Genomic DNA, 115343 nt, shown 5'->3' with positions numbered 1-115343 from the left:
GGTATTGGCGATAACATTGGGAGGCTCGTTGTTCTTTCCGCTACAGAAAGTCAGTATCAGCATTAACTTCGGAAAGCCGACGGAGGTGCAGCCTCCACAGGTTGGTCAAGAGGTTTTCCATATACCGCTGGATCAGGATTCGCTTGGTTCAATGCCATGGGGCAAGGATCTGGTCGTCCTCACAATCTTCGTCCCAGGGGCAGACGCGCCAGTCAATAGAAACCCGGATCATCCCGATGCTCGGGTCTTGGGAGTTGCGCTCTTCGCACTGGAGCCGGTTACGCATTTGGGAGGGCTGGAATGCGCAGAATAGTGCGAAGCTTGAAAACGCCGCATTCGCTCATGTTCCGGCACAGATTTCAATAGCATCGGACTTTAAACAGAAACAGCGAATTGGCTTGTTCAACGAATATTGGCTGGTGGAACGAATTTGACATTTGATATCCATGTGCGACTCGCGCTTCGAGCAAATGTCAAATTCGAAAATCCCACTCAAATCATAGTCTTGATAGTGGTTCACTTGATTCCGACATTTGCTCGCGAGGGCGCAGATAAGGGATGCAAATGTCGCAATCGAGCCGCCAGGAGGGACTCCGCGCCAAGCCGTATTCAAGTGGACATCTATCGGGTATTGTCGATTGTGTTGAGGCAGCATTGCCCCCATGTTCGGCGCACCATGGAGAGCCAATCGCATTGGTCATGCATGCAAGATGAAGACTGTCTTGTATTCAATGGAGACGGACTTTCAGCGATGTTGCGAAATGAATATTCCTGTTCAGCGCGCATGTAGTTTGGGATGAACAATTTGCGACAACTTATATTTAGGTCCACCAATATCGATGTGTTTGCTGTCGAATGCACAGGCTCAGACACGGTCATTGTTACATTCGACGCTTTTTCGGACGCTTTTAGTCAAGAGCGGCAGGGGTTTGGCGAGGCTTACTTTAAGAAAATTGGCGTAACCGCCTACCATTTTATTCATAAGCACAATCTCTGGTACAACTTCCCGGAGATGGCTGAGGCTCTGGTGCTGGTTAAAAGTCGGATCTCTGCTGGGCAATCGATTGTCACCTATGGAGCGAGCATGGGTGGTTATGCGGCGTATCGCTCATCAGGCTTACTCGACGCCCGCAAGGTCATCGTCTTTTCTCCCCAATATAGTGTTGATCCGAATCTGGTGCCCTGGGAAAATCGATGGCGAGAAACAACTAAAAATTGCACGCATTTTATGGATAGTTTGACGATCAACACTCGGTCCGAGATCTATCTATTCTATGACCCTGGAACCAATGATGCCAGACACGCCGAACTGATCAGTCAATATGGCTCATGCCTGCACATTCCGGTGCCATATAGCGGGCACTATAGTATAGCCATGCTGCAACAAATTGGGCTGCTAGATAGTACAATTCGGAACATTATATATGGAGATTTCGATGTTTCGACGTTGCAGAAAGAAATTTTTGCGAACTCGGATAAATCTGCGCATTTCCTACTGAATAAAGCGAAAGCCTTGCCATATAGCGCTAAAAGACAACGATTGGCGCTCCTATACAAAGCCGCTGCACTTTGTGAATCTGAGCCAGAATACGAATTGTTTCTGGGAAAAATACTTGTTGACTACGGTCTTTGGAATGAAGCTAAGGAGGCCTACCATCGTGGGTGGAAAAAGAAGCCCGATTCTCATCTGGGTTTGCTCAGCTATCTTGGCTTCCTGAATTTATGCGAGCGATACGCTGAAGGACTCATTATTTTTGACATGATTAGAGCGCAGGCGCCAGATTTCGCTGATGCTGTTGGTCTAAAGATAGAAAAGTTTGATCAATACCCATTTGGAAGAAACAGATTTCTCCGTGGTCTGAGATCAGTGCGGGGCCTTTTCTCAACAATTTCCATCCGCTAATTCTGCCCCGGACATCATTGGCGGAATTAAAGTCTGTCATACACACGGAATACTGCCACTATTGCATCGTGCAGTAAATTGGACACTTCGAATTGAACAAGAAACCGTGATTGGAACGGTATAATTGTGCTACACTCGAAATAAAATCCGCCGATCCGGAAAATACTCTCTCGACATGGAATACCTACCGGAACTACTGACTCTCGCGTCGCTGCCCTTGGAAATTCCATTGACTGGTTTTACCCGCATCCCGAACCTACCCGTACTACTCGCCCTCATAGGGCTTCGTCACTCTCCTCAAGGGAGCTTCAAGGTGATCTTTGATAACACGACGGTTGCGCTCGATCTTTGCCAGCACCTAGCAGATGGTCGTCGGTGAAACTTAAAACTCAGCAGCAAGTGCGGCAGGCGTCGCTCCCTCGCGTCTTTTCTGTTCGATCAAAGCATCCGGCTGGCCTTTGAGGACCCCTGAACATTGAAGGGGCACAAACATACGGTAGGCTGATTAAAGGTGAGCGGGATTGGTCGGAAGCCGGTATCGTCGAACGTGGGCTTTTCTTCCCATAGGTCTCTACTAGGTCTCTACGCAAGCTCAGGCGTTTCGGCGGCGGCCCTCCAAGAGGTCGAGAATGGCGCGGGCGGCGTCGAGCACATTTGTGCCGGGGCCAAAGACGGCGGCGACGCCTGAGTCCAGCAGGAACTGGTAATCCTGGCGCGGGATGACGCCGCCAACCACGACGATGATGTCCTTGGCGCCCTTTGCCTTCAAGGCTTCGACAAGCTGTGGGGCAAGCGTCTTGTGTCCGGCCGCAAGCGACGACATGCCGACCACCTGAACCTTTTGCGTCACAGCCAGATCCGCCGCCTCTTGCGGCGTCTGGAACAGCGGGCCGGCCACGACCTCGAAACCGATATCACCGAAGGCCGAGGCAATCACCTTGGCGCCGCGATCATGACCATCCTGGCCAAGCTTTGCCATCAGCATTGTGGGGCGAATGCCGGTGGCCTTGGCAAAGATGGCGAGACGGTTGGTCAGGTTTTCATATTCGGGATCGCCCTCATAGGCCGGGCCATAGATATTGGAGACCACGTCCGGCACGGCGACATGATCGCCAAACACCTGGCGCATGGCATCGGATATCTCGCCAACGGCACCGTAAACTTAACGCGGGGCGGGTACGATTTTGGATCCTGCCTTCGGTCAGGCGGCGTGCAGGCGTGCGATCTGGCGCCATGTTTCCATGGCTGTTGCTCGCAGCTCACGATGATGGGTGGATGAGATGTCGTGACGGGGAATGTGAAAGAAGTTGGCAATCGGGTGGTGGATGGAAACAAAGCGTTGAAGCTGCCTTGCTGACTTGAAGCGTTTCATGATCCTCTCACGCCTTCGGATCGGCTGATGGGAGTTTTCCGCCCGATTGTTCAAGCCTTTGTACGAGCGATGTTCGACACTGGGCATGATGTCGCGTTTTGCGGTGCCATAGGACCGGAGCTTGTCGGTTATCAACACACGGGGCGAACGACCTTGCCCTTTCAGAAGCTTTAGCATCAAACGCTTTGCAGCTTTGGCATTCCGGCGGCTCTGGACCAGAACGTCAAGGACGAAACCATCTTGATCGACGGCACGCCAGAGCCAGTGTTTCTTGCCGGCGATCGTGATCACAACCTAATCGAAGTGCCATTTGTCACGGAGCTTGCCGGCCGATCGCCTTCGGACATCATTGGCAAAGTGTCTGCCAAATTTCTCCGCCCAGAGCCTCACGGTCTGGTGAGAGACGATTATGCCACGCGCTGCCAGTATATCCTCGACCATGCGCAGACTGAGCGGAAAACGGAAATAGAGCCAAACGGCATGGGCAATCACCTCTGCAGGAAATTGGTGGCGGCGATAGAGAGGATCACGGGCAAGTCTGGTCATGCCGACAGATCCCACATTTTGCTCGACGACCAGTTAACGTTACAGTGCCGCCGGGACTGAACACCTAACCCGCGCATAGAGTTAACTGCTATGAAACGTCCCATTAGGTTCTAGACCTTCATTGGTTGCTGTCTCACACCTCAAAATCGACCCAAGTGACACAATGCTTTGCGTCTCACAGCACGACGATCGCTTGTCTGTGACTCAACTATAGGTATAGTAGAACCCACGGCGGTGAAACGGCGTGAGTGACACGATCATTGAAAGAGATACCGGGCGGTAAGCGCACTTCGATATCATCGACTTCGTCCCGGCTGTGCGTCCCAACCAACCCTACAAAATCAAGGCGACAAGCGAAGGGGATATTTGCGAATGACGGCGCATTACGCAGGGTTCATGCCGGGCAAATTCTCAACGACCAAGAGTGGTCAGAGCGCCTACCACGTTCCCATCAAGACGCCGCCTGGGACGGCCAAGATGAAGCCGTCCATTGCGTTCTCCTATGTGGGCAACCAACGCAACGGCCTCCTGGGCGTTGGCTTCACATTAAGTGGCCTGCTGACCATCGAACGAATGGGGCAGACGATGGCGCAGGACGGACAATGGACCGGTGTCGATTACTCTGCGAACGATCGATTCAATCTGGCCGGAGAGCGCCTAGTTGCGGTCAGCGGGGTTTATGGCGCATCCGGCACGGAGTATCGCACCGAGCGTGAGTCGTGGGCCAGGGTTGTCTCCTATGGCGACCGCGGCGGTGGGCCACAATGGTTCGAGGTCACAAGCCGCAGCGGCCGAAAGATGCTGTTCGGCTCGGAACCTTCCGCACGCGTTCCAATCCTGGGCGGCGAAACGGTTCGGGTCTGGGCGCTCAATCGCGTTACGGACCTAAACGGCAACTACTACACCGTGTCCTATGAGCTCGACGAGGCCAACGGCGCTCACCGACCAGATTCGATTGATTACACCGGCAACGATACTGCGCCACTCGCCTTGATCCCCAACCGGCGCGTGGAATTCAGCTATGAGGACCGCCCCGACCCGATCCGCGGATACCGTGGCGGCTACTCCTACAGCCAGACGCAGCGCCTCAAGTCGGTCGCCACCTATGTCGGCCCCGACCTGGTCCGAACCTATTCGCTCGGATACAGAGATTCGACGCTGACCCGCCGCAGCGAACTCGAAACCATCACGGAATCCGACGGCGAGGGTTTGTCCCTGCCGCCGCTGACGCTGACCCGGCCCCTTGAGCCTTCATCGTGGTTAGCGCCACCGATCAGGCTCCAGGCCGCGCCCGCAGGGGCGATCCCTGAGACTTACACGTCTCTGACGGGAGATCTTACAGGCGATGGTCGCACCGACTTGATGCTCTTCTGGACATCCGGCGACTCGGCGCTGCTCGCATACGCCGTTTTCCTGGCGCAGGCCGACGGCAGCTACGCCGCGCCGGTGATCAACACCACGCCCTGCTCGATGGCGGGGGGACAGTTTGGGCCTGTCCCGGTCGATATCAGCGGGAGCGGCCGCTCGGATCTTGTTGTCTTCTATATGCAAGCGAACCAGCTCGCCTGTTCGACCTTGGTTTGGGAGAATAGCGAATTCACGGTGTCGGATCCGACTCCTCTTCAATTCGATAGCCTGCCCCAGGGGCTTGTTCCGCAGGTGGTACCGATTGATCTGACCGGAGACGGAAAGAGCGATCTGTTCATCCCATTTTCCAACGCTAATCAGATGATGTCGTACTACATCCTCACATCAGATGGCGCGACCTATTCTCCGCTTGGAACCGTACAGTCCCTCAGCATTCCAATGGAGAGCAATTACTCGTCGATGATCTTTGCAGCGAATATTTCCGGATCACCCAGGCAGGAGATCGTCTGCGGCACCAGTGGTCTCGACACGAATGACATCTACGTACTGAGCTTCGATGGAGAAAGTTTCTCCGCGCAGAGTCCACTTCAACTGGACTGCGGAGTCGGTGACGGAAACTATCTGTTCCCGATCACCTCGACGGGTGGCGGCCTGACCGACGCCGCCTTCGTCTGGCAGGACGCCACGATGCGCCTATCGCTCAAGGTGCTGGTCAGCGATGGAACGCGGATCGTCGAGCCCGTCGAACCGCAACCCATCCTCGATCTCGGCCAGAATGCGCCGGCGATCTCGCCGGTCGACCTCACGGGCGACGGCCGCACGGACCTTCTCCTGTATGCGTTGGACGGGGCGGGCAACACCGTCGTGACGCCCTATCTGGCAAGCGGTGGCTCCTTCGTCGTTCAAGCGCCAATTCCCACCGGCCTCAACATCCAACCCTTCGCGATCGCGACGCCGGACATCTGCGGGATAGGAAAGAGCGATCTGTTGATTGCGGCCGCTGACGCCTCCGCGGGGCCGGCGCTCCAGTTCCATGTTTTCCGATCGTCCGCGCCCAGGCTCGGCCTGGTCGAGACGATCAGCAATGGCGCCGGCGGAACCATCTCGATCGCTTATCTCCCGACGACCGATCCGCGGGTCTATAGCGACACCCAGGCCCCATCGACAGACGCCAAGCTCGCGGGACGCGGCTCGGCTGCGGGCGTCGCGCCAGTGCAGTTCGGCTCGGCCGCTGGCGCCACCGCAGCTAGCGCTGTCAGGCATGTCATCGATATCCCGGGGAATCTCGTCTGGAGCGTGACGACCGCCGACGGCCGGGGACATTGCTACGCCAAGCAGCACCATTATGCGGACGGGCTTGTCTCCCTTGAGGGCAGGGGCTGGCTCGGGTTTGCAAGCTCAGCGGTAAGCGATCTTGATACGTCGTCGACGCATCAGGCGACCTATCATCAAGGCTTCCCCCTCACTGGAATGACCGCCACGGAATTCGTTGGCCGGACTGGATCGCCTTCGCCGCTCCGGTTGCGAAACTATGAGTATGCGGTCACATCAGGGGCGACGGACAAGGTCTTTATCGCACAGCTGCATCGACGGACAACGACCATCAATGCCGATTTCTCCACCGACGCTGCCTCGTACAGCGAAACTCATGGCTATGACGATTTCGGCAACCAACTGACGACGAGCTATGTCAGCGGCCCGCCCGGGGGCGCAGCCGACCTCTTTGCGACCCGCACCTTCGACAACGATAAGGACAACTGGTGTCTCGGGCTGTTGCGCAGCCTCGTCGTGTCCAGTGACGCGGCGGGCCTCGAGGTGCTGCGAAGAAAAGAACTCACCTACGATCCGGTCACGAAGCAACTTACGTCCACGAGCCACTGGAACTCTAGCGATCCGGGTGACAGCCCGACCTTCGCCTACGGCTACGATCCCTTCGGCAACCGGACGTCCGTCGCCGCCAGCAATGGTGCGCTGACGACCTGTGCGTTCGAGCCGGACACGGCCTACGCCTATCCCCGCACCCGCACGCGCAAGGCGTCGGGCAGCGTCGATCTCGTAGACACCTATGCCTACGATCGGCGCTTTGGAGTCAGCACCACGCACATCGACGCGAACGGCAATGTGCGATCGCGAACACTCGATGGCCTTGGCCGGATCGCCCAAACCTTCATTCCCGGGCCAAGCGGACCCGTGACGTTCACGACGATCAACCGGCAAAACGATCCGGCCGGCGGCTATTTGGAAACATCAACTCAGATCCAAAGCTGGGATGGCACGCTGAGCAAGGTTCGGAGCCGCCGTTTCGACGGGCTCGGCCGTCTCTACTCAACCACCTACGAAGGGCAGGGAAATCCGCCCGCCGCGCCACGGACCATGGATCGGAGGTTCGATAGCAACGGCAGGGTGGTGGGACAAACGCTGCCCTATCAGGTTGGTCAGCCCGTACTGTGGGCCACAAAGGCGTTCGACCCCCTCGGACGTCTGGTCGAGCAGGTAAGGCCGATCGGCGAAGGCGAAAATGCGGTCACCAACATATGGTACAGCGGCATCGATCGGACCATCGTTCGCGGCCAGGATTCGCCCGACGCTGTCACGACATTTGAGCGCGCGCAGTTCTACAATGGGCGGACGCGCGTGGTCGAACGCCGCGACGAGCTGGGGCGCTCAACCTATTTCCAGTTTGACCCGCTTGGCAGGATCACGTCCGTAACGCCGCCCACAGGCTTGGCTCAGACGGTGAATTATACTTCGCTTGGCACCAAATCGTCGGTTTACGCTCCGGAGATGGGACAGGCCAATCTCGCGTTCCACTACGCCAAGCGGCGCGTGAGCGTGACCTACGTCAATGGCGGCGGGTTCGAGGTGGAGCAGGACCTCCTCAAACGGCCGGTCAATATCTCGCTCCCGGGCGACGTGACCTATGCTCTGACCTACGACGGGCTGGGGCCAGGCAATCGACTGGGTCGGCTTACAAGCGTCACCGCGTTTCGCCAGGATAGCAGCGAACCGCTTTATAGTTGGCGTCTGCAATACGATCCCTCCGGCCGCCCGGCACTGTTACAGTTGACAATCCTTGGCGAGACGCTTGAGCAGCAGCGCTCCTACACTCCCGCGGGACTCATCGCGGCGTTGGTCTTCCACGACAAGGAAAGCACGCACTACAGCTACGACGGTCTTGCGCAGATCCGGAAGATGACCTTCCGGCAGGCGGATGGGCAGGAAAAGCCGATCGCGACCTACGACGCCTATAATGCTTTTGGACTGCCGGGGACGAGCCTCGCCGGCAATGGCGCCCAGCGACAGTGGCTCTATACGGGGCGCGGCCTGGTCCAAAGTCATCGGGTCGTTGGGCCGGGCCCAGATGGGGCGGTGCTTCTCTCGCGGTCGTTCGCTCATGACACGTTTGGCCGTATCCGCAGTGTGAAGGACACCGCGACAGGACGCGTGCGCGACGCGTTCGACTATGACGAAGCCGGGCAGTTGCAGGCGTGGACCGACTCCGAAGGCTCCGTCGCTCAGGTCCGGTTCGACGCAGGAGGAAACGTGCTCGCAACCGGCAGCCGTACAATCGCCTACGACGGCTCGACCCTCATCGTCACGCCAGCGACCGGCGAGCCTTACAGCCTCAGCTACGACAAGCTGGGCAACCGGAGCTCGACCAGCCAGGCGCCGGCGCAAACGTTCAAATACGACCAGATGAATCGGCTGATCGCCTCCGGACCGGTGGAATTGATCTACGATCACAATGGCCGCCGTCTCGTGAAGTCCGGCAGCGACGGCCGCCGGGCGATATACCTAACGCCCGACGACATCATCGATTCAAACGGATCCGCGGTCACGCGCGTGAAACTGCTGCGCGATCCCTATGGCGTCGCAGCCGTCATCGAGACCCCAAGCGACGGCCCGCAGCGCGCCTATTTCCTGGAGCACGACCACGTCGCCAGCACAATCCTCGTGACCGGGGACAATGGCGCCGCGATCGCCGAGCCCCGATATGAGCCCTTCGGACGGCTGCTCAACCCCAACCCCATGCTCAGCCCCTACATCCCTGGATTTGGCGGCCAGCCATTCGATCCGGAAACCGGCCTCGCCTATTTCAACGCCCGATATCTCGATCCCGACATTGGGCGCTTCATAACCGCCGACACCCAACTAGGGGGCGGGTTGACGACCACCAACGCCCTGAACCGATACGCCTACGCACTCAACGATCCGATCAATCTGGCCGATCCGAGCGGCCATGCGGTCTGGGAATGGATATTGTCGTCCATCGCGAGCGTGCTGGAAATCGTTGGGGGGGCCGCGCTCGCTGCGTTGGGCGCCGAGACCGCGGGGCGCGCACTAATCGGCGCCGGCGTCGGAGGGCTCGCCTACGACGTCCAGGGGGCGGCCCGGGGACAGGACTTCAGCCTCGGAGCCTGGGCGGTAGCTGAGGGCATGGGCGCGGTGGCAGGCATCTCCATGGGTGCCAGCGCGGAACCGGCTGGCGCGGCGGTGGCCATCGAAGATGCGGGAGACGCCCAAGAGTTTTTCGAATCCGAGTCCGAATCTGGATCTTCATCTGGATCGGCATCCGAATCCGCGTCTGATTTGGTGTCTAGATCCGAGTCTGAATCCGAAACGCGCTCGGAAATTCCTCAAATTCCGCTCGATGGAACCAACTCTGCGCCGCAGCTCCAAGAGTCGGAGCATTTCGACTTTGACGGGGACAACGGGGAGACGAAGATCATTGAACCCAGTTTTAGAGGCCTTCCGAAAGAACTCCGAGACAAAATTTTTGAGCATTTTCTAGATGTCGAATTTGACGCGATCTTTGACGGGCCTGGCGATCCATATCTCGGTGAAAAATATGAGTTCTTTGAATAGGGACCTCCGCGTCGCGGGCAATAGCCCGTTGCTGCAGCGATTGTGGGGTGACGGAGAGACCGAAGTTAGCAATCTGGATCCAAAATACAGGGGTCCGCGCATCTTGCGTTGCGACGTGCATGGATTGCTGCAACTCAACCTGTTAGGATAGCCTCGATTCTGGGAAGGAGATCAAGCATGCGCCCTAAATACCGTATTGCGCTGTCGGGCCGGCGCGGCGCCTTCGTCGACCGGGTGGCCCGCGAGCTCGGCCCCGTCACGGCGATTGGGGCGGACGGTTGGCTGGAGGACTGCAACGCGGTAATCGTCGATTGCACCGACGCGTCGCTGCCCCGCAACCCGGACGACTGGCGCCGGGCGCTCGACCAGGGAAAGCCGCTCGGACTCTTCGGCATGCACAGCGAAGACCAGGCCTTGCTGGCCCAGATAACCGGGCGTCCATTGAGTGGATCGATCCGAAGCCTCTTTGTGCGCGGGCCATCGCCGGGTAGGTCCGAGCGCTACACATTCACGATCGTTCCTCCGTATGAGGAGACCATGGAGCCGGTCGATGCGGTCGCCATGCTCGCAAGCCGAGTATTCACCAGCAGCCCAGTGCCGGTCAACCCTCCAGAGGCGATCAACAACCTCTGGCCGGTCGATTCGCAATATGGCGCGCTCTTCGCCAGCCGCCGGACCATGATATCCGGGTGGCAGGCCGTGGGGGTCGGGCCGTTCGATAATTCCCAGGTCACGTTCAACGCCGTCGGCCACTTCTTCCGCGCCAACGGCGATGGAGGCGACCAAGCCTATCACGTCATTATCCTCAGTCGCATGAGCGGGGTCATCGGACTTGCCCCGACCGACGCCACTAGGTTTGGATTCGGCCTTAGGGTAATGCCAAGCGACGCGCCGCAAAATGTCTATTCAACGCAGCCCTCGGGCTACAACTCGCCAGGGCCGCCGCCGAATTGGGGGCCGTTAGGGGAATATATCTGCACCAGCTTCGACGATGTGCAGATTCCCGTCATCGGCACGCTGCCGGGCAACTCCAGGCAGGAGACGTTCATCCTCACCCCGTCGTTCACCGAGTACCGCAACACTGTGACGACGCCCGGCATCGATAATTTCTTTGTCATGGCCGGCGATTCCACGACCTATAGCGACGTCCAGTTCAACATGGCCGATGATTTTGTCGGCGACGAACCATCGGCGGCGGGTCGATTCCCAGCACGACCTAACGACGGAAACATCGAATCCGACACGGATGCTTTTGTCGTGATCAGCTATTTTACATTCACCAATCCAAGTGTGGTCAATTTCACTTTCAAATTGGGCTTCTTCTTTTGGACCCCCGTTGGGAACAGCGGCGTGCGCGTGGACACCAGCTTCCAAACGCAGACGGTGCCCATCGACCTCGCGGTTGCGACGAAGCTCGCGCCTCTGAACTGACGGCCTGAGCCAAGTCGCCGAAGGCCAAGCGGTGTCATCGTCAACTTAACACGAAGAAGGGCACCGTCAACTTAACGGAATGTGGAATTTGGTGTGCAGCATCGTAAACTTAATGGATGCAGGGCCAGCCGAAAGACGCTGTCCGCAGATATTTCTCATGCTCGGGCACTATTCGCCCACAGGCTCATCGCCTCCGCGCGCAGTTCGCGATGATGGCCGGAGGTTATGTCGTGGCGCGGAATATGAAACAGGTTGGCGATCGGATCGTGGATGGAGACGAAGCGTTGTAGATGTCGCCGCGATTTGAGGCGCTTCATGATCCGCTCTCGCCGCCGGACTGGCTGGTGAGAATTCTCCGCCCGATTGTTCAACCCCTTGTGGGAGCGATGCTCGACACCCGGCATGATCTCTCGCTTTGCTGTGCCGTAGGATCGCAGCTTGTCTGTGATCATCACCCGCGGCGATCGTCCCTGGCCCTTCAAGAGCTTGCGCATCAGGCGCTTGGCGGCCTTGGCATTTCGGCGACTTTGCACGAGAACGTCCAACACGAAACCATCCTGATCCACAGCGCGCCACAGCCAATGCTTCTTGCCACGGATTGAAACGACGGCTTCATCGAGATGACACTTGTCCCCAAGTCGACCGGATGATCGACGACGGATCTCGTTGGCAAAGGTGCGGCCGAATTTCTCCGCCCACAGCCGGACGGTCTGATGCGAGACAATGATCCCGCGGGCAGCTAGCAAGTCCTCGACCATTCGCAGGCTCAGAGGGAACCGGAAATAGAGCCACACGGCGTGAGCAATGACGTCAGCGGGAAAGCGGTGTCGGCGATAGAGTGGATCACGGTCTGTCATGGCCCGTCATTCGCACATCAAATTCCAAATTCAGTTAAGTTGACGGTGCCTGGCGGCATAATCGAGGCGGAAATCCACTCAGCAAAACGCCCGAAACTGTTCAAAAAATCTGAGCCACCTCTGACTGCACCGTCCAATGGAGATTCATGCAACAAATGCCTTGATAGCCGGGCCGTTCCACATATGCGCCAGAGACAAACTGCCGCGGCGGCGAAGGCCCGCCTCATATTCCACCCAGTTCGTCACCTGGAACTGCTTTTTACCAATGTGATGTCGGCGGGTGGCGTTATGTTTATGCGGCATGCTGGATCAATCTTACTACTGTCGATCGCAGCCACACAGTTGCAAAACGTTGATATTTGGTCTCCGCACCAACGCCCCCTAATATTAGAGCCGTACAACCTTTCCATCAGTTGTCATCGGCACACCGTCCAGCGACAACGAGCAGGCTCTCAGCGGAATGTCGAGATGGCACGGGGTATCGCGCGTGCCGCCCGCTTCCGTGTTCGGCCCCGTCGAAAACAGGAAATTGCCGGCAAAGGACCGTGCGTCCATGCCAAGCCCTGCTTCCGGATTGTAAAGGCCAAGCGTGGTCCAATGGGCCCGCGGCTCCAGGCCCCAGCCGACATGTGCCATGGCAAAGGCGTCGGGATCATCAAAGCTGTCCATAAAGCTCTTCATGTATTCGGCCGTGAACCCGCCATCGATCCGGGTGACGAAGCCTTTTTCCACCGTCAGCGTCACCCGTTCACGGGCATACATCTTGAACGGCAGCAGGATATCGCCCTCGTCGATGACGATCACGCCTTCCGATGTCTGCTCGTCCGGCCAGGTCGCCACGAAGCAGCTCGGCCAGTGGTCCCAGCGGCCGGGCCTGTCGGCAAGACCATATTGCGTCAGGACCGGATATTGCCCAACCGCGCAACGGAAATCGGTGCCAGCCTTGGATGTTACCGTCATGACCTTTGCTTTTTCCAGGATTTTTTCAGCCGCCAGCACCCGCGCCTTGCCCTCCGGCGTCGGCATCATGCGCAGCATGACTTCCGGCGGCTCGACGGCCAGCAGCATCCGGCTTCCCGTTTCCAGGATTTCTGCCTGCTCCGGCGAAAACAGCAATTGCATCGTGTCGATAATCATGTCGCTGGCCTTGAGGGCGGCCAGTGCCGTCGTGTTGAAGGCCAGCGGCGTCTTGCCGACATAACCGGATTTGTCGCGGCTGAGCGCCCTCTCGCCATTGATCGGCGGCAGGTTTAACAGCGTGATGATGCCACCAAGCTGGGTCGCTGCAATGCGGCAGGTCGACACGATCTGCGGATTGGAATCATCGCTGGTCAGGATCGTCACCTGCTCGCCAGCCTTGACATTGCACATTTCCAGCACGTTTTTCCAGGCGATGACGAAATCCGCGTCGCTGATGGCCATGGGTTAAGACTCCTCGAAATGGTTGGGCGTTTAATTTTCAAGCTTGACGAATTTTCGGTCAAAGTGAACGAGCGGCGCGCCATCTGAGAGGCGGACATCCAGAACTCGGCCGAAAAAGACGGTATGTGAGGCTGTCTCGACACGCTCGGTGATCTCGCAATCGATATTGGCGAGCGCGCCGTCGAGCGCCGGGGAACCCGTTGTCAACTGACTCCAGGAGAAAGCAGCAAAACGGTCTGCCCCCGCCCTACCCGTCTGTCCGGCAAAATCGAGCGCTGCCCCCTCGCCTTCGCTGGCCAGAATATTGACGCAGAAGGCGCCATCCTTCTCGATCGCCTGATGCGCCTCGCCGTTTTTGTTGACACAGACCAGAATGGTCGGCGGATCCATGGTGACGCTGGAAATGGCGGTTGCCGTCAGCCCACGGCGGTCTTCGCCCTGGCCGGCCGTAATCACGCCAACGCCGCTGGCAAAGCGCCGCATGGCGCCTTTGAAGGCGTCGATCGGAGGATCCAGCATGGTCGAAGCCGCAGAGGAGGTCGTGGTCTCTTGCATGAATCAATCCTTCCAAATCGGGATACGGGCGATCTGCTTCATGATGAAGGGGCCGCAAAGAACAACGACGAGCATGCGCACGGTCTGAAAGGCCAGAACGACGGCGACATCGGCATGGCCGGTGATTGCCACGATGGCCACCGTTTCGATGCTTCCGGGTGCCGTGGCCAGGAAGGCCGTCAGCATGTCGATCGGCAGAAACAGCCGGAGCGCCGTGGCAAGAATCGCACTGAGCGCAATCAGCAGCAGGCACGACACCATCACGACGGGCACGATCCGCACCACATGCGACAGAGAATCGCGGGTGAACTTCAGCCCGACTTCCAGCCCGATAATGGCGAAGGTCAGCGACACGGAGGCCTCAAGCAGCTCGATGTGAAAGATACCGGATGCTTCGAGACAAGCGCCGACAACAAGCGGCACAAGCATGGCAGCGGCGGGGATCCAGCGCATCCTGGCGGCAAAGGGCGCAATCAGCGCCAGGAGCGCCGACAAGCCAATGGAGATCCAGGACGGAGCATCGATCGGATTTCCTGCAAGCTCGAGAAAGGGCGCATTGGGCAGGAAATGGGTGATCATCGAGACGGCGAAGATCACGCTGGCCAGCCTTGTATACTGCATCAGGGCCACCACACGACCATCGATGCCGCGTTCCTGGGCAATAATGACCATGGCGCCGGACATTCCCGGCAGGCTGCCGAGGATGGCTGGCATCTGCGCCACCCCGCCCCAGCGATTGATCGACCAACCAACAAAAAATGCCGATGCCAGTGTCAAGGCGGTGAACAGGATCAACAGGAGCCAGTTTGCCGAAACGTCCACAAGGATGGACGGTGTCAGGCTGCGGGCAATGAAAACACCGGCGAATCCTTGCGCCAGGATGTAGACGATACGCGGCATGCGCAGCTGTGTTCCGCCCACGCCGAAGACGATGCCGGCAATCATCGATCCGAGCAGTGCGGCGGCGGGAAAACCAACCAGGGTCAGGACAAAGGCCAGCAGAGCTGCCAACAGGATGAGCCCGGCCCAGGACAGGGCCTTGCCGCCTTGGCCTCGCCAGCCTTGCCGCTCGATATCTGCAATGCTCATGCGAACGGACCACCTGCAAAGGCAATGGCGCGCTCGACGAATGCGCCGACATGCAGGAGCCGCGCATCATCGCCGATACGGCCGACAAGCTGGACGCCCACCGGCAGGCCATTGGCCGATATCATCGCAGGAACGGTAACGCAGGGTGCATGCAGAACTGTCCAGGGACTGTTGAACACCGGCGCGCCGGTGGCGGTAAGGCCTTGCGGCGCTGTCCCCGGGGCCGGCAAGGTCATCAGGACATCGACCCCATCCATGAGGACCGCGAAGGCCTTGCGGCATTCGACGATCGCCTCGCAGGCGGCCTCATAGTCCGACACGCTGACCTTGGCTTTTTCGGTCAGAAATTCGCAGGTGACAGGCGTCAAGTGGTCCCAGAGCTTGAGACGTTCATGGGCAAGTGCGCGGGTGACCTCCCAGCCCATGATCGACGCATGCAACTCGTGCAGGCTGTCGAACCAGTCCGGCAGGCCAAGTGTCACCACCACGCCGCCTACCGCCGAAATCCGGCTGGCTGCCTGGTCCAGGGCCAGCATGGCCTCCGGCCCTGCCTGATCCATGCGCGAGGGAACCAGAAGACCGATCGTCGGGCTGGGTGGAATATCGTCGATGACAAGCCGCGAGCGGCCCGAAAGAGCTGCCGCACACCAGGCGGCATCCGTGACGTTCCGGGTAATGATACCCAGCGTGTCCAATTGATGGGACAGAACCTTGATTTCGGCGGCATCCAGCAGACCGAAGCTCGGCTTGTAGCCAACTACCCCGCAATAGGCGGCCGGACGAATGATCGAGCCTGCGGTCTGGGTGCCAAACGCCATCAACGCCATGCCGGCCGACACGGCGGCACAGGAACCGCTCGACGAGCCGCCCGGCGTATGGGTCGGGTTATAGGGATTGCGCGTCTTGCCGGGGCTGGCCATAGCGAATTCCGTCGACACGGTCTTGCCGAGAACCAGGGCGCTATCGGCCCGGCTCAGCGCCACGCAGGGCGCATCGCAGGCTGGCCGAAAGCCTTCATAGGCCGCCGAGCCATAGCCGGTCGGCATGTCAGCGGTGTCGATGACATCCTTGACGCCAATCGTGACACCGGCCAGCGGACCTCTCGGTCCCGCCTTGTCCAAGGCATGCGCGTCAGCCAGCACCTGCTCCGCATCGAGATATTTCCAGGCCAGGACATCGGCCTCATGGGCCTCGATCTGCGCTAGATAGGCTACGGCGATCGCGGTGACCGATAGTCTGCCGGCATGAACCGCACTCACCACGTCGCTTGCGCCAAGCGCCAGAATCTCTTTGGATGACAACCTGCTCATTTTTTCTCCTTGCCAGTGCTAGGCCGGCAAATGGCCTGGACGGCGATGAAACCACGGCCGGGCGCGCTCGATCTGGCCGGCCAGTGAAAACAGCAGCTCTTCGCCACCAAAGGCAGCCCCGAGATGCACGCCGATTGGCAGGCCGGATTGCGATTGACCGAAGGGCACGCTCATCGCCGGGCAGCCCGACGCATTGAAGGCGCATGTAAACGGCCCATGCGACCAGAACCGGTCGTAAAAGCCGTCCAGATCGCCGCTGCTGGCCATCTCGCCGATCAGCGGCGCAAGCTCGCCGGTCACCGGCGACAACAGAACGTCGTAGCGCTTGAAAAACCGCCCGAGCGCCCGCGCCGTCTGATGCAATTGATTGACCGCCGACAGATATTCGACGCCGCTGCGCTGTAATCCTTCGCGCACCCATTGCGCATTGACCGGCTCCAGTTCCGAGACCGGATCGGCCAGACCGAGCTGCCGGCCTCGGGCGAGAACAGCCGGCGCCACATTGACGCCGGCGATCACCCGCCAAGCCGCCTTCAAGGCATGCGCATCATATCCGGCATCGTCGACCAGTTCGACATGATGACCGAGTGACTCCAACATCCGCGCCGCCTCTTCGGTGCTGTTGACTATATCGGGATGGACCGGCGTTCCGAGCGGCGACGCCAGCGTCAGGCCGATGTGCAAAGGCCTGGGGTCACGGCTCACCGCTTCGAGAAAGGTTCCGCCGGTCGCCGGCGCCGCATATGCATCGCCGATATCTTGACCGGACGAGATATCCAGCAAAGCCGCATTGTCTCGAACAGTCCAGGACAGCGCATGCGGTGTCGACATGCCGGCAATGCCCTCCACGGCAACCGGTCCGAGCGGATTGCGCATGCGGCTCGGCTTGAACCCGAACAGACCGCAATGGGAGGCTGGCAGCCGCGTCGAGCCGGCTCCATCCGACGCATTGGCCATCGGCATGATACCGGCCGCGACCGCCGCGGCAGATCCACCAGAGGAGCCGCCGGGACCATGGTCGGTGTTCCAGGGATTTCGGGTGACGCCGAAGGCGGCCGGCTCGGTCGCAAAACTCAAAGCGAATTCCGGCGTATTGGACTTGCCGAGAATGACGAGGCCGGCGGCTTTGTAGCGCCCGGCCAGCGTGCCATCGCGGTTTGAGACAGCGTCGACGAACAGGCTCGAACCGGTCGACAGGATCATATCCTTGACTTCGAAACCGGTATTCTTGATCAAGAACGGTACGCCAGAAAACGGGCCATCCGGCAGGCCAGCGGCGATGGCCTCTGCGGCAAGGTCGATATGACGGTGCACGACCGTGTTGAGAACAGGATCGAGCGCCTCAATGCATGCCACCGCCGTTTCCAGCAGCTCGAGCGGCGTGACCGCTTTGGTTTGTACCAGCTCAGCCAGGCCCAGGGCGTCGTAGCGCTGGTACTCTTCGAATGTCATGGGCATCACGCAATCTGGGCCAGAAAGTCGGCCTTGTCCCAAAGATCCTGTGTTTCAACGAGCTGTCCATCGGAGATCTTGAAAAGATGCAGCCCCGGCAGGTCCACAGGCTTGGCCGCAGCATTCTCCGCTGTCGGCCTCGACGCCACATGGCCCGCCATGGTGTAGATCACGGCAATGCTATCGCCTGAACGGATCCGCTCGCGCTCGCGCCAGGCAACATCGGGCATCATCTGGAAAAAACCCTGCAGGCCGGCCTGAAGCGCGTCGCGGCCCATCCGGGTCTTGCCCATTGCCACTTCGACATGCCGTCCGTCGTCAGAATAGAGCGCTGTGGCGGCCGCAGCATCGTGGCGGTTGTAGCAATCATAGAACTGGTCGATAAGCTGATCGTGAGACAACATGGCGCATCTTTCGGTCGAGCCGGCCTGCGGCTGCCAATGCGATAAAGGATGGGACAAGGCGCCAAGCCGCGCCTTGTCCGTGCTGTGAGTGATTACCAGTCCATGCCGGCCAGTTTCTTGACCTGCGCCACATAGCCGTCGCGCTTAACTTCATCGAACAGGCGGGCGCGCAGACGCGGCGCCGGGCTGGCATTGACGTTTTCAAACAGGGCAACGCGGCCGGCAAGGGCGCTCGCGGTCATGTCCCAGATGAAGTTCATCAACAACTCCTTCTGCATGGCCGACACGCCATGACCCGGCAGCAGATCCTTGAGATGATGACCGATCTCCGGGTTCTCGTAGGCCGCCTTGCCGAACCGCATCACCAGTCCCTGCCCGCACATTTCCTGCAGGATGTGGATGATACGCGGATAGTTCTGGATTGAGTAAAGCCGTCCCGCCGTCAGCATGCCGACATCCGGCGCCATGACATCGGCTTCCGTCGGCTTGGCCTTGGCTTCGGCGGCATAGATGAAGGCGCGCAGCGTCTGGGCATATTCGATCAATTCGCCGAGCATCATCTGCACGGCCGGGATCTTGTCTGTGCCGAGCACCTCGATCACCATCTGGCCGGCACCGACGAACAACTCCGCCTTGACCGCAAGACGCGTCAGCACGTGCCAATGGGCAAAGACGCAGACCGGGCCATACCATTGCATGGCCGAGGGATCGCCCAGATTAAAGATGCGGTCGGTGGGCACGAACACATTGTCGAAAACGATGAACTGGTCCGCTTCTTCGCCGCGATGGCCGATCGGATGATCGAAGGGATCCGAACCGGGCTGCGAGACCATTTCGCGCGATATCATCTTGATGCCCGGCGTGTTGATCGGCACCGAACCCCAGATGCAGGCATCCGCCGGCGTCGACTGGATGCCGCCGAGATTGGTGAAGAATATCTCATTGGCCTGCGCGGCGATGGAGCCGACGGTCTTGGCGCCGGAGATGCGGATGCCGCCTTTTTCGACCGACTTGACCCGCAACAGAGAACCTTCGGCAGCCTTCGGATCGGAACGGTCGGTCTGCGGACCAGCCAGGCTTTCCGACGCCGTCAGGTTGTTTTCGCGGCCGAACGCGATATAGCGTTCGATGTTTTCGGCAAAATCCGGGCTGCAGCCGTCGATCAGCGATTTCTTCGCCTTGAAGGTCGGCAGATAGGCGGCCAGACCAACGGCGATAGCCGGCGCCAGATCCGGCGGACGCCCGAACGTGCCGCCCGTCTTCAGGCTGGTATATTCGATCATCTTGCGGCGATCCTCAAGATCGTCCTTGGTCCGCGGCACCTGCCAAGAACGGCTGACGATCTCATTGGTCGTCGGCTCGACATAGGTGGTGGCATCCGCATATTCGTCCGTGAACTGGTCATCGAACATCGATGCGAGAAGATCGATGCCCGCTTTGAGTGCCGGCTCGTCGGTGACTTTTTCAACGCGCTTGCCGCCGACCCAGAGCTGCCGCCCATCATCAAGCGATGCCTTGAATTCTTCGCCTGTCTTCAGGCGGGTGACGAGTTTCGTTTTGGTGGCTGACAGTGTGCTGACCATTGGTTTCTCCTAAACCCCTCAAGTCGGACGGCATGTTTCAGATTGTGTTCGTCAGACGATCGACAACCCATCATGTGCGTCAGTGTAGCTCGGCGGCCCATCGGGGGCCGACGCAATCAAGGTAACGCTGCCAACCATTTAAAATCAACCAGAATTATTGGTTGGAACTTTTTTTGATCTGCCTGTTAATTGGGCGTTTCAGTAAATATCGCCAATGTAATGCGCATAATTCGTCATTATACGACCGATATGTGCAATATCATCGCCATTCAGGCACAGAACGCCAAACTTCTCTGCCTGTTTTTTATCCGGATATTTTTCCATTTTCGACCGGAATTAATTCAACCAAAAAATATTGGTTGAATATTTGTTGACCGCTTTCAAAGCCTGATTATAGTCCTCCGTCAGACAGGATATCCGACCAAAAACGGCTGCTGGTTGACGTCCTTTCCGCAGACCGATTGATCGTGACGTCAAGACAGCGGAGTTTTCGATGACACCTCTCCCGTATGAATTGAGCAGCAAGCGGCACGCCGCAGGTGCATCAGTCCTGACGGCAGAGAAGTTCGTGCGGTTTGGAGATGCAGGTCATCATGATCGCCTCGACCCTGACGCCGGCCCGCCGCTCAAAGGTGATTTCGCTTCGCGTTTGCCAGGACTTTCCGGCGACGCCGCACCAAAGTCGCTCGACCGGCATGCGATCTTCAAGCTGATTGAGCAGATAGACCGCTCCGGTCGACTGGTTCTGCCACAGGATGGCCCGCAGATCGGCGCCGGGCTGCACTGTGCCGATCGGCTGGGAATACCAATGGGCCAGCGTTGCGCCACAAGCGATCGGTGTTTCACTGGCGTTCTTCATCGTGATGCTGATTTCCGACAGACCGTTGGCGCCGCGCTCCAGTGGCGTGGCGAGAGCCAACTGCGCCTGCAAGGAAACGACGACCGCGACAGTGAATGGAATATATCTCATGGAAGGCTCCTTCTATAATTTGGACAAGGCCTAGCATCGAGATATTTTCATGTAAATAAACTAAATAAAAAAGGGAACATAGATGTTTAGAAAAGCATATACCGCAATACTGCCTTCCGTTATGCTTGCGCTCTTGGCAACAAGTGCACTTAGCCAGGACATCAAGTCTATCGCCATTCTGACGCCGGAGCAGGGAACCGACTTTGGATGGAACCAGCAGGGCGTCGATGGCGCAAAGGCGGCCGGCAAGGCCACGGGCGTCGAAGTGATCACGGCTGAAAACCTCGGTTATGGCGATGTGCGCCCGACGCTGCGCGAACTGGCCGAGGACGGCAACACGCTGCTGATTGCCCATGCCAGCGGATACAACACGGCAGCACCCGAAATTGGCGCTGAACTGGGCGTCAAGGTGGCAATCGTCGACAGCCCGGCATCGCTCAAGAATGGCGCTGTCGCGGACTATACGGCCAGCGGCCATGAAGGCGCTTATCTGGCAGGTCGCCTTGCCGCCAAGATGTCACGGTCCGGCGCTGTCGGCATTGTTGTGTCGGGCGAGCCTCCGTCGTGGAACTCCCAGTCCGCAGCCTTTGCCGAAGGCGTCAAGGCTGAAAAGGCGTCGACGGTCATCCGTTATGCGGTCATCGGACCAGCTGCCTATTCCGATGCTGCCGGCGGCAAGCGCGTCACGGAATCGCTGATCGCATCCGGCGCCGACATCATCTTTGGCCAGGGCAATGGCTCGTCCTTCGGCATGCTGCAGGCAGTGGAAACCACCAAGGCCGTCGACGGGGGAAAAGTGCTGTTCATCGACGTGATCGGCGACAAGTCCACGATCGACAAGGGCTATCTGCTGAGCTCTGTTCTGTGGAACCTCACGCCGATCTATACGGCGATGATCGAAGACATTAAGGCCGACAAGTTTGGTTCGCGCAACTACGACATCGCCCTCAAGAACGATTCCGTCTCGCTGCTGAAAACACCGCAGATCCCTGACGATATCTGGACATCGGTGATGGCGATCCGCGACCAGATCGTCAAGGGCGACATCAAGGTGACCCCGAAATTCGACGCCGACTCCGTCCATGCCCTGGTCAGCGAACTCAAGTGAATGAACGGTCCGGGGGCGCCTCTCCCGCGCCTCCGGATCCCACGATGTGCAGATCAACGGCGGTAGTTCGATGACATCCACCCAAGCAGCGGCTCTAATGCCGAGCCAGCCGATCGTGTCGCTGAAAGGCGTCACCAAACGCTTTCCCGGCATCGTCGCCAACGACACCGTGTCTATCGATTTCTTCCCCGGCGAAGTCCATGTGCTTCTGGGCGAGAATGGCGCCGGCAAGTCGACGCTGGTCAGCATGCTTTCGGGGCTGCAACAGCCTGATGACGGCGAAATTCACATCGATGGCGCACGCAAGGCCATTCAATCTCCGCACCATGCCTTGTCGGTCGGCATCGGCACGGTGTTTCAGCATTCCATGCTGGTGCCCAGCCTGACCCTGGTCGACAATGTCAATCTTGGCGGCCGTTGGTGGCAGAACCCCGACCGGCCCGCCATTGCCGCCCGTATGAGCGAAACCGCCCGTTCGATCGGCGTCGATGTGACACCAATGGCCGTCACCAGCAGCCTGTCGCTCGGCGAACAGCAGCAGGCGGAAATCGTGCGGGCGCTGATGCGCGGCAGCCGTTTTCTTATTCTCGACGAAGCCACCGCTATGCTGACTCCAAAGGACGCGGAAAAGCTCGGCCTTCTGATGCGCCGACTGGTGTCGCAAGGCCTGGCCGTGATCTTTATCACCCACAAACTGAACGAGGCGGTGGCCTATGGCGACCGTATCTCCGTTCTGCGGCTCGGCAAGAAAGTCGGCGCCATCGCGCCAGACCAGCTGAAATCGCTCGGCCCCGAACGGGTGACCCAGGAAATCGTCCGGCTGATGTTTGGCCATAGCGAGGATGCCGCCCCCTCCGCGCCGGCTGAAGCCATGCCGCAACAAAACGCCGATCTGGGGGGGGCCGTTCTCGAAATCTTGGCACTCGAAGTGGACGATTCGGCCGTGCCGGTGTCCGGCGTGGAGCTGAAGATCCGTGCCGGCGAGATTGTCGGCGTCGCGGGCATTGACGGCAATGGCCAGAAACAGCTCGCCGAAGCACTTGCCGGCCAGAGACCGGTCCGCAACGGCCGCATCTATCTCGACGGCCTGCCGATTGAAGATATGTCCGTTGGCGACCGTCGCAAGCGCGGGCTGCGCTACGTGACCGACGACCGGCTGGGCGAAGGCACGGTCGGCGCCTTTCCCGTTTCCATCAATCTGCTGCTGAAACAGATCGGCGATGCGCCTTTCTGGCGCTCCGGCCTCGAAAGCCCCGCCCTGATCGCCGCCAACGCCCGCAGACAGGTGGTCGAGTTCGACATCCGCACGCCCAGCATCGAGACCCCGGCCGGCAAGCTGTCGGGCGGCAATATCCAGAAGCTGCTGCTGGCGCGCGAACTGACAGGTTCAGCGCGCGCCGTCATCTTCGCCAAGCCGACCTATGGGCTGGATCTGCAGAACATCGCGGCCTCGCGCCGGCGCATCCGCGAGGCCGCCGACAGCGGCAAGGCGGTCCTGGTGTTTTCAACCGAACTGGATGAACTGATCGAACTGTCCAACCGCATTGCCGTGATGTCGCAGGGACGGATCGTCGGCATCGTTGACAATGACCAATCCGCGCGCCAGCGGATCGGAGAAATGATGAGTGGTGTAGCCAAATGACTGCAAGTGTCTCCAGCACCGCCAAGAGCGGCGAGATTCCAACGACAAAGCGGGCCGAAGACCGCGGCGAAGCGACAAAGGAACGCCTGCTGACCCTGCTCCTGTCGGTGGGCCCGCTGATAGCGGCCCTTTTGATCGCCAGTCTCATCCTCGTTCTGATGGGCGTCGATCCGCTGGCCTACTATGGCTATATCGTCAAGCGCGGCCTGCTCTCCCCGACCGGGCTGCAGGCGACACTGACCGGCATGGGGCCCATGCTGCTGATCGCCGCCAGCCTGATCGTCGCCTTTCGCGCCGGTATCTGGAATCTGGGGGGCGATGCGCAATTCCTGCTCGGCGCCGTATTCGTTGCAGCATCCGCGCCGCTGCTGGTGCAGATCATGCCGGTCTGGGCAATGCTGATCATAAGCCTGGCGATTGGCGCAACCATTGGCGCGATCTGGTCGATCGTTCCGGCACTGCTGCGCGCCTATCAGGGCGTCAATGAAATCATCACCACAATGATGATGACCTTTCTCGGCATATCGTTTGCCAATGTCCTGGTGAAGCTGCTGTTTCTCGATCCGGCAACAACCGTGCCGCAAACCCGCACCCTTGCCGTTGAAGATCGTTTGCCGCGGCTGTTCGACACGACCGTGTCGAGTGGCGTGCTGATCGGACTGGCCGCCATCCTGATTGTCCACTTCATCATGGCCCGCACCTCCTTCGGGCTGAAGCTGCGGATCGTCGGCGCCAATGCGCGCGCCGCGATCCATGCCGGACTGCCCGTCTCGGCGCTGACGGTTGCGGTCTTCGCCATGTCCGCCGGGCTGTCGGGCCTGTCGGGCGCCACCGCAATCCTCGGCCAATACGGCAATGTGCGCGCCGACTGGAACCCGGCCTATTCGCTGACCATCGTTCCTCTGGTCTTTCTCGCGCGGTTCAATGGCTTTGCCACCATCGCCTATGTCTTCTTCTTCTCCATGCTGTCCATCGGCAGCGAGAGCGCGGCCCGGCGCATGGGCGTGCCCAACTACTTCACGCTGGTCACCATGGCCGTGTTGCTCATCCTGCTCGGCATTACTGAAATGCTGGATAAACGTCGCCGCGATCGCAAGGGGATCTGATCATGTCGCTGTTCACCGAAGCCTTCATGACGGCCCTGCTGGTCGGTGCCATTGCCGCCGGCATTCCCCTCCTGCTTGCAGGACTTGGCGAGCAATTGTCCGAAAAAGCCGGCGTTCTGAATATCGGCATCGAAGGCATGATGCTGTCCGGCGCCTATTTCGGATTCCTCATCGCCTGGAAGACAGACTCCGCCCTGCTCGGCTTTCTCGGCGGCATAGGCGGCGGCATGATCGTCGCGGCGCTGATGGCTTTGCTCTGCGTGCGCTTGGGCCTCAACCAGATCGTCATCGGTATTGCCCTGACACTGGGTGCCGAGGGGGCAACCGCGCTGCTGCACCATGTGCAGTTCAGCCAGAGCTATCCCCGGCTGTCGGCCCCCATGGTCTTTTCCATTCCCGGCCTGTCGCAGATCCCGGTTCTGGGAACCGCTTTCTTTTCCCGCGAGCCGATCGTCTATCTCTCGCTCGCCCTGGTGGGCGTCTTTGCCTATCTCTATCGCCGCACATACTGGGGCATCGCACTGCAGGCCGCCGGCGACAAGCCCGCAGCGCTCGATTCGGCCGGCGTCAATGTCATGCTGATCCGCTCAGGCGCAGTCCTTCTCACCGGCGGCCTAGTCGGGCTCGGCGGCGCCTTCATGGCGATCGTCGGGGCCGGCATTTTCGTGCCCTTCATGACCAGCGGCCAGGGTTTTATCGGCATCGTGCTGGCTATGCTGGCGCGTGGCCAGCCGATCTGGGTCCTCGGCGGCGCCATCCTGTTCGGCGCCTGCCTGTCGCTGACAACGGCGCTGCAGGTGGCGGGTGTCGATATTCCGACCGACGTCATCCAGATGCTGCCCTTTGCCGCCGTCATGCTGGTTTTGGTTTTTCTCGGGCGCAAAGCCAATCTTCCCAGCGCGCTCGGAGCCGCCTATGTGCGCGGCGCCCGCTGATCAACTGGGCGGCAGGCGGGACCGCCGCTCGCCTGCCCGCCTCGCTTCAGGCGGCATCGATGGTCGCCATGACCGCAGCCGCACCCGCGCCGATGTCGCAGCAGCCGGCGGTCAGCTTGTTGAGCGCCGCTCCCAGCGCGGCAACGGCGGTCAGGGCATAGATCGGCTGGGCCGTCGGCCCCATGTGGCCTATCCGAACCAGCTTGTTCAGCGTTTCGCCCCGTCCGGACGAAATCATCACGCCGTAATCATCGTGCATGATTCGGCGCAATTGCGTCTCATCGATGCCGGCCGGCAGCGCCACGGCAGTGGCCGTTGGCGAGGCAATATCCTCGCTGGCCGCCCAGAGCATGAGGCCCATGGCCCTGATGCCGGCCCGGCAGGCGGCAGCCGTTCGGGCATGCCGCTCCCAGACCGCCTGTGGACCTTCCGCCAGGTAGAGATCAAGGGCCGCCTCCAACCCGTTGATCTCCGCGACCGAGGGCGTGAACGGGAACGGTTGGTCCGGGCGCCAGGCATGTTCCCAATCGAGAATGCTGAGGATGGAGCCCTTCGGCGCACGCGGATTGGCCTTGATCTTGGCCCAACCTTTTTCGCTGATGGCGACAAACGACAATCCCGGAGGGCAGCCAAGGCATTTGTTGGGTCCCGTCACGAATATGTCGGCCTTTGCCGCATTCGGCAGGATCTCCATGCCGCCAAACGACGACACCGCATCGACGATCAAAACCGCTTTCGTTGCGGCGACCAGCGCGCCGATCTCGGCGACCGGATTGATCGTGCCGGACGGCGTATCGTGGTGACAGACCGCGACCACGGTGATGTCCGGACGCTGCTCCAGCATGGCTGCGACGTCAGCGGGATTGATAGCCTCGTTGAACGGCGTGCGGATCTCCAGGTAGTCCCGGCAGCGCGGCTCCAACCAGTAGCGATAGCCGTCGCCGTAGACGCCCGAGGCGAGATTGAGCACGACGTCATCAGGCGAGACGACCGATGCGGCAGCGGCTTCAAGCCCCAGCACCGGTTCGCCCTGCAAAATGACCGGCGGCTTGGCGGTCTGCATGGCTGCCATAAGCTTCTCGGCCACACGCGCATAGGTTTTGAGAAAACCGGGATCGTAGTCGTAAAGCACCGGGCGCCCCAGCGCCTGAAGCACGGCCGGATAACAGTTGACCGGACCGGTGGTCAGGGTGAAAATCGTTTCCTTGAAGGGGCGGGTCATGCTGCCGTGTCTCCTTGCATATACGGGTACATTCATCCAACCAATCACTACACCAATATGAATTATTGGTTGATTATTCGGTGTCACCATATGGCCGAATCTGCAAAAAGCAATTGCGTCGCAGCGGATTTTGGCTTAGTCGCTAGGGTAATTTGCGGCTTTAATGGCGGTGCTGGCTCAACCATAAGGCCAACCATAGGGGAAGCCAGAAGGTCAGGAGGCCGCAGACATTGAACAATGGCGCTGGGGAGGTTCGGCGCCCTGTCGCTGAGAGGACGAACTTGGACAAGCAAGCGAAACGTCAGGTGGCGGACATGCTGCCGAGCATGGGGCCGCAGGCAATCCGCAGTGACGGGGAACACGGCGATGTCGTTGGTTCGTTGCGCCGCATCATGGAAGAGAACGGCGTCATGCCGCCCGAGCGCGAGCTTGCCGAACGGCTGAACATCAAGCGTCACCAATTGCGCAAGGGGCTGCAGACCTTGCGCGATCTTGGCGAGTTGGAGCCGGCACGCGCCGGCCGGCGCACGACGGCCAATGAGACGACCGCCCAGAGCGGTCGGCTTGTGCTCTCGACCAATCCGCTTGAAGTGATGGAAATGCGCATGATGCTCGAGCCGGCGCTCGCCCGGCTTGCGGCGCTGCGAGCATCGCCCGCAGAAATCATCAGGATCGTCCAAGCAGCCAAATCGCCGGCCGGAATGAGCCCTAGCCAGGCCGACCAGATGTTCCACCGCGCCATCGCGGCGGGGTCCCGCAACAGCCTGGCCAGTGAACTGCATCTGCTGTTGAACCAGGTGCAGAACGACAGCCGCCTGCGCTTTGCCGAAAGCGACGACGAAACCACCGCAGAACGCATCGCCCAGCGCGATGCGGAACACCAGCAGATCGCCGAAGCCATTATCGCACGCGATCCCGACCGGGCGGAGAAATCCATGTGGGATCACCTATCTGTGGTCCAGCGCAAGATTGCCGCACGTCTCGGCGTCGGAGGCCTGGACGGCCTCTAGGGCCGGCAAGCCTCCGCTTCTCCCATCTTCCATCCATCACCTCTCGCGATTGCAGTCGCGCGATCCCTGAACCATGGAGTTTTTTCGGATGCCGCATTTCGATATTCTGATCATTGGCGCAGGTTCCGCAGGCTGCGTTCTCGCCAATCGCCTGTCTGCCGACGGCCATCGCCGCGTCTGCGTGCTGGAGGCGGGCGGCATGCCCACGGACCCTGACATCGATGATCCCTTGAAATGGCCGTTCCTCCAGGGGCGCCAGTATGACTGGGCGTTTGAAACCACGCCGCAGGCCGGAACGGCGGGACGCGTCCACGCCTGGCCGCGCGGCAAGATCTTCGGGGGCTCCAGCTGCCTGCACGCCATGGCGCATGTACGCGGCCACCGCGACGATTTTGCCGTCTGGGCCGAGGCGAGCCAATCGTCCCGCTGGTCCTATGACGGAATGTTGGCGGGCTTCATCGCGACTGAAGCCTTTACGGGGGAGGCAAGTCCTATCCGTGGCAAGGACGGTCCCCTACCCGTCTGGCTTCCCGGCGACGAGGTCAGCCCCTTGGCGCGTGCCTATATGCGCGCCGGCGCGGAAATCGGCGCGCCCGTGCTCGGCGACCACAATGGCGAAAATCTGAATGGCGTGGCAGTCAATTCGCTGACCATCCGCAACGGCAAACGTGTCAGCGCCGCCAATGCCTACCTCTTTCCCATCCTGCCGCGGCGCAATCTGACGGTTGAGGGCGGCATAACCGTGCACCGGTTGCTGATCGAAGGCAATCGCATCTCAGGGGTCGAGACCACGGCCGGCAATCAGGACGCGATCTACACGGCCGACACCGTCATCCTGGCCGCCGGCGCCGTTGCCGACCCTTTGCTACTGATGCGGTCCGGCATAGGAGATCCGGAAGTGCTGGCGGCGGCAGGCGTCGCCTGCCGACTATCGCGACCGCAGGTCGGGCGCAACCTGCATGACCATCTGCTGGGATCCGGCAATGCCTATCGGTCCAAGCAACCGATCCCCGTTTCCCGCCTGCAGCATTCCGAATCGCTGATGTATTTGAATGCGGAAGACCCGTCGGTTGAGGCCGGACGTCCCGATGTCGTGCTGGGTTGCGTGATCGGACCGTCGGCGTCGGAATGCCTGCCGCCGCTCGAGGTCGGCCAAGCCTATACGCTGCTGTTCGGCGTCACCCATCCCACCAGCCGCGGCTCCTTGAAAATCTCCGGGCCCGATATTTCCGACAAACCGATCATCGACCCGGCCTATTTGCAGACCGAAAACGACCGGCGGCTGTTTCGCCGGGCGCTTGATTACGCCCGCATGGCCGGTCACGCCAAGGCGCTGGACGACTGGCGTGCCGAAGAGGTTTTTCCCGGACCGAAGCCCATGACGGAGACTGAAAAAGACGCCTTCATCGCCAAGGCGGTCATCACCCACCACCACCCCGTCGGCACCTGCCGCATGGGGGCCGATCAGGAGGCCGTTGTGAATGCGGATCTGAGAGTGAACGGTTTGGACAATCTCTACATTGTCGATGCTTCGGTGATCCCGGCCATCACGTCCGGACCGGTTCATGCCGCCGTGCTTGCCATTGCGGAAACGTTTTCATCATCAATGTGACCACCTGCACAAAGTATCACGAAGACTTGCTGATTGTGTCTGCGAGTGGCTATTCGCCGCTCTCAATACCTTGGGGGCGTCCAATGACCGCTCTGCGAACATTATGGACAGACTTTCCTGGCTGATCTGAAAATCACCATGCATCAGGCCCGATCGTGTGTGCTACCAACCCCCGGCTCTGGCAGCACAACATCTTGCAAGAAACAGAACAGGCGCCAGGCCGATCAGATAGTTTAAGTGTTTGAAAACATATTCTTCTTGGTAAGAGCAGAATTATGGAGCAACCCTATGATTGGGCCTCTGCAGGCCAGACTGCGCGTGGATGGTCTGGCACGCTCATTCCTTCCTTGTATGAGTGTTCACCAACCAGCGTGCAGCAGCGCATGCCGCTGCTGCAGGACATCATAAGCCAGTATCGTGACGCAGGATAGCGTCCGTCAAGGTGGTGTAATTTCGGTCCTGGCGCCTGGCCGTCATGATCAGGCGGTTTTCATTGTACTTTGCGGCATCCAAAATACCCTGTGACCAAAAACGGCCGCCTGATATCGGCAAACCTATGATCCCTGCAACAACGCCAGTCAGACCCGGCAACGCCGGTATCCGTACTAATCTCACAAGGATCGGAGGCGAAAAGTGACGGCGCTCAGTTTGGTCGTTTCTTAAATTGAAAATGGACGGGATTAGTCTTTAAATTGGACGGCAATTGAATTAAGAATGGTCGCATGACTGAACGCTCGAATTCGAAGTTCCTTATCGATCGTAAAGCGCTGCCTCTTGTTGAGGCGGCGCTTGCCGATACCCGTGTAGTTTTGATATCCGGGCCTCGGCAGGCTGGGAAGACGACGCTCGCCCGCATGTTCTCGAACAGGGAACGACCATACATCACATTGGATGATGCGGGTACCTTAAACGCCGCCAAAGCCGACCCCACAGGTTTTATACGAGGGATCAAACGGGCAGTTATCGACGAGGTCCAACGAGTCCCTGATCTGATGCTTGCAATCAAGGCAAGCGTGGATGACGATCAGGAGCCGGGACGGTTTCTGCTGACGGGCTCCGCCAATCTCGCGACCATTCCGGCTATTGCTGACTCTCTCGCCGGCCGTATGGCAGTCATCCCGCTTCTTCCCTTTGCGCAGGCCGAAATCCGGTCAAGTCCGGGCCTCATGCTGGATCGACTGTTCGCGGGGGAGGAACCAGCCACTAAGGGTGAGGTTGTTTTGGGCAAGGAACTGATGAGCATGGTTCTGGCCGGCGGCTATCCTGAGGCCTTGAGGCGAACCACGGCGGCCCGGCGCGTCTCTTGGCTCGAAGACTATGTCAGTCTGATCCTAGATCGGGACGTGCGCGATATTGCCAATATCGATCAGCTCGATCGTTTGCCGCGCCTCCTGAACATCCTCGCGGAACATGCCGGGCAATTGATCAACAATAGCAGCTTCGGTTCGGCGCTGGGATTGTCTGGGGTCACCGCTCAGAAATACATAGCCATCCTAGAGCGGCTATTCCTTATCAAAACCCTGGTGCCATGGTCGAATAACCGGCTCAGCCGGCTTGTCAAGACGCCAAAGCTCCATTTCATCGATACAGGACTTCTGGCGGCGTTGCGCGAAGACGAACTGGCCAGGCTATCCGACGACAAGACCCGATTTGGCGCCCTGCTAGAGAGTTTCGTCGTCTCCGAACTGATGAAGCTGGCATCCTGGTCCGAGAGACGCGTATCGTTTTCGCATTATAGAACGAAGGATCTGGATGAGGTCGATGTCGTGATTGAGGATCGGCGCGGGCGGATCATCGGTATTGAAGTGAAGGCATCTGCGACCGTCAAGGCCGATGATTTTCGCGGATTACGTCAGCTGCAGGCAGCGGTCGGTGACCGTTTCGTGCGGGGCCTCGTCCTGCATGATCATGATCGCATTACACCGTTCGCCGAACGCCTGCAGGCTGCGCCAGTCTCAATCCTGTGGTCGATGTGAAGTGGACGTTGGTGCGGGGATCAGCAAACGTGCGGAAATCTGGTCTTTGATAGTGCCACTTATTTCGTTGCCGCCGTCGAGACTTGGCAATGAACGGATTTCGGGCGTCCGCAGGCGAGCATTCGGTTCACAATTGTGACGCCGATCGCAGCCTCTGTTTGTTGAGCGAGGAATGACCGAGCGCGCAAGCGCAGTCCAATGACGCCCTTGTATCGACCCATGGCGGTTTCAACCAAAGCTCTTTTGCAAAGCCGGTCGATGCCTGCCATTTCAGCCGGCCTTCTATCTGCATGGATGCTATGTGATCGTCACGCTGGCAGGATGTTTGGGCATGGCTTTGTTGCAGTGATCAGAATCCGGACGAGATCACCCTAGCGCTGCGGCGGAGTTGGTTTTGGCTGGCAGGCGGCCGCAAACTTCGCCAGACCTCACCCCGCAATGGACTGCTGTGCAGCTATCGAGTTGACGCAATTCGGGCGACCAAAAGGCAATTGCTCCATGCGGTTGCATAAAAACGCGCCGTTCGGCGTGGTGTAAGTGCACGGCTGGTGTTCAGGTCCGTCGTGCCCGAGCCAGAAATTGGTCGTCTTCGGTGTGTTTCGGGTGTGAAATTTCAATTTCATATAAACTGGCATGAAATCTGCGTCTCTCTTTCTGACTGGGATCAATCCAGCAATGTCAAAAGAGGGAACGTGATGACTGCCATTTCAAAACATGTCTTTCCGTTGAGGGTTGCGCTGCCGCGGCTCGGCCGGACGCTGCGCATTGGGGCCGCCGCTCTGACATTGGCCGCGCTCAGTGTTGGTACGGCGCTTGCTGCCGGAACCTTGCGCATCGGCATGACCGCATCCGACATTCCATTGACCACCGGCCAGACTGACCAGGGCGGCGAAGGCCAGCGGTTCATGGGCTATACGGTTTATGACGCCCTTGTGGAATGGGACCTGACCAGTGCCGACAAGCCGTCCAGCCTAGTTCCCGGTCTTGCCACGTCCTGGGCGGTTGATGCTGCCGACAAGACGAAATGGATTTTCAAGCTGCGCGACGGTGTCAAATTTCACGATGGCAGCGCGTTTGATGCGCAATCGGTGGTGTGGAACCTCGACAAGCTTTTGGTGCAGGACGCGCCGCAGTTCGACAAGCGGCAGGCAGCTCAGGGGAAATCGCGCATTCCGGCTGTTGCCAGCTACAAGGTCATCGATCCGCTGACGGTCGAGATCACCACCAAGGTTCCCGATGCAACGCTACCCTACCAGCTGAGCTGGATCCTCATGTCGTCGAAGGCCAATTGGGAAGCCCAGGGCAAGAACTGGGATGCTGTGGCGCAGAAGCCATCGGGCACCGGCCCCTGGATGATCGAGAGCGGCTTTACCCCGCGTGAACGGGTCGAGATGACACCCAACAAGGCCTATTGGGACGCCAAGCGCGTGCCGAAGCTTGACAAGCTCGTCCTCATCCCGCTGCCGGAACCTAATACCCGCGTTGCCGCTCTTCGCTCGGGCCAGGTTGACTGGATCGAAGCGCCGGCGCCGGATTCTGTTCCTTCCCTGAAGGGGGCCGGCTTCAACATCGTGACCAACGCCTATCCGCACAACTGGACATGGCACCTCTCGCGGGCTGAAGGCTCGCCGTGGAACGATATCCGCGTGCGCAAGGCCGCCAATCTGGCGGTGGATCGCCAGGGATTGAACGAACTGCTCGGCGGTCTGTCCATCCCTGCACAGGGGTTCCTGCCGCCGGGCCACCAGTGGTTCGGAAAGCCCAGCTTCAAGCTCGATTACAATATCGAAGAAGCCAAGAAGCTGATGGCCGAGGCCGGCTACGGTCCCGACAAGCGCATGAAGACGAAGGTCATCATCTCCTCCTCGGGCTCGGGACAGATGCTGCCGCTTGCCATGAACGAATACATCCAGCAGACGCTCGCCGAAATCGGCATCGACGTGGAATATGAGGTTGCCGACTGGAACACGGTGATCAACATCTGGCGCGCTGGCGCCAAGGATGCGAGCGCCAAGGGTGCGACGGCCATCAATTATTCCTACTTCATCCAGGACCCCTTTACCGGCCTCATCCGTCACCTGCAGTGCAACCTTGCACCGCCGGCCGGCACCAACTGGGGCTATTACTGTGACCCGGACATGGATGCCCTGTTTGAAAAGGTGCGCAACACCTTCGATGCCGCCGAGCAGGACAAGGTTCTCCAGCAGATCCATGAGAAATACGTCAACGATGCCCTCTTCCTGATGGTCACCCATGATGTGGCACCGCGCGCCATGTCCACCAAGGTGAAGGGTTATGTGCAGGCGCAGAACTGGTTCCAGGATTTCTCCCAGATCACCATCGATCTCTGATCGCAGAGGCTTTTCCAACGCTGCCTGCGCCGGATTTTCCCGGCGCAGGCTACCCGCCGCCACCCTCAATGACCGGAACGGATTGGGACCCATGCTTCTTTACGGCCTGAAACGATTGCTGCACGTCATTCCCGTCGCCTTCGGCGTCAGCATCGTCTGTTTTATGCTGATCCATATTGCACCCGGAGATCCGCTCGCCGCGATCCTGCCTTCGGATGCCTCTGCCGAACTGCAGGCGCAGATGCGAAGCTTTTACGGACTCGATCGTCCTCTGATCGTGCAGTATGGCCTATGGATCTGGCGGGCCCTTCACGGGGATCTCGGGGTTTCCATCGCCACGGGGCGTTCGGTCAGCGGCGAAATCGCCGCGGCATCGGTCAACTCGATCATCCTGGCGATTGCCGCCACGCTGATTGGCTTTACGCTCGGTTCGTTCCTCGGCTTCCTGGCCGGTGTCTTTCGCGGCGGCCTTGTCGATCGGCTAGCCTCCGGTATTTCGATGCTCGGCGTCAGCGTTCCGCATTACTGGCTGGGCATGGTTCTCGTCATTGTGTTTTCCGTCCATCTCGGCTGGCTGCCGGCCATGGGCGGTGGTCCGGGTGGCTCGGATGGCCGCGCGGTTGGCTGGGATTACATCCGTTATCTCGTGCTGCCGGCCATTACCATGTCGGTCATCCCGATGGGCATCATTGCCCGCACCATCCGCTCTCTGGTCGCCGACATCCTGTCGCAGGACTTCACTCAGGCGCTGGCGGCCAAAGGCCTGATGACACGCCAGATCCTGCGCCATGTGATCCGCAATGCTGCGCCGACGGCCATTTCCGTCATGGGTCTGCAACTCGGCTATCTGCTGGGCGGCTCGATCCTGATTGAAACCGTGTTTTCCTGGCCGGGCACCGGTTTTCTGCTGAACGGCGCGATTTTCACCCGTGATCTGCCGGTCTTACAGGGCACGATCCTCGTGCTGGCGATGTTTTTCGTTCTGGTCAACCTCATCGTCGATGTCGTGCAGGGCACGATCGATCCGCGCATCCAGAGGAGTTGAGGCTATGGCCGCCATCATCACGCAGGACAAGGCAATGGCCGTGGCGACGGTCGCGCGATCGCCTGGCTACTGGAGCGGTGTCGCCCGCAGGCTTTCGCGCGATCCGGTCGCTCTTGTCGCCCTGGGCCTCATCATTCTCCTCGTCGCCATGGCGATCCTGGCACCTTATCTGGCGCCCTATGATCCAACCAAGGCCAGTATGATCCGCCGGCTGAAGCCCATCGGAACGCCCGGCTACCTGCTCGGCACCGACGAACTGGGTCGCGACATGCTCTCGCGGCTGATCTATGGCGCAAGGCTATCGCTGATCATGGGCGTTATTCCGGTGCCGATCGCCTTCGTCATCGGCTCTGCCATCGGCATCGTCGCAGGCTATGTCGGCGGCATCACCAACACGCTGATTATGCGCACAGTCGATGTGTTCTACGCTTTTCCTTCGGTGCTGCTGGCGGTGGCGCTGTCTGGAACGCTCGGCTCGGGGCTCGGCAATGCGCTGGTCTCGCTCACCGTGGTTTTCATTCCGCAGATCGCACGTGTCGCCGAAAGCGTCACGACGCAGGTACGCCGGCTTGATTATGTCGATGCTGCCCGTGCGTCCGGTGCCAAGGGGCACACCATCATCCTCGTGCATGTGCTGGGCAATGTGCTGGGGCCAATCTTTGTCTTCGCCACCAGCCTGATTTCCGTCTCGATGATCCTTGCGTCCGGGCTCTCCTTTCTGGGGCTTGGGGTTCGTCCGCCGGATGCCGAATGGGGCCTGATGCTGAACACGCTGCGCACCGCCATCTATGTCAATCCCATGGTCGCCGCCTTGCCGGGGGTGATGATCTTTCTCACCTCGATCTGCTTCAATCTGTTTTCCGACGGACTTCGCTCAGCCATGGACGTGAAATCATGATGGACGCCGTACCAAACCCGTTAAACCAGCCAGGCGATCCGCGTGATCGGGGTGGACCAGCTCAACCGCTTCTCTCTGTTCGCGGTCTTGTTCGGCATTTCCCTGTTAAGGGCAGCGGCTTTCTCAAGCCGAAGAAAGTGGTATCTGCCGTTGATGGCGTCGATTTCGATATTTTGAAGGGTGAGACGCTTGGCGTTGTCGGCGAAAGCGGCTGCGGCAAGTCGACCACAGCGCGTGTTCTGATGCAATTGATCCGCCAGGATAGGGGCGAATTGCTGTTTGATGGCGAAAGCGTCGGCGGCACGCTGCCGCTGCGGGACTATCGCCGCCAGGTGCAGATGGTGTTCCAGGACAGCTATGCCTCGTTGAACCCGCGTCTGACGATCGAGGATTCCATTGCCTTTGGACCGCGCGTGCATGGTATCTCGCCAAGGGTTGCCATAGACCGTGCCCATGATCTCCTCCACCGCGTGGGACTGGAGCCGGGACGGTTTGCCGGGCGTTATCCGCATGAACTGTCGGGTGGCCAGCGCCAGCGCATCAATATCGCGCGCGCTCTTGCGCTCGAGCCTCGTCTGGTGATCCTTGACGAGGCAGTGTCGGCGCTCGACAAATCCGTGGAGGCGCAGGTGCTCAACCTGCTGCTCGACCTGAAACGGGATTTTGGCCTGACCTACATGTTTATTTCGCATGACCTCAATGTCGTGCGCTTCATGTGTGATCGGGTCATGGTCATGTATCTGGGAAAGGTCTGCGAGATCGGCACGCGCGATGCGATCTTCGATACGCCCGGCCATCCCTACACATCCGCTCTGCTTGCCTCCATGCCGAAAATGGATCCAGCCGAGCGCACCAAGGTTCCGCCGCTGTCGGGTGATCCGCCCAATCCCATCGATCCGCCACCCGGCTGTCGGTTCCATCCGCGCTGCAGCTTTTCCGAAGACATCTGCACCCGGATGCCGCCAGGCGTGTCGAGCGCAAAAACCCAACACTCCGTCGCCTGTCTTATGGCCGAACCCGGCGGGCTTCACAGCCGGGCCCCAGCCCTTCAGGAGAGCGGATCGTGATGAACCCCATGATTGAAATCGATAATCTCAGCGTGACCTTCAATCGCGGGCGAAAGCCTGTGCAGGCGGTAAACGGTGTCAGTCTTTCGGTAAAGACCGGCGAGGTGGTGGCGCTTCTGGGCGAATCCGGTTCGGGAAAAAGCGTGACCATGCGCTCCCTGCTAAGGCTGCATCCAAAAGGCACGACGATAACAGGTCGGATGCAGGTTGCCGGTCATGATGTGACGGCGCTGTCGGCCCGCCAGATTGCCGACTTTCGCGGCGCGGTCGCCTCCATGGTGTTTCAGGAGCCAAGGCTGGCGCTCGACCCGGTCTATACGCTCGGCGACCAGATCACCGAAGCGATCATGCGGCATGAAAAGCTGGGTCGCAATGAGGCTTTCGAGCGAGCGCTTGCGCTGTTTGAAAAAGTCCGTATCCCGTCTCCCGAACGCCGCCTGAAGACCTATCCGCATGAAATGTCCGGCGGAATGCTGCAGCGGGCGATGATTGCAATGGCGCTTGCGTGCAATCCCAGAGTTCTCCTCGCCGATGAACCGACCACGGCATTGGATGCCACCGTGCAGATCCAGATCCTGCTCCTGATCCGCGAACTCCAGGCGGAATACGGACTTTCGGTCATCTTCGTTACGCATGACATTGGAGTTGCCGCCGAAGTCGCCGACAGGATAGCGGTGATGTATGCCGGTCGGATCGTGGAAGAGGGAGCCGTCGCCGACATCATCCGCAATCCGCAGCATCCTTATACGCAAGGGCTGCTGGGCGCGCGGGTCGAGCTTGCCGGGCATCGTGACAGGCTGGTGACCATTCCGGGCGCACCGCCGGATCTGGCCGATATGCCCAAGGGCTGCGCCTTTGCGCCGCGCTGTGTGCGCGTGATGGAGGCCTGCGGGCAGGCTGTGCCGCCTCTCACCGGCACCAAGGGTGCGGGACAAGTGGCCTGCCTGCACTATGCTTAGGATGGTTGGGAAGATGATAGCCATGGCCGCATTGCGCCGAATGAGCAACCGCAGCACAGTTGTTGTTCATTCATGACGCATATTGTGCTGATAAACCCCAATACGCGCCAGGCAACGACGAGCATGATGGCCGGCATTGTGCGGGACCATCTTCCGCCCACCTGGACGCTGGAGGCCAGGACCGCCCGGCGCGGCGTGGCGATGATTGTCAATGACGCGGAATTGGCCGAGGCGGCAAGCGGCGTGGTGGAACTGGGGCTGGAAGCGGCCGGTGTCGCCGATGGCTTTCTCATCGCCGCCTTCGGTGATCCGGGCGCAGCCATTCTGCGGGCGGCCGTCACGGTACCCGTGGTCGGGCTTTGCGAGGCCGGCATGCTGGCGGCTGCGACAGAGGGTCGGCGCTTTGCGATCGCCACCGTGACGCCGGATCTGGTCGGCAGTTTCGCGGCCAAAGCCGCAGAACTCGGGCTTGCCGATCGCTATGCCGGCACGTGGTTGACGCAAGAAGAGCCCCGGAGGCTGGCCGCTGACCCTGAGGCGCTGCAAGACGCGCTTGAAATTGCTGTGCGCCAATGCTTTGAACTGGATGATGTCGATGCGGTGATCATCGGCGGCGGGCCGCTGGGCCAAGCGGCGGAGGCGCTTTCGGCGCGTTTTCAAAGGCCTGTCATTGCACCTTTGCGTGCAGCCGCCGATCGACTGGCAGCCCTTGTTGCCGAAGCTGACCGTTGAAAAGAGACGCGTGCGCGTCCACTATCCAGGCGGATGGAGGCGGAGAGAGAAGCGTGGCGAGAGACAAATCATTTTTGACGCAGGTGCGCCAGATATTGCCGGATCTCCATCCTGCGGAGCGGCGCCTGGGAGAATTGATTGCCGATTTTCCCGGCGAACTCGCCAGCTATTCCGCGCAGGAACTGGCAGCCCTTGCGCATGTCTCCAAGGCAACGGTATCCCGCTTCGTGCAGAGGCTGGGCTACGAGAATTATGAAGCAGCGCGCCGCCACGCGCGTGCGGAAGGCCGCACGGGGTCGAGGCTCTTTCTCGATAGCGCGAGCGATGGCTCCAAGCGGCAATCGGTCCATGCGCATGTCGCACAAGGACAACTCAATATCGAGGAAACCTTCGCGCCTATCAGCGATTCACAGGTGGACGCAATCGCCCAGGCCATTCTGGATGCCCGCAAGGTCTGGATCATCGGCTTTCGCAGCAGCCATCCCTTTGCAGCCTATATGCAATGGCAATTGACCCAGGTGATCGAGAATGTTCTCGCTATTCCCGGTGCCGGCGAAACCATGGGGGAGCATCTGGCAAGCCTGCGGCCCGAAGATCTGATAATATTTTTCGGCCTGCGCCGACGCGTTGCAAGTTTCGAACTGCTTGTCGAGCAAGTGACGCGCAGCAAGGCCTCGCTTCTATATATCAGCGACGAGGGTGCTCCGTTCGAGAAGCGGGCGACCTGGCACCTGCCGTGCCAAACCTGCGCGCCGGGCCCGCTGTTTAATCATACGGCCGTCATGGCGCTGTCGCATGTCTTGATCACGCGCTGCTTCGAAAAGGCCGGAGAACCGGGACGCAAGCGTCTGCGGCGCATAGAATTGCTGAACGACAGCCTTGAGGAGTTGTAGATTGCATCTGCAACAGGGAAAATTTCCTGCGCCGCCTTGATGTCATCGACTGTCACCTGGCTCAGCCCCGGCTCCTGCGTCCGGTAGCCATGCCATTGCAGAGTTTGCTGGAGCCTCGGAAAGGGAACCGGCGGCTCGGCGATCGCGATCCTCCCAAGAAACAGCATGCTTTACACCAGACTGTGTTTTTGCCAGCGTTCAAACCGACTGTGCCGCGTCTCTGCGAATATCTCGCGGCGTCTGGCCGAGCAGGCGCCGAACATTCCGACGCATCGCGAATTCCGTTCCGAAGCCAACGCGAAAGGCGATGTCTGAGATCGACAGTTTGCCGGCCATGAGAAGCGTTCTCGCTTTGTGAACGCGCACGTCGTTGAGATACGTTATCGGCGGCTGGCCCATAATGTCGCAGAATTCCTTCGCAAAAGACGCGCGGCTCATCCCGCAGGCCTTGGCCAGGGTCTCGAGGCTCCAGTGTTCGTCAAACCGTTTGTGAATAAGGGCAATGGCAGTCTGAAGTTTCGGATGCCTGATGCCCGCGATCCACCCCGTTTCGTAGCCGGATGACAGGATGTGGCGCCTCAGTTGTTCGATGACGATACCTTCCGCAAATCGGGCGCGGATGGCAAACTCACCCGGCTCCATGGTCCGGCCGTTAGCAAGATAGGTCCGGAATGCCTGAACCATGTGCGATGCCTGTTCCGACGCGTCGAGCAGGATGACGTCCGGCAAGCTGGGAAGAACTCTTTCCTCCACCGTTTCGGCAAGCTCGAAAGCGAAGCCGAGAAAACGGCTCTTGGCCCCGTCCCCGCCCCAAGCCTTTTCGAAGAAAACCGCCGGGAAATCGCTCAGCGGGTGAAACTGCGCTTCGTCCCAAAGGTCGGTCAATTTCGCAGCCGAAACCTTCGGGCCCGACGCGTATTTGATCGAGCCGCCGCGCGGCAGCAAAATGGACTGCCCGGCCGTGAGACGGATGTTGCGCCCATTCAAAAGGCTGATCCAACAACTGCCTTCGACCAGGATCAGATTGAAGCCGGGTCGAAACCCCTCCGTGCTAATCGCCCAAGGGGCCTTTAGCTGGAATTCGGTGATGTTCAGCTCTCTGAACGAAAGAGCTGCGAGAATATCGCCAAGCAGATCGGTCATCATTTGGATGATTTGTGCGAAAATTTGGATAATTGCAACTGTTTTATCTCCCATGCTCCGGTAGCTTTTTGGCTCCTAGGGAGAGGGAGGAGATAGGATGAAGAATCCAAAAGTCGCCATTATTGGCGCGGGTCCGGCTGGCATCACAGCGGGTTTGGCACTGAATAAGGCCGGCATTAATGTGACGGTCTACGAACGCGCAGAGGAGATTACGCCGCTTGGTGGTGCGCTGATCCTGAACGCCGTGGGTCTGACGATCCTGCGCCGGCTCGGGGTTGATGTCGAAGATATCTACAATGGCGTGCATGCCGAATTCCGTCGTTGGGACGGAAAAGTTCGGGCGCGGATCAACGTTTCCGAGGACTTGCTCGCTCAGGCCAATGCGTCCGGCTGGCAATCGGGTATGATGCGCAAGGAGCTTTACGCCAGAATGCTCGATGTCGTGCCCGACGATCTGATCGTCGCGGGCCATAAGTTCGAGCGCTACGAAGAGACTGCCGACGGCATCAAGATCCATTTCGCAAACGGCAAGGTCGAACATGCCGACGTCCTCGTGGGGTCCGACGGTATCCGGTCGCTGGTCCGCGGACAATTGTTCCCGGACACGCCGGAGCCCAAGAAACTCGGTATCGCGATCTGGCTCGGCTGGTGCGAGGCAGACGAAATCGACGTCAAGCAATGCGTCATCCAACACGACAAAAACTACCAGATGGGATATTGCCCGCTTATCTTCGAAGGCAAGAAGTGCTTCGAATGGTGGCTTGTCGAGGAATACAAGGGCGAGAAGCCACCCAAGGACGTGCCCGCCTATGTGCGCAACCTGGTCGGCCATTTCGCCGCCCCGACGCAGGAAATCATGAGCCGCACCGACACCGATGCGCATCTTTTTCGCTGGATCGTGGAGTATATTCCAGGGCTGAAACAATGGTCGAAGGGCCGTGTCACAATCATGGGCGATGCAGCGCATCCGACTTCCCCCTATGCCGCCTATGGCGCAGGGATGGCGATCGAGGATGGCTATTTCCTTGCCAAATTCCTGAAAGAAGCGGATCTGACCGATGCCAACTCGATCAAGGCTGCGCTGAAGCGGTACGAGGACCTGCGTCGCCCTTATACCAATTTCACCACCAAGTTCGCCCGTATTCTTGGGCGGGTCTATCACAACGTGCCCGGCCCGCTGCGCAGCCTTCGGGACTATCTGCTCGACAATGTCAAAGGGACGGGCCGGAAAATTGAAACGGGCATGACGGAAGACGCCGAAGCCCTTCTCAAAATGGTACTCAACGAGCCCTTCTGAGCGCGGCTCATCATCGTGGCCCCTTCGAAAGAACGGGCCACGATTGCGACACCTAGAGAGTATTTACCGCAAACTGGGGATCATTCTGACGGAGTGATTTTGTGACGAAAGCAAGCCGAGACACGAAGGACATATCCGCTGGATCTGGATAGGGCCGAGTGGCGCGGTGCCGATATCGTTACAAAGAGATGTCTTGGCGCGAGATTTTAGAGAGCGTGTTTCGACCTGATGGGATCGTATCATGGATCGAGACGAAGCGTTCTAGATGTGGCCATGACTTGAAGCGCTTCATGATCCGCTCCCGCCTGCGGGCTGGCTGGTGAGAATTCCCCGCCCGAACATTAAACCCTTTTCAGCGTGATGCACTACACTCGGCATGATCGCTTTCCTGCGCCGTAGGATCGCAGCCTGTCGGGGATCATTCAGGCGGCACGTTCCGGGCATCCGGGGCCCCGCTGTTGCAGAACAAGTTTACGATGCTACCCCGTTCATGTCGTCAGGCGGTCTTTGACGCAGACATTGTTCAACGTCACGGACATGTCACGACGAGCAACGGAATGCTGCTGGCGCTTGCCCGCCAGCAGCATTCCGAAGCGCTATTTCCGGTTCAAAACTTCGTTGCGAAATTGAGCCAGATCGTGTCGCCCTGGGCGCGATTTTCGGCCATAACGTCATGCTGCCAGGACGCGCTGATCTGCATGGCGGGGTTGATGCTGTAGGCCAGCGACGGACCGATCGCAAAGGCCTTGCCGCGGTGGCCGTCTGCCGGCGCAGTCGGGCCGGTGTCATCCGTCAACTGCTGCAGGTAGTAGCCGACAGCGCCGACACGGACCTTGCCGAAATTCCAGCCGACGGCATAATCAACGACCAGTTCGTTACCGCTCTTGTAGTCATTGTCAGTGTTCTCAGTATTGAAGATCATGCGCGCGGCCACACCAAATTCGAGGCCCTCAGGATCGAAATAGTGATAGCCAACCGTCGGCTGAAACGACCAGTGATTGAGACCGATATTGGGGAAGTCATTCTGGCCATACCGACCGGTCGGCGCGGCAATGTCGACGCCGAAGATAAAGCTCTGCTTCTGGTCAGGATACCAGGCGAGGCCGACGGCACCGACCATGTCGCCCAAACCGAAACTATCGTCAGAGGCGAAGGGCACCGACAGGTCGACATGGACCAGAGGCACGACCAGCTGTCCCCAGACCTTCGCTCCCGCGACCTCCAGGTCGGAAACATAGAGGAAGCGCAGGGTCTCTGAGACTGCCTTGACGTCAAAGTCGATCGGCAGCGCATTGCCATTACCATCATTGGTCTGATTGGCCGTGGAATAGCTCGTATGCGATAGGAAATAAAGGCCCGGATAGGGTGGGATCTGACCTGCGTAAAACTGCGGGGACCCGGGCGGGTATTGTGTATTGCCGTTTTCCGCCGCACCTGCCGCACTCACCGCCCCGCCCGATACCAGAGCGCCGAGAGCCAGACATTTCAAACTGTTCGCTATACCCATTCCGTCCTCCTAAAACATGAGATACTGGCGAGCACTCGGCCATTCCGACGAAAGCGTCGGTCACTCGATTGCCTGCGACACGGAACCAGCAAATCGGCAAAGAAGGAGCGTTCACCGCCGTGGCGGTGTCAGTCAGCTCCATCTGTGGCATTCCCCTCTCCCGAACCGTCAGCTGTTACACAGCTGCGGCAGATCCGCCTCGCCAGCAATGTTCCCTGCATTGCCGAGCGACCGCCTCATTCATGGATTAGAAGCGGAGTTGACATATGTAAAATCGTCATTCGGAATATTAAGTATTTACCGCCTGAATGCCTTGCCTGCCCTGTTCGCCGCTGTCCAGTGAGGCCCGAAACATCGTTGCCGCTTCCAGGATCTGCGCCCGCACCCAGGCCAACCCCGGATCCCGCGTCCGGTAGCTGTGCCATTGCAGCGACTGCTGGAGCGGCGGAAAGGGAAATGGCGGTGCGATGATCGCGATCCCGCCAAGGCCCAGCATGCTTTGCACCAGGCTGCGTTGCACCAGTGCAATGCGGGTCGTGCCGCGGATCAGAAGCGGCAGCGATGCGAAGGAAAACGTGCTCGCTTCCACCCGGATCGCCAGCCCGAACTGGCCGCAGATGCGCTGGGCGAAGCTTTCGCCGCCATTTGGCGGCTGCATCACCACATGCCCGGCCGCCAGCAGCGCCGCTTCGGTCATGGGCATATGCGCGAGCGGACTTTCGGCATCCACCACGCAACAGATCTCGTCTTCGAGCAGGTGTTCCGTCGGATGGCTGGCCGAGCAGAAGACGGCCGGCGCAATGAGCAGATCGGCTTCGCCGCGCTCCAGCAGCAGATGCGGGTAGTTCTGCTGCGGCTTGAAATCCACCTGCATGCCCGGCGCCTTCTGCGCCAGGATCTGAAGGAAGACCGGCATCACGGTGTGCAGCGAATAATCGGAAACGATGAGCTTGATGCGGCGCGTGCTTTCCTCAGGCGCAAAGGACGGCGTCGAGACCACCGCCGCCTCTATGCGCACGATGATGTCGCGCAGCGGTTCTTCGAGCGAAACAGCAAGCGGAGACAATTCCATCGCCCGCCCGACCTGGATCAGCAGTGGATCGTCGAAATAGTCGCGCAGGCGCCCCAAAGCATTGCTCATCGCCGATTGCGTGATGAACATTTCCTCGGCAGCACGACTGACATTGCGGACACGGATCAGCGTATCGAGAGCGGCGAGCAGATTGAGATCCAGGTTCTTGAAGCGCATGCGACATCCTCCATGTATTCACGGCGAAAATACAAATCATTCAATAAAGCAATTTTGTAAACAGTTTGATTGTCGTTAACTCTCGGTACCGGGGAGGACATATCGAAATGCGGGCTGCTTGCGGCCAGCGTTGTGATGGGGCCTCCCACGACATTCGCCGCAATCGGCGACCTCGAGGAGACCCAATGTTCAAGTATTTTCCGACCAATTATGTGTGGAACCTGTCTGTCAATCTCTCGATCGAGATGGGCGCGCGGATGGGCGAGATCGAGGAAATGTGTGCCCCGCTGCAGGAGGCTGCCAAGGCCCCCGATGCGGCCGGCACCCAGGCGTTCCGCGAAACCTGGATCAAGATGGCGGACAAGCTGGTCTCACTGGCAGACGACGATGAAGCCCTGGGCCGTTCCCTGTCGGCCGGAGACAAGCTGATCCGCGCCGGCAATTACATGCTGACCGCCGAGCGCCTTCTGGCGCATGGTACCGAAGGTCGCGTGGCGCTTTACCAGCGCTTTCTCGCAGCCTTCGAGAAAGGTCTGGCCCTGTCTGGCTCCTCATGCCGCCGGGTCGAGATCCCGTATGAAGGCAAGCATCTTTCGGCTCTCTATGTGCCGGCTGAGGGCGTCGATGGACCGCAGCCGCTGCTGGTGCAGGTCAACGGGCTCGATAGCACCAAGGAAATGAAACTTCTCGTTGGCCTGCCGGCATGGCTTGCCAAACGCGGCATTGCCTCCCTGATTGTCGATCAGCCGGGTACCGGCGAAGCGCTTCGCCTGCATGGTCTGACGGCCCGCTTCGACAGCGAGCACTGGGCAAGCCGTGTGGTCGACTGGCTGGAAGCGCAGCCCTTCGTTGATCCCAAGCGCATCGGCATGGAAGGCGTATCGCTGGGTGGCTACTACTGTCCGCGCGCTGTCGCCTTCGAGCCGCGCTTTGCCTGCGGCGTCGTGTGGGGCGCCAATCACGACTGGCGCGACGTGCAGAAGAAGCGCCTTGCCAAGGAAGGCAATTTCCCCGTGCCGCATTACTGGAGCCACGTCATGTGGGTCTGGGGTGCCAAGGACATGGACGAGTTCATGCAGATCGCCGAGAAGGTGCATCTCAATGGCGTCCTCGACCGTATCCGCGTGCCCTTCCTCGTCACCCATGGCGAAAAGGACAGCCAGATTCCGCTGCAATGGGCGCATGCCACCTATGAACAGCTGGTCAATAGCCCGAAGCGCGAATTGAAGATCTTCGACGAGCGGACGGGCGGCGTGCAGCATTCGAGCTTCGATAATTCGGTGAATGCCGGTGCCTATATCGCCGACTGGGTGGCTGAGGTTCTGGGCGGCAGGACCGCCGCCGCCTGAAAGCCTCCAACAGAAACGAACCGGATCTCAAAGGTCCGGAAGTGGGAGTAGAAGAATATGAATATCGTTGGTCCTGACTATCTCGTCTTCGGTGTCGATGACCTCGCAGACGCAATCGAATATCTGACAGCCTGGGGCCTGAAGCCGGTTGATGTGACGGACAGGGGCGGCCTCTTCGAGACGCTCGACGGAACCGGTGTCATCATCCGCCACAAGTCCGACCCGTCGCTGCCGCCGCCGCTGCCGACCTCCAACATGTTGCGCCAGCAGGTTTACGGCGTGCGCTCCGCTGCCGATCTCGACGCGATCGAAGCCGAACTTGGCAAGGATCGGCGCGTCACACGCCTCTCCAACGGCTCGATCGAAGTCAAGGACGACCACGGGTTCGAGTTGAAGTTCCAGGTCACGATCCGCCGTGAGCTCGACATGCCGGCCGAAAAGATCAATGCGCCTGGTGCCCCGGCCCAGCGCAAGCCGAACGAGATCGGCGTCTGGGAAGAGATGCCGGCCCTGCCCCGCACGCTCAGCCATGTCGTGTTGTTCGTGCCCGACATCGAGATCGCGACGAATTTCTACTGTTCGCGGCTCGGTTTCGTCATCACCGACGTCTTGAAGGGAGCCGGCCCCTTCCTGCGACCGAAGGCCAATGACGACCATCACACGCTCTTCTTCATCCGCACGCCGGACTACATGAAGGGTTGCGAGCACCTCGCCTTCCATATGGGCGGCCCGACCGAGCTGATGGTTGCCGGCACGCGCTTCGTGAAGAAGGGCTACCAGAGCTTCTGGGGTCCCGGCCGTCACAAATTCGGCTCGAATTGGTTCTGGTATTTCAACAGCCCGCTCGGCTGTCATTTCGAATACGACGCCGACATGGACAAGCACGACGACAGCTGGGTTGCGCGCGAAGCGCCGATGGGGGCTGAATCGTCTCAGATCGTGCTGTTCGAGATGCGCGAGAAATGGGCTCCCGGCGGCCCGCCTCCCGGCGCAAAGGGCTGAGAGGCCGGAGGTAAAGGCATGGGAGGAGAGCATGTCTAGCCATGCGGCACCAACCGGCTTTCAACAACAGGGTCAACGCCTCTGCCATAGGGACGATGTGGCGGAAGGCGAGGCGCGCGGCTTCGGGCCGCTGGAAGGCTCGAAGCGCAAGGTCATCGTTGTCCGGCGAAACGGAGCCCTGCACGCCTGGCTCGACGCCTGTCCGCATTACTCGACCGGCACGCCGATGGCCTGGAAGACCGATGCTTACCTGAATGGCGAGCGAACCCATCTCACCTGCCATTCCCACCATGCCCTGTTCGAAATGGATACGGGCCAATGCATTCTGGGGCCCTGCCTCGGACAGAGTTTGACACGAATTGAAATCGCTGTGGGCGAAGCGGGCGACGTGTTCGTCGTTGCACCATGCGAAGGAGGAGTAGCATGAATTCAGGTATCAGGAAGATCCTCGTCATCGGTGGCGGTTTTGCAGGCATGACGGCCGCCCTGCAATTGTCACGCCAGGGTTTCGAGGTCGATCTCGTCGAGATTGATGCCGGCTGGAGATCATACGGTGCGGGCATCAGCCTGCATGGCTCGACGCTTCGCGTCATAAAGCAGCTCGGTCTGATCGACCAGTTCATGCAGGAGGGTTTTGCGACCGACGGCGTTGAACTGCGCGGCCCGAATGATGCGGTGCTCATGAGCATTCCGACGCCGCGCGTTGCCGGACCCGAGATTCCGGGCGGCGGCGCAATCCTGCGCCCGGCGCTGGCGAAGATCCTGTCGCAGGCCGTGCGCAATTCTGCCACCAATATCCGCCTCGGCATGACCTTCACCGATATTTCCCAGGACGAAAACGGTGCAACAGTCACCTTCAGCGACGACAGCGTGTCGCGCTATGATCTGGTGATCGGCGCCGATGGCCTTTATTCGACTGTCCGAACCAAGGTCTTCCCCGATGCGCCGAAGCCCCGCTTCATCGGCCAGTCTGTCTGGCGCGCCATCCTGCCGCGTCCAGACGGCATTGATACGATCACCATGTGGATGGGGCCCAAGCTGAAGGTCGGCGTCAATTGCGTTACCGCGGACAAGGTCTATCTGTTCCTGACCGAAGATCGCGCCACCAATGAATTCGTGCCTCCGGAAACCTTCGTCGAAACTCTCCGGGGGCTGCTTGAACGCTTCCCCTCGCCGACGATCCGCAAGATTGCATCCGAGCTGTCGTCCGAGCATCACATCGTCTACCGCCCGCTTGAGCAGATGCTTCTGCCGCGGCCCTGGCATAGCAACCGCATCGCGCTGATCGGCGATGCCGTACATGCGACGACGCCCCATTTGGCTGCTGGCGCGTGCATTGGCATCGAAGATGCGATGGTGCTTGCAGAAGAACTCGTCAAGGGCAGCGACCTGCAGGGTGCCCTCACCGCCTTCGAAGAGCGCCGCTGGGATCGCTGCCGCATGGTGGTGGAGAATTCCGGTCGTCTGGCCGACATCGAGATCCAGGGCGGAAGCCGCGAGGAACACGCCTCGATCATGCAGCAATCCATGCGGTCGCTGGCCGGCGCAATCTGAACAAGAACAGGTGCATTGAGCGGACTGGGAGGCGGTTCGCCATGCACCTTCAATGAGGAGGAGAATAGACAATGTCGGGACAAAAATTTAAGGTTGCCGGAGCTGCGGCTCTCGTCATCGGTCATTGTGCAGGCATGCTCGATCTGATCGCGCTGCCGATCTGGGTTGGTGCTCTGGTGGAGCGACTTGCCTTCACGCCGCAGATGGCGGGTGCGGTCCTGACCCTTTTTCTGCTCGGTGCCGTTCTGGCAAGCGTCGTTCTGGCGCCCCGTTTCAACCGCATGAACCAGCGCCTGGTGGCCGCGATCGGCTTTTCGGTCACCGCTGTAGCATTCTTCATCGCTGCGGAACGAACACAGTTTGCCGAACTGGCCATTCTGCATCTCGTCGCCGGACTGGCCTTGGGCTCGGCCCTGTCTATGGTGCATGGCACGATGGGGCGGGCTGCAAATCCCCATCGGCTTTTCGCAATGGCGGGCATAGCGATTGGTCTCTTTGCGATCGTGCTTCTCGGTCTTATTCCGCAATTGATGATCGTGTTTGGAATTCCGGCTCTGTTCCAGACATTCGGTGGCGTCATGGCCTTTGCAGCCGTCTCGTCAATTCTCTTTTTTCCCAAGGTCGAAGGCGGCATTGCGGAAGAACGCCCTCCGTTCAGCCGTGCGATATGGCTGACGATCCTTGGCATCGGCTTCATGACCTTCAATCAGGCCATGGTGTTTTCCTTCGTGGAAGTGATTGGCAGGGCGCGCGGTTTCGAAGCCTCTCATGTTCTGGGGGTTCTGATTGCCCTGGGGGTCGTGAACTTTCTGGTTCCATCGCCGCTGGCCGCAATTTTGGAGAAGCGCATCTCCGCAACCGTTGTGACACAGGTCGGCCCGGCGGTTCAGGCCGTCCTCGCCATCATTGTCACGTCGGCGACCGCATTCCAGATCTGGGCACCGGCGGCGGCTGTTTTCGTCGCGGTGCAGATTTTCACCCATACTTTCGTCTTCGGCCTGCTGGCCCGGCTTGATCCCACCGGCCGTGCGGTGGCCGCAACCCCCGCAATGCTCATGGTCGGTGCAGCGCTTGGCCCCATCTTCGGGGGTGCCCTGGGTGAAAACCTCGGCTTCCCGGCGCTCGGACTTATGGCCTGTGTTGTGGCTGCGATTTCCATCTCGTTCTTCACCATCGCCCGCTCGGCTGGCGGCTCCTTGAAGGTTACAACTGCATGACTGCATTTCCCCCCATCACGCGGATCACAACCGGCCATGCCGATGACGGCAGATCCGTCCTTTCCGAAGTTGGCCCTTTGCCAACGGTCGTGGACGTTTCCGCAATCCCCGGAACGGTGTTTCACGAAGTCTGGTCCACCAGTGGCAGCCCGGCCGCCGTTGGCAACGGTGTCGATCCGACGCTGGGTCCGCTGGTGCTGCCGCCTCCCCCAGGCGGCACACGGATCCGGTTTGTCGACATTCCACCGGATACCGAGGAATTTCTGGAAAATGGCGCGCAGCAGATGGGTGATGCCTTCGAGCAAATCGGCGACAAGGGCGCATCCACCGTCAAGCAGAACTCGCCGCATCCCCTGATGCACCGAACGGAGTCGATCGATTACGGCGTGGTGATCGAGGGCGAGATGACACTTGTTCTGGACGACGGTGAGGTGCTCCTGAAACAGGGTTCGGTGGTGATCCAGCGGGGAACCAATCATGCCTGGGCCAATAGGTCCGGGCGGATGTGCCGAATGCTCTTCGTGCTGGTCTCCGGCACCTATGAGCCGGCTATAGCCGACGCGCTCGCCGGCCATTGAAGTCAATCCAGCAGGAATGAGGTCGATATGAAATTCGCCACCTATCATGACGGAACCCGCGACGGACAGCTCTGGGTCGTCTCGCGCGATCTGACCCGGTCAATTCCGGCAACCGGCATTGCCGCCTCGCTCCTTGAGGCAATAGAGAATTGGGATAAGGTCTCCCCGCGGCTTGGCACGCTCTCCGACAGGCTGAATGCCGGCGAAGAGCCCTTCGCGACACGCTTTGAACCGGAGCGGTGCCTGGCGCCCCTGCCGCGCGCGCCGCAATGGCTGGATGCTTCTGCCTTCCTCAACCATGGACGGTTGATGGACAAGGCCTTTGACAATCCGATCAATCCGGATTTCGAGATCATTCCGCTGATCTATCAAGGGGCGAGTGATGATTTTCGCGGGGCGCTCGCCGATGTCGAGTTTCCCGACGACGCGCTTTGCATCGACATGGAAGGCGAATTCGGCGTCGTTCTTTCAGACGTCCCGATGGGCACGTCAGCCGAGACTGCCGAGGCGCATATCCGCCTGCTCGTGCAGATCAATGACTGGTCCTTGCGCGCCATGGGCCCAAGGGAAATGCGCGCCGGCTTCGGCTTCCTGCAGGCCAAGCCATCGACCGCCTTTGCCCCTGTTGCGATCACGCCGGACGAACTGGGTGCCTATTGGGCGAACGGGCGCGTCGGTCTGACGCTGCATGTCGAGATCAACGGCCGTGAGGTCGGCCGCGCCCAAGGCAGCGAGATGCATTTCTCTTTCGGTCAACTGATTGCGCATTGCGCCCGCACACGCCGGCTCTCCGCAGGCAGCGTGGTCGGCTCCGGCACTGTGTCCAACGCGGACCGGGCCGCCGGTTCCTCCTGCATTTCGGAAATCAGGGTCATTGAACTTCTCGATGAGGGCGCATCCCGCACTCCCTTCCTGACCTGGGGTGACCGGGTGCGCATGGAAGCCCGGCTCTCCGATGGTTCGGCGCCCTTCGGCGTCATCGACCAGCAGGTGGTAAAGGTCTGATGCGCGTCCTGGTCACTGGTGCAGGTGGCTTCCTGGGGCGCGGCCTTACCGCCCGGCTCGCCGATACCCTGCCGCAAGCCAAACGCATCGTGCTCACCGATCGCGTGGTCGAGGGGCTGTGCGGGGCGGGAATGGAGACAATGGCCGGGGATCTCAGCGATCCGGCATTCCGGCGGGCCTTGCTCGATCCTGGCTTCGACCTTGTCTTCCATCTCGCGAGCATTCCCGGCGGCCTTGCTGAACGCGAACAGGGTCTCGGTCTCAACGTCAATCTGCTGACCCCGATCGGGCTTGCCGAAGAGGTCGCGGCGCAGCGACCGGGCGCTCGCCTCGTCTTTGCATCCTCGATCGCCGTCTACGGAGATCTGGGACAGGACAGGGTGACAGACGCGACCGTCTGCCAGCCGGAACTCACCTATGGCGCCCACAAACGAATGACCGAAATCCTGCTGTCCGACATGACCCGTCGTGGGGTCCTGTCCGCTATCAGCCTGCGTTTTCCGGGCCTCGTCGCTCGTCCTGCTACAGAAAGCGGCCATGGCTCGGCCTTCATGAGCCAGATTTTCCACAGCATCGCGGCAGGGGATGCCTATACCTGCCCGGTTGCGGCAGAGAGCGCCTGCTGGTGGATGTCGCGGCCTGCGGCCGTGAACATCCTGCTTCACGCAGCCGGTGCAAGCAATGCGGTGCCCACCGTGATCCAGCCTCCCGTGCTGCATGAGAGCGTCGGAAATGTCGCAAATGCCATCGCCCGTGTGACGGGCCAGATGGCGAAGGTTCAGTTTGGCGACGACGCCACCCTGCAACGTATTTTCGGCGCCATGCCGAAGCTGGATGCCAGCACAGCCAATTCTTTCGGCTTTCAGGCGGATCTCGATCTCGACGCGCTTGTGAAAGCCGCTCTTTCAGGAGACTGACCCATGAAGATCATTGACCTCTCCGTCGCCATTGAAAACGACATTCCTGCCGATCCGCCGGGGCTTGGCCCCAAGATCAGCTATACCAGCCATGCGGAAGGCGCCGAAGAGGTTGTGCGGTTCTTTCCCGGGCTCGACATTGCCGATGTTCCCGGCAGCGAAGGCTGGGCGGTCGAGCAACTCAGCCTGACGGCGCATGCCGGCACGCATCTCGATGCGCCCTGGCATTTCGCCTCCACGATGAACAATGGTGAGCGGGCCTGGACGATCGACGAAGTGCCCCTCGACTGGTGCATCCGTCCCGGCGTGAAACTTGATCTGCGCGATCTTCCGGATGGATATATCGCCACCGCAGCCGATCTTGAGGCCGCAGTGAAGGCGACGGGGCACGACTTGCAGCCCTTCGATATCGTGCTGATCAATACGGCCGCCGGTGCTGCCTATGGCCGGCCGGAATTTCTTGGGAAGGGCTGCGGTATAGGGCGCCAAGCAACGCACTGGCTGATGGACAAGGGCGTTCACATCGCCGGAACCGACGCCTGGTCCTGGGACGCGCCGTTTCCGCTCACGGCAAAGCGCTTTGCCGAGACAAAGGATGCAGGCCTCATCTGGGAAGGTCACAAGGCCGCCCGCGAAGGCATCTTTCTACATATGGAGAAGCTGACCAGGCTCGATGAACTGCCGCCTTCCGGCTTCACGGTCTCCTGTCTGCCGATCAAGATCAAGGGTGGATCGGCCGGCTGGTGCCGCGCGGTCGCGATACTCTGATCCGCCACGTCTCCAAGACGAATGGTTCAAGCGCGAGACCAGCGGAATGGAATTGTGTCCGTGTTTCAGTTCGCCAGTGCCATCAGGCGTAACGGGCGTCGTGCGCATGGCATGTATCGCCGGTGTGTGTTTCGGCCTGCAAAACAGGCTTTCGCACAATATTGGTGGTGGTCAACTTTTTCGGTGCAGATGACGTAGGCCTGAAGGAGGTTGATCTGTCCTAGCTGTCGCGTGCGACACGAAGTGCGCCCTGAAACGTCTTGAAGGCTGCGTAGCGCCTGTCATGCACGGCGCGTAACTCGCCGTCGCAGGCTTCATAGGCAGCACCCGCCTGGCTCATTGCGCCCATGGCGTCGTTTAATGTCTCGAAGCTTCGGCTGGCTGTCGCGCCAAGCATAGCAGCGCCCAGGAGTACGGGTTCTGCGGTCAGCGGTGCAACAATGGTCTTGCCGCTGGCATCGGCCAGGATTTGCCTGACGAGCAGGGACTGGCCAGCGCCACCGCTGATGACGACCTGTTCGACATATGCCCCCGCCTGTGATTGTGCATCCAGAATTTGCCGCAGGCCATAGCCGATACCACACAGGCCGGCAACGTACAACGATAGCAGGTGATCGAGATCACCGTCCATACCAAGTCCTGCAACGACGGCCCGCGCGTGAGGATCGGCAAAGGGCGCGCGATTGCCGAGAAATTCCGGAACGACATGCAGGCCTGCAGCAAGTGTTACGGCGTCGGATGCCGCGCGCAACCGTGCCTCTACGCATTTCGACAGGAAAAGGGGAACGCTCTCACCCTTGTTGCGTGCAAGCTCAAGTGCCTCGGGATAGGCCGGATGAAAAGCCAGGAGATGATCGATTGCCGCACCTGCCGCACTTTGCCCGCCCTCGTTCAGCCACATGCCCGGCACCATTGCCGAATAATAGGGTCCCCAGACGCCCGGCACAAAGACAGGTTCGCGTGTGGAGGTGAGCGTGCAGGAGGATGTACCGAATACATAGCCTAGATTGCGCTCAGGCTGGCCACCGATGCCAACCGTTCCGATTCCGCCGGCATGAGCATCGATCATTCCGGCAGAGACGGGTGTGCCAGGGATAAGGCCAAGTTCCAGAGCGGCCTCCGGTGTCAGCCCCTTGCCAACTGCTGTTCCGGGTTCGACGATGGTCTGACCGATGCGCGCAAAATTCTCCTGTGCCAACTCGCCAAGGCCAATCGCTTGAAAATAACCCGGATCCCAGCGCTGTTCGTGGGCCAGATAAGTCCATTTGCAAGTCACGGTGCAGGTTGAGCGGGAAAGGTCTCCTGTGGCGCGCCAGGTGAGAAAATCGGCAAGATCGAAGAACTGCCAGGCGTCCGCGAAGGTCTGCGGACGATGCTCCTTTAGCCAAAGAAGTTTCGGGGTCTGCATTTCCGGCGAGATCCGTCCACCGACATAATGCAGAACGGAATGCCCGAGCGCGTTGATGCGCTCTGCCTGCTCCACTGCCCGATGGTCCATCCACACGATGACATCGCGCAGATTGTCTTCCGAAGGCCCAACGGCAAGTGAACGCCCGCCATTCCCCAGCACGACCAGTGAACACGTGGCATCAAAGCCGATGCCGGCAACGCTTTCCGGCACAATTGCGCAGGCACGGAGGGCACCACGCACGGCCGCGCAGACAGCCTGCCAGATATCGGTGCTGGATTGCTCCACCATCTGATGGGCCTCGCGATAGAGGCGAATATCCTGCTTGCCCGTGGCAAGGCATGTGCCCCTGTCATCGAACACGCCGGCGCGCGCGCTGCCCGTTCCCACGTCAATGCCGATGAAATGCAGGCCGTCCGTCATGTTCTGTCCATTCCTCGAAGAACATCCATTTCCAATAGGTCTATTACAGATCGACGCTGTTGGGCAGGATAACAAGGTCGCGGATGACGACATTGCGCGGTCTGGTCAGCATGAAGAGAACTGCTTCCGCCACTTCCTGTGGCTGCATCAGGCTGCCATTTGCCAAGGCTTCCTCCATCTTTTCCTTCGGCCAGTCATCGAGAAGTGCCGTCACCACCGGACCCGGCAGCACCGCGCCGACCCGGACACCATGGGGCGCCACCTGCCGGCGGGTGCTGTGGACAAACGCCTGCACGGCAAATTTTGAGGCCGTGTAGATCGGCTCCCAGACGACCGGCACAACGCCCGCCACCGAGCTTGTAAAGAGTATGTCGCCGGATTTCTGGTTGATCATATGCGGCAGGACGGCATGAACAGAGCGAAAGGCAGCATTGATGTTGAGGTTCAGCATCTGGTCCCAGGCATCCGGATCGCCCTCGGCGACCGGACCGCCGATATAGGCGCCTGCATTGGCATGGAAGATGTCGAGCCGCCCGGCAAGATCAAGGATGCGCGGTAGAATGGCCGACAGGGCCGCCGGATCAAGCAGATCAACAACCAGTGGCTGGGCCCGAGGGCCGAGTTCGGCACATAATGCTCGTAACCTGTCTTCGGCGCGGTCGATCAAGACCACGGTCGCGCCGGCCGCAAGCAGTGCTTGGGCGCAGGCAAGGCCGATGCCGGATGCTGCGCCGGTGATGGCGGCCACCTTTTGGTTCATGCTTTGGTTCACTGTCTTGCTCCAATCGATCAGAATGGCATGCGGATCTGGATCTTGACGTCTTCCGGCAGGCCTTTGGCTGCCCTGTCGAAGGCGGCGATACTGTCTGCAAAATCGAACGTGTCGGTGATCAGCGGTTTCAGGTCGACTTTGCCGGAGGCAATCAGGTTCACCGCGCGGTCGAAATTATTGGCATAACGGAATACCGTCTCGATGCGCGCTTCCTTGAAGATGGAGGCCGGAATATCGAAGGCGACAGGCTCCACCGGCAGGCCGACCATGACAAGGGTGCCGCCCGGTCGCATCAGGTCGAAAATGCCCTGATAGGCTCTCGGGCTGCCGCTGGCTTCAAAGACGATATCGGCGCCCCAGCCATCGGTTGCCGCCATCACCGTTTCCTGTAGCGAGCTTTGCGTGATGTTGACCGGCGTGATGCCCGGATATTGTGCGGCAATGGTCAGTTTCGGTGCGCTCAAATCCGAAATCAACACGCGGGCACAGCCGCCGGCAAGGGCTGCCAGCGCGGTCATGATGCCAATCGGGCCGCAGCCGATGACCACGCCCACGTCGCCGGGCGTGATGCGGGCGCGGCTGGCTGCCTGCATGCCGACGGCAAAAGGCTCAACCATTGCGCCCTCGGCAAAGGACACCGTGTCGGGAAGCTTGTAGGTAAAGGCGGCCGGATGTACCACCTCCGGCATCAGCACACCATGCACAGGGGGTGTTGCCCAGAAGCGCACATCCGGGTCGACATTGTATATGCCGAGTTTGGAAGCGCGCGACGACATGTTGGGAACGCCCGGCTCCATGCAGACACGGTCGCCAACTTTTAGGTTGCGGACGTCAGCACCAACAGCCGTGACCGTGCCGGCGGCTTCGTGTCCGAGCACCATGGGTTCGCGCACCACGAAGGCGCCAATGGCGCCGTGCGTATAATAATGCACGTCACTGCCACAGACCCCGACCGTGTGGATGGCGATCTTCACATCCTGCGATCCTAGGTTTAGTGGAAGATCGATGTCGCGTAGCGAAAGTTCGCCCTTGCGTTCAAGCACCAGTGCTTTCATCGGTTTGGTATCCTGTTTTGCATCACGCCCTGAGCGCTTGGCCCTGCGCATCGAAAAGATAGATATGGTCCGCCGCAATTCCGACGTCCAAGGCATTGCCGGCAGCAATTGCCGGCCGACCGGGCACGATCAGCGTCACCGGTTCCGATCCACCTGTGGTATAGAACTGCGTCGATCCGCCGAGATTTTCAGAAATATCCAGTGTGAGCCTCAGCCGCGGCTTGTCGGTGTTTAGCGTCAGATGTTCCGGGCGTAGGCCAACCGTGATCCTTTCACCCTTTCGGATCCGGCCGGCCGCTGGCGAGGAGATAACGATGCTGCCACCGATGAAGGCGGGGTGGTTGACCGTGAGGACGCCGACACCGGCATCTGTCACCGTTGCATCGAGAAAATTCATCTTGGGCGAGCCGATAAAACCCGCGACAAACGTATTGGACGGATTGTCATAAAGTTCGGTCGGCGTGCCGATTTGCTCCACCAGCCCGGCGCGCAGCACCACGATCCGATCGGCAAGCGTCATCGCCTCCACCTGATCATGGGTCACATAGACCATTGTGGCTCCCAGATTACGATGCAGCTTGGCGATTTCGACACGCATCTGCGTGCGCAGTTCTGCATCAAGGTTGGAGAGGGGCTCATCGAACAGGAAAATCTTCGGGTTGCGAACGATCGAGCGGCCGATGGCAACACGCTGGCGCTGCCCGCCGGAGAGCGCGCGCGGTTTGCGTTCGAGGAGTGCCTCGATTTGCAGGATGCGCGCAGCTTCCAGAACGCGGGCCTTGATCTCGTCTTCCGGCAACTTTGCCATGCGCAGGCCAAAGGCCATGTTCTCGAACACGCTCATATGGGGATAGAGCGCATAGGACTGGAACACCATGGACACCTCGCGCTTGGCGGGTTCCTCGTAGGTCACGTCCTTGCCATCAATGGAAAGCTTGCCGTCGCTGACGTCTTCCAGCCCCGCGATCATGCGTAAAAGGGTGGACTTGCCGCAGCCGGACGGGCCGACGAAGACGACGAACTCTCCCTTTTGTGCAGAAAAACTCACGCCCTTGATGACACTGACTTCCCCGAATTTCTTCTTGATATCGCGCAGTTGCAGAAAGGTCATTTGGCATCAACTCCAGTGAGAGCAGCGGCCGCCGGAGGACTGCTGCGGCATAGTTTTCATGGATCTGTTTGAAGGATGGCAGCCGCGCAACGCTCGTCGGTGACGAGGCATTTCACGTATCCCGCCTTCAGAATGGCTTTGAGGATTGGCAGCTTGTAGAGCGCACCCGACGCCAGGATGGAATGGGGGACGGACTTCAGGTCCTCTGGCTTCAGCGACAGCACGCGCTCATTGAGCGGGTGATCCACCGGCCGGCCATCGGCATCGAGGAAGACGCCGAGAATGTCGCCGACGGCGCCAGCCTTCAGCAGGCTTGCGAGATTTTCCGAAACGGTCGGCGTATTGACGAGCAGCGATCGCGCGGTCATGTCGCCGCAGGATAGGAGCGCAACGTCGACCGAACGGGCACGGCGCATCGTTTCGCTGATGCCGTAATGCGACAGTAGCATTTCGCGGCTTTCGGCTGTCGGGAAATAGAGTGGCGCCGTCAGATAGTAGCATTCTGCCGAGATGGCGCGCGCATAGCCGGTAGCCACCTCGAACGTGCTGGATCCGGAGCCGCGTGTCAGTCCACCCATGACGGATGTGACCCAGCTATCGGAGAGCGGCCGAGGCGTGAGCCTTCGAAGGCCAGCCTTTAGCGTCTTGCCCCAGCCGACGCCAAGCCCCATGCCGTTCTGCAATAGCCGGTCGAGCAGCGCACCGGCAGCATCGCCGATCACCCGCTGCTGCTCCGCCTCGTCTTCAAGGGCTGGAACGACGCACACCTCGCTCAAGCCAAATTTGCCGGTCAGCTTCTGCTCAAGTTCGATGCAGTTGGCAAGCGGCAGGCGGATATCCACTACGACAGACCCATCTGTGCGCACCTGGCCGAGGATCTTGTTAACCCGCAGACGGGTGAGGCCCAGCTGGTCGGCAATATCCTGCTGGGTCAGCCCGCCAACAAAATAAAGCCAGGCCACGCGCGCGCGCACCTGTTGCGCATCCAGCTCCAGCTGGGAGAGAGGGCCACTGTCGGGGTCAAAGCTGTTCATCTATCTATCCATTTGTGCCGGATGCCTGGCTCATTTCTCGTCACGCTGTGCGAAAACCGCGTTTTAGCAACTGGGAAGAGGCTTCCAGTGCTGCGAGAATAGAGGTGTCATCACGCTCGAAAGGGTAGAAGACTTCAAGGAAAACCGGCACATGCGCAAGCCCGGCACGCCTCAGTTCGTCCGCCGATTGTGCCGGATCGACCAGGCCCTCCTCGGTGAAATCCCAATGACGGTCGAATTGGAAATCGGTCTGCTGGATGTGAACTGCGCCGATGACATCCGACAGACCGGTGAACCACGGCATCATGTTGTCGACCTGCGGACCGTAAAGCGGTTGATGGGTGCCGTGGCCCCAATCGACGCAGAGCTTCCACGGCACTGCACTGCCGGCCACATCGGTCATCATCCGGCGCGCCTGATCAATCGTCCAGGGCCATTCGCGCCGCATGGGTGTGGGCTCGACGAAGAGTTCACTCAATCCTTCGGATCGGGCGCGTTGGGCAAGGCGCAGCATGCGGGACACGAGGTCGTCATAGTCTCGCGCAGGGATCTCCTCTGCCTCGTGGCCATCGATACGCGATGCAATTGCCCCGAGCGGTCCGCCAACGGCGGCAATGCCCGCATTGGCGGCAAAGGCATAGGCGCGCGCCAACCAGGTCTCGGCATAATCGCGGACGGCCGGATCTGGATGCAACATCTGGTTATAGGTATAATGAGCAAGGCCGATGAAGGCGCTGTGGACACCGATGCCATAGTCTTCCGTTTCCCGGCGGATCGCTTCGGCCTGACGGTCGAGGATAGCCGTCGGCCACATCGGATCTGTGAGATCCAGGGAATATTGCACGAAATCCAGCCCCAGGCGCTCGCGCACCAAGGGTGCCCAGAGTTCTGGTGTGATCCAGCGCTTGACGCAGAAGGAGAGGTTGACGCCGAGACTGAGATCCGCCGTCATTTCGTCGCTCCCATGGTGAGGCCGCGTACCATGTGCCGGGACACGATCAGCGCGAAGATGGTGACCGGCAGCACGATGACGGTGCCCGTGGCCATGATCTTCCCCCAGGGCAGTTCATAACCGGACATGTAGGAGGTGGCGACGACAGGTGCCGTCTGCACGTTGCGGCGGGTCAGCACCAGCGCATAGAGAAGTTCGTTCCAGGAGAAGATAAAGGAGAATATCGCTGACACAGCAATGCCCGGCGCTCCGAGCGGCAGATAGATCTTGCGGAAGATGGTGAACTGGTCAGCGCCATCCAGTCGTGCTGCCTGTTCCAGGTCCGGCGGAATGGACTTGAACTGGTCCGTACAGATCCACACGACGATTGGCAGGTTGAAGGTGAGATAGATGAGGATCAGCACGAGGTGCGTATCGAGAAGTCCTGTCTGCAAGGCCAAGAGATAAACCGGCAGCGCCAGGACGATGGGGCTCATCATGCGGTTGGAGATGAACCAGAACCACAGGTCGGATTTGCCGCGAAACTCGTAGCGGGCCAGCGCAAAAGCGGCCGGCGCCCCCAGAAGCACGGCCAGCGCCGTGGTGGCACTGGCAATCAGCAGCGAATTGCCGACGGCGCCAAAGACCTTGGCATCGGCAAACACCGCCCGGTAGTTCTCGAGCGTCGGGGTGAAGAACAAGACCGGCGGCGAGGCCAGGATATCGGCCTGCGTCTTGAAGCTTGCCGCAACCATCCAGTAGAATGGAAAGAGCGAGAAGGCGACGACGGTCGCAAGGCCCAGCGCATGAAGCAGCGTTGACGTGGAAAGACGCATTACTGCACCTCCTTGTAGAGAATGCGGATGTAGAGACGGCTGATCAGGATGGTGAGTACCAGAAGCAGGATCGCCTGCGCCGAGGCGGTGCCGAGATCGAAGATGCGAAAACCGACGCGCTGGATATAGATGGAGACGAGATCGGTTGCCGATCCTGGCCCGCCGCGAGTCATAACGAAGACCATGTCGAACAGCTTCAAAACATCTGCCGAGCGCAGGATGAGAAGCGCCGTCAGTCCCGGTAGCAGATAGGGCAGTTGCACATGCTTCAGCAGCGCCCATTTGGACGATGTTTCGAGCCGCGCCGCTTCCTCGATTTCGCCCGGCACCATGGAGAGGCCGGCCAGGAAGATCAGCGCGCAGAACGGCGTCCACTGCCAGATGTCCATAATGGCAATGGCGGCAAAGGCGCCCGATGGAGAGCCCAGCCAGTCGAAGCCCCCGATTCCAATCATATCGAGAAACTGGTTTGCCACACCGAAATCGCGGTTGAAGATCAGGCGGCCAATTAGGCCGACAACGGCGTAGGTGGTGGCGAGCGGCACGACCAGCGTGACGCGGGCGAGCGCCTTCAGAAAACCCATGCCGGTCTTGTGCAGAAGAAGAGCGATGACGAGGCCAAGCATGATTTGGATCGGCAGCACGGTAATGTAGAAACGCGCTGTCGTGCCAAGGCTTGCCCAGAAGGTGCCATCGGAGAGAACCGAGACATAATTCTCCAGGCCAACGAAGGGAAAGCCTTCGCGCGGGCGGGCGATATTGTAGCGTCGAAACGAGGTGACCAGTGCGAAGATTGTCGGATAGATGCCTATCAGCAGCAAAGTCAGTACCGCAGGCGCCAGGAACCAGAAAGGCGTCCATTGCCTATAGCCTCGGTTCGGGACTCGACTTGGTGGTGCGGTCGTTTCAGGCATGGCTGTCTTCTTTCGTTCCGGCCGCGCGGTTGGCACGGCGTCCGTTACGTCATTCCAGGTTGGTGTGATTGGCCCGCATGATCTCTGCCGACACGCCCAGTTCATCCCGCAACGCAAGGATGACAAGTTCGAAAAGGATGTAGAGCGCCCCCTCATACAGTGAGCCCATGGGCAGGACCGAACTTGCCGCCCCCTGGTCCGTTGCCATAGTCTGCGCGGGAACCGGCAGAATGACGTCGGCAAGACCGGCCGCTGCGCCCTGCGGCTCTGCCGTCACCAAAAGCACCCTTGCCCCCGCCATCCGCGCCACCTTCATGAGCGCCGAGACGGTGGAGAAGGTGCCAGGGCCTGCCGAGACGATCAGGAGATCGCCAGCGTCGAGTGGTGGTGTCGTCATGTCGCCCACCACGCTTGCCTGCAGGCCAAGGTGATAAAGGCGCATCGCAAGCCCCTTTATCTGCAGGCCCTCGCGCCCAACGCCATAGAGCGCGATCCGGCGAGCCTCCGAGATTTCGCGCACCGCCGCATCGAAATCCGGCATGGCAACCTTTGATAGGCAGGCGTTCAGTTCTTCAAGGGCTCTTGCCGAAAGATGCAGCATGGCAGCAATCCGAAGCAGGGTTCATGATCCAGAGAATGCTTGAAAATCCGCCGCAGGTGCAGGCTTTGCCTGCCGGGCGTCCGGCGGCGGATTCACGCAAGATGTCGCTTACTGAAGAAGCTTCTTCTTGCCGTCGTAATAACCATCCTTGGCGAGGATTCCCTCCATGCGGCTGCCGATCTCCTTGGCGCCACCCTCGATGGACACTTCGCCCAGCATCATCTTGGAACCCCATTCCGCAACGACTTCCGAGATGGCCGGCCAGGCGGGGAAGCGCGGACGGAATTCCGGCACGCCAGCCTGCCAGGAAGCGACCATCGGCTCCACAAACTTGTACTTCGCCTTGACCGCCGGATCCTGATAGACCGACATGCGGCCGGAGACGCCGCCGGCATCCACATAGGACTTGGCGATATCTTCCGAGGTGGCCCATTGGATGAAGAGCCAGGTGGCCTTTTTCTGCTCTTCAGTGGCCTGCGAGGCAACAGCAAGCGAGAAGCCGCCGAGTGCTGGCAGGCGTCCGGCCGGACCTGCGGGTTCCGGAGCAACGGCCAAGCAGTCGCCAAGCTTTGAGGTGGCCGGATCGGCGAGCGTGCCATAGAATGCGGACCATTCGGTGATCATCGCCACTTGGCCCTGTGCCAGCGCATTGACGGCTTCCGCATGGTCAAAGCTAACGATGCCTGGCGGCATATACTTCATCATATCCTGGCGGAATTTCAGGCCCGCCTGGCTTTCCTTGCTCATCAGGTTGGACTTGAACTGCTTGTCGAGCAGCGAACCTCCGAAGGGCCACAGGAAGCGCATGAAGCTGTCGGCCGACTGGGTTTCGCCGCGCAGCGACTGAAGCGCATAGGCATACTGGTTTTTCGAGGCGTCCGTCAGCTTCGGTCCATAGACATTTGCCAGTTCGTCCCAGGTTGCCGGGGGCTTGTCGAAGCCGGCTTCCTTCAACTTGCAGGAATTATAAAACAGCAGGCCGGAATAGTTGTCGAAGGGAAGGCCATAGGTCTTGCCGCCCCAGGAGCCGAAGGCATTCAGCAGCAGAGGGAAGAACCCTTCCAGCTTCAGGTTGGGATCGGTGATCGTCTTGTCCTTGGTGAAATCGCTGACCGGCTCGATCCAACCGTTTTCGGCAAATTCGCCGATCCACACGAGATCCACCAGCGCCATCGTCAGGTCACCCTGGGATGTGAAATTCAACACCTGCTTCTCGCGGGTATTTTCGTAAGGGACGATTTCGTAGTTGACCTTGATGCCGGTCTTTTTCTCAAACTCCGGCAGCAGCTTGATGATCGCACGGTAGCCCGGACGATCAAGGAAGATGCCGCTGATTTCGGTGCCCTTGAGGGGCTTTGCTGCATCGTCCAGCCAATCGGCGAAGGCTGCAGCCGGCAGGCTTGCCGCCGCCAGTGTCAGCGCCAGCACGCTGGTATACATTTTCAAGAACCGCTTCATATCCACTCCTCCTTGAATGCCGCGTGCCCTTTGGGTCACGCGAATGAAACTGATTGATCTGATTGTCCCGTACACCTCAGGAATCACAGGCAAGCTTCCAACATGACCAGGCGCCGGCCGTGCCAGTCGTTGTCCGGCCATAGCTCCGCCTCTGGCGGAAAATGCCATTCCTATCGTTTTATCAATTGCTTAGGAGACCACCCTCTCCTCCTCACATGATCAATCGATACATATGTAATTTTAATTTTGCAATAGCATTTTTGCGCGAACTGTGATGTGCTCCACCAACCGATAACCGGCAATCCGGGTAGGAGATGACATGTCCGAACTCGACGTCTCGGCCCGTCTGGGGCTGGCAAAGAAGATCGCGCACTCCGCTGGCGCCAAGGCGCGTGCCTTTCTGGCCCGGCCACAGGATCTCATGTCGCAGCAGAAGGTCTCAACGCAGGACTTGGTCAGTGCGGCGGACACTGTAGTCGAGGCTCATATACGTCGGATGATCCGCCGTTCGTTTCCTGACGATGGCCTTGTCGGTGAGGAAGCCGGCTCCAGTCATGGCGGCTCAGGGTTCGACTGGGTCATCGACCCGATCGACGGCACCATGGCGTTCCTCGTTGGTCAGCCGAACTGGACCGTTTCCATCGCAGTGATGCACGAGGACCGTCCCATTGCGGGCATTGTCTATGCACCGATGCTGCGCGAACTTTATACAGCTGAGGAGGGCAAAGGAGCCTATCTCAATGATCGGCGCCTGACGATCAGGCAGGACTGGACCATTCGCTCCACCACCATCGGCTATGGCGCCACTGAGCGTGCTGACCCCGATGAGGCCGGGCGTTTCGTGGCGCGGCTTTACCGGGAGGGCGGCGTGTTGTTTCGCGTCGGGTCGGGTGCGCTGATGCTCGCCTATGTCGCCGCCAATCGTCTTGCTGGCTACTATGATCCGACGCTGTTTGCCTGGGATTGTCTGGCCGGCGTTATCCTCGTCCGCGAGGCGGGCGGCAAGGCACATTTTTCCGGCAACCTTCAGCAACCAGGCCCGATTTGGGCAGGCAATGACCATGTGTTTGCTGAACTGAAGAGGTTGGGCGCCAATTGATCGAAGTTAGCTAGTGGAACGAATTTTACATTTGATACCCGCTTGCCGGACGCTCATCGATCAGGATCACAATATCGATGCAGGCGATGACGTCGTGTTTGGCGCTATTGGTTGCTCGCAGCGATCAGCAAGCGGATTCGTTTAGGTGCGCGGAGCGGGTGATCCATTTGTCTTTTGGTCTGTCAAAAATGATACTCCCCGTGCGTCCAGAAAGACTGCTCTCAAATGGCGCACAAAGTCTGCCTGATCATGACCAAGCCGTTCAGCCAATTGGCGTTCGACATCCAGTCCAACCGACTGTACGTCTTTGAACTTTGCTGCACCCTTGTCCGACAGGAAAATCAGCACGCGGCGACGGTCGTGCGGATCGGGGCCGCGATAGACATCGGCGGATGCAACCATCTTGTCGATAATCTTCGTCAGCGTTGGGGAATCGACAAAGACGCGTGCGGCAAGATCGCCCATGGCGATACCGTTCTCGATCTTCACGGATTGAAGCACACGATATTGCTCGATCGAAATGCCATGTGCCCGGAGGCCAGCATCGAGGGTCTGCTCAATCTGGCGGTTCAAGCCGCAGATCAAATTCGACAGTTGCATTGAGCGCCTCCAGGTTGCTTCAGATTTCAATATTTTCCTCTACATATAATTCCCGCTGGTTTCAGGCAAGTCTCCGCAGGCTGCTTTGTGCTTAGAGATTATGCGAAATGGGGCGCTTCGATGCTGAAAATTTAGCCGGGCTGCGATGGTCGCACCGTCTAGAAGGCATTCGCAGCAGGTTGCTGCTGCAGCAAAGTTGGATTCGGTGAGATGGCACAATTCATGCGTCCTTAAAGGGAGTGCGACAGAATCCGCCATGCAGGGGAGTTCTGAAGGTGAAGACTGTCCGGATAGGTTTGCTGATTGCGCAACAGGGTTCGGCTGGCCTATGGGGGCCTTCAGCGGAAGCTTGTGGGCGGCTGGCTGTCGATGAAATCAACCAACAGAGCGGCATTCTCAAGCGACATGTTGAACTGCATGTCATCGATGCGGGGCCCACGGCGCAATCAGCTGGACAGGCGGCCATCCAGGCGATCGAAGAACTGAAAGTCGCAGGCGTTGTTTCGATGATACCCAGCGACGCGCGTGACTGCGTGGCGCGCGTTACCGGCGATCGAGTTCCTCTCGTTTATACGCCGCAATTTGAGGGATCTGCTGGGAATGTCATGACAACGGGCGAGACAACCGACGAATTGATGGCTCCTGCGCTGTGCTGGCTGATGGAGCGCCGGAGTGCCCGCCGCTTCTTTCTCTGCGGCAGTGACTATATATGGCCGCGTCGCAGCCTGAAGATCGCCCGGATGCTGATCGAACGAACCGGCGGTGTGGTCACGGGCGAACACTATGTGCCGGTCGGCGTTGCGGATTATGACGAGATCCTCGACGGCATTCGAAGCACGCGTTCGGATGTGGTCATTCCCTATTTCCTTGGCTCGGACAATATTTCCTTCAACCGTGCCTTCTGCGAGGTCGGCTTGTCGCCTCGTGTCTTGCGCTTCAGTTCGGGGATAGACGAAACCGTGGTTTACGGGTTGCGCGATGACGAGACCGAGAATGTCTACGTCTCCTCGGCCTATTTTGCGGCAATCCGTTCGCGCAACAACGGTGCTTTTCTCGAGCGCTACCACACTGCCTATGGCGAGAACCCGCCACCTGCCAATGCTTTCGGGCAATCCTGCTACGAAGGGATTTACTCCCTGGCTGCCATGGTCGAGGAGGCAGGAAGCTTTGATGCGGGCCGTCTGAGGTGTCTGTGGGGCCGGGTGCCCATGCGCAAGACGGCGCGCGGCCATGAAGTGACGCCGGCCGTTGGCAGTCGCCATCCCGTTCACTTGGCGCGCCTGGACGGCTATGAGTTTTCGATCATGGGCAATCTTTAAGAAAGATGCTTGCTTTTTCAAATATTGCATTATTAAGTATCCCTATGGTGATCATAACCAAGGGGAAACAAAACCATGATCCTGTCGCGCCGTCGCTTCCTGCATCGCTCTGCCGTCGCTTCTGCTGCGCTGATCGGCGCGCCCGCCATCCTGCGTCACAGCGCATCGGCTGCCGATAATCCGATTCTTCTTGGCGCGCTGCACGACCAGTCCGGCCCGCTTGCGGCATCCGGAACGCCGATGGTCTATGCGCTCAATCTGGCGGTGGAAGAGATCAATGCGGCGGGTGGCCTGATCGGTCGTCCGGTGAAGGCTATTCACTATGACACGCAGTCGAACATCCAGATGTATTCGCAATATGCACAACAACTCGCGCTCAAGGACAAGGTGGCCGTCGTTCATGGCGGCATCACGTCCGCCTCGCGTGAGGCCGTGCGGCCAACCTTTGATCGGTTCAAGGTGCCCTATTTCTACAATGTGCTTTATGAGGGTGGCGTCTGTGACCGCAACACGTTCTGCACCGGCACGACACCCGCCCAGACGGTAGAAAAACTTGTTCCCAGCGCCATGAATAAGGCCGGCAAGAAAGCCTATATCATTGCGGCCGATTACAATTACGGCCAGATCACCGCCAAGTGGATGACGAAATACGTCAAGGATAATGGCGGCGAGGTTCTTTCAATCGACTTCTTTCCCCTGGATGTCACCAATTTTGGACCAACGATTTCAAAGATACAGGCTGCCAAGCCGGATCTTATTCTTTCGGCACTGGTTGGCGGCAATCATACCGCCTTCTATCGGCAGTGGGCATCGGCGGGCATGAAGAGCCAGATCCCGATCGCCTCCACCACATTCGGTCTGGTCAATGAGCCTTCGACGCTGGACGCCACTGAGAGCGAAAACATTCTCGGTGCCTATGGATATTTCGAGGAATTGGATACGCAGGCCAGCAAGACCTTTGTCGAGAAGATCAAGAAGGCGCAACCGGATACGCCTTATATCAGCGAACTGGCTGCGGCCACCTATGAGGGCGTCCATCTTTGGGCCCTCGGCGTGCAGAAAGCCGGCTCGATAGACCGCATGAAGCTGATCGAGGCGCTGGAAAGCGGCATTTCCTTCGATGGTCCGAGCGGCAAGGTGCTCATCGACAAGGCAACTCACCACGCGACCCGCAACGCCTTCCTGGCGGAGGTCAAGGGCAGGAAGTGGTCGGTGCTGGAAAGCTACCAGGATGTGCAGCCGCTCGACACGGCCAGCGTCTGCGATCTGGTGAAGAATCCCAACGACACCAAGCAATACGTCATCAATCTTTAACCGCGATCCGCCGGGCGGCGTGATGTGCGCTGCCCTCCCATCCCTGCTTCAGGAGGCGAAGGGTCGACATGGATATCTACCTCATTCTTCTGCTCGACGTGATCAACGGCATGGCATCGTTATTCCTGCTCAGCCTTGGTCTCGCAATCATTTTCGGCATGATGAAGATCATCAATCTCGCCCATGGCGAGTTCATCATGCTGGGCGCTTACGCAACAGTCATTTCCACCAATGCCGGGGTCAATATCTGGATCGCCATGCTGCTGATCGCACCGCTCTTTGTCGGGCTGGTGGGATTGCTGATCGAACGCTGCCTGATCCGCTTTCTCTACGGACGGCTGGTAGATTCCATGCTTGCCACCTGGGGGCTGAGCCTGCTCATCATCGGCATTGTGACGACGATTTTCGGCAATACCATTCAAGGCGTTCCGACGCCGCTCGGCGGCTTTTCCATAGGCAACTACCGGTCGAGCTATTACACGCTGTTCCTGCTGGCCATGGCACTGGTGATGATAGCCATCGTCTACGGCGTGATGCGGCATACGAGGCTTGGCCTCATTGCTCGCGCCACCATGCAGAACCCGGCCATGGCCAATACGCTCGGCATCAATCCGGCCCGCGTCTACATGGGCACGTTTGCAGCCGGTGCTGCGGTCACGGGGCTTGCTGGCGGTTTGCTTGCACCGGTTTCGGGCATCACGCCGGTCATGGGCGGCGCCTATGTCGCCAAGGCCTTCATCACAGTGGTTGGCGGCGGTGCGGCCATGCTATCGGGCACGCTGTCTGCGTCCACGCTATTCGGCTCGCTGAACCAGATCGGCGCCTATTTCACCACCCCTGTCTATGGCGAGGTGATCGTTTTTACCGCCGCCATTATTCTCATTCGCCTTCTGCCTCAAGGCATATCAGGCCGGTTCTTGAAGGGGAATCTGTAATGTATCACCGTCTCAGCCTTATCGCGCAGGCGCTTGCGGTCGGCCTTGCGGCAATCGGCATCGCGCTTGCGCCGGGCTACCTGGAAATCTTCACATTGATGCAGGTAACGCTCTTTGCCGCCATGGCGGTCCTGTCGCTCAGCCTTGCTTTCATCTGGGGCTATGGCGGAATTCTCTCCTTCGGCCAGACAGCCTTCTTCGGCCTTGGCGGCTACACCTATGCGATTGCGGCGATCAACTTTCAGGATTCCACCTATGGCATCCTGCTTGCCATTTTCATCCCTGGGCTGTTTGCGGCCATTCTTGGCTACTTCGTCTTCTATGGCCGCATTTCAGATGTCTATCTCGGCGTCATCACGCTGACAGTCACGCTGATCCTGTTCAATGTGATCAACTCCACGTCCGGCGACGAATACCACATCGGCACGGCCATGCTCGGTGGCTTCAACGGCATTCCGGCGGTGCCCACCTTCAACATGCCCTTCGATCCGGCAAGCCCTTTGTCGCCGGAAGCATCGTGGTGGACGACCGGCAGTATGCTTCTGATCGTTTATCTCGGCCTTCGCCTGTTGCTGGCCAGTCCTTTCGGACGGGTGGTTGTGGCAGTTCGTGAGAATGAAGTCCGCGCCTCGCTTCTGGGTTACGATCCGCGCATGATCCGGCTGATCACCTTCATCATCGGCGGTGCGGTGGCTGGTCTTGCAGGTGCCCTCTACGTCAATTGGGGCGCCTTTGTCGGGCCGACCATCTTCAGCCTGTCGCTATCGGCGGAAATCATCATCTGGATCACTATCGGCGGGCTTGGCACCCTGCTCGGCCCGGTGCTCGGTTGCTTCCTGATCCAGTATATTGTCGCCAGCATCGGCTCGCAGCAAACCTTCAATTCCAACCTGGTGCTTGGGGCCGTTCTAATTATTTTCGTCCTACTCCTGCCCAAGGGCCTTGTTCCAACCATTCGCGACCTTGCCCTATGGCTTCTGGCCGCAAAGCCGGGAACCGGGAGAAGCGTCAAAGCCGAACTGAATGCGGCCTCCGGCAATCCACATCCGGTAGGAGCACCGTGACATGGCTGAATTGACACCTCTTTTGAAGACGGAACACCTGACGATGCGGTTCGGCGGCGTCGTTGCCAATGACGATATCAGTTTCACGCTACAGGAAATGGAGTTGCGCTGCCTGATCGGTCCGAATGGCGCGGGAAAGAGTACCTTCTTCAAATCACTGACCGGCCAGCAGACTCCGACCTCGGGCACCATCGCGTTTCGCGGGCAACCGATTGCGGGCAAGCTTCCGCATGAAATCGCCCGCATGGGCATTGGCATCAAGACGCAGGTGCCCAACGTTTTCAACGGTCTCTCTGTGCGCGAAAACATCTGGCTTGCCGCCCGCCGCAAGGCCACGCCCAACGGCCTGCCAAAGCTTGTGGCAAGCGTTCTGGACCTCATCCGGCTGACGTCGGAAAGTGAGCGGATTGTCGCCACGCTTTCGCATGGCCAGCGGCAATGGGTGGAAATCGGCATGGTGCTGGCAGCCGAGCCGGACCTCATTCTGCTCGACGAACCGGCGGCGGGCATGACCGACGAGGAAACGCTGCGCACCGCCGATATTATCCGTGATATCAACCAGTCGCGCGCCATTGTCGTGGTGGAACACGACATGGCCTTCATCCGGCTGATCGCCAAGACGGTGACGGTGTTTCACCAGGGACGCGTTCTGATCGAGGACACGGTCGACAAGGTTCTGGCGGACCAGCGTGTGCGGGATGTCTATCTCGGAAAGAAGGTGGCTGCATGACGACGCTGCTGGACGTGAAGGGGCTACGCTCCGGCTATGGGCGGATTCCGATCCTCGCCGGCATCGACATGACGATGGCGCAAGGTGAGTATCTGGGCATTCTCGGCCATAATGGCATGGGCAAGACGACGCTGATGCGCACCCTGATGGGGCATCTTCCAGCGACTGCCGGTTCGGTGGAGTTTCAAGGAAAGTCCATTACCCAGATGAAGACGTTTGAACGCTCGCGCCTCGGCCTCGGGCTGGTTCCGCAGGGGCGCGAGATCTTTCCGGATCTCAGTGTCATGGACAATCTGCGCATGGGTCTTGCTTCAGCGCCTAAGGAAGACAAGGCGATGATCGACATGGTCTTGCAGGATTTCCCGCGGCTGGTCCGTCTGCTTGACCGGCGCGGCGGCGCGCTCTCCGGCGGGGAACAGCAGCTTCTGGCGCTGGCGCGCTGCCTTTGCACCCGGCCCCGCCTGATCCTTCTCGACGAACCGACGGAAGGCATCCAGCCCTCGATCATCGAGGAAATGATCGAAACGCTACTGGCGCTGAGGCAGCGCTGGCAGCTTTCGCTGGTCGTCGTCGAGCAGAATCTCGAATTCATCACCTCTCTGTGTGACCGCATCCTGCACATCCAGAAAGGCCGCATGACCGGCGAACTGGACAGGCAAGCCCTTCTGGCCGGAGAGGTCGGCATGGGCGCCATGGCCTGAGCCTGCGGGAGACCCGTTCTCCCGCTCCACCCCATCACTGACGTTCAACACTCTTGTTACAACAGGAAAGGATACCCCATGTCCATTACACGCCCGACCATTGCAGATGTCGCAGATCTGGCTGCAAGCCTTCACATGAACATGTCGCTGGAAGAGGCCGCCGAATATCAGGCCCTGATGGGCGGCATGTTCGATGCTTATGACATCATCGATGCCCTGCCAAACCCTGTGCCGCTTGTAAAATATCCGCGCACTCCCGGCGCGAAACCCGAACCGGCAGACAACACCTACGGCGCATGGGCGATCAAAAGCGAAGTCAAGGGTGCCGCCGAAGGCAAGCTTGCAGGCAAGACAGTTGCGCTCAAGGACAATGTGGCGCTGGCGGGCGTGCCGATGATGAACGGTTCCACCACGCTAGAGGGCTTCATTCCCGCCGCCGACGCCACCATCGTGACCCGCATGCTGGACGCGGGCGCCACCATCCTTGGCAAGGCGGTTTGCGAACATTTCTGCCTGTCTGGCGGCAGCCATACCTCTCATCCCGGTCCGGTACATAATCCCTGGCGCATGGGCTATTCGGCTGGCGGCTCTTCGTCTGGCTCGGCGGCTCTCGTAGCGGCTGGCGAAGTGGACATGGCAATCGGTGGCGACCAGGGCGGCTCGATCCGCATTCCCGCCTCCTATTGCGGCATCTACGGTATGAAGCCGACCCACGGCCTCGTTCCCTATACGGGCGTGATGCCGATTGAATCGACCATCGACCATACCGGACCGATGACGGCTTGCGTTGCTGACAATGCCTTGTTGCTGGAGGTTCTGGCCGGTGCGGATGGGCTCGATCCACGGCAATATTCGCCGCAGGTCTCGGCCTACACCGAGGCGCTTGGCAAGGGCGTCGAGGGATTGAAGATCGGGATTCTGAAAGAAGGCTTTCAGTTGCCCAACCTTCAGCCGGAAGTCGAGGCAAAGGTTCGCGCGGGTGCCGATCGCTTTGCGGCTATGGGAGCCAAGGTTTCGGAAGTTTCCATTCCGGCGCATATGACCGCGCTGGCAGCGTGGAACCCCATCACACTCGAAGGCTTCGTCATGCAGATGATGCATGGCAACGGCATGGGCTTCAACTGGAAGGGCCTCTATGACGTTGGTCTTCTGGATGCGCATGCGGGTTGGCGGCAGAAGGCCGACGATCTCTCCCAGACACTGAAGCTGACCATGCTGGTGGGCCAGTGGGGCCTCTCGCACTATCGGGGTCGCTACTATGCCAAGTCCCGCAACATCGCCATTGCCGTCAAGGCTGCCTATGATGCGGTATTCGGCGACTATGACCTGCTGCTGATGCCTACCCTGCCATGCGTCTCAACGCCGCTTCCGGGCAAGGATGCCCCGCTTGCGGAAGTCGTCACACGCGCCTTTGAGATGACCGCTTCCACCAGCCCCTTCGACGTCACCGGCCATCCGGCCATGTCGATCCCCTGCGGGCTGTCTGATGGGCTGCCGGTTGGTTTGATGCTGATCGCAAAGGATTATGCGGAAGCCACGATCTATCAGGCTGCCAGCGCCTTCGAGGCCGATGGCGATTGGAAGACCTTCTGATGCGGACGATCACTGCCATCATCCGCTTGAAAGCGGAAGCCAAGGCGTGATGAAAGATGCGCTGCTGGCCCTGCTTGCCATGGTCAGCAGCGATGCGGCTCATGGGCTGTTGCCGGAAAACAGGGGCGGTGGTAACCAGCGCGACACCAGCGCTGATTGGCGGAATGCACTTCGATCAAGTGTCCAGTTCGAAAAACCCAATTGGATCATAGGCTTGCTTGCTGCTCGAATGAATCCGACATTTGCTTGCGAGGGTGCTGTCGATGGATGCAAGTGTCGGAAACGAACCACCAGGATTGATCGGTATTTGCGGTTTGGGCATGGCGCGGGCAGGAACTGGTTGTGGACCAAGACGCGCCTCTGTCCAGGGCCCGGCCGGACTACATCCTTTTTTCCGTGCCGCCGAATTCGGCAGTCACGGTCTTGCCGCAGAAGGCGACGAGATCGCCAACGTTCCTGATGCGGCTATCTGCGATGCGGGAGGTTGGTCCGGCAATCGATATGGCGGCATTGGCCGTCCCGGTTTCGTCGAAGATCGGTGCAGCGATGCAGCGCAGGCCGATCGAAAACTCCTCATTGTCCACTGAAAAGCCCTGCTGGCGGATCACGGCAAGCTCGGCATGCAGAGCCTCCACCGTCACGATGGTGTTCTGCGTGTGCCGTTGCATCCCCGTCTGGCTCATCAATGCCGTAACATCTTCGGCGGGCATATGGGCGAGGATTGCCTTGCCTGCGGCTGAGCGATGCATTTCGGCGCGCCCGCCCGGCCGCGAAATGGCCCGTACAGCCTGCTGGCATTGCACCTGGTTCATGCAGATGACTTCTGATCCATGCAGAACGAAGAAATTGACGGTTTCTCCCGTCGCCGTCATCAGCCGGCGCATGTGCGGGGCGGCCAGCGACAACAGATCACGGGACCGGGCGAAGGTATTTCCGACGACGAAGGCCTGCACGCCGACGCTCCAGCACATGGATGCCGCATCAAAGCGCACGAACCTTTGACGTTGCAGGGTGGTCAGGATGCGATGGGCGCTGGACACTGGAAGTGAGACGTCGCGGGCCAGTTCTTTGAGCGTCAATCCGTCGTCACACTCTCCCAACCGCTCCAGAAGCGCCAGCGCCCTGACAATGGACTGAACGCTACCATTCTCTCTAGTATTCTGATTTTCCATGATAATTTTCAATTCTTCGTTGGCGCCCGGAAATGATCTGCAGGTCAGAATTCCACATCGTGAAATTAATTCCAAGAGCCATTGCACAGGGAATGGTCATGCATAAGATCTAAGCAACACACGAAGGAGTGCAGCATGCAGGTCGGAGTTTACAAAGTAAAAATGGGTAATCCCGGCGATGTCTCCGACCTGGAGCGGCAGATTGAGGCAGGCGATATCAATCCTGCCGACATCGTGGCTTTAATCGGCAAGACGGAAGGCAATGGCGGCGCAAACGATTTTACCCGTGGCTTTGCGACCCAGTCCTTTTCGCTTCTTCTATCGAAGTATCTGGCGATTTCGCCGGAAGCGGTGTTGCGGCGTGTGGCATTTGTATGGTCGGGCGGAACCGAGGGTGTGCTCAGTCCGCATGCAACGGTCTTTACCCGTAGCGACAGCCCCCCGTCCACGACGAAGCGCCTGGCCATCGGCATTGCCGTTACGCGTGACCTTGCTCCCGAGGAAGTCGGCACCATGCTGGAGGTGCGTGAAGTCGCCGCCGCCGTGCGCAGGGCTTTGATCGATGCGGGGATAGATGACGCACACGATGTGCATTATGTTCAGGTCAAAGGCCCGCTGTTGACGCCGGCCGCCGTACAGGATGCAGAGCGGCGCGGCGTAGCACTGGTGACGCAGGATCCCAATGGTTCCAAGCCCTATGCGCGCGGCGCAACGGCGCTGGGTGTTGCGGTTGCCCTTGGTGAAGTCGATGAGGCTGATCTGGACGACAGCGTAATTGCCCGGCGCATGGATCTCTGTTCGTTGGTTGCCAATACATCGGCGGGCGGCGAAGTGCGTAATTGTGAGATCTTGCTGTTTGGCAATTCGGCCAAGGCTGGCGGCAATCTCCGGATCGGTCACGGCACTTTGCGCGATGTGATCGATACTGCGGGTATCTGTGATGCTGTTCGCAATGCATTTGACGATGAGGATGCCGTCATCGATCCGCAGCGTATCCGGGCCGTATTTGCCAAGGCAGAAGCCCCGGTTGGCGGCATGCTGCGCGGATGCCGCACCACGATGCTGTCGGATGCCGATATTAACTACGAACGCCATGCGCGTGCAGCGCTTGGCGCTGTGATTGCCTCCGTCACCGGCAATTCTCAGATCTTCGTCTCTGGCGGCACGGAACACCAATGCAAGCCGGGAGAAGCGCCAGTTGCGGTGGTCGTGAGTGTGTAGATTGTGGCCTCCCCTCCCCTCCCCTCCCCTCCCCTCCCCTCGCCCAACCGGGCTGAGTGGCTGCGCTATGTCGCACTGTTAAGGGGGAAGGAAAATATACGCGGCTGCGGCCATTCAAGATGGCGACCGAAGCTGCCGCCGAAACAACGGAGCGATAGAAATCCGTTGTCATGACAGAAACAGGGCGTTTGCCGGCTACACAGACCGGCGGCGGTCTGAAGCAATGAAAGAAGAACCAACAGAGGGATTTCGCCATGATGACATTGCATAGACGTCGCCGGCATCTGTCGGCGGCAACGGTTTTCGCCGTCCTTTCGGTCGGCATATTTTCCGGTTCGGCTCAGGCGCAAGACAAGGCTGCCATTCTTTTGCCCGGTAGCGCAAATGACCAGAGCTGGAATGCGCTGGGCTACGCAATTGTGAAAAGCCTCGAACCGCACGGCTTCACAACGGCCTATTCCGAAAACGTTGCCGATGCCGACGAGGCGGAAGCAGTGCGTGATTATGCGGGACAGGGCTATAGCATCGTGCTTGGCCATTCGGGGCGCTTCGTCTCTGCTATGCAGCAGGTGGCTCCCGACTTCCCCAAGACTCAGTTCATCGCCGTCAGTGGCAATGAGGGTGCCGAACCGAATGTCATGTCGGTGGATTACAACAATGCCCAGTTCGGTTGCCAGGTCGGGCTTCTGGCCGCCCGCATGAGCAAGACCCATAAGGTGGGTGGTATCTACGGGCTGCAGGGCGTGCCCAATATCACGGCACAGGCCGGTGGTTTCCGAGTCTGCGCGGAAAAGGCCGGCGCGCAGGTCACCATTCTCTACATCAAGGATATGGAGGATGCGGCACAGGCCAAGGAAGCCGCATTTTCGATGATTGCAAATGGTGCAGACGTTCTCACCGGCAAGCTCAATGCCGCCGAAGCCGGCCTGGTACAGGCTGCCAAGGAAAAGCAGGTCTATGTCACTGGACGCGGTTTTGACCAGACAGCCATCGCGCCCGACCTCGTGCTCACCAATATCGTCGAAGACTGGCCTTCGATGATTGGCAGCGCGGCGGATCAGGTAAAGCAGGGTAAGCTTTTCGGCACCTTCGTGCAATATGGCTATGATACCGGCAAGACCACCGGTGCCTCGCTGAAATACAGCGCTGACAAGCCATTCGGACCGGCCGTTACCCAGGCCGTTGCCAAGGATGTCGAGGCCATGGCCGCCGATTTTGCTTCCGGTACGTTGAAGATCGTGCCCACCGAGCAAGACGCGCGAAGCGGCAGTTGATCGACCAAGGATGAGAAGGAGGGCGGTAGTCGGCCGCCCTTGCAACCGCCGTTTCGGGGATCCGTATGGCTGCACTTCTGGAAATGCGCGCGATCGCCAAATATTACGGTCCCGTGCGGGCCAATGACGGCATCGATCTCGATGTGCGGGCGGGTGAAATTGTCGGGCTGCTGGGCGAAAACGGTTCCGGCAAGAGCACGCTGATGAAAGTGCTGTTTGGCATCGTGCCGCCCGATAGCGGCGGTATCGTCTTTCGCGGGCGGGAACTCTCGGGCCACCGCCCCCGTGAGGCAATGGGTGCTGGTATCGCGATGATCCATCAGCACTTCATGCTGATTGATGCGATGACTGTTCTGGAAAACGTTATGCTGGGCTGGGCCGAGGCCGGCAAGGTGTTGCGCCGCGGACTGATCGCGCAGCGCGTCCATGAGGTCAGCCGACGTCTCGGCCTTGACTTGGATCCGCATGCGCGCGTGGCAGATCTGCCGCTTGGGCGTCGGCAGCGCATCGAAATCCTGAAAGCTGTCCTGCGCAATGCCGAACTGCTGATCCTGGATGAGCCGACCTCCAATCTTGCGCCGGGCGAGGTGCACGATCTCCTCACCATTCTCAGCCGATTGCGCAGCGAGGGGAGGGGTATCGTCTTCATCACTCATAAACTGCCGGAAGTTTTGGACGTGTGCGACAGCGTGGTGGTGCTGAGGGCCGGAAAAGCCTCTCCCAAGGCTTCTGTCGTGGGTGTCAGTAAATCACAGCTTGCTGAAATGATGGTGGGACGCGATGTCGCTGCTCCCCATATCCTGAAAAAGATCGACAACCAACCTCTGCGGCTGGAAGCAAGGGCGCTCACAGGCGCAGGACTTGGGCCCCTCGACCTCGAACTGCGTGGTGGCGAAATCCTGGGGATTGCAGGTGTCGATGGCAATGGCCAGTTCGAACTGGCCGAAACGTTGAGCGGTCTTCGCCCAGCCGTTTCTGGCAGCTTGCGGCTTGATGGGCGCGACATTGTGCGGATGTCGTCTGCCAGACGCACACGCGTCGGGCTAGCCTACATGCCTGCGGACCGGTCCGCAACGGCACTCGTCAAATCGATGAGCATTGCCGAAAACCTGATGCTGCGCGACAGCCGCCGCCGGCCCTATTGCCGCAATGGGCTTCTGGATCAAGGCGCAACTGTCGAGAAGGCAAACAGCCTGATGGCTCAATTCGATATCCGTGCCAGATCTGCCGATACAAAGGCGGGCAGCCTGTCCGGGGGCAACCAGCAGAAAATCGTCATCGCCCGCGAACTGGACCGGGCACCGGCCGTGCTGGTTGCCCACCAACCGACCTGGGGTCTCGATCCGGGGGCGACGCGCTTTGTTCTCGAACGGATTGTGGCGCTGCGCGATGGCGGTGCTGCCATTGTCTACATATCCTCTGAACTTGAAGAAATATTGGCCATCAGTGATCGCATCGCCGTGCTGTCAGCCGGCCGGTTCGCCGGCCTTGTCAAAAGGGAAGCGGTCGAAAAGGCACAGCTCGGCCTGTGGATGTCAGGGCGGACGGCATGAACGAGATGCAACCGAACACGATCGGCACGCCCGTGCGGTTTCCCTTCCGCTTGCGAACCGATGGAATTCTTGCCCGTATTCTTTGGGCAATCGGGCTATCGATCGTCTGTGCGGCCGGGCTGATCGCCCTGGCCGACAAGAACCCGCTGGTGGCATTTTCCGCCATGCTCGCCGGCGCCTTTGGCTCCGCCCATCAGATCGGCGTGGCGCTCAACAAGGCGTCGCCCTACCTGTTTGCCGGCAGCGGCCTTGCGATATGCTTTCGGGCAGGCGTGATCAATATGGGATCGGACGGGCAGATTGCCTTCGGTGGGATCGGCGCAATGGCGACGATCATGGCTTGGCCAGGCGAGCCGGGCTTGGCGGCGGTAATTGTCGCCTTGCTTGCGGCAGCGTTTTGCGGCGGGCTCTGGGCAGGGCTGGCGACAGCTATTCATCTTGGGCGAGGCGTCAACGAGGTCCTCGTCACCCTGCTTTTGAATTTCGTGGCGCTGCTGTTTGTGCAACTTGTGTTGTCGGGAGTGCTTGGCCAGACTGGCGCCGGCTTTCTACAATCACCGCTGGTGCCGCGCACAGCATGGCTTTGGCGCGTTCCACTCTTCGATTTTCACATCGGAATCGCTGTTGCTGCCCTTGGTGCTGGCCTGCTCTCCTTCATTTTATGGAAGACGCCGTTCGGATTTGCGGTTCGCGTCGCCGGCCGTTCGCGGCTTGCCACGGCCTATGCCGGATTCTCCCTTGCCGGCATTACCTGGGGCGTGATGCTGAGTGCCGGTGCGCTTGCCGGGCTTGCCGGCGGGACGGAAGTTTTGGGACTGCATCACCGGCTCATCGAGGGTTTTTCCTCCGGTTTCGGGTTCAAGGCGGTGACTGTCGCTCTCTTCGGGGCACTGGAACCGGCAGCCGTGATTCCGGCCGCCATCTTCATCGGTCTTCTGGAAACTGGTGCGCTGTCCATGCAACGCCAGATCGGCGTTCCTTCCGCTCTCGTGGTCGTCATCGAGGCCATGACCATGCTGTTCATCCTCATTGCCACGGTGCGCCGCTCATGATTGACTTTCTCGCTGCTGCCATTCGAATTGCCACGCCACTGATCTTTGCAGCACTGGGCGGCATTCTTTCTGAAAGAGCCGGTGTGTTTGCCGTGGGCCTTGAAGGCATGATGCTACTCGGCGCCTGGGCAGCCGTTATCGGCACCTGGGGCACTGGTAGCGAAATGGCCGGGATAGCGGCCGCTGCGGCCGGTGGGGCAATTGCTGCATTGGCCATTGCCATCGTTACCGTTCGGTACCGGGCCGACAATATGGTGACGGGACTGACGGTGAATATTCTCGCACTAGGGCTTACCACCTACCTGATGCGTATCCTGTCGGGCAGCAATGGCCCCGTTTCCGTGCATCTTGATCCTTTGCCTATGATGCCAGTTCCGGGCCTGTCGCAGATTCCGGTGGTGGGAACGCTTCTGTTCTCGCATCCGCCGCTCACCTATCTTGCCGTCATCGGCTGCGTTCTCCTTGCCTTTGTGCTCACCCGCACGCAGGCCGGGTTGCTGCTGTGTGCTACCGGCGAAAATCCCGAGGCGGTGTTTGCCGCAGGGGCTGATCCGATGCGGATCCGGATGCTGGCCGTCATCGCCTGCGGTGGTGTCGCCGGCCTGGGCGGTGCGGTTATTTCCCTGCAACAGGTTGGCACCTTCACTGATGGCATGACGGGAGGCCGCGGCTATCTGGCCCTTGCATCGCTGATTGTGGGCCGGTGGAACCCTTGGGGAGCAGCGGCTGCATGCCTCGTCTTCGGCGCGGCCGAGGCCTTTGAGCTTCGGCTTCAGAGTTACGGCATTCCGGTCAGTTCCTACATCGTACAGATGGCCCCTTATCTTATCGCGCTCGGTGTACTGGCCTTGCTGGGTCGCACGGGCAAATTGCCGGCGGCAATCGGCAAGCCGCTTTAGTACCAAGTGTCGATGAAAGAAATCGACCCTTGGCATAAGATCCCCTTTGGAAGGACAACTGGAATGCTGGAGCAGATCGGCGATATCGCCGTGGCGCTGCGAAGCGGAGACATTACCGCCGAGCGTCTTCTCATACGCTGCCTCGAGCGCATTGAAAGGTTGGACCCTGCCCTCAATTCGTTCGTTTCCATCGACAAGGACGGTGCGCTGCATGCGGCCCGTGACAGTGATAAGCGGTTTGCCGAGGGATCCGCGCGCTCTGATCTCGAGGGCATTCCGCTGTCCATCAAGGATAATATCTTGGTAAAGGGTGTACCCGCGACCTGGGGAAGCCGGGCGTTTGAACATTTCGTGCCGGATCGCGACGAACTGCCCGTGGCGCGCCTTCGACAGGCAGGCGCCGTTATTCTTGGCAAGACGAATGTGCCGGAACTGACGCTGGAAGGCTATACCGACAACGACTTGTTTGGAGTGACCCGCAACCCGTTCGACCCTCGCCTCACCCCTGGCGGATCTTCCGGTGGTGCGGCCGCCGGCGTTGCAGCGGGTCTGGTTCCGGCTGCCATTGGTACCGATGGCGGCGGATCCATTCGCCGGCCGGCGAGCCATACCGGGCTTGTCGGCTGGAAACCGTCGATTGGCCGCATCGCCCGGCTCTGGGGATTTCCCAGCATTCTCTCGGATTTCGAAGTGGTTGGGACGTTGACGCGTTCGGTTGGTGATGCCTGCATTCTCGATGCTGCGATGAAGGGACCGGATCGGCGCGATCGCCGTTCGCTTGTGGCAAGTGCCACCTCCTTGCCAAAGCCTTCAAAGCTTCGGATCTTGTATGTGCCCCGTTTCGGCAGGGGCCCGGTCGATCCCGAAGTTGCCGCAGCAACCGCAGCCTTTGCCAATCAGCTTGCCCTATGCGATGCGGAGGTGACGGAAGGGCAGGTCTTTTTTGACCTCGAACAGGCGAATTCTATCTGGCGCGTCGTATCCCGCGCCGGCGTCGATTACATGATGCAATATTGCGATGGATTGCAGGCTGTCGCTGGCACCTCCGTTCGGGCCATGGCGCAAGATGGCCGTTCAATGCTGGCCAGCACATATGCCGGGGCCTTGGAAAAGGCAGTGGCGATGCGTTGCGCATTGGCAGCGCTTTTCCATGAATATGATCTGGTATTGACGGCAAGCGCTGCCTCGTTGCCATGGGCAGCGGAAAAACCTTACCCCGAAGAAATCGACGGGCAAGCGGCCGGTCCGCGCGACCATGCAATATTCACCGGCTGGGTGAATATTGCCGGCCTTCCAGCCGTCAGCCTGCCCGTTGCAACTTCACGAAGCGGCCTGCCGATCGGCGTTCAGCTTGTGGCCGGCTTCGGCTGCGATGACCAGCTTTTAGATTTTGCGCAAACGCAGACGATTTTATCTTGCCGGCCGGAAATGGCGTTTCCGCCCGAGCAGTTGGACGGTGTTACAGGCTATCCGTCCGAATGATAGGCGGCAAATCCGCCCAGGGCTCGGCGTCTGCCTCGTTCGCCTTCCATTTGTCTCTAATGCCCTGGCTCGGAAAAGGCTATTTCACTATCGTGACGGGGGAGGGGCTGCGACGCAGAGGTGGATCGGTTTCTGCCGTCGGCAAGCGCCTTGCTTGGGATCTCGTTTTGCATTTGACCCCAAGCCTGTCGGTTCGGTAAGCGCTGTGGCCGCATTTTTGCGATAAGGACCATTCCTGCGATATTCCCTTCGGGTGAACAGGGCAGGGGAGGTCGCTACGAGGCTCTACCACACACAGTGTTTCTGTCTCCCCAGGCTGTAAACAGCGGGCGACCTTTACAGCTGTAAAGTCCTTGGGACCCAGAAGAAACATGTTTACGTTTCGCTAACGAAAAATCCCTTGAAGAATCGGAGTCCCTCTGTCATCCCTGACGGAAATGATCTCGTAACGCGATCATAACCGTCAAGAGGGTAGAATGCTTCAACCGGCTTCTCAGAACGTCAGAGATACTGCATCGAAGATCGGGGTCTATACGTCGAAGCTGTCTGCAGAACTCAATGACATGCGCGAAGCCGTCTATCCGCCGTCAGCGCAAAAGACATTTGCCCGAACGTTTTCCACGCTCGATCTCGTTCGGCTTTTGAAGGTTCCAGAAAGCACGCTTCGACAGCTGACGATTGAAGGGAAGGGCCCCTTGCCGGAACGTGCCGACAATAACCGCCGCACCTATACCGTGGACCAAGTGAAGGAGCTGCGCTCGTTTCTGGCTTCTCTTCGGCCCGACGACGCTGCGGATCTTCTTCCCTATCGCCGCAAGGGTGAGAAACTCCAGGTTATTGCGACCGCAAATTTCAAAGGCGGCAGCTCCAAGACGACGACGTCCATCCATCTGGCGCATTTCCTTGGACTTCAAGGCTACCGTGTTCTGTGTCTCGACCTTGACCCTCAGGCGTCCATGACGGCGCTTTTTGGTATTCAACCGGAATTCGATCTGGGCGATAACGAAACTGCATATGCCGCCATTCGCTATGACAATGAACGCCGGTCTTTGGCGGATATCATCCGCCCGACCTATTTTCCTGGCGTCGATCTGGTGCCGGGAAATCTTGAGCTCATGGATTTCGAGTTTGATACTCCATCCTATCTGACGTCAAAGAACAGGGATGATCTCGGCCTGTTTTTTGAACGGTTGAGCAATGCTCTTGCGCGCGTCGATGATCGCTACGATATCGTCATCATCGATACCCCCCCCTCACTCGGCTACTCGACGCTGGCGGCTCTCTACGCCGCGACCTCGTTGATAATCACGGTTCATCCCGCGATGCTCGATGTCGCGTCCTGCAATCAGTTCCTCATCATGATTTCGGACCTCTCGGAGGTTCTTGGACAGTTTGGCGCCAAGTTCGAGCATGATTTTTTCCGTTTCCTGCTGACACGTGTGAACCCCAATGATGGTCCGCAGAAATACATGTCTGGCGTCATGCGCCGACTGTTCGGCGATGACGTTCTTGTGTCGGAGGCGCTTGAGTCCACGGCCATCGCAGGTGCGGCGGTCGCAAAGAAGACCCTTTACGAACTCGAAGCCGGCGAAGTCGGTCGTGAGGCGCTTAAACGTGCGATCGAGAGTGCCGATCGCGTTAATTCCGAAATTCTTGGCCTGATCCATAAGGTTTGGGGGCGTGGCACATGAAAAAGAGCATCCTTCAGAGAATGGCAGACGCCGAAAATCGCAGTGATGCGACATCGGCTGCCGAAGGCTCCGAAAAGTCGTTGTTGACGCGCCGTCACTCCTCGCCGGTGATTTCCAATGTGGGACGAGCGCTCACGCAGCTAACTGAAGACAGCATCATTTCTCTCGATCCAGATAGGTTGGAGCGCTCGCCTTATAAGGATCGCTTCGACAATGATGAAGAGGCCGAGAGAGAGCTGGAGGCTCTCAAGCTATCTATTGCCAGGGAAGGTCAGAAAATCCCTGTACTGGTTCGACCGCATCCCAGCAAAGCCGATCGCTATCAGCTTGCTTATGGCTACCGTCGCTGGGCCGCAATCAAGGCAATGATGGCGGAATCTGAGCGACCAGAAACCATCAAGATCAAAGCCTATGTCCGGGATCTGACTGATCGCCAGTTGATCGAGGAACAGTCTCTCGAAAATGGCGTCAGGGAAAACCTGACCTGGATCGAACAGGCAATGTGGGCGGTGCAGTTGAAAAGTGCCGGACTATCGCATCGTGCAATGTGCCCAATCCTTGGTCTGTCAGAAGCCGGGGTCTCTCACCTGTTCCGTGTCACCGACCTTATACCTGAAGATATCATTCATGCGATAGGTAGGGCAAAGGGTGTTGGCCGTCCGAAATGGACGGCGTTTTCCGAACTGCTGAAAGATTCAGGCAGGATCGAGCGTGTTCGCAAGATTGTTGAAACACCAGCATTTCGAACTGCGGAGAGTGCGGAACGGATCCTACAGGCGGTGCGCGCTGCGAGCGGCAAGCTTGAGACGTCAGGCACGACAGGCCAGGATGAGATCTTCGACTTCAGGCTTGGCGAGAGGGTCTTTGGTCGCATGAAAAGCACGCCATCTGGAGCAACTGTGACGATTCCGAAGCAGGAAACAGACTTTGCGCGCTGGTTGGTGGAACGAATGCCCGCGCTGCTGCGCGAATACAATCATCAGGACGGCTCCCCTCACTGAAAGAGTGGGCAGCCACAAGATCAACCGGTCGAGAAGGAGAGACCGTTACAAAAGAAAAAGGCCCCAAAACGTTTCCGTCGTGGAAGCCTCTCTCAATTCCTTAAGCAAGATCGAGAATCGCATTTCCACGAATCACAGTCAAGAGTCTTTGGCATCGTTTTGGTGAGCAGATTTCTTTTGCCTCACGAAAGGTGAAGAAAAATGCAAGGTGGAAATGTAACGACGCCCTTTGGGCGGCGACCGATGACGCTCGCATTGGTGAAAGATCAGCTTCAAACAGCGCAGAGCACTCTAGAGAAAGCTGTAGACAAGTGGAAAGTGTTTCGCGACGTCTGCGAGGCAAAGGATGTTTTTGGTTTCCAAGATCGTTCGCTTGCCGTGCTCCATGCTCTGTTGAGTTTCTATCCAGAGACCCACCTTGCCGATGAAGGTGGCCTGGTCGTGTTTCCCTCCAACGCACAATTGTCAATTCGTGCACATGGCATTGCCGGTACGACGCTTCGGCGTCACCTTGGCGCGCTTGTCGATGCGGGGCTTATTCAGCGTCGCGATAGCCCAAATGGCAAACGATATGCCCACCGTAGCAAGGCAGGCGAGATCGAGGACGCATTCGGCTTCAGCCTTGCGCCCTTGGCCGTGCGGTCTGATGAGCTTGCGCAGCTTGCACAGCAGGTCGCGGACGAGCGCCTTCGGTTCAAGCGTGCGAAGGAGGCTTTGACGCTGTGCCGTCGTGACGTCCGCAAGCTGATTTCGGCTGCTATGGAGGAGGGGGCGGCTGGTGATTGGACGGCAATTGAAGCCAGCTATGTGACCCTTATTGCCCGCCTTCCACGCACGCCGAGGCACGAAACTGTTCTTGCGGTGCTTGAGGAAATGAAGCTCCTGCGTACACAGATAGTCAAGCAATTGGAAACCCAATTAAAATCAGAAAAAATGGACGGCAATGCTGTCCATAATGAACGTCACATACAGAATACAAAACCTGATTCCACCTATGATTTTGAACCGCACCAAGAAAAAAGAGCGGGCGAAAGGTCCAACCAGGAATCGCAAAGGATTACCGAGCCGCTGAAGTGCTTCCCGTTGAGCTTGGTACTGAGAGCGTGCCCGCAGATTGCCGATTATGGTGCCGGCGGCAAAATAGACCAATGGCGTGAACTGATGTCGGCAGCCGTTATTGTCCGGTCCATGCTGGGTGTCAGCCCGTCAGCCTATCAGGAAGCCTGTGAGGTCATGGGGCCGGAAAATGGCGCAATTGCCATTGCCTGCATCCTTGAACGGTCAGGTCATATCCATTCACCGGGTGGCTATCTGCGCGACCTCACCCGCAAGGCACAACGTGGCGAGTTCAACCTTGGTCCGATGTTGATGGCGGCGTTGAAGGCGAATGCCGGATATGAACGGCGAAGCGCCTGAATATGTCCCATTTTATCTGTGCAGGAGGGCGAGAGTATTCACTCAGAGAAGGTCTGGGTATTGGTAGCATCTGCCAAAGGCCGATGCACGCCGTTTTCGATGTGTCCGACATCAGCGCCCTTGAGACATAAGTTGCTTAGTTGAGAAGAGAGGATTTTCGGCTCGTCGCAGCTCATTCAAGGGAAGCGAAGATGAGATAAAGAACTGGGCGTATGGGGGTCGGAACAGCGTTGGTGCAGGGACCAAATTTCAACGTTTTGCATTTATGAGGCCGGGTGTGATTATGTGTTGAGGTTTGACCCCTTTCGGCGCGCGAGAATGACCCCGGTCGGGTCAGATTAATGCGCTGAAGAAATTGCCGTTTCTCCTGCGTGACTGGGGTCAGCCTTCGGCGCCGATGGTGGGGTCAAACGCCACGCCGCAACACATGTCGGCGGCGCAAGGTTCTGGCGCGCCGATACAAAAGCCAACTACGGCATCCTCGACGATATCGCGTCGAACAGGATCAACATGAAGCTGATCGCCGACCATTGGGACGATCTGTTGCGTCTCGCCGGCTCCCTCAAACTCGGCGTCGTCCAGGCCGCTGGACTCACCCGAACCCTCCAGACCAATGACCGGCCAACCCGCCTCGCTCGCGCCCTGCAGGAGCTCGGTCGCCTTATCAAGACGCTTTATCTCCTGCGCTTCATTGATGATGAAACCTACAGGCGCCGTATTCTCATCCAGCTCAATCGCGGTGAAGGTCGCCACCAGCTCGCCCGCGTCATCTTCCATGGAAAACGCGGAGAATTGCGTCAGCGTTATCGTGAAGGTCAGGAAGACCAACTCGGAGCCTCGGGCTGGTCGTCAATCTTGTTGTGCTCTGGAACACGATCTACACGGATGCAGCCCTCAACCAGCTCATCACCGAAGGCTACGACGTCAAGCCGGAGGATGTCGCGCGCCTCTCCCCGCTCGGCTTTCGTCACGTCAACATGCTTGGCCGATACGCCTTTACTCTCCCCGAATTCGTTGCCCGAGGCGAACTCAGACCGCTACGCGATCCGAAAGCCGCCGACCCGGACGACGAGCCGTGACTTCCTTATGTAGATTTTCTGTTCCGTTGCTACTCAGACCCCGATTCAGGAGCAAGCCGAATGCTCGACAAATAGCATCAAAGACCAGTCACCGAGGACGGGCTCATCTGATGGTAGCAGCTCAATTCTAGTTTCGAAAATATTCAAAAATATAAAACCTTAAATAATTCTCTTAACGTCAAACACAATGCAAGACTGCCCCAGCGGAAATCAGCACAAGCTGATGTTGGGTGGTGAACGTGATGGAATTGAATGTAGTTTCTGCCGAACAGACAACAGGGATAGAGGACCATATTCCGAACCGTCTGGAGCCAGCACAAAATGATTATTTTGCGCCTTACTGGCGGAAATTTCGCCGGGATGAATTTTGGCGCTCGATCCCCTCTTGGCACGATGTTTCTGAACGAGTGTTCCTAGATGCGATGTGGCAAGAACAAAACGCAGTCATAAATAGGGAAAGATTAGAGCGGCTAGTCGGGCCGTTGGTGGATCCGTCCTTCCTGGACGACGCGACCGAGGGAATGAAGCGCGCGCCGATGGCGATGCGAATCTCGCCTTACATAATCAGTTTGATCAACTGGGCGGGGCCGATATCCGATCCACTTCGGCGCCAGTTTCTTCCACTCGGCTCGGAGATTGAGGAAGATCATCCTCTGCTTGGTCTTGATACACTTGGTGAACAGAGTGACTCACCTGTGGCAGGCTTAACCCATCGATATCGCACAAAGGCTTTGTTTCTACCGACGAGCACATGTCCCGTTTACTGTCGCTTTTGCACGCGCAGCTATGCGGTTGGTACGGACACCGAGGAGGTCGCGAAAGTCCGATTGGGTGCTGGACGTGAGCGTTGGAAGAACGCCTTTGACTATGTAGCGGAACACCCAGAGCTTGAGGATATCGTTGTGTCGGGTGGAGACGCATTTCGCCTGAAGCCGGACCAACTAAAAACAATTGGTGATGCGTTACTGGATCTTCCGAACGTCAGGCGAATTCGTTTTGCAACCAAGGGCCTTGCGGTGCAGCCGATGAAAATCATTACTGACCGAGGCTGGCTCAACGCTCTCACTGCAGTGTCTGAGCGAGGGCGCTATTTACGCAAAGAAGTGTGCCTTCATACTCATTTCAACCACCCGAACGAGATAACTGGTATCACCGAGGATGCTGCGGGACTCCTCTTTGAACGTGGGATTACTGTTCGTAATCAAGCCGTTTTGCTGAGAGGTGTGAACGATGGAGATGATTGTTTAGTCGATCTTGGGCGGCGTCTCAGCACACTGAACATTCACCCATACTATACATATCTCTGCGACCTCGTAACGGGGACAGAGGACCTCCGGACGACGATTGCTAGGGGCATTTCCCTGGAAAAGATCGTCCGCGGCACCACTGCGGGCTTCAACACGCCCACGTTTGTCGTCGACACGTTGGGCGGTGGCGGCAAGAGGGACGTTCACAGTTTCGAATACTACGATCCTGACTTCGGGCTGGCCGTTTATGCCGCTCCGTCGGTCAAGCCCGGAAAATTTTTTATCTCAGGAGATCCGCTGCGCGATCTCCGCCAGGACGTCAGGGACGTCTGGCAGAACCCGGCCACGCGAACAGAACTTATCGACAACGTCCTCAAGAATATCTGTCACCACTGCTAGCCCCGGATTTTCCGGTGCCCAGCAGCATGAATCCAATGCTTGTTCCAACAGGGGAGAGTTACTATGCAGTCAGGAAAAAACACGCTGTATGCCGCAGCGAATTCAGTAGACGTGCTTGGTCTCGGATGTGGTCCCGCAAACCTCGCGTTGGCAGCAGCCATCGAGGACGGGCATCAGGAATCCACCCTGCGGGCAATCTTTACCGAACGCGCTGACTCCGTTGAATGGCAGAAAAACATGTTGATTCCATGGTCTAGAAGCCAAACATCCTTCGTCAAGGATTTGGTTACGCTTCGAAACCCGCGAAGTGAGTTCTCTTTTCTGAACTTTCTCAAGGCGACCGGAAAACTTGTTGAGTTCGCGAACCTCGGCACACTTTTCCCCTATCGCATCGAACTGTCCGCCTACGTCTCTTGGGTCGCCGAGCGCCTGGGCAAAGTCGAGATATCCACTAGGCACGAGTGTACGGCGCTTCAGCCTGTGATTGAGGGCGGGCGGGTTACGGAATTTGAGGCATCTTTCAGTAACGGGCGGCGCATCAGAGCGGCCGACGTTGTGGTCGGGATCGGTCGCAAACCCAATATCCCAACTGCTTTCAAAGATCTTCCGGACGACCGCTGCGCTCATAGCAGTAAGTTCCTGTCGCTCGTGGACGCATGGAAAGGCCGCCGCGGACTTCGGGTAGCGGTAGTGGGCTCAGGCCAGAGCGCTGCGGAGATATTGCTAAGTATTCCTGAGGAGCTGCCGGAAAGCCGTGTCACTGTGATCATGCGGAGCTTGGGGTTTCGGAATTCCGAAACCAGTAAATTTCTGGACGAGTTTTATTTCCCCGAGTTCGTTGACGTGTTCTACGGATTGCCTGAAGCCGGGCGCCGGCTCGTTGCCGACGAGATCCGGCACACGAACTACGCTGGCGTAACGCCGGTTATGCTAGAGGCGCTGTACTCGAAAATTTATCTGGAGCGGCTTACCAACACTGCTCAGCACGAAATTTCGGGAAGCACCGAAGTCGTGGATGCGTCTGTTGCTGACGGAAATGTTCATCTCCAACTCCGAGACATGATGACGAATGAAGTCTCGGAAACGCAATGCGATTTTGTGGTCCTGGCAACCGGCTACGAAACAGGGCAACCAGCGCTGTTGGCCGATATAGGTGAGCTACTGATTAAGGACGCTACTGGGCAGTTCGTGGTGAACCGAAACTACCGGGTAGAAACAGAACCGGGCGTCGAAGCCAGCATATACCTTCAAGGCTATAGTGAAGCGACACATGGTATCACCGAAGGCGTACTCAGCATCGTGAGCATTCGCGCGCAAAACGTTCTTCAGGAGATATTCGAACGGCGGGCGGAAAGGCTTCGGAGGTCATCGGATAAAATGCGCGTTGCGAACTAGCCTCTCCATATCAAAGAGCTTAGCCCGCTGGAAAGGGACCCTGCCATGGTTTTGAATGCAATGAACTGGAATAGCCTGAAGCACGAATATGGGCTTGATGCCAAACGCTTGGTTCCATGGGAAGCACTGAAGGCTCCATTCGAAGGCGCCTGGTGCATTGTGCGCCCGAACACACATACAACACGCCACGCCCACCCCGATCGTGAGTTATTCATCGGCGTGGAGGGAAGAGCGCGCGTCGTCGTTGGTGACCACGTCTATGAAATTCAAAAAGGCGACTTCATCGCGATCCCTGCAGCAGTGGAGCATCACATCGAGAATTCCTACGACGACGATTTTCAGATGATGAGCATCTGGTGGGACGCAGACCTGGCGTCCAAGTATGTCAATGAGGAGGTTCCTTATAATGGCTAAGTTGATCGTGACTTGTGCCCCACCAACATCAAATGGCGATCTTCATTTGGGTCATCTCGCCGGGCCGTACCTTGCGTCAGACGTATTCACACGCATCCGGAGATTGCTCGGCGACGACGTGCACTACGTTTCATATTCGGACGATTACCAAAGCTATGTCGTTCGTAAGGCACGGGGAGAAAACAGGCCGCCTGAAGCCGTAGCACGGCAATACGGTCCTCTAATGGCCCGGACACTTGCTAAGGCTCGGATTGAGCCTGACCATTTTATGCATACCCTAGGCCTCGGCGATCACTACCTTGAGACATTGAGCTCGTTCTATCTTGCATTGAAGAGTGCCGGGACGTTGTTTTCTCAGAGAACGGAGGTGCCGTTTTCGCAAGAGCTTCAGCTCTGGGGCTATGAAGCCTTTGCCCGTGGAACATGCCCGAACTGTGGAGACCCCACGGATACCAGCCAATGCGAAGGCTGTGCCATGCCGCCCGATCTTGCCCGAATGCGCGATGTTCGCTGCATCGTGGACGGTCAGCCGATGGGATGGGTAGAAGTCAATCAACTTTTCCTGGACGTCGAGAAAAACCGGGCGGTCTTGCAAGAACTTTATCGGAGAGCTCCATTTAGGCCGGCGCTACGCGATTTCACATCGTTGGTTCTTGATGAACCGATCTTACCATGGGCGATATCGCGCCCACACGATTGGGGGCCGCGGGTCCCCGATGATCCGGCTGCGACACTTCACACTTGGTTTGGAGGAATAGCGGGATATTGCGCCGCGTCGCAGGAATGGGCACTCAAGCTTGGAGAGGAAGCTCTGTTCTCCAAATACTGGCGCGATAAAGAGACACGCTTGATACATTTTGTGGGGATTGACTGCGCGTACAGCCATGCCGTCGCATATCCGATTATGCTCGCACATCTGCCGGTGGCGCCGACTGTTGGGAATATTTTCACCAATCAATTTTTAAGCCTTCATGGGCATGACTTCTCCACCAGCAGAGGAGTCGCCATTTGGGCCAGCGAGTTTCTCGACAACATCGAGTCTGACAGCGCCCGCTTTTACCTGGCCTTGCGTGCACCGGAGACCACCGAGCAAGACTTCGATCTTGATGAGTTCCGCCTGACGATAAATGACTTATTGGCATCCCGATTGATGAATGCAATTGCATCTGTGCGGGACGGCAAAAACGAAGAACCGCTTAGCGGAGAGGCGTTCCAGGATGAATTCGGAGGAACGCTCGAATCTTTGCGTCAGCGCTTTATGAAGGCAAGCTCGGTCGAGAGTTTTTCGATGAATGTTCAAGGGGCGGTTCTCGTTGATCTTATAGGCCTTCTCGATTCCACCGATCCAAGGCAATTAAGGACCGTTTTGAGCATCTACAGTTTGATGGCAACTGCGATCCAGCCATCATTATCATCAGCACTGGCGGCGTTTCTACGCCTTCCCAATAAATGGGGCGTTGCATGGCTGTTGAATGGGGGATCCCTGACGGTCCCCAGTTCAGAACAAGTTGGAGAGCCCTCCCCCACGATTCAAGAGATAGGGCCTGACATAATCAAGAGGTTCAAGAGCACATTCGAAGCTGCAGTGAAGGCAGCCTAGAGACATGAGCGAAGGCGACACGTTCGACATTGCAGTAATCGGCGGCGGAATAGTAGGCAGCGCAATAGCCTGGTTTTGTGCTGATGCGGGGGCAAAGGTAGTGCTGATCGAGCGCAGTGAACCAGGTGCAGGCGGTGCGACATCTGTCTCGGGCGGAATTCTACGAGTGTTCGACCGAGATGTTCACGTGGCGCGCTGTGCGAAGCACGGAATGTCGATCTTCAAAAACTGGGGCAAATACGGGATGCCTGGTTCCGCAGGGTACGTCCCCTGCGGATTTGTCTACCTGCTCAATGATCATGACGTAATCGCAGCCCGTGGTCTTGCCGAACAACTGGACTCACGAGCCTATCCGGTCAAGTTCATCGAGAAGAATGCGATAAGGTCCCTATTTGGATGGCTGAAAGAAGGCGAGTGGGCTGGAGCAGTCCTCGAAGCGAAGGGGGGCTATGGGGAGCCGCGCAGAACAGCTGAAAGCTTGTCGAATGCCGCATATCTCCGAGGGGTAATTGCCTGCACGAACGAGACCGTACAATCGGTTCAGCCTGATCCCGATGGCGTCCGTATAGTCACAAACAAACGCATCCTCTTTGGGGGGAAAGCTGTGTTGAGTGCAGGAGCAGCAACAGATGCCGTATTGATAAAAAGCGGAATTATTTTGCGAGATGATCAGCGTATCCGTCCCCGCGCGATCGGCGTGCCCACGCTCGTTAGCAACAATGGTGGGATGCCCATCAGTCACACGGTCGTCGACGAACTGAATGTCACATATGTTCGACCGTTAAGCTCAGGCGCTTACATGGTGGGAGCAAACTTGGACAGGTGGGTCACGGATCCTCATGAGGTAATCCAATCAACATCTGATCAGGCCGAAGATGCTCATATGCGTGGAGCAAAGATCGCCCAATGCCTCGACGCAACGACAGTAGCAGACGGAGTTTGCGGGATCGATGGCTATACGATCAGCGGCCGCCCGGTGGTGGGCGTAGTCCCCGGTTTTAAGGAACTGTTCATAGCTGCGGGCTTCTCTGGCCGAGGTTATAAAACTGCCCCTTTTGTTGCGGCAGTGATAGCGGAAAATTTGGTCGGTCCGCCGCAGTCAGCGGTTTTGCGAGAAATGGTTAAGCATGGGTTGGGCGAGTACGCGCAGGCCCCTGCCCTCAACTAAAGCGAGACCGGCGTGTAGATGGCGCGAAATAGTATGAGGTCGCAATGAAACGCATTGATGGCATTGGGGCATTAAAGATCGGAGTAACAGCGGCCTTCGGAAGGCCACTTTCTATCCACACCAGAACCGTTTTCAACGCAGTTCATTCGGCAATGACAATGCAGCCGATGGCAATCCGCAATCGTATTTCGCTAATATGGATATCTGATTCCATGTCCCGCTTCGGAGGCATGAACGCTGCTCAATATCTCATCGCGCAGCAGGTAAGTATCGTCGTCGGACACTATTCCTCAAGCGCCGCAAACGCTGCCCGTGCGCACTACAGGGCGTGCGGCATCCCTCTAATTCTGCCTGCCTCAAGCGACGATAGACTTACAGAACGTCCGGTCGGGCGAGATCGCTGGCCTGATACATTTCGGCTATGCGCGCCCAATAGCCAACTGGCTTCTGCACTCGTGAACGCTATCCACGCCGCAATTGGGAATGGCCGAATTCACTTACTGATCGATGATTCAAGATACGGAAAAATCCTTGGCGCGGCGATTCGACGTGCGATTGATTTTGCCTCTGGCCTAATGTTGGTCACGGACGCGGAAACAGCGGATTGCTGTATTATCGTGGGCCATTTCGAGAGTGTCGTCAATCGGGTCAAGGAACGGTCCGCGATCGTATCTAACGAGCTCATCTTTATTGTGGATGACGGTGTTCATCCAAAAATCGCGGATCTTGTTCCAGCGCGTTGTCGTCACCGACTATTCGGCGTCGCTCCGGCGGCAAAAACACACGACTTGAACGCCAAATCTGACTTTTCGACCGGAGCGCATAATCGGAACGTGGGGCATACACCACCATTTTTCCTGGAGACTGTTGCTGCTGTCGAAATAGCAGTCCGCGCCGTAACAGAAAGAGGTCGCGCGGGACCCAGCCTGTCGAGGGCACTGGCTACTCGCGAATGGAAAACAGCCATGGGCAGGGTATCCTTCTCAATAGATGGCGACAACAAGGAAATCTCGTTCTCCCTGTGGGCATTTCGGGGCGAGAAATTCAGTACGATTGCCGAAATTACAAAATAATCGGTAGACCGGACACGCTGAATTCTCATTTCTAATAAAGGAAGAAGATCGAAATGATGTCGTCGCCGGCGCCTACGAACGCAAATTCCTATTCGAATAGCGAGCAAGAAATCTGGGGCGCCCTTCTTAAAGAGGCATGCCGGCTCAAAACTTGTGAACCCAAGCTCGCCGGTTTCATTGACCGATCGATCCTTGATTTTGGATGCTTTCAGCATGCACTTAGGGCGCAACTGGTTGCCAGGTTCTCTGGCGACACATTGCCCCCGCTTCAGTTAAGTGAGATTGTGGACGAAGCTCACCGCCTCGATTCCCGGCTAGTCCAAGCGGGTGCGGCAGACCTGATGGCCTACAGGAGTCGGAACGCCGCGTTCGGGAATTACCTGTCACCGTTCCTCTATTTCAAGGGATTTCATGCTCTCCAGGCCCAACGCATCAGTAACCATCTATGGGAGCATGCGCAGAGAGATTTAGCCGTCCATTTATATGATCGGATTTGCCAGGTCTCAGGGACCGACATTCATCCGGCAGTCAAGTTTGGGAAAGGAATCTTTATCGACCACGCTATTGGTTTGGTGATTGGTGAGACAGCTGTTGTGGAAGACGACGTCTCTCTGCTTCACAATGTCACCCTCGGCGCTACCGGGAATGACCGTGGCGATCGGCATCCGAAAATTCGGCGAGGAGCGATTGTTGGTGCTGGTGCCATCATTCTCGGCAATATTGATATCGGTTATGGCGCGCGGGTTGGCGCTGGGAGTGTCGTGATCAAGTCTGTAACACCGTACACCACCGTGGTGGGTACCCCGGCCAAGCCAGTTCGGAGGGATTTGGCTTCCAGAGCAGAATGTTCTTCCGGCGCCGACCACGACCAGTTTGATTGGGTGATCTATTGATCCGGCACGGTGATATTTCTACGCGGCATATTTGCAGCGCGGATCGTTGAAGAAGGCTTTGACTTTGTTGGGGTTGGCCGCGAGTTTGCTCATATGGCTTTCCGTTGCTGCCTTGAGTCTGGCCTTGGTCCTGACCGGTACAGCCGAGCCGATGGCGTGTTTGAGATCTGCGTTGAGGCGCTCATCCGGGTTCAGTTTCGGCGAATAGCTCGGCAGATAGAATATTTCGATCTGGTCCTTGCGTGCCTCAAGCCATGCCTTGACCAGTTTCGAGTGATGCGCACGTAGATTGTCGAGGATGAGAAAGATCTTGCGGTCCGCGTCTTTGATGAGTGCTTCAAGGAATTCGATCAGCCGGTCCGCGCCGAAGTTATCTTCAATAATCATCCAGCGGGCTTTGCCCTGATTGGTCACCGTCGAGATCATCGACAGTTTCTGCCGGCTGCCAGGCGCATAGGTGACAGGCGTTTCGCCCTTTGGGGCATAGGAGCGGCCGCGAACATCGGTGTTGACGACTGCCGTCTCGTCTCCCCAATGGATTTCCCCGCCTTCGGCCCGCGCCCGCGCCTCAATCGCCGGATAGGCCTCATCCAGCCAAGCCTTCACCGCCTCTGGCTTTTGTTCATAGGCCCGGCGGATTGGTTTCCGTGGAGAAAAACCCCAGCGCTTGAGATAGTTGCCAACCGCCCGGATCTTCAGCGCAACACCGCATTCTTGCTGGATCAGAATCTGCACAGCACCTCGCGTCCAAAGCGCAAACTCCATCTTCAACTGCTCCAGGCGCTTGTCGCAGATCAGCTTGCGGATATTGGCCTCTTGTTCGACGCTCAGGCTGCGGCCATCCCCAGATGACAGGCCACGTTCCTTTGGCTTTAGGCTGTGCGCACCTCCCGCTTCATAACGATCAATGACCTTGCGAACCGTCGGCCAGGTCAGCCCCGACAATTCAACGATCTTCATCACCTTGTGACCCGCCTTCCAAAGCCGGATCACCTGTCGGCGCCTCTCATGCAAGGCAGAATTCGAGAGCGTGCGTGTATCGGTTTCCATCCCAAATCATAACACTTAACAAGCAAAAATCATAATATATTCGTGCCGGATCTATAATACCCCTTCACCGCTTCATGCCGTGGACTTCATCGAAAAGCCACGTACGAAAAGCCGCAATCTTCGTATTGCTCCGCGCCCCTTCGGGACATACGCAGTAATAGGCAAATTGAGTAGGCCAATCAACGTTCATTGGCTTTATTAAACGGCCGTCAGCAATATGAGTTTCCACTAAAATATCTCGCACCAGTGCAATTCCTTGACCGGCTATCGCGGCTTGTACGAGGGATGTTTCATCGCTGAAGCTTGGACCACGGGAACTGTCGATGTCGGTGGCACCGTTGGCGCGCAACCACAGGGACCAGTCCGTCCTCTCCTCCTCATGCAGCAGCTGAAATCTCGTCAGGTCATCAAAACCCTTTATCCTTCCTCTGCCGCCCAAGAGCCCAGGGCTGCAAACCATGACCATCTCTATTGCGAAAAGGCGCTCACTATAGAGTCCATCGTAGTTACCCAGGCCGTGGCGGATCGCTACATCGACGCGATCTCTATCAAAACGGACCAGCCGTGTAGTCGTGTCGACATGTACATCGATAGTGGGATTTCGCTCCTGAAACCTCCCAAGGCGCGGAACGAGCCACTGGGCGGCAAAGGATGGCATGGTGCTGACGACGATCAAACCTTTTGAGGCATCGTCCGTGACTGCTTTTGTTGCCACGTTAATGATATCGAAGGCGACTTGCACTCGCTGGAGATAGTCAGCTCCTTTCGTCGTGAGCCTTACCATCCGATTCGACCGCTCGAAGAGCTTGGTCCCCAGTGCATCTTCAAGGTTTTTTACGTGCTGACTAATTGCCCCTGGGCTGATGTTGAGAGCCTCGGCCGCGATTTTGAAACTTTCGTATCGGCCGGCCATCACAAAAGCTCGGAGAGACATAAGCGGTGGAACTTTTTTTGGCATATCCGAAATAGTTTTACTAATGTTTGGGTCATGATTTCTGGTTTGCGCGTTCTGCGCAACCATGTTGATAACTGTACAGCATTTTGGGCGACTACGTACACGTGTATAGCTAACTACCGGTTAGCAGACGCGCTCGTCTCACGACCATTATGTCAATTTGACCATTTGAAGATCCACTGGTGGTTCGTCGGCGATAACCCGTGTCGGTGGATGCGCCAACAACGCAAATTGCAGTTCCGGAGTACCACCGAAGCAGAGGGTGCAAATGTCGCGAATATATGATGCCAATTCACAAATCGATTGGGTAGCTTCACGGATAGACCACGGAAAGCGCTTCACCTTATTTGGCAACCGTAACTCGGGTCACTCATATAAGATCGCGCTCATGCTTATGCTCGCGGAGGTTGAGTATGAGTACTTTCACGTAAATCTAGACATCGAGCGTGACGATCGCCCCGACAAGTTTCGACAAATCACAAAGTTCGGCGAAGTTCCAGTGCTATTGCATGGTGAGGTTGCAATATGCCAGTCAAATGCGATCCTCCTCTACCTCGCTCGACTGCTTCATCGTTTTGCCGGAGAAAATGAACGCGATCACTCCGAAATTGAACAGTGGCTATTCTGGGAGGCGAATAGAATAGGTTTTAGCCTTTCCAACCTGCGTCACATCAGAAGGCTTGGCATCGCTGCACCAGAACTGGAAGCTTACTACGAGAGTAGAGCTAGAGACGATCTCGACCGCTTGAATTCAGAGTTCTCGGACGGCAGAAAGGAGTTTCTCATAGGTGATCGCTTCACCATCGCCGATATCGCCTGTTGTGGCTACCTCTTCTTGGCATGGCAAGCAAAACTCGATCTGAACGAATGGGAAGGTGTGGCGAATTGGCTCGCACGCATCCAAACCGTTCGAAGCTGGACGGCCCCGCTGGACTTGATGTCGCCAACATAGCCGAGCCGATGCCGGTACCTTTTCGCCTACAAGAGTTGCATCGCAGGAGGGCAGGAATCGAAATGGAAGAACACGAGACCGCAGGGACCAACAGGGGAGCCCTATCAGGCGCGCTCGAAAACTTTGGCAGAGATTTCCAACGTAGGCATTACGATACTGGTAAGGCCAATAATGTTTACCTCCGCCTGAAGTGGATGCTGATCCACTACAAGTTTCGCCCGGGCCAGCAACTCCACATAGGGGAATTAGTCGAAAAACTGGCAACCAGCGCAACGCCGCTGCGAGAGGCACTAACGCGGCTTCACGCCGAACGACTTGTAACTGCCACACCCAACAAGGGTTTTTTCGCCAAAATCCTGTCGAGCAGGGAGATGCAGTCCTGGTATGAGTTGGCGTTTCTTCTCCTAAAGCAGTCGCTAGAGAGAAAGCCTGTTCTCATGAAACGAGAAGACGAGCTTGTGCTCGTACATGCTCGTGTACATTTGCAGGCGGAATCAAAATGCCATCCTGACCGCAGCGTAAGCAGTTATTGTCATGTTATTGAGACGATTTTTGAGCACATTTCCTATTGGTCTTGTAACGACGTCATTATTGATCACGTCAGGAATTTCAACTCTCAGACCAGATTCGTGAGGGCTATTGACCTTGAGATCCAGGGGAATCTGGAATTTATTGTCGGTGACATGTTGGAACTATTGGAGGAACTTAAGAACAGTAGAGCTGACAAAGCAATTGCTAACCTGAAAAGCCAGTTTACACGAAAAATTGCGCGTTTGGACGACTTAGCTAAAGAGGGAAACGCGCGTTCCCTTGCGTCGGAAAGCTCTCACGTGTTTCTGAGAGATATCAGTCAATGACCTGCTTCCCTAACGGTCGCATCTTGCGGGTTATTTTTCAATAGAAATACTATGCACCCAGCTCCCACCGCCAGCACAATCGAAGTGATCCACACCCAATCATATCCCATCGTGAGATCGAAAATGTAGCCCCCCGAAAAAGCACCCGCGGCGGCGCCGAGAGAGTGGCCTGCCGAAATCATTCCCATCGATAACCCCATAACACGCAAGCCGAGGTGGCTAGCCACTAGACTGGCGGTAACCGGGACAGTCGCGTAGTCGACCGCTCCAAACATCAGTGCAAAGACAACCAGCATTTCATAGTCAGCACCGACGTTGATAAGGACAATAAACGTCACTCCCCGGAGCAGGTATATCGAGCCGAGAAGCACAATTCTGTTCATGCGATCAGCTAACCACCCCGCTCCGATCATACCGAGCATATTGACCGCCGATAGCACGCCATACGCGGTAGCACTTGGAACGGGACCAAAACCGCAGAACGAGGCATAAGGCAAAAGGTGCGTTTCGATGACGCCTGCCGTAGTGAATCCGCAGAGCAAAAAGCTCCAGAAAAGAATGTGAAATGCCGGTTTCCTGATGACAGCGGAGACATCGACCCAAATTGAAGGAGTCGGTTCGCAATCGGAGGGCGCTATCGCAGAATCTCCCTTTTCAGTGAGCGTCCACCATAAAATAGGTATCAGAGCGAGACAACCGATCCCAATTGCGAGGAAGCTCCATCGCCAACTAAACGTCGTCAACACGACAGCAATGAGGGGTACGATAAGAAACTGTCCGCCTGTCGCTCCGGAAGTCGCTATCCCTGTCGCAAGCCCCCTGTTCCGGTCAAAGAGCCGAGCAACTGCGGTGGAGACGATATGGGTTGCAACAATTCCATAGCCAGTCGCAGAAATGGCACTAAAAGCGATGAGAAAGATTATTGCGTTGCTGGTCGACGAGACGATTAGGCATCCAACTCCGACAAGGAAAAGCCCGAGCGCCAACGTCAGCCGCACACCATGTCGATCGATGAAATGTCCTGCGAAGGGAGCAACTGTTGCCATTACCAATAGAGCCGTTGCAGCAGATCCAGAAACGAAACTTCGAGACCAGCCTAGTTCCTGCTCCCAGATTGGCATGACCAGCCCAAGCGTGGCACGGGCAGAAAATGCGAGTGCGAGAGCTAGAAAGCCAAACGTTACAACCAGCCACTGCAGGACTGATGATTTTGATCTATTATGGCTCATGCATGTCTCCGTGTTTGTTCACTCGAAAATTGCTGAAAAGTATTGCGTGGGCAAACGATGAATTTCGCATTCGTGTTTAGCCGTGCTAAATACCAAACCATGCGTATCTCCCTCCCCCTCCTTCAGACGTTCGTTATCGTCGCCCGATCCGGCCGCATGCGGGACGCCGCAGCCAGCATGGCGCTGACGCCGGGCGCGATCAGCCAACGCATCAGGGAGCTGGAAGATTATGTAGGTTATCGCCTGTTCACGCGAACGCAGGCGGGGGTGGAGCTCAACTCCGCAGGAAGATCTCTCTTTAGCGCTGTAGATGGCCCCTTCCAGGCTATTGAGGAGGTGGTCAGAAAGCTGGAAAGCCCCTCCTCAAGGAGGATCAGGATCAGCACGATGGGGTCATTTGCTGCGAATTGGCTTGTGCCTCGTCTTTCGGATTTTTCGCGGCTTCATCCTGATATTGAGATTGCGATGGAAACGGGCAGTCGTGTTGTGGATTTGAAGCGCGAGCCGATCGATGTCGCTATCAGGCATGGGCTCGGTATCTATCCAGGTCTCGAAGTCGCCTGGCTTATGGCCCCCGAGATGATCGTCGTTGCAAGCCCTGAACTGTTGCGTTCAAGATCACCCGTGGTGACTCCGGCCGATTGTCTCGGACTTCCGCTATTGCATGATATGGACCGTGCCGACTGGAGGCTATGGTTCGAGGCTCTGGAAGTAGAAGCGCCTCTTGATCTGAAAGGCCCATCGTTCTCCGACGACCATCTTATGGTCAGGGCGGCCGTGGCCGGTCAGGGGCTTGCACTCGTGCGCAACGTTTACGCAAGTGACGAGGTGCGTTCGGGGAGGCTTGTTTCGCCTATCGATACAAAATGGCCAACACGTTTCGCCTATTATGCCGTCAGCACAGCGGAGGCATTACAGCGACCAAGTGTGCGGCATTTTGTTGAATGGCTTGTCGCGGAAGCCAAACCTCAAGCACAACTGAGCTAAATTACGGCCATACATAGCCCAGTCGGTCTGAACCGCGCCGAGTTTGCCGGAGACCCCAACTCGTGAGAAGTAGGGTCTATGACAAGCAAGACGACAAACAAATTCTCCCCTGAAGTCCGCGCGCGCGCCGTTCGAATGGTGATGGAACATGAAGCCGATCATCCCTCCCGTTGGGCGGCGGTATCATCGATAGCCGCCAAGATCGGTTGCTCGGCGCATACCCTGCATGAATGGGTGAAGAAGGCCGAGGTCGACCGCGGCAAGCGTGCAGGTTTGCCGCGTGACGTGGCGGAGAAGATGAAGGCTCTGGAACGGGAGAACCGCGAACTTCATCAGGCCAACGAGATTTTGCGCAAGGCGTCAGCATATTTTGCGATGGCGGAGCTCGACCGCCCACTGAAGCGATGATTTCCTTCATCGACGAACACCGCTCGGTGCTCGGGGTCGAGCCAATCTGCAGACTGCTGCCGATTGCCCCGTCCACCTATTATGAGGTCGTTGCCAAGCGCACGGATGTGGGGCGCCTGTCGGCCCGCGCCCGGCGCGACATGGCCATGAAGGTCGAGATACGCCGGGTGTTCAACGAGAACTTCCAGGTGTATGGCGTGCGGAAGGTCTGGCGGCAGTTACAGCGAGAAGGCTTCGACATCGCCCGATGCACCGTCGCACGGCTCATGAGAATGAGAATGAGAATGAGAATGATGGGTCTTCAAGGCATCATTCGCGGCAAGCCAGTCAAAACCACTATATCGGACAAGTCTGCTCCATGCCCGCTTGACCGCGTCAATCGCCACTTCAAGGCTCCCGCGCCGAACATGCTGTGGTTATCCGATTTCACCTATGTCGCGACCTGGCAGGGCTTCGTTTACGTGGCCTTCGTGATTGATGCCTTCGCCCGCCGTATCGTCGGTTGGCGGGCAAGCCGGACTGCCCATGCGGGCTTTGTGCTCGATGCCCTCGACCAGGCGCTTCATGATCGGCGGCCCGTCAAACGCGGCGGGCTCATTCACCATTCCGACAGGGGCGTGCAATACGTGTCGATCAAGTATTCCGAGCGGCTGGCGGAGGCAGGCATTGAACCTTCCGTCGGGAGCGTCGGCGATTCCTACGACAACGCTCTCGCCGAAACAATCAACGGCCTATACAAGGCCGAGGTCATCCATCGGAAAGGACCATGGCGAAACTTCGAAGCCGTGGAGTTCGCCACACTCGAATGGGTCGACTGGTTCAACAACCGGCGTCTTCTGGAGCCAATCGGAAACATTCCACCCGCCGAGGCAGAAGAACGATACTACGCCATGCTGGACGCAACGGCCATGGCCGCATAACTTAAACCAAACGGTCTCCGGAAAACTCGGGGCGGTTCAAGGGGAGCCAGGTTGGACCGCCGACACCAGGCAGCAAAATGCTTCCAGTCCGAGGCGTAAGCCTTGCGGGTATTTGCCGAACTCGCCGCCTCGACGTAACCCCTTGCGCGATCGGCGAGGCCTGCGAGATGGGCGGGCGTCTGATCCTCGACGACGAGAGAGGGGAGGGGGCTTTCGCCTGACACCCCCGGCGCGGAAACATCATACCCGGGCGCCGTGCTGAGAGACGGCGCTGAGGTCTCCTCGACGTGAATTTCGGTGTTCTGCTCGATGATTTGGGCCATTCTCTATATAAAGATAAAGATGTCCGATAAAGCAACATTACCGGACGTAAAGGAGTAATGACAGCCTGTGTGGTTTAGGCAGAAATGTGAGCATAATCCGCACCTGTCGACTGCATGCGATTGCATAGATGCACGCTCCGTGCTCACTGCGACGGCTGGCGGCCTTCCCTAGTTCCGCGGCGCTCCTGCGCCAAGCTGCGATCGGGTTTATCTCTGCGGGTGGCGCACACGCCCTCGTTGACAAGATTACGGAACGTCTCAAAATCCTGATCTGTCAGAAGCGCGGCCAGTTCGTCGTGGCGTTATATGGAGGAGCACAGCGGCGATGGTGTCGGGTTCTTTCACGCGCCGCAAGACTGTATCACAGGTTGAATTGGAGGTTGACCGCTTCCGTATCATCGCATTCCTACAGTTCTAGCAGCAGATTTGCAAAAGTTCCGGAAAGCCCGTATATTCCGGAACAAAGGAGATCTGCCATGACGTCGATTGTGACAGCAGCTGCGGTTTCGAAGAATTTCGGTTCTTACCAGGATGCGGCCGTGCGAGAGCCGGTCATCATCACCAAGAACGGCCGGCCGCGCACGGTGCTCATGGCCTATGAGGATTACCTTCGTCTTGCCAAGCGGGACCGTCGTGTCGATCTGACGGCTGCGATCAGTGACGACGAGCTTGCCGGCACCGATGCATCGACTATGGAGACGGGCCTGGATCATCTCAATACTGAACTGCTGATGGAAAAGAATGCTGCCGATTGAACCCAAGGTCGGCTGGGTCTTTCGCTATTCCTATCTCTGGCATTGGCAGCATCTGGACGGAAGGGAGGAGGGGGATAAGGATCGCTACCCCTGGCATTCTTTGAAGAGGTGAAGCGCCGGTTTGTCGAGCTCGCCAGAATCCAACGTCACAAGGCCACCGCTCGAAGCGATTGAGTAGCTCGTCATCCTGTTGCTCGCCTTCAAGCTCCGCCGTCCAGCTCTGATCTTCGCCGTGATGTACTGCGACTTTGAGCCTTCAGAGCCGTCAGATCCATCACGCTCGATAAGGGATACTGACAACCAGGCTTTCGTGGTCTCCGGCCCCACGGTTTCTGATGCAACGACCCGCCATGACGCGCTCGCTATCATCGAGAACTACCGCCTCGACTGCCGCCCACGATGATCGCGCATTTGAACTCACCGTCTGCCGATGCGCCGCGTCCGAAGTTTTGCTGAAGGACCAGCCGTTCCGTAAACCCGCCGTGTTGCTGTCTGGGGGCGAGACCACGGTGACCATCCGGGGCAAGGGCGGCAGGGGTGGACGCAACAGCGAATTTGCGCTTGCCTTTGCGCTCGGCATTGATGGCTGCGCGGTGTCGGCACTGGCCGCCGACACGGATGGGATCGATGGCTCCGGCACCCATGCCGGTGCCTTTGCCGATGGCACGACGGTGCAGCGGTTGCGCGCTGCAGGCCATGACGCACGCCAGGTGCTGGCACGCAATGACAGTTACACGGGTTTCGAAGCGATCGGTGACCTTTTCGTCACCGGCCCGACGGGCACCAATGTCAACGATTTCCGGGCGATCGTGATTGGCTGACGGCGCGCCGAATGGTCAGCCATCCCGTGACGCAGTGATCGGTTCAGGCGGCCAGTAATGCGACCGCCAGAACGTTTGTCAGGGGGTGCCGCGGATCTTCTGAGCCTGTGCCAGCGCACAATCCTCCAGAAGTTCCAACGCACCCAGCGCCTTTTCGCCGGTCACGAAGGGATGCTGGCCACCGGCCGCACGTTCCTTCAGCCTGGCAATATTATCGAGAGCGCCGTCGCGTGTCGGATGATTCGACAGGAAGACATCCACGCCGGCCTCGGCTGCAAGGTCACGGAAGCGTTTGGCCGACTGCGAATATTCTTCAAGCCGTGCCGCGTTCGGGCCGAAGTTCAGCCCGGTGCCGCCCCAGAGGGCGGCCTCATGTTTTTCCGCTCCATCCATCACCGGCAGGATCAGCGAAAGCGTGCCGGGCGTATGGCCGGGGGTCACGTAAAGCTTGAGCGTGGTGTCGCCCAGCGTGATCGTGTCGCCATCCTTGATGGAGACATCGCGCACCGGCGGTTTGCCCCAGCGCGGATTGAAGAACTGCTGGTCGGGCTTTTCAAGCTCCTGCCAATCCTGCTCGCTCATGATGACCTTGGGTTTGTAGGTGTCGACCAGATATTGCTGGCCACCGTAATGGTCGCCATGGGCATGGGTGATGATCAGGTATTTGATGTCTTTGGGATCGAGCCGCAGCTTTTGCAGGCCACCTTCGATATAGCTCTTGGATTCGCGGTCGTTGTTGAGCGCATCGATAACGATCAGCCCCTCGGAGGTCTTCACGACCCAGCTTGTCACGCTTCGCGTGCCGACGAAATAAAGGTTCTCGAAGACCTTCGCCGGTTCGGCGGTCGAGGCGTTTTCAGGCCGCTCGGGGCGCGGCCGCTGCTGTGAGCCATTTGTGCGCTCGGCCGAAGCGGGGCGTTGCCCCGCAGTCATCAACGGTTTGGATAGATCGCAGACATTGGCAAGTCCCGGATAGGCATCGCCCGCTTTCATCCCCTGTTGTGCAAGCGCTTCCGGTGTCTGGGCTGCAGCCATGGCCGGTAGCGGCGCCAGAAGGGAGATCAGGGAGAGTGCGATTTTCTTCATGTCAGTATCCTTGTCCACAAGGTGATGCGTATTTTCCATCGGTGGTTTGATTTTATGGTCGAAGGTCTGAGACAAAAAGCTCGAACTTCGAGTTGATTTCATCTAAAAATCCGATGATGTTCAAATTGCCTTCCACCGAACTGCAGCAATGGGCGGTCCTGCGCGCGGCAGTGCAGGCCGGCAGTTTTGCCAAGGCGGCTCAACAGCTCAACCGCAGCCAGTCCTCCGTCAGTTACGCCATTGCCCGGCTGCAGGAACGGTTGGGTGTGGACCTGCTGCGCCTTGACGGGCGCCGCGCAGTGCTGACGCCGGCGGGCGAGCATCTGCTGGCGGAAGCCACGTCGCTGATCGAGGAAATGTCACGGCTGGAGGAGCGCGGACGCATGTTTGCCAGCGGACGCGAGGCGCGTGTGCGGCTGACCTATGACAGCATTGCCCCGCGCGCCATCATCTTCAAGGGCCTGTCGGCATTCCGCCAGACCGGTGCCTCCGCCGAGATCTTCGTCACGGAACAGGTCCGTCAGTCCCTCGAAGATATCGCGCCGGAGACCTATGATCTGGCGGTCACCTTCTGGGACAATCGGTCCCAATATGCCTTCTTTCTGCAAAATATCGAACTGGTTGCCGTTGCCCGCGTCGATCATCCGCTTCATGCCTACCGGATGCCGCTCACCGACACGCTGCTTTCACGCCACCCGATTGCCATCGTTGCCAATACGGGCGATGCGGCGTCCGGCTCGGCGTTCAAGGGCGAGCATGTTCATGTCAACACGCTGGAAGCGGCTCGTGAGGCGGTGCGCAGCGGTCTTTGCCATGCACGGCTGCCGCGCCATCTGGTCGCCGACGATCTGGCGTCCGGGTGTCTTCGAGAGGTGGAGGTGGCAAACAGAACGCGCCTCGTGCCTCTGGTCCTGACCTTCGGCAACGAAAAGATGGCCGGGCCGATGACACACCTGATCGCCCAGACCCTGAAGGCGGCCTTTGAGACCGCCTGACATGGCTCCTGACATCGGCCCCTGGACATGGTTGACGGTCCGTTCGACCCTGCGGATGCGGGTCCGGCAGATCCTGCCGCCGGTCCCCTGCCTGAATAGCAGACACGACTGATACTCAACCGCCAACACCCTCTATATCCGTTCGATGGCAGAAATGACGGCGGGACCGGATAAATACCATAAACTGCCCCCTATGCATGGTGCTGGCTGGTGTTACTGCTGCGGCAAGGTCCGGCCGTGATAAGGGCAGTGGCAAATCCCGGCAGGCAGGGTTTGACAACAGGCGGGACGGTGGCGATGAGGCGGTTTGATTTTGCGATACGGCTTGTGGCGGCGTTTGCAGCGCTTGCCGTGCTGATCGTCGCGCAGGGGCTTTTGAACCGCCAGATCGCGACCGAAGCGCAGCAGCAGGTTGTGCGTGGACGTTTCGCCGGCGATCTCGTCTCAGGACTGCTGGAATCGTCCGCCACCAAGCAGAGGCTGCGGGCTTGGTCGCTGCGCGCCTTGATCGGTGCAGCACATGAGGATGGAGAGATGCTGCGCGCGCAGATGGGCTCAACGCTCGAGCAACTCGATAAGATCAATGGTCAATCTCGCGAGCTTGATTATCTTGCCGGTGCATCCACCAATGACGAGGATGATCTGGATGAGGTGCAGCATCTTCATTCCGGCAGCGTCACGGCGCTGAAACGGCCATCGCGGAGCGGTTCCTCGCGATGCTGATTGGCACCTGGGGCAGTGCCTGAAACGTGCCAATTGCGTTTCATGCAATTTCTAACGGTTCTAAAACATCCCCGTTGAAGCCTTCCAAGTGGGACCCTATTAGCTGACTTAACTAGTCAACATTATGGGGTGGTGCGGATGACGAGGCCGATTTCAGGGCATGCCGGGCGGCGGATGGGGCGTTGCTCGGGTCGAGGTGTCGGGCGCGCTTCGGTGGTTTTAAGTGCGGTCCTTTCGCTCGCGTCTACCGCCGCGCAGGCCCAGGAACAGGGTACTGGCGAGGAAGAGGGGATTGTGCTGGATACGGTTTTTATCCTCTCGGCCGAACAGCAGTTGAAGCAGATGCCCGGCGTGTCGACCATCACGGCAAGCGACCTGGAGCAGCGGCCCGTGACCAACGACATCTCGGAAATCATCCGCCGGATGCCCGGCGCCAACCTGACCGGCACCAGCGCATCCGGGCAGCGCGGCAACCAGCGCCAGATCGACCTGCGCGGCATGGGGCCGGAAAACACGCTGATCCTGATCGACGGCAAGCCGGTGCTGTCGCGCAACTCGGTGCGCATGGGGCGCGGCGGGGAGCGGGATTCGCGCGGTGACAGCAACTGGGTTCCGGCGGAAGCCATAGAGCGCATCGAGGTCATCCGTGGACCGGCCGCAGCCCGCTACGGGTCGGGCGCGGCCGGCGGTGTCGTCAACATCATCACGAAGAAGCCGGAGACGCTTTCTGGCTCCGCCTCGACCTACGTGAACGTTCCGCAGGACTCCAAGGAAGGCCACACCGTTCGCGGCAACTTCCTGGTAGGCGGACCAATCAACGAAACGACCTCCTTCCGTCTGATGGGCAACTACAGCCGAACCCAGAACGACGCGGCGGACATCAATGCCGCAGCTTCCGCCGCAGCACAGGCAAACCCGCCGGCGGGGCGCGAGGGCGTCGTCAACCGGGACATTCGCGGTGTCCTCACCTTCGAACCGACTGATGACCACGCCATCGACATCGAGGCCGCCTATAGCCGCCAGGGCAACCTTTTTGCAGGAGATTCTCAGAACGCTGCGACCGGCGCGAATGCGGCCCGCCTGTCTTCGCTGGTGGGGGAGGAAACCAACAGCCTGAAACGCGGGTCGCTTGCGGCCACCCATCGCGGCACCTACGATTTCGGCGAATCGACCAGCTACATCCAGTGGGAGCGCACGCGCAACACCCGCCTTGCGGAAACGCTGGCCGGCGGCAGCGAGGGCTCGATTTCCGGTGACCTCACCAATAGCACCATTGAGCTCGACACATTGACGGCCAAAAGCGAATGGATCCTGCCGCTCGATACCCTCTTCGAGCAGAAGCTGACGATCGGCACGGAGTATCGCGGCGAATGGATGCATGATCCGGTCTCTGCGGCTCAGCCAGGCTCCAGCAGCGTTTCCTATCCGACAATTCCGGCCATCCCCCGCAACCTCGACCCCGACAGCAGCGACTGGTTGATCGGCCTTTATGCCGAAGATAACATTTCCGTTACCGACGACTTCACGTTGACGCCTGGACTTCGGTTCGATCAGCACAGCGCCTTCGGCTCGAACTTAAGCCCAAGCCTCAACGCGTCCTACACCGTCACAGAGACCATTATTTTGAAGGCCGGCATCGCAAGGGCCTTCAAGGCGCCGAACCTCTTTCAGCAGAACCCCGAATATATCCTGTTTTCAAACGGCAATGGTTGCGCCGTGAGAACCACCGGCGGCTGCTACATCATCGGCAACGAAAACCTTGAGCCGGAAACCAGCATCAACAAGGAGATTGGTATCTCCTACAACGACGACCTCGGCTGGAATGCGGGTCTCACCTATTTTCATAACGATTACCGCAACCGGATTTCGCCCTCGACCATCGCCGTCGCAGGCTTGAGCACCGCGGCCGTCAACGTCTACCAGTGGGATAACGTGCCCGAGGCCGTCGTCTCCGGCCTGGAAGGCAATGTGTCCGTGCCCCTGCATGAAAAGCTGACCTGGGCGACTAACTTCACCTATATGATCCAGTCGGAAAACAAGAGCGACGGCCAGCCGCTGTCGCTGGTGCCGGACTATACGATCAACACTTCGCTCGAATGGAAGGCGCGCGAGGATGTCACGCTGATCCTGTCTGCCACCCATTACGGTGAAACGCAGTCGCCCACCGCACGATCCTTCAATGGTTCCGTGGTCGACAACCCGGAACCCCGCAAACCCTATACGCTGGTCAATCTTGGCGCTTCCTACGAGATAAACGAGACCTATCGCATGACGGCTGGCATAAACAACGTCTTCAACGAGCGCGTCTATCGCGAAGGCAGCGGCAATAATGCAGGGGCAAACACCTACAACGAGCCCGGCCGCTCCTTCTACGTCTCGCTTGCAGCCCGTTTTTGATCGCAGCGCCGACCCGGGCACTCCTCCCTAGCACTCGCTCCGCACAGGCGGAAAACGGTACCGTTGCGGCGTGACCTGAAGGTCAGCCGTGGCGGTCGCGTTTCTGCCAGAGGTGAACCGCATGCTCCAGTGCGGACTCGAAGGACACGGCCCGGTCCTTTGCCAAGCAGAGCAGGGCGGCAGCGGCGGTTTTGACGATCGTTGCCTCGGCATATTCGTCCCGGGCAGCACCGGTCCACACGGCCCGCCAATATTCCCGCTGTGACAGGATCGGCGGTGTCGCAATCTGGCTGACGTCGCGCTGGGCCGGGACGATCACATCCTCGGACTGCCCCTCTACGATGCGATAGAGCGGCGTCGCTTTCAGCGGGGTGAACTGTGCAAAATCGCGCACCGATCCCAGGATCGTCACATCCTCTTCTCCGAGCTGCCGTGCGACATCTCGATAAAGATCCCGTCGCGACATCTGGGCTGCGCCCAGCACGATGCAGGGTGCTGCCATCGGGTTGACGAGGTGGGGCAAGGCATGAACCGGTGTGCGCGTTTCAAACAGTGGATAAAGGCCAAGCAGGCTCTGCATCTGCGGCAAGAGCGCCCCGATCGGCACATAGGCCAGGTTGGTCTGCGAAAGCGCCTGCGCCGCCTCGGCCACCGATAGGCATACCCGGATACCGGCATCGGCGGCGGCAAGCTCCAGTTTGCCGCTTTCCTCGCCATTGCCGAAAAAGCCGTGGATCAGCACCTTGTGCCCGCCGGAGGCGACGAGCCGTGCGGCGTGAATGAACCAGGGGGGATGACGCCAGCTCGCCGACACATAGGCCGGCCAGTCGAGATCGGGACGCCCGATTGCGTCCGGCACCGGCGGGATACGGCCCCGGATCGCCTGAACGAAACCTGCAAGCTCTGCCGTCGTGACGCCGCGATATTGAATCGTCATAAGCAGCGCGCCGACCTGGACGGGATCTGCCTCGCCGCTCAGGACGATGGCGAAGGCATCGCGGGCCTCCTCTGTAGTCATTGGACGGCTCTTGCCCGGGCCCGGCGACGTGATCGCGATGTATTTTGCCAGCCGGCGTTGCGGCGCGGCGTTGTCACCGATGGAGGCGATCCTTCTGGCAAGGATTGCCGGTGTCGGCGAAGCGTCGAGCCGGTCGCTGCGGGTGGCCGCGAGCGGCGCCATGGGCATCTGTGTCCTGCCCGTCCAGCCGTCCCCAAGGGTCCCGGCACTGGCGGTAAGGGCCGCCCCATCCTTCAGCATCAGCGCTTCCGTTTCCGTCACCAGGGTGCGGATCCGCTGGCGGATGGACTCGGCAAACGGCGTCGGCGACATACCGCGGCCGGTGCGGATGAAGATGCGGTCGCCGTAGATCTCCCGCAACTCGCCAAGCATCCGGCTCATCGAGGATGTCTGAAGGCCCAGTGTCGCAGCAGCGCGGCTGACGCTTGCTTCTCGCAGCAGTGCGTCCAGCGCCACCAGGAGGCGCAGTTGTTGAAAGCGCACGGCCTCGTCCCTCGTCGCGCTGGTTACTGGGGCACCTTCTTCCTTCGCCACCGTCATCTCTCCCGAAGCCTTTTGCGCATGGAGCAAATTAGAAGGAGTCAAAAACTTCTTCATTGACCTGATGCTGTCCAGTTACATATCTGACCGCAAAACTCAACTTATGCTTTGTCCCGTCGGCCATTCGCGCCTGCGATCGAGGCGGCAAAGGGGACGTCATGCGACATCACAGGTGTTTCTCCATCGCGGCACTCGCGGGCGCTTTCCTTGCGACCGTCGGGGCAGCGCCGACAATGGCCGAACCGCTGAAGATCACCCATGCGCAGGGCGTAACGGAGCTTGCCGTACCGCCGAAAACGGTGCTGACCTTCGATCTCTCGGCGCTCGATACGCTTGCCGCACTCGGCGTCGATGTGGCCGGCGTGCCTGAGGCCAACATGCCGAAATCACTGTCGCAGTTTAAGGACAAGCCAAAGATCGGTTCTCTCTTCGAGCCGGATTATGAAGCGGTCAATGCCTTGCAGCCGGATTTGGTCATCGTGGCAGGGCGGGCGGCGCCGAAATATGCGGAACTCGCCGCCATCGCCCCGACGATTGATCTGACCACCGATCCCAAGTCCTTCATGAAAAGTGCGGTGGGCAATGTCCGCAAGCTTGGAGAGATTTTCGGCAAGCAGGCCGAGGCGGACGCGGCACTGGCCCGCCTGGAATCCTCGACTGCTGCCCTGCGCACTGAGGCGTCATCTTCCGGCAAGGCGATGCTGGTGCTGACGACAGGCGGCAAGATGAGCACCTATGGCCGCGGCTCCCGCTTCGGCGTGCTGTTTACCGATTACGGTTTCCAGCCGGCCGATGAACAGATTGCCGCCGGCAACCATGGTCAGCCGGTTTCCTTCGAATATATTCTTGAGAAGAACCCCGACTGGCTTTTTGTCATCGACCGCGACGGCGCCATCGGCGAGCAGGGGGCTTCGGCTTCCAAGCTTCTCGACAACGACATCGTTCGCCAGGCGGCGGCCTGGCAGAAAGGTCATGTCGTTTACCTCGACGCCGCATCCTGGTACCTCGTCGGTGCCGGTTTGTCCTCGCTCCAGTCTTCGGTGGATCAGATCACAGCGGCGCTTGCCCGAAAATGAAACCGTGCCCGCTGGCCTTGACCGGATGGTGCGTCGGATCGATTGGTCCAGCCAAACCACTTTCAGAACGGACGTCTTCGTGTTGCCACGCCTGACCGCGATCCTCGTGCTGATGGGCATCCTGATTGGCGTGCTGGGGGTGGTGAGCCTCTTTGTCGGCGTCAGCGCCATTTCGCCTCTCTCAATTCTAACTGGCAACATCAGCGAGGCCCAGTGGCTGGTGCTGAGCGCAAGCCGCTTGCCGCGCACGCTCGCTCTCGTCTTTGCGGGGTCGAGCATGGCGGTGGCCGGCACCATTATGCAGATGCTGGCGCGCAACCGCTTCGTTGAGCCCTCTACCGTGGGAACGGTGGAATCGGCAGCCCTTGGCATGCTTGTCGTCCTGCTGGTTGCGCCGGACATGCCTGTTCTGGCGAAGATGCTGGTTGCGGCGGGCTTTTCGCTGGCCGGCACGACGATATTCCTGCTCATCCTGCGTCAGATTCCGTTGCGTTCGGTTCTGATGGTGCCGCTGGTCGGCATCATGCTCGGCGGTATCATCAGCGCTGTGACGGCATTCTTCGCCTATCGCTTCGACATGATGCAGAGCATGGGGGCCTGGGTGAGTGGCGATTTTTCTACCATTCTGCGAGGACGCTACGAAACACTCTGGGGCGCGCTGGGACTGGCAATCATGGCCTATGTCGCTGCCGACCGCTTCACACTTGCCGGTATGGGGGAAGCCTTCGCGCAGAATGTCGGGCTGAACTACCGGCGTGTGCTGGCGTTTGGACTGGTGATCGTCTCGCTGGTCACCGCATCGGTTGTCGTCACCGCGGGCATGGTGCCGTTCGTCGGTCTCATCGTTCCCAATCTGGTGAGCATGGCGATGGGAGACAATCTGCGGCACAGTCTTCCCGTCACAGCGCTTGCCGGTGCCGGTCTCGTGCTTGCCTGCGACATATTCGGCCGGGTCATCATCGCGCCCTATGAAGTGCCTGTCGGCACTGTGCTCGGCATCCTCGGCAGCATCGTCTTGCTGGCGATGGTCTTGAGAAAGAACGCCCGTGTCGCCTGACCAGAGACTGAGATCCACCCGGTTCATTCTCGGCTTGCTGCTGGCAGCAGCGCTGGCGGGTTGCCTGGTTTTCCTGACCTATGGTGCTCGCGGCAACTGGTCCTTCATCCTGACGTTTCGCGGCACGAAGCTTTTGGCGCTCACTTTGGTCGCTTATGCCGTTGCCGTTTCGACCGTCATCTTCCAGACGATTACCAACAACCGCATCCTGACGCCGTCAATCATGGGCTTCGATGCTCTCTTCGGTTTCCTCCAGACGCTGCTTGTCTTCCTGCTCGGCGCCAATGTCGTCGCCGGCATCGATGCGCGGCTCCTGTTTGCTGTCGAGGTATCGGTGATGGTCGGCTTCTCGCTGCTGCTGTTCCGTTTCCTGTTCTCCGACAGGCTACGCAGCCTGCATCTTTTGCTGCTGGTGGGCATATTCTTCGGCATCCTCTTTCGTAGTGCTGCCGGTTTCCTGCAGAGGATCATCGACCCCAGCGATTTCGTCGTCCTGCAGGACAGGCTGTTTGCCAGTTTCAACACGATCGATCCGACGCTTCTCGGGATATCCTCAGGTCTGATCCTGGCGGCGAGTCTCTTTGCCCTTCCGCTTCTGCATCGGTTGGATGTCATGGCGCTGGGGCGTGAGGCTGCGATATCGCTCGGTGTTGATCACCGGCGAACATCGATCCTGATGCTGTCGCTCTGCGTGGTGCTCGTCTCCGTTTCCACGGCGCTGGTCGGCCCCGTCACCTTCTTTGGGCTTCTGGTGGCAAACCTCGCCTATCTACTGATGCCAGTCGCGACCCATCGGCATGTGCTGCCGGCCGCTATCCTCATTGCCTTCACAGCGCTCGTGTTCGGACAGACAGTCCTCGAGCGCGCGCTAGGTTACAACACAGCGCTTGCCATCGTGATCGAATTCGCGGGCGGGCTGTTCTTCATCCTCTATCTGAGCAAGGGGCCTGCGCGATGATCGAGATCGTCAGTCTCAGCAAGGCCTATGGCGCCAGCACGGTTTTGGACGATGTCAGTCTGACGCTTGCTAAAGGCGGGTTGACGGCGATCATCGGGCCGAACGGCGCGGGCAAGTCCACCCTCCTGTCGATCATCGCGCGCCTGATGCTGCCTGACGCTGGCACGGTTCATCTCGACGGGCTTGATGTTTTCCAGACGAGAGGCGAGATGCTCGCAAGGCGGCTCTCGATCCTCAGGCAGGACAACCACATGGCCGCGCGGCTGACCGTCGGAGATCTTGTCGCCTTCGGTCGCTATCCCTACTCCAAGGGGCGGCTGACAATCGCAGACAAGACAAAGATCGACAAAGCACTGGACTATCTGAAGCTCAGTCCCCTAGCCGATCGTTATCTCGACGAGCTGTCGGGCGGTCAGCGGCAGCGCGCCTTCGTCGCCATGATCCTGTGTCAGGACACCGATTTCATGCTGTTCGATGAGCCGCTCAACAACCTCGATATACCACACAGCGTCGCCATGATGTCGCTGCTGAAACAAGCCAGCCGCGATCTGGGCAAAACCGTCGTCGTTGTCCTGCACGACATCAATTTCGCATCCTGTTATGCCGATCACATCGTTGCCATGCGTGACGGCCGTGTCTTCCGGCAGGGGAGCGTGAACGACATTATTGAGGCCGAAATGCTAGGTGAAATCTACCAGAGCCCGTTCAAGGTGCACGATCTGGATGGGCAGCGGATCGCGACATTCTACTGAGTGAGACATCTTGCGGCACGGTTTGCTGTGTCACCTCCAGGGCTATTTAGTAATGCGACAGTCGGGCCAGTTAGAGATGCGACAGTCTCGCCTCTTGATGCACTGGTCAATGCCAATGTCGGGAGCAAGGATGACGACTTTGAGCTTGGTCGAGACCATGAGCGGTCGGAGTCGTCATGTCCTTTTTGATCACCATGTCGCAGAAAGAATTGCATCGGGCTTGTCGCAAAGATTTTAACAGGCCGCAATTATCCCCTGAACGGGGTGGATTTCAGACTTTGTTAACT

The 115343-nt window shown here is 58.7% G+C and carries 94 protein-coding genes, 9 pseudogenes and 1 other annotated feature (1 of these 104 only partly in view); of the genes and pseudogenes, 67 read left to right on the top strand and 36 right to left on the bottom strand.

Annotated elements, in window-relative coordinates; genetic code table 11:
- Both E8M77_RS21910 and E8M77_RS21905 read left to right on the top strand, forming a co-directional pair.
- Window positions 1-313 carry the end of a glycosyltransferase gene (locus tag E8M77_RS21910; RefSeq protein WP_137132740.1) on the top strand. It extends 1985 nt beyond the left edge of the window, so the window shows 313 of its 2298 coding nt (coding positions 1986-2298); its start codon lies beyond the left edge, outside the window; its stop codon occupies window positions 311-313.
- Between the two features lie 492 nt (window positions 314-805).
- A complete protein-coding gene (locus tag E8M77_RS21905; protein ID WP_137132739.1) occupies window positions 806-1903 on the top strand; it encodes a hypothetical protein in 1098 nt (365 codons plus the stop codon).
- 592 nt (window positions 1904-2495) lie between these two features.
- Here E8M77_RS21905 and E8M77_RS21900 read toward each other — a convergent pair.
- Window positions 2496-3053 (bottom strand): annotated as a pseudogene (locus tag E8M77_RS21900) (cobalamin-dependent protein); the annotation flags it as partial.
- Between the two features lie 51 nt (window positions 3054-3104).
- Window positions 3105-3821 (bottom strand): annotated as a pseudogene (locus E8M77_RS21895) (IS6 family transposase).
- A 372-nt stretch (window positions 3822-4193) separates the two neighbouring features.
- On the opposite strand from E8M77_RS21895, the gene E8M77_RS21890 reads away from it, so the two are divergent.
- The gene (locus tag E8M77_RS21890) at window positions 4194-10055 is read left to right on the top strand and encodes an RHS repeat-associated core domain-containing protein (RefSeq protein WP_137132737.1); all 5862 of its coding nucleotides are present in this window, start codon (window positions 4194-4196) and stop codon (window positions 10053-10055) included.
- Window positions 10056-10232: 177 nt separating this feature from the next.
- On the top strand, window positions 10233-11486 hold the full coding sequence (locus E8M77_RS21885) for a hypothetical protein (RefSeq protein WP_137132736.1): 1254 nt from the start codon (window positions 10233-10235) through the stop codon (window positions 11484-11486).
- 155 nt (window positions 11487-11641) lie between these two features.
- On the opposite strand, the gene E8M77_RS21880 is transcribed toward E8M77_RS21885, so the two are convergent.
- The 10 genes and pseudogenes from E8M77_RS21880 to E8M77_RS21835 all read right to left on the bottom strand — a co-directional run bounded on the left by E8M77_RS21880 (window position 11642) and on the right by E8M77_RS21835 (window position 21128).
- A complete protein-coding gene (locus E8M77_RS21880; protein ID WP_137132735.1) occupies window positions 11642-12343 on the bottom strand; it encodes an IS6 family transposase in 702 nt (233 codons plus the stop codon).
- A gap of 189 nt (window positions 12344-12532) precedes the next feature.
- Window positions 12533-12646, bottom strand: a pseudogene (locus tag E8M77_RS21875) (IS5/IS1182 family transposase); the annotation flags it as partial.
- Window positions 12647-12730: 84 nt separating this feature from the next.
- On the bottom strand, window positions 12731-13765 hold the full coding sequence (locus tag E8M77_RS21870) for a 2,5-dihydroxypyridine 5,6-dioxygenase (protein ID WP_137132734.1): 1035 nt from the start codon (window positions 13763-13765) through the stop codon (window positions 12731-12733).
- A 30-nt stretch (window positions 13766-13795) separates the two neighbouring features.
- A complete protein-coding gene (locus tag E8M77_RS21865; protein WP_137132733.1) occupies window positions 13796-14320 on the bottom strand; it encodes a flavin reductase family protein in 525 nt (174 codons plus the stop codon).
- 3 nt (window positions 14321-14323) lie between these two features.
- Window positions 14324-15409: an AbrB family transcriptional regulator gene (locus E8M77_RS21860; protein ID WP_137132732.1), complete on the bottom strand. Its 1086-nt coding sequence runs from the start codon at window positions 15407-15409 to the stop codon at window positions 14324-14326.
- The gene (locus E8M77_RS21855; RefSeq protein WP_137132731.1) at window positions 15406-16719 is read right to left on the bottom strand and encodes an amidase; all 1314 of its coding nucleotides are present in this window, start codon (window positions 16717-16719) and stop codon (window positions 15406-15408) included. Before E8M77_RS21855 ends, E8M77_RS21860 begins: the two co-directional genes overlap by 4 nt.
- Window positions 16720-16737: 18 nt before the next feature.
- Window positions 16738-18171, bottom strand: a complete 1434-nt coding sequence (locus E8M77_RS21850; RefSeq protein WP_205910511.1) for an amidase — start codon at window positions 18169-18171, stop codon at window positions 16738-16740.
- Window positions 18172-18176: 5 nt separating this feature from the next.
- Window positions 18177-18575, bottom strand: a complete 399-nt coding sequence (locus tag E8M77_RS21845; protein WP_137132729.1) for a nuclear transport factor 2 family protein — start codon at window positions 18573-18575, stop codon at window positions 18177-18179.
- Window positions 18576-18667: 92 nt separating this feature from the next.
- Window positions 18668-20158: a 4-hydroxyphenylacetate 3-hydroxylase N-terminal domain-containing protein gene (locus E8M77_RS21840; RefSeq protein ID WP_137132728.1), complete on the bottom strand. Its 1491-nt coding sequence runs from the start codon at window positions 20156-20158 to the stop codon at window positions 18668-18670.
- Between the two features lie 544 nt (window positions 20159-20702).
- Window positions 20703-21128, bottom strand: coding sequence for a hypothetical protein (locus tag E8M77_RS21835; protein ID WP_137132727.1), 426 nt, complete (start codon window positions 21126-21128; stop codon window positions 20703-20705).
- An 82-nt stretch (window positions 21129-21210) separates the two neighbouring features.
- Here E8M77_RS21835 and E8M77_RS21830 point away from each other — a divergent pair, with 82 nt between their 5' ends.
- The 4 genes from E8M77_RS21830 (at window position 21211) to E8M77_RS21815 (ending at window position 25919) form a co-directional block, all read left to right on the top strand.
- On the top strand, window positions 21211-22236 hold the full coding sequence (locus tag E8M77_RS21830; RefSeq protein WP_137132726.1) for a BMP family protein: 1026 nt from the start codon (window positions 21211-21213) through the stop codon (window positions 22234-22236).
- Between the two features lie 70 nt (window positions 22237-22306).
- Window positions 22307-23878, top strand: coding sequence for an ABC transporter ATP-binding protein (locus tag E8M77_RS21825; protein ID WP_137132725.1), 1572 nt, complete (start codon window positions 22307-22309; stop codon window positions 23876-23878).
- Window positions 23875-24984 carry an ABC transporter permease gene (locus E8M77_RS21820; protein ID WP_137132724.1) on the top strand — a complete coding sequence of 370 codons (1110 nt, stop codon included), beginning with the start codon at window positions 23875-23877 and terminating at the stop codon, window positions 24982-24984. The genes E8M77_RS21825 and E8M77_RS21820 overlap by 4 nt, the downstream gene beginning before the upstream one ends.
- A gap of 2 nt (window positions 24985-24986) precedes the next feature.
- Window positions 24987-25919: an ABC transporter permease gene (locus E8M77_RS21815; protein WP_246659360.1), complete on the top strand. Its 933-nt coding sequence runs from the start codon at window positions 24987-24989 to the stop codon at window positions 25917-25919.
- A 46-nt stretch (window positions 25920-25965) separates the two neighbouring features.
- Here the strand turns inward: E8M77_RS21815 and E8M77_RS21810 are convergent, their stop codons facing one another.
- Window positions 25966-27141 (bottom strand): alanine--glyoxylate aminotransferase family protein, encoded by a 1176-nt coding sequence (locus E8M77_RS21810; protein ID WP_137132722.1) that lies wholly within the window; start codon window positions 27139-27141, stop codon window positions 25966-25968.
- Between the two features lie 281 nt (window positions 27142-27422).
- Here E8M77_RS21810 and E8M77_RS21805 point away from each other — a divergent pair, with 281 nt between their 5' ends.
- The 3 genes from E8M77_RS21805 (at window position 27423) to E8M77_RS21795 (ending at window position 31739) form a co-directional block, all read left to right on the top strand.
- Window positions 27423-28151, top strand: coding sequence for an FCD domain-containing protein (locus E8M77_RS21805; RefSeq protein ID WP_137132721.1), 729 nt, complete (start codon window positions 27423-27425; stop codon window positions 28149-28151).
- 88 nt (window positions 28152-28239) lie between these two features.
- Window positions 28240-29763: a GMC family oxidoreductase N-terminal domain-containing protein gene (locus E8M77_RS21800; RefSeq protein ID WP_137132720.1), complete on the top strand. Its 1524-nt coding sequence runs from the start codon at window positions 28240-28242 to the stop codon at window positions 29761-29763.
- Between the two features lie 722 nt (window positions 29764-30485).
- The gene (locus tag E8M77_RS21795; protein ID WP_137132719.1) at window positions 30486-31739 is read left to right on the top strand and encodes an ATP-binding protein; all 1254 of its coding nucleotides are present in this window, start codon (window positions 30486-30488) and stop codon (window positions 31737-31739) included.
- Window positions 31740-31798: 59 nt separating this feature from the next.
- Here the strand turns inward: E8M77_RS21795 and E8M77_RS21790 are convergent.
- Window positions 31799-32058: pseudogene (locus E8M77_RS21790) on the bottom strand (IS5/IS1182 family transposase); the annotation flags it as partial.
- 520 nt (window positions 32059-32578) lie between these two features.
- Between E8M77_RS21790 and E8M77_RS21785 the strand changes: the two are divergent.
- The 7 genes from E8M77_RS21785 to E8M77_RS21755 all read left to right on the top strand — a co-directional run bounded on the left by E8M77_RS21785 (window position 32579) and on the right by E8M77_RS21755 (window position 39684).
- Window positions 32579-34090, top strand: a complete 1512-nt coding sequence (locus tag E8M77_RS21785) for an ABC transporter substrate-binding protein (RefSeq protein ID WP_246659376.1) — start codon at window positions 32579-32581, stop codon at window positions 34088-34090.
- Between the two features lie 91 nt (window positions 34091-34181).
- Window positions 34182-35135 (top strand): ABC transporter permease, encoded by a 954-nt coding sequence (locus E8M77_RS21780; RefSeq protein WP_137132718.1) that lies wholly within the window; start codon window positions 34182-34184, stop codon window positions 35133-35135.
- A gap of 4 nt (window positions 35136-35139) precedes the next feature.
- Complete coding sequence (locus E8M77_RS21775) at window positions 35140-36033, top strand: ABC transporter permease (RefSeq protein ID WP_137132717.1); 894 nt, start codon at window positions 35140-35142, stop codon at window positions 36031-36033.
- The gene (locus tag E8M77_RS21770) at window positions 36030-37100 is read left to right on the top strand and encodes an oligopeptide/dipeptide ABC transporter ATP-binding protein (protein ID WP_137132716.1); all 1071 of its coding nucleotides are present in this window, start codon (window positions 36030-36032) and stop codon (window positions 37098-37100) included. The genes E8M77_RS21775 and E8M77_RS21770 overlap by 4 nt, the downstream gene beginning before the upstream one ends.
- On the top strand, window positions 37100-38059 hold the full coding sequence (locus E8M77_RS21765; RefSeq protein WP_137132715.1) for an ABC transporter ATP-binding protein: 960 nt from the start codon (window positions 37100-37102) through the stop codon (window positions 38057-38059). Before E8M77_RS21770 ends, E8M77_RS21765 begins: the two co-directional genes overlap by 1 nt.
- A gap of 72 nt (window positions 38060-38131) precedes the next feature.
- The gene (locus E8M77_RS21760; RefSeq protein ID WP_137132714.1) at window positions 38132-38791 is read left to right on the top strand and encodes an aspartate/glutamate racemase family protein; all 660 of its coding nucleotides are present in this window, start codon (window positions 38132-38134) and stop codon (window positions 38789-38791) included.
- Between the two features lie 53 nt (window positions 38792-38844).
- Window positions 38845-39684 carry a MurR/RpiR family transcriptional regulator gene (locus E8M77_RS21755; protein ID WP_137132713.1) on the top strand — a complete coding sequence of 280 codons (840 nt, stop codon included), beginning with the start codon at window positions 38845-38847 and terminating at the stop codon, window positions 39682-39684.
- Window positions 39685-39882: 198 nt separating this feature from the next.
- On the opposite strand, the gene E8M77_RS21750 is transcribed toward E8M77_RS21755, so the two are convergent.
- A complete protein-coding gene (locus tag E8M77_RS21750; RefSeq protein ID WP_137132712.1) occupies window positions 39883-40881 on the bottom strand; it encodes an AraC family transcriptional regulator in 999 nt (332 codons plus the stop codon).
- 43 nt (window positions 40882-40924) lie between these two features.
- Here E8M77_RS21750 and E8M77_RS21745 point away from each other — a divergent pair, with 43 nt between their 5' ends.
- Window positions 40925-42124, top strand: a complete 1200-nt coding sequence (locus E8M77_RS21745; RefSeq protein WP_137132711.1) for an NAD(P)/FAD-dependent oxidoreductase — start codon at window positions 40925-40927, stop codon at window positions 42122-42124.
- 178 nt (window positions 42125-42302) lie between these two features.
- Here E8M77_RS21745 and E8M77_RS24320 read toward each other — a convergent pair.
- The 3 genes and pseudogenes from E8M77_RS24320 to E8M77_RS21730 all read right to left on the bottom strand — a co-directional run.
- Window positions 42303-42546: pseudogene (locus E8M77_RS24320) on the bottom strand (IS6 family transposase); the annotation flags it as partial.
- A gap of 185 nt (window positions 42547-42731) precedes the next feature.
- The gene (locus tag E8M77_RS21735) at window positions 42732-43631 is read right to left on the bottom strand and encodes a transporter (RefSeq protein WP_137132710.1); all 900 of its coding nucleotides are present in this window, start codon (window positions 43629-43631) and stop codon (window positions 42732-42734) included.
- A 289-nt stretch (window positions 43632-43920) separates the two neighbouring features.
- On the bottom strand, window positions 43921-44880 hold the full coding sequence (locus E8M77_RS21730) for a LysR substrate-binding domain-containing protein (protein WP_137132709.1): 960 nt from the start codon (window positions 44878-44880) through the stop codon (window positions 43921-43923).
- 185 nt (window positions 44881-45065) lie between these two features.
- Here E8M77_RS21730 and E8M77_RS21725 point away from each other — a divergent pair, with 185 nt between their 5' ends.
- The 9 genes from E8M77_RS21725 (at window position 45066) to E8M77_RS21685 (ending at window position 53270) form a co-directional block, all read left to right on the top strand.
- On the top strand, window positions 45066-46229 hold the full coding sequence (locus tag E8M77_RS21725) for a prolyl oligopeptidase family serine peptidase (protein ID WP_137132708.1): 1164 nt from the start codon (window positions 45066-45068) through the stop codon (window positions 46227-46229).
- Between the two features lie 57 nt (window positions 46230-46286).
- Window positions 46287-47231, top strand: coding sequence for a VOC family protein (locus E8M77_RS21720; protein ID WP_137132707.1), 945 nt, complete (start codon window positions 46287-46289; stop codon window positions 47229-47231).
- A gap of 31 nt (window positions 47232-47262) precedes the next feature.
- Complete coding sequence (locus E8M77_RS21715; RefSeq protein WP_137132706.1) at window positions 47263-47658, top strand: Rieske 2Fe-2S domain-containing protein; 396 nt, start codon at window positions 47263-47265, stop codon at window positions 47656-47658.
- The gene (locus E8M77_RS21710; RefSeq protein WP_137132705.1) at window positions 47655-48785 is read left to right on the top strand and encodes an FAD-dependent oxidoreductase; all 1131 of its coding nucleotides are present in this window, start codon (window positions 47655-47657) and stop codon (window positions 48783-48785) included. The genes E8M77_RS21715 and E8M77_RS21710 overlap by 4 nt, the downstream gene beginning before the upstream one ends.
- 71 nt (window positions 48786-48856) lie before the next feature.
- Window positions 48857-50002, top strand: a complete 1146-nt coding sequence (locus E8M77_RS21705) for an MFS transporter (protein WP_137132704.1) — start codon at window positions 48857-48859, stop codon at window positions 50000-50002.
- Window positions 49999-50580, top strand: a complete 582-nt coding sequence (locus tag E8M77_RS21700; protein ID WP_137132703.1) for a cupin domain-containing protein — start codon at window positions 49999-50001, stop codon at window positions 50578-50580. The genes E8M77_RS21705 and E8M77_RS21700 overlap by 4 nt, the downstream gene beginning before the upstream one ends.
- Before the next feature lie 27 nt (window positions 50581-50607).
- Complete coding sequence (locus E8M77_RS21695; protein WP_137132702.1) at window positions 50608-51585, top strand: fumarylacetoacetate hydrolase family protein; 978 nt, start codon at window positions 50608-50610, stop codon at window positions 51583-51585.
- On the top strand, window positions 51585-52502 hold the full coding sequence (locus E8M77_RS21690) for an NAD-dependent epimerase/dehydratase family protein (protein WP_137132701.1): 918 nt from the start codon (window positions 51585-51587) through the stop codon (window positions 52500-52502). The genes E8M77_RS21695 and E8M77_RS21690 overlap by 1 nt, the downstream gene beginning before the upstream one ends.
- A gap of 3 nt (window positions 52503-52505) precedes the next feature.
- On the top strand, window positions 52506-53270 hold the full coding sequence (locus E8M77_RS21685) for a cyclase family protein (protein WP_137132700.1): 765 nt from the start codon (window positions 52506-52508) through the stop codon (window positions 53268-53270).
- A 220-nt stretch (window positions 53271-53490) separates the two neighbouring features.
- Here the strand turns inward: E8M77_RS21685 and E8M77_RS21680 are convergent, their stop codons facing one another.
- The 10 genes from E8M77_RS21680 to E8M77_RS21635 form a co-directional block, all read right to left on the bottom strand.
- A complete protein-coding gene (locus tag E8M77_RS21680; RefSeq protein ID WP_137132699.1) occupies window positions 53491-55101 on the bottom strand; it encodes an FGGY-family carbohydrate kinase in 1611 nt (536 codons plus the stop codon).
- A 43-nt stretch (window positions 55102-55144) separates the two neighbouring features.
- Window positions 55145-55861, bottom strand: a complete 717-nt coding sequence (locus tag E8M77_RS21675) for an SDR family oxidoreductase (protein ID WP_137132698.1) — start codon at window positions 55859-55861, stop codon at window positions 55145-55147.
- Window positions 55862-55890: 29 nt separating this feature from the next.
- Complete coding sequence (locus tag E8M77_RS21670) at window positions 55891-56928, bottom strand: NAD(P)-dependent alcohol dehydrogenase (protein ID WP_137132697.1); 1038 nt, start codon at window positions 56926-56928, stop codon at window positions 55891-55893.
- 22 nt (window positions 56929-56950) lie between these two features.
- On the bottom strand, window positions 56951-58039 hold the full coding sequence (gene ugpC, locus E8M77_RS21665; protein ID WP_137132696.1) for a sn-glycerol-3-phosphate ABC transporter ATP-binding protein UgpC: 1089 nt from the start codon (window positions 58037-58039) through the stop codon (window positions 56951-56953).
- Window positions 58040-58095: 56 nt separating this feature from the next.
- A complete protein-coding gene (locus E8M77_RS21660) occupies window positions 58096-59073 on the bottom strand; it encodes a sugar-binding transcriptional regulator (protein WP_137132695.1) in 978 nt (325 codons plus the stop codon).
- A 40-nt stretch (window positions 59074-59113) separates the two neighbouring features.
- Entirely contained in the window at window positions 59114-60025 is a 912-nt protein-coding gene (locus tag E8M77_RS21655; RefSeq protein WP_137132694.1) for a TIM barrel protein, read from the bottom strand.
- Window positions 60022-60840: a carbohydrate ABC transporter permease gene (locus E8M77_RS21650; protein ID WP_137132693.1), complete on the bottom strand. Its 819-nt coding sequence runs from the start codon at window positions 60838-60840 to the stop codon at window positions 60022-60024. The genes E8M77_RS21655 and E8M77_RS21650 overlap by 4 nt, the downstream gene beginning before the upstream one ends.
- Window positions 60840-61754, bottom strand: a complete 915-nt coding sequence (locus E8M77_RS21645; RefSeq protein ID WP_137132692.1) for a sugar ABC transporter permease — start codon at window positions 61752-61754, stop codon at window positions 60840-60842. Before E8M77_RS21645 ends, E8M77_RS21650 begins: the two co-directional genes overlap by 1 nt.
- 49 nt (window positions 61755-61803) lie before the next feature.
- Window positions 61804-62355 carry an SIS domain-containing protein gene (locus E8M77_RS21640; RefSeq protein WP_137132691.1) on the bottom strand — a complete coding sequence of 184 codons (552 nt, stop codon included), beginning with the start codon at window positions 62353-62355 and terminating at the stop codon, window positions 61804-61806.
- A 108-nt stretch (window positions 62356-62463) separates the two neighbouring features.
- Window positions 62464-63813, bottom strand: a complete 1350-nt coding sequence (locus E8M77_RS21635) for a sugar ABC transporter substrate-binding protein (RefSeq protein WP_137132690.1) — start codon at window positions 63811-63813, stop codon at window positions 62464-62466.
- A 319-nt stretch (window positions 63814-64132) separates the two neighbouring features.
- Between E8M77_RS21635 and E8M77_RS21630 the strand changes: the two genes are divergently transcribed.
- The gene (locus tag E8M77_RS21630; protein WP_137132689.1) at window positions 64133-64912 is read left to right on the top strand and encodes an inositol monophosphatase; all 780 of its coding nucleotides are present in this window, start codon (window positions 64133-64135) and stop codon (window positions 64910-64912) included.
- 141 nt (window positions 64913-65053) lie between these two features.
- Here E8M77_RS21630 and E8M77_RS21625 read toward each other — a convergent pair whose 3' ends face one another.
- A complete protein-coding gene (locus E8M77_RS21625) occupies window positions 65054-65512 on the bottom strand; it encodes a MarR family transcriptional regulator (protein WP_137132688.1) in 459 nt (152 codons plus the stop codon).
- Between the two features lie 275 nt (window positions 65513-65787).
- Between E8M77_RS21625 and E8M77_RS21620 the strand changes: the two genes are divergently transcribed.
- From E8M77_RS21620 to E8M77_RS21590, 7 genes are all read left to right on the top strand, one after another.
- On the top strand, window positions 65788-66831 hold the full coding sequence (locus tag E8M77_RS21620) for a substrate-binding domain-containing protein (protein WP_137132687.1): 1044 nt from the start codon (window positions 65788-65790) through the stop codon (window positions 66829-66831).
- A gap of 75 nt (window positions 66832-66906) precedes the next feature.
- Complete coding sequence (locus E8M77_RS21615; protein ID WP_137132686.1) at window positions 66907-68145, top strand: ABC transporter substrate-binding protein; 1239 nt, start codon at window positions 66907-66909, stop codon at window positions 68143-68145.
- Window positions 68146-68213: 68 nt separating this feature from the next.
- Window positions 68214-69080, top strand: a complete 867-nt coding sequence (locus E8M77_RS21610; RefSeq protein WP_137132685.1) for a branched-chain amino acid ABC transporter permease — start codon at window positions 68214-68216, stop codon at window positions 69078-69080.
- Window positions 69080-70144 carry a branched-chain amino acid ABC transporter permease gene (locus E8M77_RS21605; RefSeq protein WP_137132684.1) on the top strand — a complete coding sequence of 355 codons (1065 nt, stop codon included), beginning with the start codon at window positions 69080-69082 and terminating at the stop codon, window positions 70142-70144. Before E8M77_RS21610 ends, E8M77_RS21605 begins: the two co-directional genes overlap by 1 nt.
- A gap of 1 nt (window position 70145) precedes the next feature.
- Window positions 70146-70874: an ATP-binding cassette domain-containing protein gene (locus tag E8M77_RS21600; RefSeq protein WP_137132683.1), complete on the top strand. Its 729-nt coding sequence runs from the start codon at window positions 70146-70148 to the stop codon at window positions 70872-70874.
- On the top strand, window positions 70871-71575 hold the full coding sequence (locus tag E8M77_RS21595) for an ABC transporter ATP-binding protein (protein WP_137132682.1): 705 nt from the start codon (window positions 70871-70873) through the stop codon (window positions 71573-71575). The genes E8M77_RS21600 and E8M77_RS21595 overlap by 4 nt, the downstream gene beginning before the upstream one ends.
- Before the next feature lie 78 nt (window positions 71576-71653).
- A complete protein-coding gene (locus E8M77_RS21590) occupies window positions 71654-73168 on the top strand; it encodes an amidase (protein WP_137132681.1) in 1515 nt (504 codons plus the stop codon).
- A gap of 380 nt (window positions 73169-73548) precedes the next feature.
- Here E8M77_RS21590 and E8M77_RS21585 read toward each other — a convergent pair whose 3' ends face one another.
- Window positions 73549-74340, bottom strand: a complete 792-nt coding sequence (locus E8M77_RS21585; RefSeq protein WP_137132680.1) for an IclR family transcriptional regulator C-terminal domain-containing protein — start codon at window positions 74338-74340, stop codon at window positions 73549-73551.
- A 135-nt stretch (window positions 74341-74475) separates the two neighbouring features.
- Here E8M77_RS21585 and E8M77_RS21580 point away from each other — a divergent pair, with 135 nt between their 5' ends.
- The 17 genes and pseudogenes from E8M77_RS21580 (at window position 74476) to epsC (ending at window position 95197) form a co-directional block, all read left to right on the top strand.
- A complete protein-coding gene (locus E8M77_RS21580) occupies window positions 74476-75561 on the top strand; it encodes a ring-opening amidohydrolase (RefSeq protein ID WP_137132679.1) in 1086 nt (361 codons plus the stop codon).
- 257 nt (window positions 75562-75818) lie between these two features.
- Window positions 75819-76835, top strand: coding sequence for a BMP family protein (locus tag E8M77_RS21575; RefSeq protein ID WP_170975966.1), 1017 nt, complete (start codon window positions 75819-75821; stop codon window positions 76833-76835).
- A gap of 65 nt (window positions 76836-76900) precedes the next feature.
- Window positions 76901-78388, top strand: coding sequence for an ABC transporter ATP-binding protein (locus E8M77_RS21570; RefSeq protein WP_137132677.1), 1488 nt, complete (start codon window positions 76901-76903; stop codon window positions 78386-78388).
- Window positions 78385-79440 carry an ABC transporter permease gene (locus tag E8M77_RS21565; protein WP_137132676.1) on the top strand — a complete coding sequence of 352 codons (1056 nt, stop codon included), beginning with the start codon at window positions 78385-78387 and terminating at the stop codon, window positions 79438-79440. Before E8M77_RS21570 ends, E8M77_RS21565 begins: the two co-directional genes overlap by 4 nt.
- On the top strand, window positions 79437-80339 hold the full coding sequence (locus E8M77_RS21560; protein ID WP_137132675.1) for an ABC transporter permease: 903 nt from the start codon (window positions 79437-79439) through the stop codon (window positions 80337-80339). The genes E8M77_RS21565 and E8M77_RS21560 overlap by 4 nt, the downstream gene beginning before the upstream one ends.
- Before the next feature lie 63 nt (window positions 80340-80402).
- On the top strand, window positions 80403-81821 hold the full coding sequence (locus tag E8M77_RS21555; protein ID WP_170975965.1) for an amidase: 1419 nt from the start codon (window positions 80403-80405) through the stop codon (window positions 81819-81821).
- A 476-nt stretch (window positions 81822-82297) separates the two neighbouring features.
- Window positions 82298-83512 carry a plasmid partitioning protein RepA gene (repA, locus tag E8M77_RS21550; RefSeq protein WP_137132673.1) on the top strand — a complete coding sequence of 405 codons (1215 nt, stop codon included), beginning with the start codon at window positions 82298-82300 and terminating at the stop codon, window positions 83510-83512.
- Window positions 83509-84513 (top strand): plasmid partitioning protein RepB, encoded by a 1005-nt coding sequence (gene repB, locus E8M77_RS21545; protein WP_137132672.1) that lies wholly within the window; start codon window positions 83509-83511, stop codon window positions 84511-84513. Before repA ends, repB begins: the two co-directional genes overlap by 4 nt.
- Before the next feature lie 201 nt (window positions 84514-84714).
- Window positions 84715-85929, top strand: a complete 1215-nt coding sequence (gene repC, locus E8M77_RS21540; RefSeq protein ID WP_137132671.1) for a plasmid replication protein RepC — start codon at window positions 84715-84717, stop codon at window positions 85927-85929.
- A gap of 429 nt (window positions 85930-86358) precedes the next feature.
- Window positions 86359-87008: pseudogene (locus E8M77_RS21535) on the top strand (Tn3 family transposase); the annotation flags it as partial.
- A gap of 242 nt (window positions 87009-87250) precedes the next feature.
- Entirely contained in the window at window positions 87251-88654 is a 1404-nt protein-coding gene (locus tag E8M77_RS21530; RefSeq protein WP_137132670.1) for a KamA family radical SAM protein, read from the top strand.
- Between the two features lie 63 nt (window positions 88655-88717).
- Window positions 88718-90049, top strand: coding sequence for a SidA/IucD/PvdA family monooxygenase (locus E8M77_RS21525; protein ID WP_137132669.1), 1332 nt, complete (start codon window positions 88718-88720; stop codon window positions 90047-90049).
- A gap of 45 nt (window positions 90050-90094) precedes the next feature.
- The gene (locus E8M77_RS21520; protein WP_137132668.1) at window positions 90095-90463 is read left to right on the top strand and encodes a cupin domain-containing protein; all 369 of its coding nucleotides are present in this window, start codon (window positions 90095-90097) and stop codon (window positions 90461-90463) included.
- Window positions 90456-92063, top strand: coding sequence for a class I tRNA ligase family protein (locus E8M77_RS21515; protein ID WP_170975964.1), 1608 nt, complete (start codon window positions 90456-90458; stop codon window positions 92061-92063). Before E8M77_RS21520 ends, E8M77_RS21515 begins: the two co-directional genes overlap by 8 nt.
- Before the next feature lie 4 nt (window positions 92064-92067).
- Window positions 92068-93231 carry an FAD-dependent oxidoreductase gene (locus E8M77_RS21510; RefSeq protein ID WP_137132666.1) on the top strand — a complete coding sequence of 388 codons (1164 nt, stop codon included), beginning with the start codon at window positions 92068-92070 and terminating at the stop codon, window positions 93229-93231.
- Window positions 93232-93275: 44 nt separating this feature from the next.
- The gene (locus E8M77_RS21505) at window positions 93276-94304 is read left to right on the top strand and encodes an ABC transporter substrate-binding protein (RefSeq protein WP_137132665.1); all 1029 of its coding nucleotides are present in this window, start codon (window positions 93276-93278) and stop codon (window positions 94302-94304) included.
- Window positions 94305-94357: 53 nt separating this feature from the next.
- Window positions 94358-95197, top strand: a complete 840-nt coding sequence (gene epsC / locus E8M77_RS21500) for a serine O-acetyltransferase EpsC (RefSeq protein WP_205910509.1) — start codon at window positions 94358-94360, stop codon at window positions 95195-95197.
- 18 nt (window positions 95198-95215) lie between these two features.
- Here the strand turns inward: epsC and E8M77_RS21495 are convergent, their stop codons facing one another.
- Both E8M77_RS21495 and gcvA read right to left on the bottom strand, forming a co-directional pair.
- A complete protein-coding gene (locus E8M77_RS21495; protein ID WP_137132664.1) occupies window positions 95216-96247 on the bottom strand; it encodes an IS630 family transposase in 1032 nt (343 codons plus the stop codon).
- A 64-nt stretch (window positions 96248-96311) separates the two neighbouring features.
- Window positions 96312-97268 carry a transcriptional regulator GcvA gene (gene gcvA, locus E8M77_RS21490; RefSeq protein WP_137132663.1) on the bottom strand — a complete coding sequence of 319 codons (957 nt, stop codon included), beginning with the start codon at window positions 97266-97268 and terminating at the stop codon, window positions 96312-96314.
- 202 nt (window positions 97269-97470) lie between these two features.
- On the opposite strand from gcvA, the gene E8M77_RS21485 reads away from it, so the two are divergent.
- Both E8M77_RS21485 and E8M77_RS21480 read left to right on the top strand, forming a co-directional pair.
- Window positions 97471-98154, top strand: a complete 684-nt coding sequence (locus tag E8M77_RS21485; protein ID WP_137132662.1) for a glutathione S-transferase family protein — start codon at window positions 97471-97473, stop codon at window positions 98152-98154.
- A 62-nt stretch (window positions 98155-98216) separates the two neighbouring features.
- A complete protein-coding gene (locus tag E8M77_RS21480; protein WP_170975963.1) occupies window positions 98217-99011 on the top strand; it encodes a GntR family transcriptional regulator in 795 nt (264 codons plus the stop codon).
- Here E8M77_RS21480 and E8M77_RS21475 read toward each other — a convergent pair.
- Window positions 99005-100240, bottom strand: coding sequence for an MFS transporter (locus E8M77_RS21475; protein ID WP_137132660.1), 1236 nt, complete (start codon window positions 100238-100240; stop codon window positions 99005-99007). The two genes, E8M77_RS21480 and E8M77_RS21475, sit on opposite strands and share 7 nt — an antisense overlap.
- A 57-nt stretch (window positions 100241-100297) precedes the next feature.
- Here E8M77_RS21475 and E8M77_RS21470 point away from each other — a divergent pair, with 57 nt between their 5' ends.
- Both E8M77_RS21470 and E8M77_RS21465 read left to right on the top strand, forming a co-directional pair.
- A complete protein-coding gene (locus E8M77_RS21470; RefSeq protein ID WP_246659358.1) occupies window positions 100298-101227 on the top strand; it encodes a LysR substrate-binding domain-containing protein in 930 nt (309 codons plus the stop codon).
- A gap of 78 nt (window positions 101228-101305) precedes the next feature.
- Window positions 101306-102555 (top strand): IS3 family transposase gene (locus tag E8M77_RS21465; RefSeq protein ID WP_246659357.1). Its coding sequence is split into 2 segments (ribosomal slippage): window positions 101306-101597 and window positions 101597-102555, totalling 1251 coding nucleotides; the frame shifts between segments, so codons are not numbered across the junction.
- Window positions 101590-101706, top strand: a sequence feature (AL1L pseudoknot). It overlaps the preceding gene by 117 nt.
- A gap of 32 nt (window positions 102556-102587) precedes the next feature.
- Here the strand turns inward: E8M77_RS21465 and E8M77_RS24315 are convergent.
- Window positions 102588-102878 (bottom strand): annotated as a pseudogene (locus tag E8M77_RS24315) (integrase); the annotation flags it as partial.
- A gap of 476 nt (window positions 102879-103354) precedes the next feature.
- Here E8M77_RS24315 and E8M77_RS21450 point away from each other — a divergent pair.
- From E8M77_RS21450 to E8M77_RS21440, 3 genes and pseudogenes are all read left to right on the top strand, one after another.
- Window positions 103355-103633 carry a type II toxin-antitoxin system Phd/YefM family antitoxin gene (locus E8M77_RS21450; protein WP_137132658.1) on the top strand — a complete coding sequence of 93 codons (279 nt, stop codon included), beginning with the start codon at window positions 103355-103357 and terminating at the stop codon, window positions 103631-103633.
- A pseudogene (locus E8M77_RS24485) lies at window positions 103620-103718 on the top strand (plasmid maintenance toxin (PemK-like)); the annotation flags it as partial. The gene E8M77_RS21450 and the pseudogene E8M77_RS24485, both read left to right, overlap by 14 nt.
- A gap of 210 nt (window positions 103719-103928) precedes the next feature.
- Window positions 103929-104454: pseudogene (locus tag E8M77_RS21440) on the top strand (MOFRL family protein); the annotation flags it as partial.
- 78 nt (window positions 104455-104532) lie between these two features.
- Here the strand turns inward: E8M77_RS21440 and E8M77_RS21435 are convergent.
- Window positions 104533-105540, bottom strand: a complete 1008-nt coding sequence (locus tag E8M77_RS21435; protein WP_137132657.1) for an MBL fold metallo-hydrolase — start codon at window positions 105538-105540, stop codon at window positions 104533-104535.
- 116 nt (window positions 105541-105656) lie between these two features.
- Between E8M77_RS21435 and E8M77_RS21430 the strand changes: the two genes are divergently transcribed.
- The 3 genes from E8M77_RS21430 to E8M77_RS21420 all read left to right on the top strand — a co-directional run bounded on the left by E8M77_RS21430 (window position 105657) and on the right by E8M77_RS21420 (window position 109655).
- Complete coding sequence (locus E8M77_RS21430; RefSeq protein WP_170975962.1) at window positions 105657-106535, top strand: LysR family transcriptional regulator; 879 nt, start codon at window positions 105657-105659, stop codon at window positions 106533-106535.
- A 297-nt stretch (window positions 106536-106832) separates the two neighbouring features.
- Window positions 106833-107258, top strand: coding sequence for a hypothetical protein (locus tag E8M77_RS21425; RefSeq protein ID WP_137132655.1), 426 nt, complete (start codon window positions 106833-106835; stop codon window positions 107256-107258).
- A 138-nt stretch (window positions 107259-107396) separates the two neighbouring features.
- A complete protein-coding gene (locus E8M77_RS21420; protein ID WP_205910508.1) occupies window positions 107397-109655 on the top strand; it encodes a FepA family TonB-dependent siderophore receptor in 2259 nt (752 codons plus the stop codon).
- Window positions 109656-109737: 82 nt separating this feature from the next.
- On the opposite strand, the gene E8M77_RS21415 is transcribed toward E8M77_RS21420, so the two are convergent.
- On the bottom strand, window positions 109738-111270 hold the full coding sequence (locus E8M77_RS21415; protein ID WP_246659356.1) for a glycosyl transferase family protein: 1533 nt from the start codon (window positions 111268-111270) through the stop codon (window positions 109738-109740).
- A gap of 101 nt (window positions 111271-111371) precedes the next feature.
- Between E8M77_RS21415 and E8M77_RS21410 the strand changes: the two genes are divergently transcribed.
- The 4 genes from E8M77_RS21410 to E8M77_RS21395 all read left to right on the top strand — a co-directional run bounded on the left by E8M77_RS21410 (window position 111372) and on the right by E8M77_RS21395 (window position 115056).
- Window positions 111372-112289 carry a siderophore ABC transporter substrate-binding protein gene (locus tag E8M77_RS21410; protein WP_137132654.1) on the top strand — a complete coding sequence of 306 codons (918 nt, stop codon included), beginning with the start codon at window positions 111372-111374 and terminating at the stop codon, window positions 112287-112289.
- Between the two features lie 112 nt (window positions 112290-112401).
- Complete coding sequence (locus E8M77_RS21405; protein WP_170975979.1) at window positions 112402-113346, top strand: ABC transporter permease; 945 nt, start codon at window positions 112402-112404, stop codon at window positions 113344-113346.
- A gap of 7 nt (window positions 113347-113353) precedes the next feature.
- Entirely contained in the window at window positions 113354-114304 is a 951-nt protein-coding gene (locus E8M77_RS21400; protein WP_170975980.1) for an iron chelate uptake ABC transporter family permease subunit, read from the top strand.
- On the top strand, window positions 114301-115056 hold the full coding sequence (locus tag E8M77_RS21395; protein WP_137132652.1) for an ATP-binding cassette domain-containing protein: 756 nt from the start codon (window positions 114301-114303) through the stop codon (window positions 115054-115056). The genes E8M77_RS21400 and E8M77_RS21395 overlap by 4 nt, the downstream gene beginning before the upstream one ends.
- Window positions 115057-115343: the final 287 nt, after the last annotated feature.

The sequence above is a fragment of the Rhizobium sp. FY34 genome (assembly GCF_005222845.1).
Taxonomy (GTDB): Bacteria; Pseudomonadota; Alphaproteobacteria; order Rhizobiales; family Rhizobiaceae; genus Neorhizobium.
This window is presented reverse-complemented; position numbering and strand designations above follow the sequence as displayed.

Bases quoted from the DNA above. Each gene is read 5' to 3' on its own strand.
- E8M77_RS21890 (WP_137132737.1), top strand. From the start codon at position 4,194: ATGACGGCGCATTACGCAGGGTTCATGCCGGGCAAATTCTCAACGACC.
- E8M77_RS21885 (WP_137132736.1), top strand. From the start codon at position 10,233: ATGCGCCCTAAATACCGTATTGCGCTGTCGGGCCGGCGCGGCGCCTTC.
- E8M77_RS21880 (WP_137132735.1), bottom strand. From the start codon at position 12,343: ATGACAGACCGTGATCCACTCTATCGCCGACACCGCTTTCCCGCTGAC.
- E8M77_RS21870 (WP_137132734.1), bottom strand. From the start codon at position 13,765: ATGGCCATCAGCGACGCGGATTTCGTCATCGCCTGGAAAAACGTGCTG.
- E8M77_RS21865 (WP_137132733.1), bottom strand. From the start codon at position 14,320: ATGCAAGAGACCACGACCTCCTCTGCGGCTTCGACCATGCTGGATCCT.
- E8M77_RS21860 (WP_137132732.1), bottom strand. From the start codon at position 15,409: ATGAGCATTGCAGATATCGAGCGGCAAGGCTGGCGAGGCCAAGGCGGC.
- E8M77_RS21855 (WP_137132731.1), bottom strand. From the start codon at position 16,719: ATGAGCAGGTTGTCATCCAAAGAGATTCTGGCGCTTGGCGCAAGCGAC.
- E8M77_RS21850 (WP_205910511.1), bottom strand. From the start codon at position 18,171: ATGACATTCGAAGAGTACCAGCGCTACGACGCCCTGGGCCTGGCTGAG.
- E8M77_RS21845 (WP_137132729.1), bottom strand. From the start codon at position 18,575: ATGTTGTCTCACGATCAGCTTATCGACCAGTTCTATGATTGCTACAAC.
- E8M77_RS21840 (WP_137132728.1), bottom strand. From the start codon at position 20,158: ATGGTCAGCACACTGTCAGCCACCAAAACGAAACTCGTCACCCGCCTG.
- E8M77_RS21835 (WP_137132727.1), bottom strand. From the start codon at position 21,128: ATGAGATATATTCCATTCACTGTCGCGGTCGTCGTTTCCTTGCAGGCG.
- E8M77_RS21830 (WP_137132726.1), top strand. From the start codon at position 21,211: ATGTTTAGAAAAGCATATACCGCAATACTGCCTTCCGTTATGCTTGCG.
- E8M77_RS21825 (WP_137132725.1), top strand. From the start codon at position 22,307: ATGACATCCACCCAAGCAGCGGCTCTAATGCCGAGCCAGCCGATCGTG.
- E8M77_RS21820 (WP_137132724.1), top strand. From the start codon at position 23,875: ATGACTGCAAGTGTCTCCAGCACCGCCAAGAGCGGCGAGATTCCAACG.
- E8M77_RS21815 (WP_246659360.1), top strand. From the start codon at position 24,987: ATGTCGCTGTTCACCGAAGCCTTCATGACGGCCCTGCTGGTCGGTGCC.
- E8M77_RS21810 (WP_137132722.1), bottom strand. From the start codon at position 27,141: ATGACCCGCCCCTTCAAGGAAACGATTTTCACCCTGACCACCGGTCCG.
- E8M77_RS21800 (WP_137132720.1), top strand. From the start codon at position 28,240: ATGCCGCATTTCGATATTCTGATCATTGGCGCAGGTTCCGCAGGCTGC.
- E8M77_RS21795 (WP_137132719.1), top strand. From the start codon at position 30,486: ATGACTGAACGCTCGAATTCGAAGTTCCTTATCGATCGTAAAGCGCTG.
- E8M77_RS21785 (WP_246659376.1), top strand. From the start codon at position 32,579: ATGACCGCATCCGACATTCCATTGACCACCGGCCAGACTGACCAGGGC.
- E8M77_RS21780 (WP_137132718.1), top strand. From the start codon at position 34,182: ATGCTTCTTTACGGCCTGAAACGATTGCTGCACGTCATTCCCGTCGCC.
- E8M77_RS21775 (WP_137132717.1), top strand. From the start codon at position 35,140: ATGGCCGCCATCATCACGCAGGACAAGGCAATGGCCGTGGCGACGGTC.
- E8M77_RS21770 (WP_137132716.1), top strand. From the start codon at position 36,030: ATGATGGACGCCGTACCAAACCCGTTAAACCAGCCAGGCGATCCGCGT.
- E8M77_RS21765 (WP_137132715.1), top strand. From the start codon at position 37,100: ATGAACCCCATGATTGAAATCGATAATCTCAGCGTGACCTTCAATCGC.
- E8M77_RS21760 (WP_137132714.1), top strand. From the start codon at position 38,132: ATGACGCATATTGTGCTGATAAACCCCAATACGCGCCAGGCAACGACG.
- E8M77_RS21750 (WP_137132712.1), bottom strand. From the start codon at position 40,881: ATGGGAGATAAAACAGTTGCAATTATCCAAATTTTCGCACAAATCATC.
- E8M77_RS21745 (WP_137132711.1), top strand. From the start codon at position 40,925: ATGAAGAATCCAAAAGTCGCCATTATTGGCGCGGGTCCGGCTGGCATC.
- E8M77_RS21735 (WP_137132710.1), bottom strand. From the start codon at position 43,631: ATGGGTATAGCGAACAGTTTGAAATGTCTGGCTCTCGGCGCTCTGGTA.
- E8M77_RS21730 (WP_137132709.1), bottom strand. From the start codon at position 44,880: ATGCGCTTCAAGAACCTGGATCTCAATCTGCTCGCCGCTCTCGATACG.
- E8M77_RS21725 (WP_137132708.1), top strand. From the start codon at position 45,066: ATGTTCAAGTATTTTCCGACCAATTATGTGTGGAACCTGTCTGTCAAT.
- E8M77_RS21720 (WP_137132707.1), top strand. From the start codon at position 46,287: ATGAATATCGTTGGTCCTGACTATCTCGTCTTCGGTGTCGATGACCTC.
- E8M77_RS21715 (WP_137132706.1), top strand. From the start codon at position 47,263: ATGTCTAGCCATGCGGCACCAACCGGCTTTCAACAACAGGGTCAACGC.
- E8M77_RS21710 (WP_137132705.1), top strand. From the start codon at position 47,655: ATGAATTCAGGTATCAGGAAGATCCTCGTCATCGGTGGCGGTTTTGCA.
- E8M77_RS21705 (WP_137132704.1), top strand. From the start codon at position 48,857: ATGTCGGGACAAAAATTTAAGGTTGCCGGAGCTGCGGCTCTCGTCATC.
- E8M77_RS21700 (WP_137132703.1), top strand. From the start codon at position 49,999: ATGACTGCATTTCCCCCCATCACGCGGATCACAACCGGCCATGCCGAT.
- E8M77_RS21695 (WP_137132702.1), top strand. From the start codon at position 50,608: ATGAAATTCGCCACCTATCATGACGGAACCCGCGACGGACAGCTCTGG.
- E8M77_RS21690 (WP_137132701.1), top strand. From the start codon at position 51,585: ATGCGCGTCCTGGTCACTGGTGCAGGTGGCTTCCTGGGGCGCGGCCTT.
- E8M77_RS21685 (WP_137132700.1), top strand. From the start codon at position 52,506: ATGAAGATCATTGACCTCTCCGTCGCCATTGAAAACGACATTCCTGCC.
- E8M77_RS21680 (WP_137132699.1), bottom strand. From the start codon at position 55,101: ATGACGGACGGCCTGCATTTCATCGGCATTGACGTGGGAACGGGCAGC.
- E8M77_RS21675 (WP_137132698.1), bottom strand. From the start codon at position 55,861: ATGAACCAAAAGGTGGCCGCCATCACCGGCGCAGCATCCGGCATCGGC.
- E8M77_RS21670 (WP_137132697.1), bottom strand. From the start codon at position 56,928: ATGAAAGCACTGGTGCTTGAACGCAAGGGCGAACTTTCGCTACGCGAC.
- ugpC (WP_137132696.1), bottom strand. From the start codon at position 58,039: ATGACCTTTCTGCAACTGCGCGATATCAAGAAGAAATTCGGGGAAGTC.
- E8M77_RS21660 (WP_137132695.1), bottom strand. From the start codon at position 59,073: ATGAACAGCTTTGACCCCGACAGTGGCCCTCTCTCCCAGCTGGAGCTG.
- E8M77_RS21655 (WP_137132694.1), bottom strand. From the start codon at position 60,025: ATGACGGCGGATCTCAGTCTCGGCGTCAACCTCTCCTTCTGCGTCAAG.
- E8M77_RS21650 (WP_137132693.1), bottom strand. From the start codon at position 60,840: ATGCGTCTTTCCACGTCAACGCTGCTTCATGCGCTGGGCCTTGCGACC.
- E8M77_RS21645 (WP_137132692.1), bottom strand. From the start codon at position 61,754: ATGCCTGAAACGACCGCACCACCAAGTCGAGTCCCGAACCGAGGCTAT.
- E8M77_RS21640 (WP_137132691.1), bottom strand. From the start codon at position 62,355: ATGCTGCATCTTTCGGCAAGAGCCCTTGAAGAACTGAACGCCTGCCTA.
- E8M77_RS21635 (WP_137132690.1), bottom strand. From the start codon at position 63,813: ATGAAGCGGTTCTTGAAAATGTATACCAGCGTGCTGGCGCTGACACTG.
- E8M77_RS21630 (WP_137132689.1), top strand. From the start codon at position 64,133: ATGTCCGAACTCGACGTCTCGGCCCGTCTGGGGCTGGCAAAGAAGATC.
- E8M77_RS21625 (WP_137132688.1), bottom strand. From the start codon at position 65,512: ATGCAACTGTCGAATTTGATCTGCGGCTTGAACCGCCAGATTGAGCAG.
- E8M77_RS21615 (WP_137132686.1), top strand. From the start codon at position 66,907: ATGATCCTGTCGCGCCGTCGCTTCCTGCATCGCTCTGCCGTCGCTTCT.
- E8M77_RS21610 (WP_137132685.1), top strand. From the start codon at position 68,214: ATGGATATCTACCTCATTCTTCTGCTCGACGTGATCAACGGCATGGCA.
- E8M77_RS21605 (WP_137132684.1), top strand. From the start codon at position 69,080: ATGTATCACCGTCTCAGCCTTATCGCGCAGGCGCTTGCGGTCGGCCTT.
- E8M77_RS21600 (WP_137132683.1), top strand. From the start codon at position 70,146: ATGGCTGAATTGACACCTCTTTTGAAGACGGAACACCTGACGATGCGG.
- E8M77_RS21595 (WP_137132682.1), top strand. From the start codon at position 70,871: ATGACGACGCTGCTGGACGTGAAGGGGCTACGCTCCGGCTATGGGCGG.
- E8M77_RS21590 (WP_137132681.1), top strand. From the start codon at position 71,654: ATGTCCATTACACGCCCGACCATTGCAGATGTCGCAGATCTGGCTGCA.
- E8M77_RS21585 (WP_137132680.1), bottom strand. From the start codon at position 74,340: ATGGAAAATCAGAATACTAGAGAGAATGGTAGCGTTCAGTCCATTGTC.
- E8M77_RS21580 (WP_137132679.1), top strand. From the start codon at position 74,476: ATGCAGGTCGGAGTTTACAAAGTAAAAATGGGTAATCCCGGCGATGTC.
- E8M77_RS21575 (WP_170975966.1), top strand. From the start codon at position 75,819: ATGACATTGCATAGACGTCGCCGGCATCTGTCGGCGGCAACGGTTTTC.
- E8M77_RS21570 (WP_137132677.1), top strand. From the start codon at position 76,901: ATGGCTGCACTTCTGGAAATGCGCGCGATCGCCAAATATTACGGTCCC.
- E8M77_RS21565 (WP_137132676.1), top strand. From the start codon at position 78,385: ATGAACGAGATGCAACCGAACACGATCGGCACGCCCGTGCGGTTTCCC.
- E8M77_RS21560 (WP_137132675.1), top strand. From the start codon at position 79,437: ATGATTGACTTTCTCGCTGCTGCCATTCGAATTGCCACGCCACTGATC.
- E8M77_RS21555 (WP_170975965.1), top strand. From the start codon at position 80,403: ATGCTGGAGCAGATCGGCGATATCGCCGTGGCGCTGCGAAGCGGAGAC.
- repA (WP_137132673.1), top strand. From the start codon at position 82,298: ATGCTTCAACCGGCTTCTCAGAACGTCAGAGATACTGCATCGAAGATC.
- repB (WP_137132672.1), top strand. From the start codon at position 83,509: ATGAAAAAGAGCATCCTTCAGAGAATGGCAGACGCCGAAAATCGCAGT.
- repC (WP_137132671.1), top strand. From the start codon at position 84,715: ATGCAAGGTGGAAATGTAACGACGCCCTTTGGGCGGCGACCGATGACG.
- E8M77_RS21530 (WP_137132670.1), top strand. From the start codon at position 87,251: ATGGAATTGAATGTAGTTTCTGCCGAACAGACAACAGGGATAGAGGAC.
- E8M77_RS21525 (WP_137132669.1), top strand. From the start codon at position 88,718: ATGCAGTCAGGAAAAAACACGCTGTATGCCGCAGCGAATTCAGTAGAC.
- E8M77_RS21520 (WP_137132668.1), top strand. From the start codon at position 90,095: ATGGTTTTGAATGCAATGAACTGGAATAGCCTGAAGCACGAATATGGG.
- E8M77_RS21515 (WP_170975964.1), top strand. From the start codon at position 90,456: ATGGCTAAGTTGATCGTGACTTGTGCCCCACCAACATCAAATGGCGAT.
- E8M77_RS21510 (WP_137132666.1), top strand. From the start codon at position 92,068: ATGAGCGAAGGCGACACGTTCGACATTGCAGTAATCGGCGGCGGAATA.
- E8M77_RS21505 (WP_137132665.1), top strand. From the start codon at position 93,276: ATGAAACGCATTGATGGCATTGGGGCATTAAAGATCGGAGTAACAGCG.
- epsC (WP_205910509.1), top strand. From the start codon at position 94,358: ATGATGTCGTCGCCGGCGCCTACGAACGCAAATTCCTATTCGAATAGC.
- E8M77_RS21495 (WP_137132664.1), bottom strand. From the start codon at position 96,247: ATGGAAACCGATACACGCACGCTCTCGAATTCTGCCTTGCATGAGAGG.
- gcvA (WP_137132663.1), bottom strand. From the start codon at position 97,268: ATGGTTGCGCAGAACGCGCAAACCAGAAATCATGACCCAAACATTAGT.
- E8M77_RS21485 (WP_137132662.1), top strand. From the start codon at position 97,471: ATGTCGCGAATATATGATGCCAATTCACAAATCGATTGGGTAGCTTCA.
- E8M77_RS21480 (WP_170975963.1), top strand. From the start codon at position 98,217: ATGGAAGAACACGAGACCGCAGGGACCAACAGGGGAGCCCTATCAGGC.
- E8M77_RS21475 (WP_137132660.1), bottom strand. From the start codon at position 100,240: ATGAGCCATAATAGATCAAAATCATCAGTCCTGCAGTGGCTGGTTGTA.
- E8M77_RS21470 (WP_246659358.1), top strand. From the start codon at position 100,298: ATGAATTTCGCATTCGTGTTTAGCCGTGCTAAATACCAAACCATGCGT.
- E8M77_RS21450 (WP_137132658.1), top strand. From the start codon at position 103,355: ATGACGTCGATTGTGACAGCAGCTGCGGTTTCGAAGAATTTCGGTTCT.
- E8M77_RS21435 (WP_137132657.1), bottom strand. From the start codon at position 105,540: ATGAAGAAAATCGCACTCTCCCTGATCTCCCTTCTGGCGCCGCTACCG.
- E8M77_RS21430 (WP_170975962.1), top strand. From the start codon at position 105,657: ATGTTCAAATTGCCTTCCACCGAACTGCAGCAATGGGCGGTCCTGCGC.
- E8M77_RS21425 (WP_137132655.1), top strand. From the start codon at position 106,833: ATGAGGCGGTTTGATTTTGCGATACGGCTTGTGGCGGCGTTTGCAGCG.
- E8M77_RS21420 (WP_205910508.1), top strand. From the start codon at position 107,397: ATGACGAGGCCGATTTCAGGGCATGCCGGGCGGCGGATGGGGCGTTGC.
- E8M77_RS21415 (WP_246659356.1), bottom strand. From the start codon at position 111,270: ATGAAGAAGTTTTTGACTCCTTCTAATTTGCTCCATGCGCAAAAGGCT.
- E8M77_RS21410 (WP_137132654.1), top strand. From the start codon at position 111,372: ATGCGACATCACAGGTGTTTCTCCATCGCGGCACTCGCGGGCGCTTTC.
- E8M77_RS21405 (WP_170975979.1), top strand. From the start codon at position 112,402: ATGGGCATCCTGATTGGCGTGCTGGGGGTGGTGAGCCTCTTTGTCGGC.
- E8M77_RS21395 (WP_137132652.1), top strand. From the start codon at position 114,301: ATGATCGAGATCGTCAGTCTCAGCAAGGCCTATGGCGCCAGCACGGTT.